Raw genomic sequence first — 110871 nt, 5'->3', positions numbered from 1 at the left:
GACTCGCTGCAGGTGGAAACTTGAGCCGCCTGCGGTCAGCCGCTAGCATAGGCCGGATTTTTTCGACCAGGACTCGCCGGGCCATGGCGCCCGTCGAGAGAGAGCCTCGATGAAACGGATGTGTCTCGCCAGGCTGGCGCTCGTTGGCCTGCTGGCCGGCCTCGGCGGCTGTGCCAGCCTTGGCCCCAGCCACTACTATCAACTCGACGGCGGTAACGCGCGTGCGCCTGCGGGCAGCGCGCGTGGCCTTGCGGTGTGGATCGAAAACCTGCAACTGGCCGACTACCTGCAACGTGACGTGCTGCTGGAGCGCCAGCCTGACGGCAGCCTCAAGACCACTCGCGATCACTGGGCCGGTCCGCTCGACGCCAACGTACGCCAGTTGCTGCAACGCCAGCTCGCCAGCCGCTTGAACAGCGGTCGGGTCGTGGTGGGCGAGCAGCCCGAGGGCTTCGATCCGCAATACCGGGTGGAGCTGGTGGTGACCCGCCTCGACGCCGGGGACCAGGCTCCCGCTGCCCTGGACGCCAGCTGGCAACTACGTGACGGCCAGGGGCGCCTGCTGGACACCGAGGTGGTACACCTGCAAGGGCGTCAGGGCGGTGATCGTGCCGCCCAGGTGCGGGCGCAAGGCGAGTTGCTGCAGCAACTGGCCGCGCGTCTCGCCACGGATCTCACCAAGGTCGCCCAGCGTGGTCGGCGCGACAGCGAGGTCGCACGCAAGGAACCGAAGAAACTCGTGGAAGAGGCCCAGGCCCGGCCAACGTTGCCAGCCGTGGTGCCGATTCGCACCGGCGCCGAGGTCTACCGCTTCTGAGCCGGCAAGGCCCCGCGCGTCGCCGCGCGGGAGCAGCCGACGGCGCTCGACGCTCTATCCAGCAGGACCATCAGGCCTCGGAGGTTTCATGACGCTGCCCCTGTTTCCGCTGAACACCACCCTGTTTCCCGGTTGCCGTCTCGATCTGCAACTGTTCGAAGCCCGCTATCTGGACATGCTCGGCCGCTGCCTCAAGCAGGGCAGCAGCTTCGGCGTGGTAACCATCCTCGAAGGTCGCGAGACCGGTGCCGCGCCGAACCGGCTGGGTGCCTTTGGCTGCGAGGCGCTGATCCGCGACTGGCAGCAACAGAGCAATGGTCTCCTGGGCATTCGCATCGAAGGCGGTCGGCGCTTTCGCCTGTTGAGCCAGGAAGAACAGGCCGATCACCTGGTGGTGGGCGAGGTGGAATGGCTGGCTGAAACCGATCCTCAGCCGCTGCGCGATGCCGACGCCGATCTGATGGCGCTGCTGGCGGCCTTGGCTCAGCATCCCCTGGTGGCCAGCCTGGACATGGGCGGCCAGGTCGCCGACCGTCAGGCGCTGGGCTGCCAGCTGGCCTACCTGCTGCCGTTCGAGGCCCATCTCAAGCTGGATTGGCTGGGCATGAGCGATCAGGGCCAGCGCCTGGCCGCTATCGAACGCCATCTGGTGGATCTGCAGGACGATTTCCAGGCCTGAGAAAGCCTGTCCATGATCCGCGGCGCTGTTGAAAACGCCCTGGCTCAATAGCCTGGGCCGCCCCAGGACATTGCTCAGTTACCTGATGTAAACGCGGGCGCGAGTCCCCTTCGTTTCTTTAGCGTTTTGTAGGGCGGTCCAAACCTGGCTCGCACGGCCGTACCCAGGCTTCCAGGCCAAACGCCGGGCAAAAGAAAGCCCGCCGGGCAGGGCGGGCTAAAAGTGCTTTGGGGGCACTCGATAAGACTCTGGCACTTTGCCATAGTTCCGTCTTATGAGATCAAAGTGCCATTCCCCAGGTATCAGCCTGCGAGCAGCTTGATGAACTCGCGGTAAGTTATTGATTTTAAAGGGGGTTTCAGTGGTGTTTTTACTACTATGTTCACTACTTAAAGATACGACGAGAGGAGTCAGAAGGGGACAGGCATTGCCTGTCGGCTGTACTACCTTCCAAAGCGGCAGCTTTGAGTCAGATTCCTTTAAGAGCTGATAAACCCATGATTGGCGAACTTGTGGTTCGCTTGTGGTAGTCCCCCATTGCTTCGCAATGGATTAATCAGTCCCAATGCTCCGCATTAGGAAGGACAAGCAGTATAGGCAGATTCTATAACAGCTGTCAAGCTAATTTACACTCACGAATCATCTCGCCTTGTCCAGTAGTATTGCGACCGAAAGTCGGCGGCGAGTGGTAGCTTGTGAGATGTACGACAATTCCTGCCCGTGGTAGCGTCATACCGACCACAAACGTGACGATGCTCACAAGGAGGCGGTAGTGGCGATTACATTCAAGAACTGTGGGGCGTTCGGAAACGGCGGGGACGGTTTCCGGGTGTCTGGTGACATCGATGTAGATTTCGACGGGTGTCGATCCGAAGGAAACGGCGGTCAAGGGTTCAACGTATTACCCAAAGGTCCGTTGATGGACCAGATGGGGTTGCCACAAGACACCGACCCATTGCGGCTCGCCCTGGCGCTACGTGAGCTTCAGGCCATACCCAAGGACCGCCAGCAAGCAGAAGCCGAAAAGAAAGGTTTCGGACGTATCCTGTTTGGTGCCCTGAAGGAAGCCCCGGACTACATGCTCAAGGTCATCCAGATCGCTAACAGTCCTCAAGCGCAGTACATCATCCAGATGCTGACGACGTAAGACGTTTTCAACTCAAAACAACCCGCCCGCCGCCAGAAAAGCCCCCCTTTTTCCTGGGCCGAAAATCCGCACAGTGTCTTAACAGTGGCTTCCCTGGGTAGCTGGAAACGGTAGAAAAATAGAAATCCGTCGCCAGCGGCGAGCTACCAAGCAAGCCAGCTATCCATGCTGCTCAACCCGTAGCTTTTTCGGGATCTCCAAGCACGTAGCTTTCTCCAGAACACTTAGCACCAGCAGTCTAGCGATAACCTAAGCTGTAGGATTCTAGAAAACACTTCGGTCGCGGTGCTACCAAGCAAGCGGCTTACCTGCATCATCAAGCACGGCAGATTATGGAAGTATCTGACGCGGCAGATTCTCAGGACCCGACCTCTCTCCTATCCGCTTGACAACCCCCAACAAGGGCAAGCTTGAAGTCTAGAAATTTTAAAAGCTGCTCATGTCCATTCGAATGACACAGACGCTGAAGCACATGCACAAAGCAAAAGAAAAGCCGCCCGAAGGCGGCCATGCTCAGATGACAAAGGTGTCGTATGTCTCGGCAATCTCTGCACCAGTAATACCGAGGTAGGCCATCGTCACAGCTGGGCTGGAGTGGTTAAGTACCTTGCAAATCATCTCGATCTTGACGCCAGCTTGGTACATCACCCAACCACGAGTCTTCCTCATGCTGTGAGTGTTGAGGTGAATGTCCAGCTCTTCGCCTACGTCCTTGAATGCCTTGCTCACAGCGAATCGGCTGACAGCCTTACCCTTGGCACGGTTGCTCTCTACTTCGAACAGGAAGCGATGCTGGGGGTGGTCCTGGCGGCGTCTGTCGATGATCTTGCGTGCCTGCTCATTGATCTTGATTACCCGCACCTTGCCTGTCTTCTCCTCACGAATGGACAGCGTGTCTCCTTGCACCTGGGAATACTCGATGGACAGGAGGTCGCTGATGCGTAGGGCCATGTTCACGCCGATACGCCAGATGTCTGCATACAGTCGATTGCCTTTGGCGTTCTTCGCCAGCTTGCGTTCTACCAGCTCGACTTCTGCTTGGGTTTTTACCGCTTCGACTGCTTGCATTCTATTCCACTCCTTATCTGTATCACGCCGATGTGTGTATTAGAACATCAGATTGGGACGCCAGCAAGCGTGTTTACTGGGTTTCCTAATACACAGAATACTATTGTGTGGAATAGAGAGAAGACTGGCTGGGAGGAATGTGCCGTTTGTCGGCAGCTGAGCAACTACCTCACCTTCAGAGTTGACTTCTGAGGAAATCTCAGGATTCAGCTGTCTTCGTCTATTAGTTAACAGACGCAATCGTTAGCATAACAACAGCTTATTGAGCTTCATGCTGAATTGCTTGATACAACCCGCGTCATTGCTGGAGAGCCCCAGAGGACACCTCTGGGAATCAATCCGAGGGCTCATTGATTACCGTTGTTAACTGTATTGTTTGCTGGCGAGGCTAGAGACTCATTTATCTACTGCCAGCTGGACATTACTGGGAGTGTCCTTCGGAACATGGCCCCAACTGCCAGGAAGCGGCTTCCAGTTGTGAAAGCCTGCGGGTGTTACCTCAATAGTAACTGGCGTGACTCCATCGACTGGATGACCTGCATAGAAGGTCTTTCCGTCCAAGGTGATCCAAACGTTCTCCTTCTCCTCGATAGCATCGATGATCTCTCGCAGCCTACCTTCGTGCTCCGTATCTATGTCGGGAAGGGATGGAGGAAATAGGGATTCGATCTCGAACGTCTTTGGTGTGCCACCAACCGTATGTCTCACTTCAACCTTGAACGGTGTACCTGTCATCGCTACAGCTCCGCTGTGAATGTCCCTGAAGCGTAGGCGACGCCTGGGAGCCAGTCACCTCGGATTCAGTCACCTGGCATGTAGTCCAGAGGAATGCCACCACTGAAGACCATCGGAGCACGTGGCCCTATCTGTTCAAAGACGCGGTTACGCCCTTGCTGACGATTGACCGACCAATCGGAGATAGAAGGTGGAGCAGCCTTGTACACGCCAAGGTTCGCAGCGGAGCAGTTCTCCCGCTTCTTGTCGAAGTGGCCTATGTGGCCGTACTTATCAGGGGCGAAGGCAGAAACCACCAGCTGAGCCACAGGCAGGCGGAATCCATCGAAGTCTACGGCGAGAAAGGATCGTCCTGAGCGGACGCGGTGAATGTACGGGGTGAGTGTTTCGCCTGTGGCGCGTGTGCGGATTGTTCCGTCTATCCCAGCTTGGAGCGCTGGGACATCAGTGCAGGTTTTGAAATTCATGCGTGTCCTCCGTGTCGTTGCGACACGTCTTGTCAGGAGGTGGGTTGGGGGATGCTGTGCGGGGGAATCCTGTCCTTTGCTTCGCAAAGGGGGACTCTTTCAAGGGCGGGGAAAAACTCGCGTGCTCGTACTTGTTTCGCTTTGCTCAACGCGTACCAGAGCAATCTATAGAAAGACGGTGTTTATCCGTCACCTCCGTCACCTTTCTCTGGAGCCCTTGCCAGCTGGGCTTTTCAGGGGTGACGGATAGGGTGACGCTTAGAAAATCGATCCGTCACCCTTCGGTTATCCGTCACCTTTTCCGTCACCTTTCCGGTGTGAGCTACCACATCAAGCAGCCAGGAGAGAGGGTTGAACGATGGCCGACAACGCGGCCTCGCACTCTTTCGGACTGGTGTCCAGGCTATACCCGGCTTCGAATCCAGCTGGGGTGATGTAGAACTTCTTGCTCTTGCTTCGACGCATCTTGCAGCCAGCCGCCATCAAAGCGCTGGTGATGGTGCGGTCACTGATACGTTCGTCAATCTTGCCAGCCAGGGCGAGCTTCATACCCTCCAGGGTGATGACGTAGCGTTCTGCTATCAGCGGCTCAAGAGCATCCTGAACAACGCTGTTGGTATCCAAGCCAGAGATGTCAGCCTTCGCAGCTGTGGACGGCGGTGCCGCCGTTGGGTGGAACTGGGATAGGTCCACTTGCTCAAGGTAGTTACGCACCAGCTGGAAACCACCAGACTCCAGCCAGGGCTTCAGCTCCCGGTTGATGAACTGTCCAGTCTCTTTCACGTCCTGCTTGTGGCGGATGAAGTCAGGAATCCACATGCGACGGTCGCCTTCCTCAAGGTCCAGCGGGATGTGATCGTTGCTGGTGATGATGAAGTTGATGAAGTTCGGGATAGTCGTGTCTGGGATGCCCTTACGGCGTAGGACGATGGTCCCATTACCCTGAAACGACTTGAGGGTGTCGGTTGTGGTCTTGCGGCTGCGGTAAACCTCGTCGATGAGGATGAAGGTCTTTCCAGCAATCGCGTCATTGAAGTCGCCGACAACTTGCTTCAGGCCCAGCACCGCACAGCTGGAGCTACCGACCAAGGTAGCCATCAGAGTTTCAGCGAAGAAACCTTTCCCCACGCCATGCTCAGAACGAAGCACAGGAGTGGCGATGATGCGCTTCTCTGGGCGGCGTACCACGTGGGCCATCCACCACAGGAAGTACCGACGCTGGTCAGCATCAGGAAACCAGCGAGCAAGGAAAGCCAGGAACGGAGCTACCTCAACATCATCCATGGGCTCGGAGCTGGATGGTTGCAGCTCGGCAGGCTTCCACAAGTTAAGGCACTGGTCTTTGGTGATCGCTGGGCCGTTCGGTTGGAAGGTTTCGCCGTATACCCATTCAAGGCAATCCAGTAGCTCGCTTGGCTTGGATGCGTCCCGTCCGCCGTTGCGGTGGTAGAAGTCCAGCAGGATCGTGGCATCAGCTTGGCGGAGACCTGTCTGGAGGTCTTTGAAGTTCGGCCAAGTGGTGGAGCTTGGGACACGGACAAAGCGAGCTTTGACGGCGGTAAGGGCCTGGGCGTGGATGTTAGTGGCTGGTGCTGGCTGTTGCATTTTGGTCCTCCTGGGACTTTGGTTGGCGAATGAGTTCGATGTGGGCACGCTGGACGATCATGTGTAGGGCGTGTGTGGGCGTCTGGGCACGGAGGGCGTCCATCAGCTCGATGAGTTGGCGTTGGGCGATGTCGTTAAGGGCGAGTCGCATTGGTGGTTACCTCTGTAATGGCACGGTGATGGCGATAGGCTTCGATCAAGGCGAGAGAGCGTGGAGCGTTGTTCATCTTGCGATGCCGCCAGTTGTTGAACTGGACAGTGCATTGATGGGAGCAAAACGCCTTGTCCTGGCGTTGGGCTTGAAACGTGGTCCCGCAATGCGGGCAGACACGCGAGATTGAAACGGGCATGGGTCGACCTCCGTCGGTTCGGTGATGGGAATAGTTTTCAAATCGCGGGCAAAGAAAAACCACGGTCCGTGAGCACGGCTGGCGCCGTTCGGAAACGTGGCTATCGGGAGTTACCAACCTTTCTCGATTGGTACTTGGACAGAATAACACGAAAGTATTCAGTTGTCAAGCACAATCTGTGCCAACAGTAAACTATTTTATTCAGAATGAGCCAGGGCTAGCTGCTGGCGTTCGCGTACCGCGTCTAACACCCTGCCCAAACGTTCGTTGAATTGGGTCTGCTGCCATGTCGGGGATGCCATCAGTTGCACCTGGGCGCTCATGTCCGACAGGCGGGTGTCGATGGACTCAAGACGGGTGTTCATGGCGGAGAACATGATTATCAGCCAGAAGGCGATGCCGAGCGCTGCTGTAGCAACACTGAGGCTGAGGTGCTTGCGTAGGAAGTTCATTGAGTTTCCTTGGGTAGGTGAAGGGGAAGACGCCCCGAGGGGCGTCATTCGTTTTCGGATTGGCGAGCGGACATTGATCCCACTGCTTGGCGGAGACCGTCTTGCACAGCGGCAGGGAGGGTGAGCGAGAGCTGGCGAGCCAGATCGTTCTCATCCATGCCGTGGGCGTTCTCAACTTTCAGGTCCAGGTTCAACGTGATCGGGGCGACGCCCAATTGCTGAGCTGTGGTCAATCCGGCTGGGGCTGCTGGGAGAGTCGCTGGAATGAGCGGCTTGCCATCTGGGCGCTTGAGCATGTTGTCCAGACCCTCGGCCAACCCTGGGAGATTCCGAGGAATGTTGCCGATGGGGAGGACGCCTGTCGTCTGGTTCATCTGCTGCTTCAGAAGCTCGCGGCGAACGAACTCATCCCGGCTTAGGGCAGGTTCCTGGCGACGTGCCTGATTGACGCGATACCTGTTGAACGGCGTCAACTGATCCTCGTGTAGATCATCAGGGTTGCCGTTCTGGAACTTCTCCAGCTGGTAATCTTCGTTAGCAGCACGACCTTTGTTGATCTTCGTTAGCAACGTCTCCCACAAGCCGACTAGGCCGTTGACCTCTCGTGATGTGTTGGTGAGGAATTGCTTGATGCCCGGTAAATACTCGCCATCGTGTACTCCAAGGTCCACTTGGAAAGCGGCTACCAACTTCGTCCAGGCAATGCCCACACGATCCAGGCGAGCGATGAATTCCTTCGCCTCGGCTTCGCTCAAGTAGTCCTGAAGGGCATCCATGGCGCCAAGGCGCTTGCCGCTGAAGATTTGGATGAACGTTGTCGCCGCGTTCGACATCTCCGCCAAGATGTAGCTGACCTCAGTCAGGGCAGACATGATTCCGTTGTTGTCGCTACTCAGCAGAATCGACTGGAGATTGGTCAGGGCGTTCTGAGCTAGAACGGATAGGTTGGAGTACACCTTCGCCAGCTGTGGCGCTCGCTGTTGGACGGTGAACCAAAGGACATCGAGCCGTTTGAAGAACTCGGAATTGGCATCAGAGATTCCGGCGCTACCCAATGCCAAGACCGCTTTGTCACGGCGGTTAGCCGCTCGGTTTTGCATCGCCTGACTTGTCTGGCTGGATGCTTCCAGAGTCGGAGCGGCACGGCGGGCGGCAATCTCAGCGGCCTTCAGAACGGTTTCAATGCCAACCTGACCTTTCTTCATTGAAGCTTGCAGGTCTTTGATAGCGGCCTGTCCAGCCTTGCCAGTGTTCTTCACCTCGGCCCATGCCTGAGCGAATAGGCTTTCGGCTCCTGGCAGATGTTCTCCGAGCTGGCCCTTAAGCTCTTCGCTCATGACTTGGCCCTTGGACAACATCTGACCCACGGCCCGGAACATACCGGCCTGACGATCTCCGCTAAGGTGCAACGTTGTACCGAGGTCACCGAATCCGGCGAAGGTTTTCTCGGTTGTCTCGTTGCTCAATCCGGCACCCTGACCAGAAGCCAGGAATGACGTGAATTGGTCAGCGATGTCTTGGCGTGCAAGGCCGCGACTATCTGTGTACTGGTCCAACCAAGCGTTCGCAGCATCACCAGCAGCACCACCGCCAGCGGCGGCAATCGTGGCGTACTTTTGGCCCGTCAGCTTGTTAACGCTGTCGTTCAATGCGGAGGCGAATCCACCAAGGGCGCTGGTGGCAAACCCAAGGCCCAAAGCGAACGCTCCAACGCCTCCCGCAAAGCCCAAGGAGAAGTTCTGAGGGCCACTGCTACCCATGCCCATGCGAGGGCGAGAAAACGTCTCAGACGGCGTTCTACGGGCTCTCCGCTCAACCTCACGAGCCTGCATCGTCTCAAGCTTGAACTGGGCTTGCTGGGCAAGGGTTCCCTGGCGAGCTACGCGGTTGATTCGTTCCTGTCCGGCGAGGGCGAGGTTACGTTGGCGCTGTTCGTTGATCGCAGTTGATTCAGCCAAGCGGCGGCGTGCTTGCTGGAGTTTGATTTCGTCAGCAGCGGCGCTTGTGGCTCCACGCTGGCGGAGTTGTTCGACTGCAAGGCGCTGCTTCTCGATGTCCAGCTGGCCCTTCTGGAGCTTGAACTCATTGTTCTTCCCAGCGAACGTTAGGCGACCAGCAGAGAGGGCTTCCCGGTTGAACTGGGCTTGGGCACGAGCCTTGGCCTGGGCTACCTTCGAAAGGAGGATTTCCAGTCGGGCAACGTCCTTGGCGAGCTGGCTTGTGTTCAATCCGCCAGCCTTGGCAGATTTGCCAGTGACCCGCTCCAGCTTCGTGGCGACACCTTCAGCGAGCGTACCTAGGGCCTGCATTTGCTTGGAGGTCTTCTGCATCCGCTGGTGGAACTGGATGAGGCCGCGATCATCGATCTTGAAACCAATCGACCCGAATAGGCTGGCAATCTGTTTATCGGCCATTGCGAGCCCCCTCTACACGTCCGTCGATTTTGGCAAGCTCAAGCACGCGGCTGGCTTCATCGATGAAGGTTGCAGCGTCATTGCCCTGCCAGACGATGAAGTGCTGGTGCCCGGTGTGCAGGAACGAACGGAATTCTCTGAGGGTTCTTACATCTGGGAAGGCGACCAACCAAGTGTCGCGACCCCAATGACCTGTGACCTTCAGATACTTCGAAGTGGGGGCGTTCCGAGTGAACCAACGTGTCAGGGCTTGGCGTGAGCGGAGCCCCTGAGGCAGCTGGACTACAGCGAATTCAGCTAGGCCAGCGTCAACGAAGTCGATAACGCGATCCAAGCCGTTAGTGTGGATGGGGCGGTCAACAATGACGAAACCCCGATGCAATTTAGTCATTGTGACTCCTCAAATAATAAAGGCCCTTTCGGGCCTTGGGTGATTACAATGTTCTGTTACTTCAGCAGTGGAAGAACTTCTAGAAGAGCGTTCTCAGCTAGCCGACCTTCATGGACAATGGCTAGGCCATCCAATAGGGGGCGAACGTTAGCCGCGTCGTCTGCGTTGATTTGAATAGCTGTAACACCGGACCGCTTTAGGACTTTGAAGCTTGGGGGATCTCGCCACAAAGTATTGATGCGTTGTTCAGCATTGTTATCAGTGCCATCAATTACAACGTAAAGGGCGTGATACCAAGTTGGGCCGCATAGGAAGCTGAAAAGTCCGATAGCATCCTTATCCACTTCAGGATTTTCTTTGATGAATGCTAGGATGCGGGATTCTGTTTCGGTGCGGCGGTAGTAGTCGTTCAAAAGCATCTTAACTGTTCGCCCATTCTTTCATCATTCGGAGCCGCTGGGCTGGGTCCTTGATGAATACCATTGTGTCTAGCAAAGCAGCTAGTCCTTGCAACTCTGGATCAGAATCCTTGTTGATGTCGCCAGGGCGTGTGCTGTGATAGACGCCCTTAGCAATGTCCAGTTTTTCCTTGCGAGCTTTCAGGATTGCTTGAGCTTGAGCAAGATCAGCTTGGAGAGCTTCGAACTCGGCTCGATACTTCGCGTCCCACTTCATTTTCAGCAAGTGGACTGTCTGGTCTGCGATGATGGGGGAAAGGCTCATTGCATAACCTCTGCATCCATAGCCGCTCTTGTTAGAGCAACACGCTCCAGCATCTCCAAGAGCATCTTGCGACCTGTTTCAGTTGGATTGCATTGCAGGCCGAACGTTAGAGCCTTCTTAATAGCTGCAAGCTCATCAACTGTTAGGGTATTAACGGGCTCAGGGCAGGGGAAGTCAAATAGTGGCAAGCCTGTTTCTTGAGCAAATTCGTGAGTGTCGCTAATTCTAGAAGAGGAGCCACAGAGCTTATCCAGCAACGCCGAATAGGCTTCTCCGTCGATACCCGTAATACATTTATCAAGCACGCAAATTGTGGTGTAGAGGAGCGAACAGTCGTTTCCGGTCAAGTAAGTCTTGGTCCTCATACTGTTTCTCCTAGAGCGGCGATTGCAGCGGCGCGCGCCTTGTCGGCTACCGCGTCTTTAGCACGTTGGGCCTTTTCGGCTTCCTTGGCTTCGTGGGCAGCAATGGCAGCGGCTACCTGAGCCTCAATGTGTGCGGCTCTGGCATCGATCACCCGTTGCTCTTCAGCAGCTACGATGGTTGTCCGGTAGGCATCAACCTGGGCATCGATGTCTGATTGCAAGCGCTGGAGGTGGAAGCTTCCGCCCCCTGCTGCATCAAAGGAGGGCAGGAGGTGGAACGGCACCTGCTCAAAGCCTGGGATGTGCTCCTCAACGTACAGTTCGCGTCCTTCCTGCACGAGCTTTTGGAACTTGGTAAAGCACTCTGCAAGTGTGGTGTATTGGACCTTCTCATAAGGTACTACAACGCGTGCCTTGTAGGTTTCGACAGCGGCGTCTACCGCTGCTTGGTTGAATTCGAATTCATTACTCATCATTGTTACTCCGTTTCGATTTGCGTTGATTGCGTTGTTGCTTTTGGGATTGTTTGAACTGCTTTAGCTGCTGGCGATACTCGTAATCGCCTTTCTCTTTCTTCTCGGCTTTGAGGATCATTGGTAATCTTTCCATACATCCAAGAGCACGTATTCATTATCTGTCTTCTCGACAAGATCGATGTATGCGCTCCATCCAAGTTCGTTCACCTTCATCATTCGAACGCCTTCTAGGTCGGCGTACAGTGAATTAGGCAGTTTGGTCGGAGATTCGACTGCTTTGAAGATCATTGGGATTTTTGTATCAAGCAGGGGGACATCCCCGACAATCAGGTATCTGTACATTGAGTTTTTCCTTTTTCGTTTAGATGCGATGTTTGCTGGCTTTTAGCCGTATTATTGAGTTAATCGAATCGTAGGCATGAAAAAATACCCGACCGGAGTCGGGCAAAGGCAACGAAACGATTGGAGTTGGCTGGATTAGCGTCCCCAGCCAGGACGGAAATAAGGAGGAGTCTTTTTAAGGTCCGACATGGAAGCCCCAAGATCAAACGGTAACCAGCCGCACGCCCACCACTGGACGCTCTCTTGATGCACAGAAGACTGAAACTGCGAAACACCGGGATCGACGGCCCGGAGAATAATTGCCAGCTATGCCGGGAGGTGTCGGCTCCTGCTGGCGAGGATGGGAAGAAGGAGGTACAAGCAACTTTTGTACCACTATTAGAGAAGTGTATCACGACTTCCCGTTCCTGTCAATACTTTTTTGAGTTATTTGTTGACATCGGAATCCGTATGGTGTAAGGGCTGGCGCCTGATTTGTGCGTCAGTACCTCACGCGCTCCACCGCGCTTTGTAGCTGGGTCATGCTGTGGCCCTTGGCGTAAATGTCGAATGTGATCGTTCCGGTGGAATGGCCTACCAGTTCCGCGATGATGACGCCAGGTGTGTCGGTTCTCTGTAGCTGGGTGATGAAGGTCTTTCGGAGACTGTGAAAAACAAAGCGCTCGTCGTACCCAAGCTCCCGCTTAAACAGGCTAAATGCCTGTGAGAACACCGGAGACCTTTTGCCGTACTTGTCGCCTGTGGTCTTTCTCGCCGACTGGAGTAGGTGGCCGTCTGAGGTGTTCTCGATCAACCCGTCCACCCATGCGATCAACTCGCTATGGATCGGCACGGTACGAACCCCGGCCCTAGTCTTGGCATCTGCGATACGGAATGCTCGGACGCCATCCACGGTGACCACGGAATCGACCTTAAGAGCGCATAGCTCCTCTATCCTCATGCCGCTGTAGGCTCCCAGTCGTACCAATGCTTGCAGACTCGGCTTAGGTGTAGCGGCTTCGATCAGCCGGAGGACATCCGAAGGGGTGAACTCCTGGCGCTCGACTGCCGAGGATGCTGCTACGGACAGGCGGGGAAGGTCGTGCTTATCGAAAGGGTTCGGCGTTGTACCGTGATCTTGGGCGAACTGATCGTTGTACTTGAGCATCCACCGCCACCACGCGGAGCCGACTTTGAGATACCCGGCAATTGTCTTGGGTGCGAGCGTACTACCCTCAACCCAAGATGCCATGGTCTTCCACGTCAAGGGGAGGGCGGATTGCTTGAGAAATGCGGCGATGCCTTCGAGTTGCTGGACTTCGAGCGCTATGGTCTTGGGCGGTAATCCGCGACTCTCACGGAAGGCCCTGTAAGCGGCTATACGCTGCTTTGTGACCGGATGAGGGGCGACGTACTGCCTAGGATTTAGAACGTAGCCACGGGCCTCCTGGGCCTCCTCTGGCGTCAGGGCAGCACCACGTTGCAGGGTATCCAAGGCCATTCGCTGGATGTAGTCCTTGTTCTCTTGGGCGTGTTTTACCTTCACCTCAAGAGGAAGGGGGCCAGGATTGGCTTTGGCGTGGTCTATGCGCTCTTCCAGAACACCAAGAATGAAAAGGGCCTCCTGAGGGGCTACCTGTCCAATCAGTTCACGGAGTAGGGCCTGGGACTCTTCTAACGTCCTGCCACTCCCAGCACGCATACCCATAGCCGTCTGGAGCTGATGCTCTGCCATCTGATGGGCGAGAGTACCAATCTCCGCTGCAACGGAAGGGAGGTTGGCTCGCTTGGCCGTTGCGGCCTGACGTGCCTGTGCTATCTGCTGGTGCCACTCGGCAAGGATGGCGTGACTACGTTTCTCGGCTAGACGAACGTCACTGGTGCCTGTGGTACGGGTGATCGTTGTTCGACCATCGAAGGCATGGCGGACGTCCTTCGGAATTACGATTCGAACGTAAATCGTAGATTCGCCCGCCTTGCGGATACAGCTCCTTGGCAACCCCATGTTTACTACCCGGTTTTACTACTGGTTTGACTACTTTGCCTGTCTGTAGGCCGCATCACCAGTGGTTTCCGGGGTTGCAGGGGTGTAGTTAACCAGCGAGCAGCTTGATGAACTCGCGATTGAAGGCCGGAATGTCGTCTGGCTTGCGGCTGCTCACCAGTTGACCGTCGACGATGACCTCCTGGTCCTGCCAGGTGGCGCCAGCGTTCTTGAGGTCGTCGGTCAGCGAGGGCCAGCTGGTCATGGTCTTGCCCTGCACCAGGCCGGCGGAGATCAGCAGCCAGGCGCCATGGCAGATGACGGCCACCGGCTTGCCGGCATCGGCGATCTGCTTGGTCAGCTGCTGAGCCTGGGTGTCGATGCGGATGGTGTCGGCGTTGACCACGCCCCCGGGCAACAGCACGGCGTCATAGTCACCGGCATTGGCCTCAGCGAAGGTAAGGTCCACCGGAAAGCTGTCGGCCGGCTCGGTGCCGTCTCAGCCCTGCACCTGGCCGCTCTCGGCGGAGATGATGTGGGTCTGGGCACCTACCTGTTCCAAGGCCTCTTTTGGGCCGGTGAGCTCGGCCTGCTCGAAGCCGTCGGTGACCAGGATGGCGATTTTCTTGCCGTTCAGGGATGTAGCCATGGTTGCGGATACCTCGATTGGAATTCGGTCGGGCTAGCCTTTTGCCAGCGCTCCTAAATCCGTCTCGCTTTACCCCCCTGAAGTTCCTTCGTCGCGCCCGATGGCATCGGCGGACGGCGCAGAGTAAATTTGCGACATCCATCGCAGAGTAGCCTCCATGTCCCAAGCGTCCCCTCAGCTGACCGAGGAGCAGATCCGTCAGGCTCTGCAAGGCATCAGCATTCCTCCGCAGCCGCAGATCATGGTGGATTTGCAGCTCGAACAGCTCATGCCCAGCCCGGATCTCAAGGTCATTTCCCGTCTGATCGGCCAGGACCCGGGGCTGTCGGGCGCCTTGCTCAAGTTGGTGAACTCGCCGTACTTCGGCCTGAGCAATCGCATCACCTCGATCCAGCGGGCGGTCAATCTGCTGGGCAGCCAGTCGGTCATCAACCTGATCAACGCCCAGTCGATCAAGGGGGAGCTCACCGACGAGACCATCGTCATTCTCAACCGCTTCTGGGATACCGCCCAGGATGTAGCCGAGACCTGCCTGAGCCTGGCCAAGAAGACCGGCTATCCGACCCCCGACGAAGCCTATGCCCTGGGTCTGTTCCACAACTGCGGCATCCCGTTGATGCTCAAGCGTTTCCCCAGCTACATGGCGGTACTGGAGGAGGCCTATGCCAGCGTCAACGAGCAGGTACGGGTGGTGGACGTGGAGAACCGCATGTTCAACACCAACCACGCCGTGGTGGGGTATTTCATCTCGCGGTCCTGGCGCCTGCCGGAGCACGTGGGCCAGGCCATCGCCAACCATCACAATGCCCAGTCCGTCTTCGACGAGGACTCGACCACCGACATCCAGATCAAGAATCTGCTGGCGCTGCTGAAGATGGCCGAGCACATCTGCCGCTGCTATCGCGCCCTGGGCGGCCAGGACGAGGATCACGAGTGGCAGGCCATCGCGCCGCGGGTGCTGGATCACGTCGGCCTGTCCGAGTACGACTTCGAGTCGCTCAAGGAGACGATCCTTGAAATGGGCAGTGGCCGGATCAATTACTAAGGCACCTGCAATCGTCCTGGATCTCCATGCCCGAATTACCTGAAGTCGAAACCACTCGCCGGGGCATCGAGCCCCATGTCGTCGGTCAGCGCGTGCGCCGAGTCATCGTCCGCGATGGTCGGCTACGCTGGCCCGTCCCCGAAGACCTGGACGTGCGCCTCTCCGGTCAGCGCATCGAGGCCGTGGAGCGGCGTGCCAAGTACCTGCTGATTCGCGCCGAGAGCGGCACCCTGATCGGCCACCTGGGCATGTCCGGCAGCCTGCGCCTGGTGCCGGCGGATCAGCCACCGGCCAAGCACGAGCATGTCGACATCGAGTTGGAGTCCGGGCTGTCGTTGCGCTACACCGATCCGCGCCGTTTCGGTGCGCTGCTCTGGACCCAGGATCCCCATGCTCATGTGCTGCTCAGCAAGCTGGGGCCCGAGCCCCTGACCGAGGCCTTCGACGGCGGTCGGCTGTTCGAGCTGTCACGTGGGCGCAGCATGGCGGTCAAGCCCTTCATCATGGACAACGCCGTGGTGGTGGGGGTAGGCAACATCTACGCCGCCGAGGCGCTGTTCGCCGCCGGCATTGACCCCCGCCGGGCGGCCGGTAGCGTTTCCCGGGCGCGCTATGATCGCCTGGCCGTCGAGATCAAGAAGGTGCTGGCGCGTTCCATCGAGAGCGGCGGCACCACCCTGCGCGACTTCATCGGGGGCGACGGGGCGCCGGGCTATTTCAAGCAGGAGCTGTTCGTCTATGGGCGCAAGGGCGAATTCTGCAAGGTCTGTGGGACGGGCCTGCAGGAGATCCGCCTGGGCCAGCGCGCCAGCGTCTATTGCCGGAAATGCCAGCGATGAAGGGCCTGGCTGGGCTGGTCGTGCTGGCATTGCTCGGTAGTGAACTGGCCTGGGCCGACGCCGATAATGGCCGCAATCTCTTCCAGCGGCGCTGCCATAACTGCCATTCGGTAGGGCAGAACGCTCAATCCGGTTTCGGTCCCCAGCTCAACGACCTCTTCGGTCGCCAGGCCGGTAGCCTCCCGGGCTACCACTACTCCGAGGCCATGCGCCAGGCCGGCTTCGCCTGGGATCGCGAGGCCCTGGCGGCCTTCTTGCGTGATCCCGAGCAGAAGGTGCCGGGCACCAAGATGAGGTTCTGGGGCATCGGCGATGCCGAGGATCTGCGCGATATCGCCGACTACCTGCAGACCCAACACAGCGCACCCTGATCGTCAGCGGGCTGGCGACCGGCTGGGTGGTGGGCAAACTGCGTCGAAACTGCTCAGGGCTCATGGGGCCCTGGCTCGCGAGAGCCAGGGCCGCTGCTCAGTGATCGCCGCCTCCGGCGCCCGGCTTGGCCGCGAACGGCGGCTTGGCCAGCCAGATGATCAGGAACAGGCCCATGAAGATCCAGCCAAGCAGGGTGAAGTAGTCCACCGTGGAGAGCATGTAGGCCTGGCTCTCCACCACCTTGTCCAGCTGGGCATAGGCCTGCTGCGACGGACCGCCGAGGGCGTCCAGGTAATGCTGGGTGGCCGGGCTGTAGGCGGTGACGTCCTCGGTCAGCTGGGCATGGTGATGGATGGCGCGGCGCTGCCAGAGCCAGGTGGTCAGGGAGGAGGCGAAGCTGCCGCCCAACACCCGCAGGAAGGTCGCCAGGCCGCCGCCGTCCGCCAGTTCCGACGGCTTGAGGCTGGACAGCAGGATGCTGGTGGTGGGCATGAAGAACAGCGCCACGCCCAGGCCCATGAAGGTCTGTACCTCGGCGATGTGGCGATAGTCCACCTCGTTGTTGAAGGTGGCGCGCATGAAGCACGACGCCCCGATCACCAGGAAGGAGCCCCCGGCCAGCAGCCGCAGGTCGGTCTTGTGCGCGAACTTGCCCACCAGCGGTGAGAGGATCACCGGCAGGATGCCGATGGGCGCTGCCGCCAGGCCCGCCCACACCGGGGTGTAGCCGAGCTGGGTCTGCAACCACTGGGGCAGCAGCAGGTTGATGCCGAAGAAGCCCGAATAGCCCAGCACCAGCGCCAGGGTGCCGAAGCTGAAGTTGCGATAGCGGAACAGCCGCAGGTTGACGATGGGATGCTTGTCGGTCAGCTCCCAGATCACCAGGGCGGTCAGCGCCACGGCGGAAAAGGCCGCACCGAGGCAGATCAGGTTGGATTCGAACCAGTCCAGGTCGTTGCCCTTGTCCAGCACCACCTGCAACACACCCACGCCCAGCACCAGGAGGATCAGCCCGACGTAGTCGATGGGCTGGTGCACCAGTTTTTCCGGTTTCTTGCCCAGCTGGCTCCAGACCACCAGGGTGGCGAAGATGCCGATGGGGATGTTGATGAAGAAGATCCACGGCCAGCTGTAGTTGTCGGTGATCCAGCCGCCGGCGATGGGCCCGATGATGGGCGCCACCACCGTCACCATGGCCAGGAGCGCCAGGGCCATGCCCCGCTTGGCCGCCGGAAAGATCGCCAACAGCAGGGTCTGGGCCATGGGGTAGAGCGGGCCGGCGACGAAACCCTGCATGGCGCGGAAGATCACCAGCTCGGGCATCGAGGTGGCGATGCCGCAGAGAAAGGAGGTGATGACGAAGAGCACCACGGCGGCCATGAACAGCTTGACCTCGCCGAAGCGGCGCGCCATCCAGCCAGTCAGCGGCAGGGCGATGGCGTTGCTCACGGCAAAGGCGGTGATGACCCAGGTGCCCTGTTCCGAACTTACCCCGAGGTTGCCGGAGATGGTGGTCAGGGCGACGTTGGCGATGGTGGTGTCGAGCACCTGCATGAAGGTGGCCAGGGAAAGGCCCACCGTGGCGAGGACCAGGCTCGCCGGGCGAAAGGCGTTATCGCTCATGACGGATTACCAGAAGGGGGCGGGGAGGCTCATGACCGAGCCTCCAGGGGCTCAGCGCTTGGCGACGCCCGCGGCGCGTGCCGCCGGACCGTTGTTGTGGACGATCTGCTGGATCAGCTGGTCGGCATCGGCCAACTGGTGATCGTAGACGTCGGTGCTGTAGCGCGGCTGCTTTGGCGTGGTAGTGGGCAGGCGGGCGCCGTCCTGGTCGTGCAGGTCGACATCGACGACGGTCGACAGGCCGATGCGCAGCGGATGCTTGTCCAGGTTGTCGCTTTCCAGGCGGATACGCACGGGCAGCCGCTGGACGATCTTGATCCAGTTACCGGTGGCGTTCTGCGCCGGCAGGAGCGAGAAGGCGCTGCCGGTGCCCACGCCCAGGCTTTCCACCACGCCGCGATAGCGCACGTCGTCGCCATAGAGGTCGGAGTGGATCTCCACTGGCTGGCCAATGCGCATCTCGGCGAGCTGGGTTTCCTTGAAGTTGGCGTCGATCCAGATCTGGTCCAGCGGCACCACGGCCATCAAGGCCGCGCCGGGTTGCACGCGGCTGCCGACCTGTACCGAGCGCTTAGCGACATAGCCGCTGACCGGCGCCACCAGGGTGCTGCGGGCATGGTTGAGGTAGGCCTGGCGCAGTTGGGCGGCGGCGGCCTTGACGTCCGGGTGCGAGGCGATCTCGGTGTCGTCCACCAGTGCCTGGTTGGTGTCCAGTTGCTGCTGGGCGGAGGTCAGGGAGCTCTGCGCCGACACCAGGGTGTCGCGGGCATGGGCCAGTTCTTCCTTGGAGATGGCGCCGCCCTTGGCCAGTTGCTGGCGGCGGGCGTAGTCGGCGCGGGCCCGTTCGACCTCGACGCGCCGGGCAGCCACCTGGGCCTTGTAGCTGTCGACGTTGCTGTACAGGCCGCGCACCTGGCGCACGGTCTTGGCCAGGTTGGCCTCGGCGCTCTGCTGGGCGACGGCGGTGTCGCTGGGATCGAATTCCACCAGCGGCTGGCCCTGGCGGACGTAGTCGCCATCATCCACGGCGATCCGGGTCACGGTGCCGACGACCTGGGGCGTGATCTGCACCAGGTTGCCGTTGACGTAGGCATCGTCGGTATCGGCATGGAAGCGGCCATAGAACAGGTGGTAGCAGTAGACACCCACGCCGGCCAGGATCACCACCAGCAGCAGGAGCAGCAGGAGGAATTTGCGTTTGCCGGAGCGCTGCGGCTTCTGCTCCTGGGCATTGTCGTTGGGGGTTGCGGCGGAATCGGCCATGGTCGGGCTCTCGGTATCAGTGTGTGGCCGCGGCGGCGGGCGCCGGCGGCAGTTTGGACGGTTGGAAGCCGCCACCCAGGGCCTGCATCAGCAGCACGCCGCTGTCGACGCGGTCGGCCTGGAGGCTGGCCAGCTGACGTTCGGTCTGCAGCAGTTGCTGCTCCACGGTCAGGGCATCGAGGTAGTTGCCGATGCCGGCGCCATAGCGCTGCATGGCGATGTCGAAGGAGCTCTTGGCGATGTCCCGTGCCCGTTGCTGCTCGACGATCTGCTGGTCCAGCGAGCGCTGGCGGGTGATGGCGTCGGCGATGTCGCCCAGTGCTTGCACCAGGGTCCGGTTGTACTGGGCCACCGCGAGGTCATAGTCGGCATCGCGGCTGGCGAGATCGGCGCGGCGACGACCGGCATCGAAGATCGGCAGCGACAGCGCCGGGCCGACGTTGAAAAAGCGCGCCGGACCGCCGAGCAAGGCGTCGCCGAGGATGGCCTTGCTGCCGGCGGCCACCGTCAGGTCCAGGTTGGGATAGAAGTTGGTCTTGCTGGCGACGATGTCCTTGCTCGCGGCCTCCACCCGCCAGCGGGCGGCGATCAGGTCCGGACGACGCCCGGCCAGCTCGACCGGCAACTGGGCGGGCAGGTTCACCGCGGCGGGGGCGATCAGCTTGGGCCGCGGAATCTCGGCGCCACGGTCTGGCCCCTTGCCCAGCAGCACGGCGAGACGGATCTGGGCCGTGCGCACCTGCTGTTCAGCTGCGGTATGGGACGCCGCCGCGCTGGCCTCCAGGCTCTGGGTCTGCTGCAGCTGGTAGTCGCTGTCGAGGCCGGCGTCCACCCGGCGCTGGGCCAGGTCGAGCATGCCACGGGTACGCTCCAGGTCCTGCTGAGCCACGTCCATATTGGCATAGGCCAGACCCAGCTGGTTGTAGGCGCGGCTGACGTCGGCGGCCAGCGTCAGGCGTGCGGCCTGGCGATCCACTTCACCGGCGCGGGCGCGACCGAGTGCGGCCTCCCAGGCGGCGCGCTGGCCACCCCAGAGGTCGAAGCTGTAGCTGCCGCTCACATTGAGTTGGCGCAAGGTGCTGTAACGGTCACCCTGGCCGACCGGATCGTCTGGCCGCGCCAGACGCGAGCGGGTCACGCCCGCATTGGCGTCGATCTGTGGATAGCGATTGGCATCGGCGGCGAGCACCGCGGCATCGGCCTGGCGGCTGCGCGCATCGGCTTCCTGCAGCGAAGGGCTGTCGCGCAGGGCCTCGCGGATCAGGTTGTCGAGCTGCGGATCGCCCAGCCGCGTCCACCAGTCGGCGCTCGGCCACTGGACAGGGGAGAGGCGATCGCCGGCAAAGGTGGCGTCGCCCTTGAGGGTGGCCGGATCCACGGCGTGCCCCTGGGTGTTCAGCCCTTCGGACGACACGCAGCCGGCCAGCAGCAGGGCGGCGCAGAGGGCGGTCAATGGCAGGCGAAAGGTCATGGATCAGAGGTCTCCAGAGGGCGCCGGCAACAGGCCGGAGGGGCCGAGCAATCGGCGTAGCAGGCGTTCGAGGTCATCCAGTTCCTGGCGGTCCAGGCAGTGGGTGAGGTCATTGAGGGCATCCACCCCGATCTGCATGAGTTCACTGCTCAGGGCCTGGCCCTGTTCGGTCAGCTCCAGCCGCACCTGGCGACGATCGCTCAGGCTGCGCACGCGGCGCAGCAGGCCTTTGGCTTCCAGGCGATCGAGCATGCGGGTCATGGCGCCGCTGTCGAGCGACAGGCAACGGCTGAGTTCGGCCGGGGTGTCGGTCTGGTCGCGGGCCAGCAGCAGCAGCACCTTGAACTGGGCAGCGGTGATGTCGTAGGGCGCGAGGTGACTGTCCAGCACGCGATCCTTGTATTGATTCGCGAGGTGGATCAAATGGCCTACGGAGTTGCGCAGTGGAAAGTTGCTTCGGTCGAAATGTGACATTGCAGTATCTGCCCAGGCAATCAAGCTTATCCAGAATACTGCCTAGGCAGTGAAATATTCAGACACCTTTGCGCAGGGGAGCGTTGCGCATTTTGAAACAATTGGAAAAGTCCTTTGGCGAACCCTTGTCCTGTAGCGGCCCGGACGCCGATCATGGGGGTAACTTCAGTTTGAACCGACCCATGACGCCTGACTTCGATCTAGACCGCCTGCGCCAGGCCTTGGTGCCCCTGCGCCGCGACCTGCCAGCGGATGCCGACCACCAGGGCTATCGCGCCCATTACCGCCTGGCGGATAGCCTGGTACACCCCGGAGTCACTGTGGCGCTGGGCGCCCTGCCAGCGGGCAGCTACCAGCTCGCGGTCCAGGGTTGGTGGCCGCCTGAGCCACGCGGCAGCCTGCTGATGCTGCACGGCTACTACGATCACATGGGTCTCTATGGCCATGTGGTGGACTGGGCCCTGTCACGGCAGCTGGCGGTGCTGGCCTGCGACTTGCCCGGGCATGGATTGTCGAGCGGCGCCCGCGCCAGCATCAACGACTTCGCCGAATACCAGACTGCCCTGGCCGCGCTGATCGCCGAGGCGCGGCGTCTAGCGTTGCCGCAACCCTGGCACCTGCTGGGCCAGAGTACCGGTGGCGCCATCCTGCTGGACTATCTGCTGAGGGGCGATCCCGCGCCCGAGCTGGGCGAGACGGTGCTGCTGGCACCGTTGATCAGGCCCCATGCCTGGCGCCAGGGGCTATGGACCTATCGGCTGGTGAAGCCCTTCGTGCGTGCCCTGCCACGACGCTTCTCGGTGAATTCCGGCGATCCAGCCTTCCTTGACTTCTTGCAGCAGGACACCTTGCAACCGCGGGAACTGCCGGCTCAGTGGGTAGGTGCCCTGGCGCGCTGGATTCCACAACTGGAAGGCGCGCCGGCCAGCACCCGTAGCCCCCTGGTGATCCAGGGCGAGCAGGACTTCACCGTCGACTGGCGGCATAACCTGGGGGTGCTGGAGGCCAAGTTCGCCCGGCCCGAGGTGCTGCGCCTGCCGGAGGCGCGACACCATCTGGTCAACGAGACGCCAAGCCTGCGCCAGCGCTACTTCCGCTGGCTGGACGAGCGTCTCGCCTGAATAGCCTTACTGACCGCCGCTACCCAGGCCGGCGCGCAGCGCGGCCACGGCGGCCCGGTAGTAGGCGCTGCCGTTGGGCGAGCTGGCGAAGTCGGCGAACTGGCCGAGTTCGTTGTCGTTCAGGGTACGGTAGACATAGAGCAGGGTGTTTTCCAAATCACCGGCATTCATCTGCTGGATGAATCGCTGCCGCTGCTGCTCGATCATCCCACCCGACTGCTGCTGCCCCATCAGCCCAGGCAGCATCGAGCTCAGGCTGTCGGCCGCAAGGCCAGCCAGGGCCACGCTGACCTCGGCGCCGGCTTCACGCACGGGCAGGGCGCTGGCCAGGCGCTTGGCCTGGGCGCGACGGGCAGGACTGGCCTGCACCTGGGGCACGCCGTTGGCATTCTTCGCCAGCTGATCGCTGCGCGTGGCGGCGATTTCCGCGGCGACCACCTTGCGCCCCACCGGCGACTGGAAGAACTGCAGCGCGGGGCCGTCGGCAGGCAGACTCTGGCGCAGCGCGGCCAGGGCACGCTGGTCGATGGCCGCGGCGGTATAGCGCTTGTTGCTGTTGTCGACCAAGCTCTGGTAGAGCGCCGGCGGCAGACTGTTCTGATAGCGCTGCTGGGCGGCCTGCAGGGCATCGCGGAAGTGTCCGCGCTGCTCGGGCCAACCCGCGGCCTGATAGAGACTGACCGTATCGTCGGCCAGGGCGGGCAGGCTGATGGCGAAAAGCAGGGAAGCGAACAGAACGCGCATGGACACCTCGGGCAGCGGCGCGGAGCCGAAAAGTCCGCCATTGTCGGCAACCCCAGGCTGGCTGTCGAGGCGCTCACCCCGGGCATTCGTCGCCTGGTCGAGGGAGGCGCGCAGGCGCGGCCGACTTCTCTTACACTCGGCATCCCGCCGGCTTGGCCCGGTTAGCCTGGTTTTCGTGATGGCTCTGCACCCCGAGCATCCCCTGCTGCAACGTATCGTCGACGATCTCGCCGAGCATGGCTGGTCGCGGCAGAGCATCTTCCTGCCCCTGGATCTCACCGCCGAGCTGGCGGCCGAGTGCCGGTTGCGCCATGCCCGCGGCGAACTGGAGCGCGCCGGCATCGGTCGCGGCGACAGCCCGCTGATCCGCGAAGGGGTCCGTGGCGATCACATCGCCTGGCTGGAGCCGGACGATGCCCATCCGGGCGTGCAGCGCTATCTGCACCTGATGGACACCCTGCGCGAGGCCTTCAATCGCACCCTGTTCCTGGGCCTGGAAGACTACGAGAGCCACTTCGCTCTCTATCCGCCTGGCGCCTTCTATGCCCGGCATCTGGATCGCTTCCGCGACGATGACCGGCGCATGGTCTCCCTGGTGCTCTATCTCAATGACGCCTGGCTGCCGGAGCAGGGCGGTGAGCTGCGCCTCTATCTCGACCAGGAGCGTCAGCAGGACGTCCTGCCCCTGGGCGGCAGTCTGGTCTGCTTTCTTTCCGGCCAGTTGCCCCACGAGGTCCTGCCGGCCACCCGCGAACGGCTGTCGCTCACTGGCTGGTTCCGCCGCCGCGGCGAGAATCCGCTGCAGGCTTAGACAGTGGACTGGCGTCTGACCAGGAGGGACGCATGGAAAAGATACTGGTGAGTCGTTGCCTGCTGGGGCATCGGGTGCGCTACGACGGTGGCGCCCATGGCCCCTTCGATCTGCTTGGCGTCTGGCAGGAGGAGGGACGCATCGTGCCGCTCTGTCCGGAAGTGGCGGGTGGCCTGCCCACCCCGCGTCCGCCCGCCGAGATCCCCGGCGGCCAGGGTGGCGCCGTGCTGGATGGCCGGCTGCCGGTCGTGACCGACACGGGAGAGGAGGTGACCGCGGCGTTCGTTGCCGGCGCCGAGGCCGCGCTCGAACTGGTCGCGCGTCATGGTATCCGCCTGGCCGTGCTCAAGGCGCGCAGCCCTTCCTGCGGCAATCTGGAAAATTACGATGGCACCTTCAGCGGCACCCGGGTGGCAGGTGAGGGCGTCACGGCAGCTGCCTTGAAACGCGCGGGTGTCGCCGTATTCAACGAGACCGAGCTGGCGGCGGCCCAGCGTTTTCTGGCCGCCCAGGAAGACCCTCGCTAGAGGGTCTCCGGCTGGCGGCCCAGCAGTATCTGGAAGTGCGCCTTCTGCACGAAGCAGCCCTTGGGAAAGCGCCAGCCGACCAGTTCGCCCGGCTGCTTCTCGAGGTTCTGGGCAAAGACGGTGGCGCCCATGGCACGCGCCAAGGCGGCATATTCGCGCAGCGGTACCTTAACGACAGGAACATCCGGGCTGATCATGGGCGCTCTGCTGGGTGGGTCGCCCACGGTCGAAACGACGATCGCGGCGAGTCCACAGGTGACTTGCCCAGGCTATCGGCACCCCTGCATGGAACTTCAGCCCCCGGATGAAAAAGGCCGTCTAGTCGGCGGCCTTGGGCGTTTCTGGCAGGAACCAGTTCATCAGCAGGGCGCACAGGCCACCGGTGGCGACGCCGGATTCCAGCACCGCGCGCAGGCCGGCCGGCATATGGGCGAGAAATTCCGGCACCTGGGAGATGCCCAGGCCCAGCGCCAGGGATACGGCGATGATCAGCAGCGCGCGGCGGTCCAGTTCGACGCCGGCAAGGATGTTGATCCCCGAGGCGGCGACCGCGCCGAACATCACCATGGCCGCGCCCCCGAGCACCGGCTCGGGCACCGCCTGGATCACCCCGGCCACTGCCGGGAACAGGCCCAGCAGCACCAGGATGGCGGCGATCCACAGCCCGACATGGCGACTGGCGATACCGGTCAGCTGGATCACCCCGTTGTTCTGGGCGAACACCGAGCTGGGAAAGGTGTTGAAGAGTCCGGCCAGCAGCGAGTTGGCGCCGTTGACCAGCACCCCGCCCTTGATTCGGCTCATCCAAAGCGGGCCTTCCACAGGTTCGCGCGAGACCTTGCTGGTGGCGGTGATGTCGCCGATGGCCTCCAGCGAGGTCACCAGGTAGATCACCAGCAGCGGCACGAACAGCGACCAGGAAAAGCCCAGGCCGAAGTGCAGTGGCAGGGGGATCTGCACCCAGGCGGCGTCATGCATGCCGGTGAAATTCAGGCGTCCCAGCCAGGCCGCCAGGGCATAGCCCAGCAACAGGGCGACGACGATGGCGCTGCTGCGCAGGCCGCGCAGCGGGATGCGATTGAGCACCACGATGGTGGCCAGCACGGTGCCCGACAGCAGCAGGTTCTCGCCATTGGCGAAGGTGCCGTTGCCCAAGGCCGCGAAGCCGCCGCCCATGCTGATCAGGCCGACCTTGATCAGGGTCAGGCCGATCATCAGCACCACGATGCCGGTCACCAGCGGGGTAATGAGGCGCTTGACGAAGGGCAGCACCCGCGACACGCCCATCTCGACGAAGGAGCCCGCCATGACCACGCCGAAGATGGCCGCCATCACGGCTTCCACCGGGGTACCGTTCTTGACCATCAGGGCGCCACCGGCGATCAGTGGGCCGACGAAGTTGAAGCTGGTGCCCTGGACGATCAGCAGGCCGGCGCCGAAAGGCCCGAAGCGCCGACACTGGACGAAGGTGGCGATGCCGGAGATCACCAGCGACATGGAAACGATCAGGTTGGTGTCGCGCGGCGAGACGCCCAGGGCCTGACAGATCAGCAGTCCCGGGGTGACGATGGGCACGATGATCGCCAGCAGGTGCTGGATGGCGGCCAGCAAGGCGGGCAGCGGACGAGGTCGGTCCTGGGGACCATAGAGCAGTTCGGAGCGAGGAGACTGGGACATGGGCGGGTCGTCGCGGAAAAAGCGCCGATCTTACCGGATGCCCGTCCCGGAGTGCAGGATCTTCGGCCAGGGGACACCTGTTGGCTGGTCGCCCGCAGGTGTCCCGGGTGCCTTACAGGATGAAGCGCGCCACGTCGCGGTTGAGGTCGGCGGCGTGATGCTGCAGGGAGCGCGATTGCCGCTCCGAATCCTCGGCGCCACTGGCCAGGGTATCGCCAAGCCCCTTGATGGTAATCACGTTGCGGGTGATCTCCTCGGTGACCGAGGTCTGTTCCTCGGCCGCCGTGGCGATCTGCAGAGACATCTCGGCGATGATGCCGGCACTCTGGGCGATCTCTTCCAGGGCGCTGGAGGCGCGTTCCACGTCGGCGACGCTGCGTTCGGCGATGGCCATGCTGCTGTCCATGCGCTGCACCGCCTGGCGGGTCATCTGCTGGAGGGTGCCGATGGTCTCGTTGATTTCCCGCGTCGACGCCTGGGTGCGCTGCGACAGCGTCCGCACCTCGTCGGCGACCACCGCGAAGCCACGGCCATGCTCGCCGGCCCGGGCGGCTTCGATGGCCGCGTTCAGTGCCAGCAGGTTGGTCTGCTCGGCGATGCTCTGGATACTGTCGAGGACCTTGGCGATGGCCTGCGAGTGATGATCCAGCTCGCCGATCACCCGGGTGGCGTCATCCACTTCCTGGGCCAGGCTGTTGATGGACTGCTTGCTGGTCTGCACCAGGGTCAGGCCCTGGGTGGTGCTGTCGGAGGACTGCCGGATGGCCTCGGCGGTCTGCTCGGCGTTGCGGGCGATCTCCTGGGTCGCGGAAGACATCTCGGTCACGGCGGTGGCGACCAGGGTGATCTCCTGCTGCAGACGCCCCAGTTCCTGGGTGGCCGCGGCGCTGCGCTGCAGGACCTTTTGCGATTCGGCGTCCACGCTCTGGGCATGCTGGCGCACGCCGCCGATCAAGCCGTGCAGACTGGCCACGAACTGGTTGAAGTGGCCGGCAAGGCCGCCGACTTCATCGTTGCTCTGTACGGCGATGCGCCGGGTCAGGTCGCCCTGGCCATCGGCGATCACCTGCAGACCGTTCGAGACCACGCCCAGCGGCCGCAGCAGATAGCTGCACAGCAGGTTGATGAGCACCAGCGAGCCACCCAGCACCACGGCCAGGATGGCGATGCTGATCCAGAGTTGCCGCTGTAGCGGTGCCAGCAGGACGCCGCTATCGACGATCATCACCAGGGTCTCGCCGTCGCGATTCATGGGCGCAGCATAGAGCCGCTGGCCGGCGTTGGTCTCGATATAGCGCTCACCGGGCGCCTGGGCCAGCCGCTGGAGGGTGTCCGCGGTGAGCTGGGGATAGAGCTCGGTGAGCGGCTTGGCCAGCAGGGCGGTGTTTTCATGCCCCAGCACGATGTTCTGGCCGTTGACCAGTACGGCGCTGCCGGCACCCGGCAGCTGCACCCGCTTGAGCTGATCGAGGATGTCGCTGATGCTGACGTCGGCACCCAGGATGGCGCTGGTCTTGCCACCGGACTGCAATGCCCAGCCCAGGGACAGCACGTTCTGCTTGGTCGCCGCCGCCACCGTGGGTATGGAGAAGAACACCTTGCCGGGATTCTGCATCGCCTGCTGGTACCACAGCCATTTGCGCGGGTCGTTGTTGTCCGGCGGCAACTGGGCGCCGTTGGCATTGACCTGGCTACCATCGCCGCGGGCGTAGAAGACATTGTCGAAACCGCCGGAGCGCTTGACCTGATTGAGACCGGCCGGAAGGTTCGTCTCCTGGGTGTCCGCCGCCAGGGCACGCAACGCGGCGGCCTTGCCGTCGAACCACTGACGGACACCGCCGTTGAAGACGAAGCTGACGGTCTTCAGCTGTTCGACCGTGGAGGCTTCGAGGGCCGCACGGGTGTTGAAGAAATTGATGGTCGTCAGACCTACACCCACCACCAGCACGGCCGCGGTGGCAGACAACGAGAGTTTCTGTTTCAACGACAAGGCAGGCACGGCGTATAGCTCCGAAATAATTATTCAGGCTTTATCGGTGCCGGTACGCGATAACTTGAGCGTTCGGTCAGATTTTCGTCGCAGAAGCGACGATCCGCGTCTGGGTAGGCGGCCCCTCCCGGGTCTTCCAAGGCGACTGCCGGCTGGAAGACCCAGGAGGGTGCCTGGTCAGTCGAAGTCGACTAGGCGGCCACCGTCTGGGCACCGGTCATGAGTGCCACCGCATCGGCCATGGAGTGCTCGCGCGGGTCGATCACCGTCAGCCGGCGACCCAGTCGATGGATGTGGATGCGGTCGGCGATCTCGAACACATGGGGCATGTTGTGCGAGATCAGCACGATGGCGATGCCGCGGGCCCGCACATCGAGGATCAGCTCCAGCACCTTGCGCGACTCCTTCACCCCCAGCGCGGCCGTGGGCTCGTCGAGGATGATGACCTTGGAGCCGAAGGCCGCCGCCCGGGCCACGGCCACGCCCTGGCGCTGGCCACCGGAAAGGGTTTCCACCGCCTGGTTGATGTTCTGGATGGTCATCAACCCCAGCTCGGAGAGTTTTTCCCGGGCGATGCGCTCCATTTCCTTGCGGTCCAGGGTCCGGCAGAGGGTGCCCAGCAGCCCCGGTTTGCGCAGTTCGCGTCCAAGAAAGAGGTTGTCGGCAATGGACAGCGCCGGCGACAGCGCCAGGTTCTGGTAGACCGTCTCGATGCCGGCACGCCGCGCGGCGATGGGCGAGGCGAACTGCACTGGCTGGCCCTCGAAGCGGATCTCGCCCTCGTCCGGGCGCAGGGCACCGGAGATGGCCTTGATCAGCGAGGACTTGCCGGCGCCGTTGTCACCGATCACCGCCAGGATCTCGCCGGGCAGCAGATCGAAGTCGGCATGGTCGAGGGCGGTGACGCGGCCATAGCGCTTCACCAGGCCGCGTGCCATCAGCAGGGGTTCGGTAGTCATCAGCTGGCCGCCTTTCTGATCCATTGGTCGATAGCCACGGCCGCGATGATGAGCGTGCCGATCAGCAGATAGGTCCATTGCACGTCGGTACCCAGCAGGCGCAGGCCCAGGGCGAAGACGCCAACGATGAGGGCACCAAACAGCATGCCGAGGATCGAGCCGCGCCCGCCGAACAGCGAGATGCCGCCGATCACCACGGCGGTGATGGACTCGATGTTGGCGAACTGGCCAGCGGTGGGCGAGACCGAGCCGATGCGGCCGATCAGGACCCAGCCGGCGAAGGCACAGATGAGTCCGGACAGCCCGTACACGGTGATCAGCATGCGCCTGACGTTGACCCCGGCCAGCGCCGCGGCCTCGGGATCGTCGCCTACCGCATAGAGATGCCGGCCCCAGGCGGTGTGATTGAGCACGTACCAGAGCAGGGCGACCAGCACCACCAGGGCGATCACGCCATAGGTGAAGACGGCACCGCCCAGGCGGAAGTTGTCACCGAACACCTGCAGCAAGGGCGCCGTCGCACCGATTTCTTGGGCGCGGATGGTCTCGTTGCGCGAATAGAGAAAGTTGGCCGCGAGCACGATCTGCCACATGCCCAGGGTGACGATGAAGGGTGGCAGCTTGATGCGGGCGATCAGCCAGCCGTTGGCCATGCCGCACAGGGTGCCCACCACCAGGCCGCAGAGGATCGACAGCTCCACCGGCAGGCCGTAGCGAAAGGTGAACTGGCCCATGACCACCGAGGACAGCACCATGATGGCGCCTACCGAAAGGTCGATGCCGGCGGTGATCACCACTAGGGTTTGGGCCGCGCCCACGATACCGGTGATGGCGACCTGTTGCAGGATCAGGGTGAGGGCGAAGGCGGAAAAGAATTTGCCACCCAGCAGGGCGCCAAAGATGCCCAGTGACAACAGCAGCACCAGCAGCGAGACCGCCGAGGGACGCGAATGCAGGAAGTGGCGGAATTTGACGAGTGGGCTGCGCTCGTCACGGGCGAAGGAGGCGACTTCCGTGGCGCTGTGCTTGAGCACCTGTTCGAAGGGCTGGCCGGACGAGGAGGGCGAGGTCGGATCGCTCATGGCAATCTCCTGATAGCGGGAAAGCAGCCGAGAGTCGGTCGCCCGCGCCGAGGCGAAAACGCTCAGGCGGGGCGACCGGTCTGCTCAGGCTAGACGACTGGCATCAGCCCCAGCATTTCTGCAGGGCGGTCTTGCTGTCGATGGACTGTATGCCGGGTACCGGCTTGTCCGTCACCAGCTTCACGCCGGTGTCGACAAAGCTCTTGCCTTCGGTGGCGGTAGGCTTCTTGCCCGTGTCGGCAAAGGTCTTGATCGCCTCGATGCCCAGCGCGGCCATCTGCAGCGGGTATTGCTGAGAGGTGGCGCCGATGACGCCGTCCGCCACGTTGTGCACGCCCGGGCAGCCGCCGTCGATGGAGACGATCAACACGTCCTTCTCGCGACCCACGGCTTTGAGCGCCTCGTAGGCACCGGCCGCAGCCGGTTCGTTGATGGTGTGCACCACGTTGATGGTCGGGTCCTTCTGCAGCAGATTTTCCATCGCTGCTCGCCCACCTTCCTCGTTGCCGTTGGTCACGTCGTGGCCGACGACGCGCGAGTCGGTCTCGTCGCCGATGCGGTTCTGATCCTTGGGATCTATGCCGAAGCCGAGCATGAAGCCCTGGTCGCGCAGGACGTCCACCGAGGGCTGGGAGGCGTTCAGGTCGAGAAAGGCCACCCGGGCGTCCTTGGCCTTGTCGCCCAGGGTCTCCCGAGCCCACTGGCCGATCAGCTTGCCGGCCAGCAGGTTGTCGGTGGCGAAGGTCATGTCGGCGGCGCCCACCGGGTCCAGGGGGGTATCCAGGGCGATCACCAGCAGACCGGCCTCGCGGGCCTTTTGCAGATTGGGGACGATACCCTTGGTATCCGAGGCGGTGATGAGAATGCCCTTGGCGCCATCGGCGATGCAGGTCTCGATGGCCGCCACCTGGCTTTCGCTGTCGCCATCGATCTTGCCGGCATAGGCCTTGAGCGTCATGCCCAGCTCTTTGGCCTTGGCGCTGGCACCTTCCTTCATCTTCACGAAGAAGGGGTTGGTATCGGTCTTGGTGATGAGGCAGGCGGACACGGGGGCCGCCTGGGCGGTGGCGCTGGCCAGGGCGGCGGCCAGCAGGCAGCCGGTGAAGGCGGAAAGGGAGACGGTTCTTTTCATTGTTGTGCGCTCAGGTTCGCGGACGAGAACGCGACCGGCAGCACGCCGGTCGCGGCGGAGGATGGCTACCACCACTGCTCGATCTGGAAGCCGATGTTGGAGCCGTGCAGGTCGTTGCCGAAGGTACCGGTGCTCGACAGCGCGGAGCCGGCGTCGAAATCATCGGCTGCCTGCTGCGCTGCCCGGTTCCAGGCCGCATAGGTATAGAACAGGCGGAACTCCGGACGGGTCTTGAATTCCGGGCCCTTGGGCGACCAGGTGGGCGCCAGGGTCAGCTTGGTCAGCTTGCGGGTGCCGCCGGGAGCCTGCACCTGATCATGGCCCAGTTCGGTGGAGAACTTGAACTGGTCGGTGATGCCGTACACCAGGCGGCCACCCAGCGAGGTCCAGCGCAGGTCATTGCCGTTGGGACGTTCGTCCTTCTGGTAGACCGCGGCGATCTGGCCACCCCAGTAGCGGCTGATCTGCCAGTCGAAGAAGTCGACGACGCGATAGGAGACGTCGGCGCTGCTCAGGGTCGGATCGCCGGTGCTGCCCAGGGCGGTGCCCGGGCCCTGGCCGCGCTGCACGGCAAAGGTGTTCACACCACCCCAACCCATGAAGTTGGCCTGCTTGTGTTGCAGCGTGACCGCTACACCGCTGTTGGCATTGGGCTGATTGGTGGGCTTGTCCAGATAGCTGACGCCGATTTCCAGCGAGCCATTCGGATTGGTGTTGAAGCCGGCGACGTTGAAGTCGAGGCGGTTCTGGAAGTCCTTCTGGTTCTGGTTGTCCTTGCGCGAGAAGGCCAGGCTGTACTTGAGACCGCCGATGTTGACGTCCTCGATACCGCCGCCGGTGGCGCTCTGGTTCCAGTAGAAGAAGTCGGAGATGTGGATGTCGTTCCGCTTGTAGTAACGGCGGCCGGCCCAGAGATTACCGCCGTTCAGCGCAGCGATGTTGTTCCAGTAGGCATAGGCCTGGACGGCACGGATCTCGCCATTGTCCCCGTTGAAGGTCGGGGTGCGGTCGTAGCGGTTGAAGAAGCTGCCCATGCCGTATACGCCGACTGCCGAGCCGTCGTTGAGGGTCAGGACGTCCTGCTTGAGTGCCAGTTCGCCGTACTGTTCGCACTCGTTGCCCAGGCGGTACTTGGACTGCGCGCCCTGCAGCTTGAAGCAGCGCATGGAGTCGGAACCGGAGGAATCGCCGAGCCCGGTACGGAAGTACCCGATGGTTTCCAGGGCGTGTGCCGAAGGAATCAGCAGAAGGGTGCTCATCAAGGAGGCGACCGAAACCCTGGCCAAGGGCATAGCCTTTTTCTTATTCATTTATGTTCCCTGTTTATTGTTGTTGTGTGACGCGTGCCTGGCCTACACCTGACCCGCCGTGCTCCAGCGGAAGATCAGCATAGGTGTGACCATTGGGGCTCAACCTGACTACAAACTTATCGCTGAATCAATTCAGCGGCAGACGGAGGGTAGCCTTTGATCACTCAACGGCCTAGCGGCTCGCGAATCGAGAGGTGTGAGCTGAATCACAGGTTGCGCTTCTACAAAATTAGCAAGCCAAGCAACGGTGAATCCCTCTGGAATGGGCGTCGTGGCAGATGGCTGCGGCAAGGTCAGGAGGTTCAGCAAGAAGGCGGAGCTAGGGCGGGGGCTGGAGAGGAAGAGACAGGAGCGGATCAGTAGGGAAGGGCGACGGCAGGCGCCGTCGCCCGGGTACAGCGGTCAGCTCAGCAGTGCCTTGTCGCGCACGCCGCCCTTGTCGGCGCTGGTGGCCAGCAGCGCATAGGCCTTGAGCGCCGTGGTGACGCGGCGGGTACGGGGGTGGACCGGTTTCCAGCCCTGCTTGTCCTGCTCGATGCGGCGATGAGAGAGCTCTTCGTCACTCACCAGCAGGTTGATGCTGCGCTGGGGGATGTCGATGAGTACCTTGTCGCCGTCGCGCACCAGGCCGATGGCGCCGCCCGCAGCCGCTTCCGGCGAGGCATGGCCGATGGACAGGCCCGAGGTGCCACCGGAGAAGCGGCCATCGGTGAGCAGGGCGCACTGCTTGCCCAGCCCTTTGGACTTCAGGTAGCTGGTGGGGTAGAGCATCTCCTGCATGCCCGGACCGCCCTTGGGACCCTCGTAGCGGATGATGACGATGTCGCCCGCCTTGACCTCGTCGGCCAGGATGCCGCGTACCGCCGCGTCCTGGCTCTCGAACACCTTGGCGTTACCTTCGAACACATGGATGGATTCGTCCACGCCGGCGGTCTTCACCACACAGCCATCCAGGGCGATGTTGCCGTAGAGCACGGCCAGACCGCCTTCCTGGGAGTAGGCGTGCTCGACGCTGCGGATGCAGCCTTCGGCGCGGTCATCGTCCAGGCTGTCCCAGCGGGTGGCCTGACTGAAGGCTTCCTGGGTCGGGATACCCGCCGGACCGGCAAGGAAAAAGGTCTTCACCGCCTCGTCCTGGGTCAGGGTGATGTCCCACTTCTCGATGGCTTCGCCCAGCGTGCGACTGTGTACGGTGGGCAAGTCGGTGTGAAGCAGGCCGCCACGGGCCAGTTCACCCAGGATGCTGAAGATGCCACCGGCACGGTGCACGTCTTCCATGTGGTACTTCTGGATGTTCGGCGCCACCTTGCACAGCTGCGGCACCTTGCGCGACAGGGCATCGATGTTGCGCAGGTCGAAGTCCACCTCGGCTTCCTGGGCAGCGGCCAGCAGGTGCAGGATGGTGTTGGTCGAGCCGCCCATGGCGATATCCAGGGTCATGGCATTCTCGAAGGCCGCATAGGAGGCGATGTTGCGCGGCAGGGCGGACTCGTCGTTCTCCTGATAGTAGCGGCGGCACAGCTCGACGATGGTGCGGCCAGCCTGGAGGAACAGCTCCTTGCGATCGGCGTGGGTGGCCAGGGTCGAGCCGTTGCCCGGCAGGGCCAGGCCCAGGGCCTCGGTCAGGCAGTTCATGGAGTTCGCAGTGAACATGCCCGAGCAGCTGCCACAGGTGGGGCAGGCGCTACGTTCGTATTCGGCGACCTTCTCGTCGCTGGCCGAGCTGTCGGCGGCGATGACCATGGCATCCACCAGGTCCAGGCCGTGGCTGGCCAGCTTGGTCTTGCCGGCTTCCATGGGGCCGCCGGAGACGAACACCACCGGGATGTTCAGGCGCAAGGCGGCCATCAGCATGCCGGGGGTGATCTTGTCGCAGTTGGAGATGCACACCAGCGCATCGGCGCAATGGGCGTTGACCATGTATTCCACGGCGTCGGCGATGATCTCGCGGCTCGGCAGCGAATAGAGCATGCCGTCGTGGCCCATGGCGATGCCGTCGTCCACGGCGATGGTGTTGAATTCCTTCGCCACGCCGCCGGCCCTTTCGATCTCGCGAGCGACCAGCTGGCCGAGGTCCTTGAGGTGCACGTGGCCGGGTACGAACTGGGTAAAGGAGTTGGCGATGGCGATGATCGGCTTCTTGAAGTCTTCATCCTTCATCCCGGTGGCGCGCCAGAGCGCCCGGGCGCCAGCCATGTTGCGGCCTTGGGTAGAGGTTTTCGAACGATAGTCAGGCATGAAGCGTCTCTCCGAGGCGGCTTTAGGTCACGGTTCTGATCATCGTGAGCGCAGGCGGGGCACGGTGCAAACGCGGAGTGACGAATGCCGGGCCGGAGGGCGGCGACGCCGTGCGGGATCACCACAGGGGCACCAGGGCTCACGAACCCGCCGGAGGATGCTGGCGAGGGGAAAGTCGATCATACACGCGGGCGCCAGGGCTGCACAGCAGCGCGGGCGCCGGTGGCTCAGGGCGCTTCCTGTTCGCCGTCGGGGGCGTCTTCCAGGTATTCGTCCATGGGCTCCTGGCCCGCCAGGGTCTTCAGGCTCAACTCCACGGCCTCGGGCAGGGTGATGTCGACGCGCTGCTTCTCGCTGCCTTCCAGGGAAGACTCATAGCTGAGCGCGTGGCGCAGATGACCGTTTTCGAGGATGGCACCGACGCTGGCCAACTGGGCGGCAGCAGGTGCCAGGCGCTCCAGGGCGGCCTTGGGCCAGGTGGCTTCTACGGTCGCGTTGCAGGTGTAGAAGCCTGCGTCGCCACTGTCCGATGGCTCTTCCTGGGTCTTGATGTCGACCAGCGAGACCTGACCGGCTTCCAGCGCGGGCTGCCCGGCGGTGATGTCGTCCGCGTAGATTTCGTTGATGGTCTGGGCGTATTGCTGACGAACCATTTCGGCGGTCTTGGCCGCATCGCAGCTGTAGTCATAGCCACCGCAGCCAGTCAGGGAAAGCACCGCAGCTGTGAGTATGAGGTGACGTCTGGACATGCCTGAATTCCTTGGAACGATGGGTAGAGCGTGGCGGCGCTGGCCGAGCATGCGTCGATCCGCAGTGCATGACGTCGGCGCAACGGTCGGGGATGGCGAGGGCCAATGGTGCTGCCACTCGCCCATCCTGTCCATCAGACGCCGCCAGCGCCCTTCAGGACACCCGGCCTGGTTGGCCGGTCAGCTCCCTCACTCAGGCGCGGTCGGCGCTTTCGCAGGTCTCGAAGTCCTTGCTGTCAACACGGTTCATGCTGTCGAAGCCGATCGAATAGACCTGCTCCTTGCCGTCCTTGTTGAGGACATAGTTGTTGCAGGTACCCGGACGATACTTGCGGGTGTAGGTGCTCGACGGGGTGCCACCGATACGCAGGACGTCAGCCTTGGGCATACCCTTTTCAATCTGTTTCACCAGGGGCTGCTCGCGAAATTCGACGCGACCCACGGTGTAGTCGGCCGTGTTCTTTACCGAGGAGCAGCCCGCCAGGACGGTGCCGGCCAGCAGGGCGGCCGCGACTGCAATCTTCTTGTTCATGGTGTGATCCCTTCAAAGGCGGAAGTGCCTGACACTTCGACGATGACGGCGCCGATAAATTCGCTCTCCGTCGCACTTCTTGCGCTTTGCCTTTCTGACGCCAGCCCCTTTGGCGACGGCAAGTGACTGTATCTAAAGCTGATTCTGCAAACGAACGCTATGCCACGGTTTTCTAAGGAATATTTTGTCTAAACGGCAGTTGACAGGCGTCAGGTGGCAGGCGATCTTTAGCGTTATGTTGTAACTTCCCAGCCGTTTCTCGTTTCTCGCGAGGACTCCATGAATCGCCGTCGTCTGCTCAATCTGATCCTGGCTGGCATGACCTTGCCTGTCGGGTTGCCGGCATTTGCCGCCCGTCAGCAACTCAAGGGTGCCCGGGCCTGGCAGGACGCCGACAAGCTCCGCCTGGTCTTCGATCTCACCGGGCCGGTGCATTACAAGACCTTCACCCTGGTCGCGCCGGATCGCATCATTCTCGATCTCGCCGACACCCAGGCGCCTGCGGTACTCAACCACCTGGCGCTGAAAGGTTCGCCCGTGCGGGCCGTCCGCAGTGCTCAATATGGTCCCCAGGACACTCGGGTGGTGCTGGAGCTGGCCCATCCGGTGGAGATGGAAAGCTTCGTCCTCGGCCCCGGCGAGGGCGCGGCCAATCGCCTGGTGCTCGATCTCAAGCGTGCCGGGGCACCGGTCGTGGCTGCCCGCAAGCCGGTCGATGCTGAGCCGCCGCTGGAGGTCAAGCGGGGCAGGGGCCTGGCTTCGGGGCGCGACATCATGGTCGTGGTCGATGCCGGACACGGTGGCAAGGACCCTGGCGCCCTGAGTGCGCGCGGTGATCGGGAAAAGGACATCGCCCTGATCGTGGCGCAGAATCTCGCGCGCCGGATCAATCTGCAGAAGGGCTTCAAGGCCAAGCTAGTGCGCAACGACGACTTCTTCGTGCCGCTGCGCAAGCGTGTCGAGGTGGCGCGCAGCTACAACGCCGACATGTTCGTATCGGTGCATGCCGATGCCGCACCGCGGCGTACCGCCTATGGCGCCTCGGTCTATGCCCTGTCCGAGCGTGGCGCGACCTCGACCACGGCGCGCTTCCTGGCCGATAGCGAGAACAACGTCGACCTGATCGGCGCCAACGAGATCCTCAAGGGCCGTGACCCCATGCTCGCGGGGGTGCTGCTGGACATGTCGATGAATGCCACCATCTCGTCGAGTCTGGACCTGGGCCAGAAGGTGCTGGGGCAATTGTCGAGCATCACCAATCTGCACCAGAAACGGGTGGAGCAGGCTGGCTTCGCCGTGCTCAAATCACCGGACATCCCCTCGATCCTGGTCGAGACGGGCTTCATTTCCAATGACCGCGACTGCCGGCGGCTGCTCGACAGCCGTCACCAGAAGCAGCTGGCCGATTCGATCTTTGCTGGTCTGCATGGCTACTTCCAGGAGCGCCCACCGCTGGGCACCTACCTGGCCAGTCTCAAGAACACCCAAGGAGTGACATGAGTTTGCAAGACAAGGCGCGTCGTTACTGGCGCGCAGTGGTGCTGGTGATAGGAGCGCTGTGCGTGGTGGCCGGCTTGATCGGCTATGTCCAGGGCGGTGGCGACAAGACAGGCAGCACCCAGGAAAGCTTCGTCAACAAGGTCTGGCAGATCAAGACCAGCAACAGCATCGAACCGGGCATGCTGTACGTCTTCCTCAGCGATGGCACCCTGGTGATGGCCTCACCGAGCAGCCAGCCCTCCCTGGGGCGCTGGACGCGGACCGAGAAGGGCCTGAACCTCATCGAGGAAGGCATCACCTATCCCACGGAAATCCTCAGTCTCAAGCGTGACGAGTTCCGGATCCGCAGCCTCAATCCCGGCGAGCCCGTAGAGCTGCAACTGGCCCCGGCGGCACCCTAGGAACCTGGTCAGCGGCTCTGGTGCCATCAGCTGTCGTCCGAGTAGCGCTGCTCCTGCCAGGGGTCGCCACGGTCATGGTAGCCGCGCATTTCCCAGAAGCCAGGCGTATCGCCCACGCGGAAATCGATGCGTCTGAGCCATTTGGCGCTTTTCCACAGATAGAGGTGCGGGATCAATGCCCGCACCGGGCCGCCGTGCTCGGCCGTCAGGGGCTGGCCCTCCCAGCTGTGTACCAGCATGGCGCCGGGCGCGGCGAAGTCGGCCAGGGGCAGATTGGTGATGTAGCCGTCGTAGCTGTGCAACAGCACATGGGTGGCGTCTTCCCGTGGCTGCACTTCTTCCAGCAGCTCGCTGACCGGTAGGCCGATCCAGCGATTGTCGTAACGCGACCAGGTGGTGACGCAATGCATGTCGCTGACCGCCTGGGTGGTCGCTCGGGCCGCGAAGGTATCCCAGTTCCAGCGCAGCGTCCTGCGGACCGCCCCGGTGACCGCCAGTTGCCAGCGTTCGTGGCTGACCTCCGGCCGTACACCCAGATCCAGAACCGGCCAGTTGCTGACGCGATGCTGGCCGGGGGGCAGGCGTTCGCTTTCCGGGCGTGCGCTCTGCCCGGTCAGGAAGCGCCCCTCCTGTGCCCAGCGCTCCTTGGAGCGGGTCAGCTTGCTTGGCTCATCGCTCATTGGCGAATCCTCTTGATGGTCATGGGGCTGTGACCATGATGATGGCCTTTCGTCGGCAGAGGGCGAACCCAGACGGCGCTTCATGCCTCCTATCCTGCAGGCGCTGATAGAGCGGCCTCCTTTTTCTTAACCTGCCGGAGAACCACCATGGTAGATGCAACCCAGATCAAAGAGCATGCGGAAGTTGTCGGTTCGGACGGCCAGCACGTGGGCACCGTCGATCATATGGAAGGCGCCGATCGCATCAAGCTGACCAAGCGCGATCAGGATGCCGATGGCAAGCATCACTACATTCCGTTGAGCTGGGTCCAGTCCGTGGAAGGCAGCCAGGTACGCCTGAGCAAGACCCGCGACGAAGCCGAGCGTGAGTGGCAGGCCGCCTGACGCCAGCCACCGCCCAACAAAAAGCCCCGCATTGGCGGGGCTTTTTGTTGGGCGGCGAATACGATCAGTTGATGTACTCGAACAGCTTCACGATGCGCTGGACACCCGAAACGCTCTGGATCAGCTGTACGGCGTGATTGGCTTCCTGCTGGGTCACCAGGCCCAGCAGATAGACGATGCCGTTTTCCGTGACCACCTTGATGCGCGAGCCTGGGATGTCCTCGTCGGCGAACATCTGGGCCTTGATGCGGGTGGTCAGCCAGGAGTCGTTACTGCGTGCCAGCAGCGAGGAGTTGCCCGTCACCTGAAGCTCGTTATGGACCGTCTTGACCCGCTGCACGCTGCGTACGGCCTGTTCGGCCTGGGCCTTGAGGTCGGCCCGCGGCGTCTGGCCAGCGATCAGCACCACGCCGTTGTAGCTCACCACCACGATGTGCGAACTGGCCAGATCGGAGTTGGCCTTGGAGATGTTGACCGCGGCCTTGGTCTCGATCAGGGCGTCATCCACGGTGCTGCCCAGGGTGCGGGTGCCGCGGTTGTCGTCGATGGGCTTGTCGCGGCTGGCAGTGACCACGTTGCTGCAGCCGACCACGGCAAAGGACAGCGCCAGGATGGCGAGCAGAGGAGCTTTTTTCATTCTTCGCTTCCAAACAGTTGCTGATCGATCTGGTCGCATAGGCAGTGGATCACCAGCAGGTGCACTTCCTGGATGCGGGCGGTGACCTTGGCGGGCACACGGATCTCGACGTCCTCGGGCAGCAGCAGGGAGGCCATGCCACCGCCGTCGCGGCCGGTGAGGGCGACCACGGTCATCTCGCGGTCGTGGGCGGCCTGGATCGCCTGGATCACGTTGGCCGAGTTGCCGCTGGTGGAGATGGCCAGAAGGATGTCGCCAGGCTGACCCAGGGCGCGGATCTGCTTGGAGAACACCTCGTTGTAGCTGTAGTCGTTGGCGATGGACGTCAGCGTCGAGCTGTCGGTGGTCAGGGCCAGGGCCGGCAGGCTGGGGCGCTCGCGCTCGAAGCGATTCAGCAGTTCCGAGGAGAAATGCTGGGCATCGCCGGCGGACCCGCCGTTGCCACAGGTGAGGATCTTGCCTTCGTTGAGCAGGGCCGCAACCATGACTTGGCTGGCCAGATCGATATGAGGAATCAGGACTTCCATGGCCTGACGCTTGGTTTCGATGCTGTCCCGGAAGAGTTTCTGGATGCGGGCGTGGGTGTCCATCGCGATATCTTTGACCTGTGCAGTGGAGGGCCTCAGGCCTCGAAGGCTTGGGTGATCCATTCGAGTGCCTGAGGGGATGCGTCGGCCCCGGGGCCGATCGCGATCACGTCGAAACGGCAGGGCCGCTTGGCCCAGCGCGCTTCGGATTGCAGAAAGAGGGCAGCGCTGTTGACCAGTCGCTGCCGCTTGCGGGCATCTATGCTTTCCGCGGCGCCGCCCCAGGCGGTGTGCCGACGGGCGCGTACCTCGACGAATACTACTGTATCGCCGTCAAGCATGACCAGATCGAGCTCACCACCGCGCCAGCGCCAGTTGCGGGCGATCAGGCGCAATCCGCGCGTCTGCAGGAACTGCAGGGCGCGGTCTTCGCCTTGTTGACCGCGCTGGAGGTGCGGGGCCTGCTTCACGGCGTGCTGAGCGACGGCGGCACGCTGGTGGCCGGCAGCGGCGCATTGTTGGCCGGCAGCGGCTGGGCCACGCCGTTGCGGAATTCCGCCCAGGGCAGGTGGCGCACCACGCGCTGATCAGCCGCCACGCTCAGGTTGCCGGACAGGCCGGGCAATTCGGAGTTGGGCAGCGCCTTGAGCTGCTGCAGATGCAGGGCCAGCAGGTAGGCGTCGGCGCCCATGGCATAGAGGCGACCAATGCTGCTGCCGGCCTGGGGCCACTGGGCAGTGATCTTGGCGCGCAGCGGGTTGCTCGGATCGAGCAGCCAGGGGGTTTCGCAGAACAGGATGCCGTTCAGGTCCTGGTTGACGCCGGGCTCGTTGACCCCGCTGTTGAGATTGGAGGTGGCATACACCGGCAGATCGCGGGCGTTCTGGTAGACCAGGATCGGCTTGATCTGGCGAGCCTGGGCCGGCGTCGAGGCGAGGAAGATGAAATCCATGCCCTGGCGCATCTGCAGGAGACTGGTGATGCGATTGGCGATTTCCACGGGCTGGCCGATACGTTCGGCGGCGACCAGGCGACCCCCGAGTTGCTGCCACTCGTTCTGGAAGGCGGCCAGCACGCGGGCACCCCAGTCACCCTGGGGCACCATGGCGCTGGCACTGCGCTTGCCATCGGCCCAGGCACGGCGCGCGGCTTCGCGAGCCTCGTCCTCGGCGGCCAGGCCGAACTGGAAGAGTTGCGGCGGCTGGGCGCCCTGACTGTCACCATAATTCAGTGCCAGGGTGTTGAGCGGCAGTTGCGGCCGGTCGCTCAGCTGCTTGACCAGATTCTTTTCCAGCGGACCGACCACCAGCTGGATGCCGGCAGCCTGGGCCTGGCGGTAGAAGGCGTCTAGCGAGCCCATCTGGGTGCTGTCATAGACGGTCACGGCCGGCGCGGCCTGGCCGGCGGCCAAGGCTTCGTAGCGGGCGGCCATGAAGCCGTCCTGCAGCGCACGAGAGACACCTGCGAGTTGGCCCTGCAGGGGCAGCAGCAGGGCGACACGATTGAGCGGCTCGCGCGCCAGGGTTTTCAGGCGCTCCAGGTCGTCAGGCAGCTGTCGCGCGGCGGGATGGCTCGGATGCTGTTTCTGCCATTCCTCGATGGCGGCGAGCTGCTGATCCAGCGCCAGGTTGCTGCGGGTAATGGCAGCCAGGGCCAACCAGCCATTGAGGTCGGCATCCTTCACGCTCTGGCGCATTTGCGCATCCGGCAGGCTGGTCACCAGCTGCCAGATCTGCTCGCGGTTGTCATGGGCTGCGTCGCCGTCGAGCAGCGGGCCAATGAAAATGCGTTCCTGGGCGGCGGCGAGCGGCTGGCCATTGGCAGTCTGGGCATCGGCTTTGGTGAGGCCGCTGCGGATCTGCTGCTGCGCCGGCAGCTCGCCCAGTTGCGCGAAGCTCGGGTGGTCGAAGCGCTTGAGAGCCTGGGCCGGCTGCTTGTCGAGCAGGTCAAGTTGGGCCAGCAGGGTCTGGGCGAACATCTGCTGCGCCGGCTTGAGCCCTTCCAGATTGATGGAGCCCAGAATCTGGCGCGCTTCGCGGGTGTTCTGCTGGGCATAGGCCTTGTCGGCCGCGGTCAGGCGCAACAGGTTCGCCTGCTCGGACTGGCTGGCGCCAGCCTGGTTCAGCAGTTGTTCGATGCTGGCCTGGCTGGGCTCAGGCAGCGCCCCGAGACTGCTCGTGGTGGGCGTGCTGCTACAGGCGGCGAGCAGGGCGAAGGCGGTGGCGCAGAGCAGCGGACGCAGGCGGAACTTCATGCGGTGGTTCCTGAGCAATTGTCTGGAAAGGGGGCGATTGTCTCACAGCACCCAGGCGCTGCGAACGCCGAGGGCGAGAGCGGCGTACACTGTTGGGCTATTTCCAGTCTGTCAGGTTTCATCATGATTTCGCCGGGTACTCTTTATGTGGTTGCCACGCCCATCGGCAACCTGGACGACATCACCGCCCGCGCCCTCAAGGTCCTGCGCGATGTGGCCTTGATCGCCGCCGAAGACACCCGTCATTCGGCGCGCCTGCTGCGCCATTTCGGCATCGAGACGCCTCTTGCGGCCTGCCACGATCACAATGAAAGGGATGCGGGGGGGCGCTTCATCACCCGGCTGCTGGCGGGGGAGGACGTCGCCCTGATTTCCGATGCGGGCACGCCGCTGATCTCCGACCCGGGCTTTCACCTGGTGCGGGCGGCGCGCGCCCAGGGGATTAGGGTCTCACCGATTCCTGGTGCCTGCGCCCTGATCGCCGCGCTCTCGGCGGCCGGTCTGCCCTCGGATCGCTTCAGCTTCGAAGGCTTCCTGCCAGCCAAGGCGGTGGGTCGTCAGGGGCGGCTGGCGGCGTTGCGCGAGGACCCGCGCACGCTCATCTTCTACGAGGCGCCCCATCGCCTCGACGATTGCGTGGCCGACCTGGTGACCATCTTCGGACCTGATCGCCACGTCGTGCTCGGACGCGAACTGACCAAGACGTTCGAGACCTTGCGCGGCCTGCCCGCCGGGGAGCTGCAGGCCTGGATCCGCGCGGATCTGGATCAACAGCGTGGCGAGTGCGTGCTGCTGGTGGCTGGCTGGACGGCGCCGGAAGACGCCGAAGTCGATGCCGAGACCCTGCGCATCCTGGATCTGTTGTTGGCCGAGCTACCGGTCAAGCGCGCTGCCGCCCTGGCAGCGCAGATCACCGGTGCGCGCAAGAACCTGCTCTATCAGCTGGCGCTGGAACGCAAGGCCGAGTAAGCGGGATTTTGTGGGCATCTTTCCTTGTTATCCGGCACCAGTCTCTATACCCTTGCGCCGCGAGAGCCGACCGGGCAGTCGCTGTCGTGACCCGCAAGGGTTGCGAGGGAGGAAAGTCCGGGCTCCATAGGGCGAGGTGCCAGGTAACGCCTGGGAGGCGTGAGCCTACGGAAAGTGCCACAGAAAATAACCGCCTAAGCGCGCAAGCGCCGGTAAGGGTGAAAAGGTGCGGTAAGAGCGCACCGCACGGCTGGCAACAGTTCGTGGCTAGGTAAACCCCACCTGGAGCAAGACCAAATAGGAATCCATAGGCGTGGCCCGCGCTGGATTCGGGTAGGTCGCTAGAGGCAATCAGCGATGGTTGTCCCAGAGGAATGACTGTCCTCGACAGAACCCGGCTTACAGGTCGGCTCTCGCACCCCCTCCCTCTCGGGCCGCCGCGCCTGGGTCTGTGACCCCCTTCTTCACAAATCACTTTAATCAATTGAGCCAATCAATTGACTTGATTTCCGTTTGTCGGAAATCAATGTCGTCCGTCCTGGTCGTGACCAGGTGCAATTTGCTTGAAATCCGCGTCCCACACGGCCTGGGAACCCCCTCGCTTACCTTGACTGAAAGTGGCCCTCCTCAATATAGTGGCGGCCGGTGGTACGAAGTGGGGCGAAGTGGGATTTAATGGCAAGGACAGCCTATTAGAGGACGCGAAATTGTTCCGGGGAGCGAACGCCATCAGTCTCGACGCCAAGGGGCGCGCCGCGATGCCGAGTCGGTATCGTGACGAGCTGCTGGAGCGTTGTGCCGGCCAGCTCATCGTGACGATCGATGCTGTCGCCCCCTGCCTTTGCGTCTATCCGCTACCTGAATGGGAAATCATCGAAAGCAAGCTGCGGCAGTTGCCCTCGCTACGGGAGGAGACTCGTCGCCTACAGCGCTTGCTGATCGGCAATGCGGTGGATCTGGAACTCGACGGCAGTGGCCGCTTCCTGGTACCGCCGCGCCTGCGTGAATACGCCAAGCTCGACCGGCGCGTGATGCTGGTTGGGCAGCTGAACAAGTTCCAGTTATGGGATGAGGATGCCTGGAGTGCCGTGTGCGACGCGGATCTGCAGGCAATTAAGGAACCCGGCGGTATGCCGGATGAAATGCGCGATTTGATCCTGTGACCATGAACCCAGTCTTCCACCACGTCTCCGTTCTCCTGGACGAGGCCGTACAGGCATTGGCGATCCAGCCTGCCGGTCGTTATCTGGACGGCACCTTTGGCCGCGGCGGACACAGCCGGGCCGTGCTGCGCCTGTTGGGTGAGGAAGGGCGGCTGCTGGGGTTCGACAAGGACCCGCAGGCGATCGCTGCTGGCCAGGCCCTGGCTGTCGAGGATTCGCGCTTCGAGATCGTCCAGCGCAGCTTCGCCGAACTGGGCGATGAACTCGTCAGTCGTGGCTGGTCCGGCCAGGTCGATGGTGTGCTGCTGGATCTGGGCGTGTCCTCGCCACAGCTCGACGATCCCGAGCGCGGCTTCAGCTTCATGCAGGACGGTCCGCTGGACATGCGCATGGACCCGAGTCGGGGCCAGAGCGCCGCAGCCTGGATCGCCAGCGCCTCCGAGGCCGACATCGCCCAGGTGTTCAAGGAATTCGGCGAAGAGCGCTTCGCCAAACGCATGGCGCGCGCCGTGGTGCAGCGTCGCGAAGTCCAACCCTTCGAGCGCACCGGCGATCTGGCCAAGGTGCTCACCGAGGCCAATCCGGCCTGGGAAAAGGGCAAGCACCCCGCCACCCGTGCCTTCCAGGGGCTGCGCATCTACATCAATCGCGAACTGAGCGACCTGGAGCAGGGGCTGCAGGCGGCCTACGAGCAACTGGCCGTAGGCGGCCGGCTGGTGGTGATCAGCTTCCACTCCCTCGAAGACCGTATCGTCAAACAGTTCATGCGCCGGCTGGCCAAGGGCGAGGCCGACCAGTTGCCGCGCGACCTGCCCATCCGGGCAACCGTGTTCGAACCCTCGCTGCGCCTGCTCGGCAAGCCGGTCTATGCCGGCGAAGGCGAGCTGGCGGCGAACCCCCGGGCCCGCAGCGCCGTGATGCGCGTCGCCGAGAAACTGAAATGAGCCGCCTCTTCGTGAAGAAGCTGCCGCTGGGCAGCAGCGTCATGCTGGTGCTTTTCGTGGGCGTGCTGCTCTCGGCGGTGGCCGTGGCCTACAGTGCCCACTGGAATCGCCAGCTGCTCAACACCCTCTATGGCGAGATGGCCATCCGCGACAAGGCCCAGGCCGAGTACGGTCGGCTGCTGCTGGAGCAGAGCACCTGGACCGCCCACAGCCGGGTCGAGGCCCTGGCCAGCGGCCAACTGCAGATGCGTATTCCCGACCCGACCGAAATCCGGATGGTCAATCCGTGAAAGGCCTGGTCGCGCGCCTGCCCTGGCGCTTCAGCCTCATTATCGGGCTGTTGCTGGTCATGGTCGGCACCATCATCTGGCGCATCGTCGATCTGCACGTGATCGACCGGGCCTTCCTCAAGGGGCAGGGCGACGCACGCAGCGTCCGCACCATTCCCATTCCAGCGCATCGCGGCCTGATCACCGATCGCAATGGTGAACCTCTGGCGGTCAGCACGCCGGTCACCACCTTGTGGATCAATCCCAAGGAGTTGCTCGGCGCTGAAGATCGCTGGGCGATCCTGGCCGACGCCGTTGGCCAGCCCCGTGCGGATCTGGCCAAGCGCATCGAGCAGAACGCCAGCAAGGAATTCCTCTACCTGGCCCGAGGCCTTACGCCCGAGCAGGGCGAGGCGGTGATGACGCAGGTCAAGGCGCACAAGATTCCCGGGGTCTACGACATCGAGGAATTTCGCCGTTTCTATCCGGCTGGCGAGGTGGCAGCCCACGTGGTCGGCTTCACCGACATCGACGATCACGGACGCGAAGGCATCGAGCTGGCCTTCAACGAATGGCTGTCGGGCGTGCCGGGCCGTCGGCAGGTGGTCAAGGATCGCCGTGGTCGCCTGATCCGGGACGTGCAGGTGGCCAAGAACGCGAAGCCGGGCAACACCCTGGCGTTGTCCATCGACCTGCGCCTGCAGTATCTCGCCGCCCGCGAGCTGCGCAATGCCTTGACCCAGTTCGAAGCCGAGGCGGGCAGCCTGACCATCGTCGACGTCAAGACCGGTGAGGTCCTGGCCATGGTCAACATGCCCACCTACAACCCCAACAACAGACGCACGCTCGAACCGGCTGCCATGCGCAACCGGGCGATGATCGACGTCATGGAACCCGGCTCGGTGATGAAGCCGATCTCCATGACCGCGGCGCTGGCCAGCGGTCGCTGGAAGCCTAGTGACAAGGTCAACGTCTATCCCGGCTCGCTGCAGATCGGTCGCTACACCATCAAGGACGTCTCCCACAGCGATGGCGCCCTGGACCTGACCGGCATCCTCATCAAGTCCAGCAACGTCGGCATGAGCAAGATCGCCTTCGACGTCGGCGGCGAGAATATCTACAACGCCATGCGCGCCGTAGGGCTGGGCCAGGACACCGGTCTGGGCTTCCCCGGCGAGCGGGTCGGCAACCTGCCCAACCATCGCACCTGGCGTCCAGCCGAGACGGCGACCCTGTCCTACGGTTACGGCCTGGCGGTGACCGCCGTACAGCTGGCCCATGCCTATTCGGTGCTGGCCAACGACGGTCGCTCGGTGCCCCTGTCCATGGTGCGTCTGGACAAGACGCCGGACAGCGATCAGGCGGTGGACGCGCGCGTCGCCAAGACCCTGCAGGGCATGCTGCAACAGGTCGTGGAAGCGCCCGGTGGGGCCTTCCGTGCCCAGGTGCCTGGCTATCACGTCGCCGGCAAGAGCGGTACCGCGCGCAAGACCAGCACCGGTACCCGCGGCTATGCCGAGAATTCCTATCGCTCGCTGTTCGCCGGTTTCGGCCCCACCAGCAATCCGCGCCTGGCAGCAGTGGTGGTGATCGATCGCCCGAGCAAGGGTGGCTACTACGGTGGCGTGGTCTCGGCTCCGGTATTCAGTCGCGTGATGTCCGGTGCCCTGCGCCTGATGAACATCCAGCCGGACAACCTCCAGCCGCTGCCGGTACAGCAGGCCCAGGCTGCGGCCAAGCCCCTGCTGGTAGGGGAGCGTGACCGATGAGCCGCCTACTGCCCGAGTTGCTGGCCGTCAGCTGTCCCGCCGTCGAGATCGCCGGGTTGGCCCTGGATAGCCGTGAGGTCCGCCCAGGCGTTCTGTTCCTGGCCATTCCCGGTGCCCATAGCGATGGCCGCGCTCATGTCGCGGCCGCCGGCGAGCAGGGGGCTGCCGCCATCGCCTATGAGGCGAAAGACGCTCCGGCGCTCCCGGCCCTGGATATCCCGATGATAGCCATCGAGGGCCTTGCCGAGCAGCTGTCCGCCATCGCCGGTCGCTTCCATGGTGAACCCAGTCAGCGCCTGGCCCTGGTTGGCGTGACCGGCACCAATGGCAAGACCAGTGTCAGCCAGTTGATCGCCCAGGCCTGTGACCTGCTCGGTCAGCGCTGCGGTATCGTCGGTACCCTGGGCAACGGCTTCTATGGCGCTCTCGCTGAAGGCCGCCACACCACCCCGGATGCCCTCAAGTTGCAGGCGACCCTGGCCGAGCTCGCCGAGGGGGGCGCCTCCACCGTAGCCATGGAAGTCTCGTCCCATGGCCTGGCTCAAGGGCGCGTGGCCGCCCTGGCCTTCAAGGTCGCGGTCTTCACCAATCTGACCCGCGACCATCTCGATTTCCACGGCACCATGGAAGCCTATGGCGAAGCCAAGGCCCAGTTGTTCGCCTGGCCGGCGCTTGGCACCCGCGTACTCAATCTGGACGACGCCTTCGGGCGCGAGCTGGCGAGTCGCGCCAGCTCGGCCACGACCCTGACCTACAGCCTGAGTGATCCGGCTGCCAGCCTCTATTGCCAGGATCCACGATTCGACGATCACGGTGTACGGGCACGTTTGGTCACCGCCCAGGGCACGGGCGAATTGCGCAGTCAGTTGATCGGGCGCTTCAACCTGAGCAACCTGCTGGCCGCCATCGGTGGCTTGCTGGGCCTGGGTCATCCACTGGCCGATATCCTCGCCATCCTGCCGCAGCTGCAGGGGCCTGCCGGGCGCATGCAGCGCCTGGGTGGCGCCGGGCGGCCGTTGGTGGTGGTAGACTACGCCCACACTCCCGATGCCTTGGACAAGGTGCTCACCGCGCTGCGGCTCCATGTCAGTAGCTCCGGCCGACTGATCTGCGTGTTCGGCTGCGGCGGCGATCGCGATCGTGGCAAGCGACCGGAAATGGCCGCGCTGGCTGAGCGGCTGGCCGATCAGGTGGTAGTGACCGACGATAATCCACGTACTGAAGATCCCACCGCCATCGTCGCTGATATCCGTGCGGGCTTCCAGCAGCCCCATCAGGTGCGCTTCGCCGGGCGTCGCGAGGCGGCCATCGCCCAGGCGATCGCCGAGGCGAATCCGCACGACATCGTCCTGCTGGCCGGCAAGGGCCATGAGCCCTACCAGGAAATCGCTGGGGTCCGGCATCCCTTTTCCGATCTCGACCAGGCCGAGCGGGCCCTGACCGCCTGGGAGCGACAGCATGCTTAGATCCTTCACCCTTACCGAAGTGGCCGAGGCCCTGACCGGCAACCTGCTGGGCGCCGATGCCCTGTTCGACGGCGTTGGCACCGACAGCCGCAAGGCCGTGGCCGGGCAGCTGTTCGTCGCCCTGGCCGGGCCACGCTTCGATGGTCATGCCTATCTGGCCGACGTGGCCGCCCAGGGCGCTGCGGCAGCCCTGGTGGAGCGGGCCGTGCCCGAGGTCCATCTGCCCCAGTTGGTGGTGGCCGATACCCGCTTGGCGCTGGGTCGCCTGGGTGCCTTCAATCGCGACCTGTTCCAGGGTCAGGTTGCCGCCGTGACGGGCTCCAGTGGCAAGACCACGGTCAAGGAACTGCTCGCCGCCATCCTGCGTCAGCAAGGTGCCACCCTGGCTACCCAGGGCAATCTGAACAACGATCTGGGCGCGCCCCTGACCTTGCTGCAACTCGCTGCCGAGCACGCCTTTGGCGTCATTGAATTGGGCGCCTCCCATGTGGGGGACATTGCCTATACCGTGAGCCTGACACGCCCGGATGTCGTTATCATTACCAACGCCGGCCAGGCCCATGTGGGCGAATTCGGCGGTGTCGACCGCATCGTCGAAGCCAAGGGCGAGATCATCGAAGGCGTGGGCGAGACGGGCACCGTGGTGCTCAACCGTGACGACGCGGCGTTCGAAACCTGGCAGCGCCGCGCGGCCGGTCGCAAGATCCTTTCCTTCGGCCTGGATGCCCGCGCCGACGTCCGCGCCACCGAGGTGAGCCTGGATAGCCAGGGTCGTCCGAGCTTCATCCTGCACACTGCGCAAGACGATGTGCGCATCACCTTGCAGATGCTGGGTGCCCACAACGTCGGCAATGCGCTGGCCGCTGCCGCTGCAGCGCTCAGCCTCGGCCTGGACCTGACCATCGTTGCCCGTGGCCTTGCCGCTGCGGCACCGGTCCAGGGGCGCACCCTAACCCGCACCAGCCAGCGCGGCGCACAGGTCATCGACGACAGCTACAACGCCAACCCCGCTTCGGTGAAAGCCGGGATCGACTTGCTGGCGGCCTTGCCGGGTCGTCGCGTGGTGGTCCTGGGCGATATCGCCGAGTTGGGCGAATGGACCGAACAGGGCCATCGCGAGGTGGGCGAGCATGCCCGCGGCAAGGTGGACGCCTTCTATAGCGTCGGTCCTTCGATGGCCCATGCGGCCCGCGCCTATGGCGTCGAGGCCCGGCATTTCGCCGATCGCGAACAATTGATCGAGGCCCTGGCGGACGAGGACCGGGCCGGAACCACCCTGCTGATCAAGGGATCCCGCAGCGCCGCGATGGACAAGGTCGTCGCCGCGCTCTGCGCTATCAACACCGAGGAGAAACACTGATGCTGCTGCTGTTGGCGGAGTTCCTGCAACAATTCTACAAGGGCTTCGCTGTCTTCCAATACCTCAGCCTGCGCGGCATTCTGGGCGTCCTGACCGCCCTGATGCTGTCGTTGTGGCTCGGCCCCTGGATGATCCGCACCCTGCAGATCCGTCAAATCGGCCAGGCCGTACGCAACGATGGCCCCCAGTCGCACCTGTCCAAATCCGGCACCCCCACCATGGGCGGCGCCCTGATCCTGACCACCATCGGCATCAGCACCCTGCTGTGGGCCGACCTGCACAACCGTTATGTCTGGACCGTGCTGGCCGTGACCTTCCTGTTCGGCGCCATTGGCTGGGTCGATGACTATCGCAAGGTGATCGAAAAGAACTCCCGGGGTCTGCCCAGTCGCTGGAAGTACTTCTGGCAATCGGTGTTCGGCCTGGGGGCGGCGATCTTCCTCTATGTCACGGCCAAGGCGCCCATCGAAACCACGCTGATCCTGCCCCTGCTGAAGAACATCGAAATCCCGCTGGGGATTTTCTTCGTTGTGCTGACCTACTTCGTCATCGTCGGCTCCAGCAACGCGGTCAACCTCACCGACGGTCTCGATGGCCTGGCGATCATGCCCACCGTGATGGTCGGCGGCGCCCTGGGTATCTTCTGCTACCTGTCGGGGAACGTGAAATTCGCCGACTACCTGCTGATTCCCTATGTGGAGGGCTCCGGCGAGTTGATCGTCTTCTGCGGCGCCCTGATCGGGGCGGGCCTGGGCTTTCTCTGGTTCAACACCTATCCGGCCATGGTCTTCATGGGTGACGTCGGTGCCCTGGCACTGGGCGCTGCCCTCGGCACCATCGCCGTGATCGTCCGTCAGGAAGTGGTGCTGTTCATCATGGGTGGCGTCTTCGTCATGGAGACCCTCTCCGTGGTCATCCAGGTCGCCTCCTTCAAGCTGACCGGCAAGCGCGTCTTCCGCATGGCGCCGATCCACCACCATTTCGAATTGAAGGGCTGGCCCGAACCGCGGGTCATCGTGCGCTTCTGGATCATCACCGTGATCCTGGTGCTGTTCGGTCTCGCCACCCTGAAACTGAGGTAACCGCAGTGCTCATCGCTTCCGACCAGTTCCGTATCGTCGTCGGCCTCGGCAAGAGTGGCATGTCGCTGGTGCGCTTTCTCGCGCGCCGGGGCGTGCCCTTTGCCGTGGCCGACACGCGGGAACAGCCGCCGGAACTGGAGACCCTGAGAACCCAGTACCCCGGGATCGAGGTGCGCTGCGGTGAGCTGGACGTCGACTTCCTCGCCCGGGCTGCCGAGCTCTATGTGAGTCCAGGCCTGGCGCTGGAAACGCCTGCCCTGCAACAGGCCGCTGCCCGTGGCGTGCGGCTGTCCGGCGACATCGATCTCTTCGTGCGCCATGCCCGCGCGCCCCTCGTTGCCATCACCGGTTCCAACGCCAAGAGCACTGTCACCACCCTGGTCGGTGACATGGCCCGGCGCGCCGGCAAGCGCGTTGCCGTGGGTGGCAACCTGGGCACTCCGGCACTGGATCTGCTGGCCGATGACGTCGAGCTCTATGTGCTGGAACTGTCGAGCTTCCAGCTGGAGACCTGCGAGCGGCTGGACGCCGAGGTGGCCACGGTGCTCAACCTCAGCGAAGACCACATGGATCGCTACACCGGCATGCCGGCCTATCACCAGGCCAAGCACCGCATCTTCCGGGGCGCTCGCCAGGTGGTGGTCAATCGCGACGATGCGCTGTCGCGGCCACTGATCGGCGAGGGCGTGCCCTGCCTGACCTTTGGCCTGGGGCGTCCGGATTTTCGTGCCTTCGGCATTCGCGAGGAGGAGGGGCGCCGCTATCTGGCGCTGGCCTTCGACAACCTGCTGGATGTCGAGGAGCTCAAGATCCGTGGCACTCACAATCACAGCAATGCGCTGGCCGCGCTGGCGCTCGGTCAGGCCGCCGGCTTGCCGCTGGCGCCCATGCTGGAAGCCCTGCGTGCCTTCCCTGGTCTGGAGCACCGCTGCCAGTGGGTGGGTGAGGTCGCAGGCGTTAGCTACTACAACGATTCCAAGGCGACCAATGTCGGCGCTGCCCTGGCGGCCGTCGAAGGCCTGGGCGACGACATCGCCGGCCAACTGGTACTGATCGCCGGTGGCGATGGCAAGGGCGCCGACTTCAGCGCCCTGCGTGAACCCATCGGTCGCCATTGCCGCGCCGTGGTACTGCTGGGACGCGATGCCGCGCGGGTCGCCGAGATACTGCCTCCGGCCGTCAAGCAGGTGCACGTTGCTACGCTGGAGGAAGCCGTGCGCGAAAGCCGCAGTCTGGCCCAACCAGGCGATGCCGTGCTGCTGTCGCCGGCCTGTGCCAGTCTCGACATGTTCCGCAACTTCGAGGAACGCGGACGGCTGTTCGCCCAGGCCGTGGAGGGCTTGTCATGATTCTCAGCCTGCTGCGTCCCTATCCCTCGCCGCTGGCCAGCCGCCACGGCATCGACCTGGACTTCCCGCTGCTGGCTGGCTGCCTGCTGCTACTCGGCCTTGGCCTGGTGATGGTGACCTCGGCTTCGTCTGAGGTCGCCGCGGCTCAATCCGGCAATCCGCTGTATTTCATGTATCGCCACTTGGTCTATCTGGCCATTGGCTTCGTTGCCTGCGGCGTGGTGATGCTGATCCCCATGGCCACCTGGCAGCGCTTCGGCTTTCCGCTGCTGATCATCGCCTTCCTGCTGCTGGTTGCGGTACTGGTGCCCGGCATCGGCCGCGAGGTGAACGGCTCCCTACGCTGGATCGGCTTCGGCATCTTCAACGTGCAGCCCTCGGAGATCGCCAAGGTCTTCGTGGTGCTCTATCTATCGGGTTACCTGGTGCGCCGTCAGCACGAGGTGCGCCATACCTGGGCCGGCTTCTTCAAGCCCTTCATCGTGCTCCTGCCGATGGCCATGCTGCTGCTGCGCGAGCCCGACTTCGGCGCTACCGTGGTGATGATGGGTGCCGCCGGCGCCATGCTGTTCCTCGGCGGTGTCGGCCTGTTCCGCTTCATGCTGATGGTCGCCCTGGCGGTACTGGCGGTGTTCGTCCTGGTGCAGACCCAGTCCTACCGGATGCAGCGCCTGATCACCTTTACCGATCCCTGGGCCGACCAGTTCGGTTCCGGCTACCAGCTGACCCAGGCGCTGATCGCCTTCGGTCGCGGCGGCTGGACCGGTCTGGGCCTGGGCAACAGCATCCAGAAGCAGTTCTATCTGCCCGAAGCCCACACCGACTTCCTCTTCGCCGTGCTGGCCGAAGAGCTGGGGCTGATCGGCGCCATGGCCACCGTCGGCCTGTTCCTCTTCGTCTGCGTCCGTGGCCTGTTCATCGGCCACTGGGCCGAGCAGTCCAAGCAGTTCTTCTCGGCCTATGTGGCCTATGGTCTGTCGATGCTCTGGATCGGTCAGTTTCTGATCAACATCGGAGTGAACGTCGGCCTGCTGCCGACCAAGGGCCTGACATTGCCTTTCCTCAGCTATGGCGGCAGTTCCCTGGTGATCTGCTGCGTGAGCATGGGGCTGTTGCTGCGCATCGAGTGGGAACGGCGAACGCTCGCGGATACCGAGGATGTGGAATTCACCGAGGAGGATTTCGCTGATGTCCGCTAACGTCCTCATCATGGCGGGTGGCACCGGCGGGCACGTCTTCCCGGCGCTGGCCTGCGCCCGCGAGTTCGAAGCCCGCGGCTATACCGTCCACTGGCTGGGTACCCCGCGCGGTATCGAAAACGATGTGGTGCCCAAGGCCGGCATTACCCTGCACCACATTCCAGTCACCGGTCTGCGCGGCAAGGGCATGCGCTCCTTGGTGAAGGCGCCTCTGCAACTCAGCGGCGCCCTGATGCAGGCCATAGGTCTCATGCGCCGGCTCAAGCCGATCTGCGTACTGGGCCTGGGCGGCTTCGTCACTGGTCCCGGTGGCCTGGCGGCCAAGCTGTGCAATATTCCGCTGGTGATCCACGAGCAGAACGCCCATGCCGGCACCGCCAATCGCCTGCTGGTGCCCTTGGCCGCGCGCGTGTGCGAAGGCTTCGCCGATACCTTCCCGGCCTCCGCCAAACGCCTGTCCACCGGCAATCCGGTGCGCGCTGAACTCTTCGCCCCGGTGACCCGCGCACCGCTGGACGAGCGCGCCGCCAACCTGCTGGTGCTAGGTGGCAGCCTGGGCGCCGAGCCGCTCAACAAGCTGTTGCCCGAGGCCCTGGCCCAGTTGCCCGCTGGTCTGCGGCCCAATGTGCGCCACCAGGCCGGCCGCCAGCATGCCGAGGTGACCGCCGAGCGTTATGCCAATGCCGCGGTGGAGGCCGATGTCCAGCCCTTCATCGCCGACATGGCCGCTGCCTATGCCTGGGCCGATCTGGTGATCTGTCGGGCCGGTGCCCTGACCGTCGCCGAGCTGACGGCCACCGGCCTGCCGGCGCTGCTGATTCCGCTGCCTCACGCCATCGACGACCACCAGACCAGCAACGCCCGCTTCCTGGAGCGTGCCGGTGCCGGTGTGGTGCTGCCCCAACATTCCACCCGCCCGGCGGATCTCGCCGCGCAGCTTACCGAGGTCCTGATGCATCCCGAACGTCTTGCCGACATGGCCGCTAGCAGCCGTGCCCTGGCCAAACCCGATGCGACCCGTGCCGTCGTCGACGCCTGTCTGGAGGTTGCCCGTGGTTAAGTCGCAAAGTGCCATTCAGGCCGAGGTTCGGCGCATGCGCAGCATTCGGCGCATCCATTTCGTCGGTATCGGTGGCGTCGGCATGTGCGGTATCGCCGAGGTGCTGCTGAATCTGGGTTACGAAGTCTCGGGCTCCGACCTCAAGGAGTCCGCGGTCACCGCACGTCTGCAGCAGTTCGGTGCGCGCATCTATATCGGCCATCGCGCGGAAAACCTGGATCAGGTCGATGTGCTGGTGGTGTCCAGCGCCATCAATAGATCCAATCCCGAGGTGTCCGCTGCCCTCGAACAGCGCATTCCCGTGGTGCCTCGCGCCGAGATGCTCGCCGAGCTGATGCGCTATCGCCATGGCATCGCCGTCGCCGGCACCCATGGCAAGACCACCACCACCAGCCTGATCGCCTCGGTGTTCGCCGCCGAGGGTCTGGATCCCACCTTCGTCATCGGGGGACGTCTGAACGCCGCCGGCACCAACGCCCAGCTCGGCACCAGCCGTTATCTGGTCGCCGAGGCCGATGAGAGCGACGCCAGCTTCCTGCACCTGCAGCCCATGGTCGCCGTGGTCACCAACATCGACGCCGACCACATGAGCACCTACGAAGGTGACTTCAATCGGCTCAAGCGCACCTTCGTCGATTTCCTGCACAACCTGCCGTTCTATGGCCTGGCCGTGCTCTGCGTCGACGACCCGGTGGTGCGCGAGATCATTCCCCAGGTCGCTCGTCCCACCGTCACCTACGGCACCGCCGAAGACGCCGACGTACGCGCCGTGGATATCCGCCAGGAAGGCATGCGCACCTATTTCACCGTCCTGCGTGAGGGGCGTGCGCCGCTGGCGGTCTCGGTCAACATGCCGGGCGTGCACAATGTGCTCAACGCCCTGGCCACCATCGCCATCGCCACCGACGAAGGCGTCAGCGACGAGGCCATCCTCAATGGTCTGTCCGGCTTCCAAGGGGTCGGGCGGCGCTTCCAGGTCTACGGCGAACTGCCGGTCGCTGGTGGCAGCGTCATGCTGGTCGACGATTACGGTCACCACCCGCGCGAAGTCGCCGCGGTGATCAAGGCCGTACGCGGTGGCTGGCCCGAGCGCCGGCTGGTGATGGTCTATCAGCCGCACCGTTTCAGCCGCACCCGAGATCTCTACGAGGACTTTGTCCAGGTCCTGGCCGATGCCAACGTCCTGCTGCTGATGGAAGTCTATCCGGCCGGCGAAGAGCCGATCCCCGGGGCGGACAGCCGTCAGCTCTGCCACAGCATTCGCCAGCGCGGCCAGCTCGATCCGATCTATGTGGAGCGTGGCAGCAACATCGCCCCGCTGGTCAAGCCGCTGCTGCGCCCAGGCGACATCCTGCTGTGCCAGGGCGCGGGCGACATCGGTGCGCTGGCGCCACAACTGCTCAACCACCCGCTGTTCGCCACCGCCGCGACCGCCGGGAGTTCGGCATGAGCCGTCATCCATCCAACCTATTGCTGGCAGTTCCTGCTGCCGGCGCGCACGTGGAGGGCTGAACCTTGGTCGCCACCCTACGTCACAACCAGCCCGGCTTCGGCCGTTCGCGCAATGTCGAGCAGCGGGGCGCCAGTCGCCTGGTCGCCGAAGAGCCGCTGTCGACGCGCCTGCCGCGCCCAAGCCTGGGCCTGCTCAAGCGCATCCTCTGGCCGTTCCTGCTGCTGGGATTGGGCTTTGGCACCTACGAAGGGGCCCAGAAGCTGCTGCCCTATGCCGACCGGCCAATCGCCAAGGTCAGCGTCAAGGGTGATCTGTCCTATATCAGTCAGGGGGCGGTGCAGCAGCGCATCGCTCCCTTCGTGGGTACCACCTTCTTCCAGGTCGACCTGGCCGACATGCGCCACGAACTGGAAACCATGCCCTGGATCGCCCATGCCGAGGTGCGTCGGGTCTGGCCTGACGAGATCAGCATCCGCCTGGAAGAGCAGATGCCCATCGCCCGTTGGGGTGACGAGGCGCTGCTGAATAACCAGGGTGAGGCTTTTGCCCCACAGGATCTGGCCAACTATGACAATCTACCGCGACTGTATGGCCCCAAACGGGCCCAGCAGCAAGTGATGCAGCAGTACCAGATGTTCAGCCAGATGCTCCGGCCGCTCGGTTACACCGTGGCACGCCTGGAAATGCAGGAGCGCGGCAGCTGGTACCTCACCACTGGTCAGGGCCTGGAACTGGTGTTCGGCCGCGACCAGCTGGTGGAAAAGATGCGGCGCTTCATGCGCCTGTACGATCAGGTGCTCAAGGCACAGATGGACAATATCGCGCGGATCGATCTGCGTTATCCGAACGGTCTGGCCGTGGCCTGGCGTGATCCCGCTATCGCTGCCACCCCCGTGACCGAACCGGCCAAGCATTGAGGAGAAGTTTTTTACTATGGCAAGCGTGCAAAGCGGCAAGATGATCGTCGGCCTCGACATCGGCACTTCCAAGGTCGTGGCTCTGGTCGGCGAGGTGTCTTCCGATGGTCAGATCGAGATCGTCGGAATCGGCACCCATCCGTCGCGCGGGCTCAAGAAAGGCGTGGTGGTCAACATCGAATCCACCGTCGCCTCCATCCAGCGGGCCATAGAAGAAGCCCAGCTGATGGCCGGTTGCCGAATCCATTCGGCCTTCGTCGGCATTGCCGGCAATCACATCCGCAGTCTGAATTCCCACGGCATCGTGGCGATCCGCGACCGTGAAGTGAGCCCCGCCGACATCGAGCGGGTACTCGATGCCGCCCAGGCGGTGGCCATTCCTGCCGATCAGCGCGTGCTGCACACCCTGGCCCAGGACTATGTGATCGACAACCAGGAAGGCGTGCGTGAGCCCCTGGGCATGTCTGGCGTCCGACTGGAAGCCAAGGTCCATGTGGTGACCTGCGCCGTCAATGCCGCGCAGAACATCGAGAAGTGCGTACGGCGCTGCGGACTGGAAGTTGACGACATCATTCTGGAGCAGCTGGCTTCGGCTTATTCGGTGCTGACAGATGATGAAAAGGAATTGGGCGTTTGCCTGGTGGACATCGGTGGCGGCACTACCGATATTGCCATCTTTACCGAAGGCGCCATCCGCCATACGGCGGTGATACCTATTGCTGGCGACCAAGTCACAAATGACATCGCCATGGCCTTGAGAACCCCGACGCAATATGCCGAAGAAATCAAGATTCGGTATGCTTGTGCCCTAGCAAAGCTGGCTGGCCCGGGTGAAACGATCAAGGTCCCCAGCGTGGGTGATCGTCCGCCGCGAGAATTGTCGCGTCAGGCCCTCGCGGAAGTGGTCGAGCCCCGTTACGATGAGCTATTCACACTGGTGCAAGCGGAACTGCGCCGCAGTGGTTACGAGGATCTGATCCCCGCAGGGATCGTACTCACCGGTGGTACCGCGAAGATGGAAGGCGCGGTCGAACTGGCGGAAGAGATTTTCCATATGCCGGTACGCCTGGGGGTGCCCCAGACGGTCAAGGGTCTGACTGATGTAATCAGCAACCCGATCTATTCCACAGGCGTCGGCCTGTTGCTCTATGGTCTGCAAAAGCAGACCGATCCCCTGCCGGTTGTTTCTGGCGGATATAGCAGCGAAACCAAATCCACAGTCCTGGAACGCATGAAGCGTTGGGTCCAGGGCAACTTGTAATTCACAATTAAACCGCGGCAGTAGGCGAAGATCCGAAAGGAAAGAGAGGGGACCATGTTCGAACTCGTAGACAACATTCCACAAAGCGCCGTGATCAAAGTCATCGGCGTGGGCGGTGGCGGTGGCAACGCCGTTAACCACATGGTCAAAAGCGGTGTTGAAGGCGTCGAATTCATCTGTGCAAATACCGACGCCCAGGCCCTGAAGAACGTCACATCCCGTACCGTGCTGCAACTCGGCCCGGGTGTCACCAAGGGTCTTGGTGCTGGCACCAACCCGGAAATCGGCCGCCAGGCGGCCATGGAAGATCGTGAGCGCATCGCCGAAGTCCTCGAAGGCGCCGACATGGTCTTCATCACCACCGGCATGGGCGGTGGCACCGGTACCGGTGCTGCGCCGATCATTGCCGAGGTGGCCAAGGAAATGGGTATCCTGACCGTTGCCGTGGTCACCCGTCCTTTCCCCTTCGAAGGCCGCAAGCGCATGCAGGTCGCCGACGAAGGTATCCGTTCCCTGTCCGAATGCGTCGACTCGCTGATCACCATCCCCAACGAGAAGCTGCTGACCATTCTGGGCAAGGACGCCAGCCTGCTGGCTGCCTTCGCCAAGGCTGACGACGTTCTCGCCGGCGCCGTCCGTGGTATCTCCGACATCATGCAGCGTCCCGGCCTGATGAACGTCGACTTCGCCGACGTCAAGACCGTGATGGGCGAGATGGGCATGGCCATGATGGGTACCGGTCACGCCAGCGGTCCGAACCGTGCACGTGAAGCCACAGAAGCGGCCATCCGCAACCCGCTGCTGGAAGACGTCAACCTGCACGGCGCCCGTGGCATCCTGGTCAACATCACTGCCGGCCTGGACCTGTCCCTGGGTGAATACGCCGCCGTGGGTGAGATCATCGAGGACTTCGCGTCCGAGCACGCCACCGTCAAGGTCGGCGCGGTGATCGATCCGGAAATGCGCGACGAGCTGCATGTCACCGTGGTCGCCACCGGCCTGGGTGCGCGCATCGAGAAGCCGGTCAAGGTGGTGGACAACACCGCTCAAACCCTGGCCGCTGCACGTCAGGAAGCGGGTCCGGTCAACTACGACGACCTCAAGTACCCGACCTCGATGCGCTCCGGTCGTGGCAGCCAGAATCATGGCGGCTCGGCAGCGGCGACCAAGGTCAATCCCAACGACGACCTGGATTACCTGGACATCCCGGCCTTCCTGCGTCGTCAGGCTGATTGATCGGGTATATCACAAGCCAGGGTGTGATTAGTGGGCATCGATTTTCGCATCTGCTATCATCGCGACTTCGTTGAACACCATTCGCACCCTGCGACCGAGCGGCCCTGGCATGATTAGACAACGCACCCTCAAGAACACCATTCGCGCCACTGGCGTAGGCCTGCACTCGGGGGAGAAGGTTTACCTGACCCTGAAGCCGGCTCCGGTCGATACGGGAATCGTGTTCCGTCGCACCGATCTCGATCCGGTCGTGGAAATCCCGGCCTGGGCCGAGAACGTGGGTGAAACCACCATGTCGACCAACCTGTTCAGTGACAGTGGCGTCAAGGTGGGTACCGTTGAGCACCTGCTGTCGGCCATGGCCGGTCTGGGTATCGACAATGCCTACGTCGAGCTGTCCGCGGTCGAAGTACCGATCATGGACGGCAGCGCCGGCCCCTTCGTGTTCCTGATCCAGTCCGCGGGTCTGCAGGAACAGGAAGCGCCCAAGCAGTTCATCCGCATCAAGCGGGAAGTGACCGTCGTCGACGGTGACAAGCGCGCCACCTTCGTGCCTTTCGATGGCTTCAAGGTGACCTTCGAAATAGACTTTGATCACCCGGTGGTCAACAACCGTACCCAGAAAGCCTCGGTGGACTTTTCGAGCACCTCCTTCCTCAAGGAAGTCAGTCGTGCCCGTACCTTTGGCTTCATGCGCGACCTGGAATTCCTGCGCTCGCACAACCTGGCCCTGGGCGGCAGCGTCGACAACGCCATCGTGGTGGACGAGAAGGGCGTGATGAACGAAGACGGTCTTCGCTATGAAGACGAGTTCGTGAAGCACAAGATCCTCGACGCCATCGGTGACCTGTATCTGCTTGGCAAGAGCCTCATCGGCGAGTTCCGCGGCTACAAGTCCGGCCACGCCATGAACAATCGTCTGCTGCGTGCGCTGCTGGCCGATCGTGATGCCTGGGAAGTAGTCACCTTCGAAGATTCCGGTCTGGCACCCATTTCCTATATGAGACCCGCGGCTGCCGTCTGAGCCCGGTTCTACAAAAAAGCCCTGCATCCGCAGGGCTTTTTTTATGGCCGCCAGAAACCCTACCGACGACTCAGGGGTTCGCCCTGGAAGTGCACCTTGGCCAAGCCGTTGGCGAGGAGGGCGCGAATGTTGGCGTGGTCGCTGCCTTCGGGCGTCTGCAGCACACTGCGATAGTGTTCGCCAAAGGCCAACAGGGTTTCCTGATCGCTCAGGCCTTCGAGTGTGGCCAACCCCAGAGTCTTGCAGGAGCCTTCGTTCTGGCCGGCGGCATTGTCGACGTCACCGTTGCGAAAGGCGGTAGGCTGGTAGTGGTAGTGCTCGGTGACAAAGGCCAGGGTGTCGGCGAAGGCATGATCGCCACTGGCCAGGCTGGCGCGAAAGCTGGACAGGTCGCTCATTTGCTCTGCTGCTCCTGGAAGGCGGCTACCTGAGCTGGCGTGGCTTCGGTCTGGTGCTGGGCTTTCCAGTCGGCATAGGGCATGCCATAGACGGCTTCGCGGGCGTCATCGAGACTCAGCTCCAGGCCCTTGTCATCCGCGGCGGCCTTGTACCATTTGGACAGGCAGTTGCGGCAGAAACCGGACAGGTTCATCAGGTCGATGTTCTGGACATCGGTGCGCTTGCGCAGGTGCTGGACCAGGGTACGGAAGGCGGCGGCTTCCAGTTCCAGACGGTCTTGTTCGGTCATGGCTGATTCCTCTTGCTAGCGTCGGCCGTGGCGCAGGTGGCGCCCGCCGTTGACGGTAAAGGTGCTGCCGGTCGCGTACTGGGTCGACAGCAGATAGAGCACGGTATCCACGATAGGCTCGGCGCCGGGTTCGAAATCCAGCAGCGCCTTGTCCAGGGTCGCCTGGCGATAGGCCTCGTCCGCGCCTTCCTTGAAAATCAGCAGGCCCGGGGCGATGGTGTTGACCCGAACGGTGGGCGCCAGGGCTTCGGCGAAGGACAGGGTCAGGTTGTGCAGGGCGGCCTTGGTGGCGGCGTAGCCGATGTGATTGCGACTGCCCCGGGTCGCGCTGTCGTCACCGATATGGATGATGTCGGCGCGCGGCGCAGCCAGCAGCAACTCCTGCAGGCCCAGATTGAGGTGGTAGGGCGCTTCCAGGTGCAGGCGATAGAGCAGGCGCAGATTGTCCAGGCCGTCTTCGGCCCAGACCGAGGCGTTGTGCACCACCCCACGCAGCGCCGAATGACGCTCATGCAGCTGTTGCAGCAGGAGATCGCGCTGCGCCTCTTCCGCCAGATCGACCTGATAGGCTTCGATTTCGAGTTCGCGCAGGGGCCCCGGATCGTCGCGGTAGACCGCGATGACGGGCTGACCCTCTGCCAGTAGCCGGCGGGTCAAGGCGAGACCGACGCGGCGATTGGCACCGGTGACCAGAAGGGGAAGGGTTGCGGACATGAGGGTACTCGATCCTGATGAGCGAAGCGGCCAGAGGGCTGGCCGCCATTGTACGCATTCGACTCGTCAGGATGCAGGCCGATCCCTTGCGATCTAGCGGGCGCTGCTGCGCCAGTCGTTGGTCCGCGAGGAGGCGTTGTGCAGCCAGCCCTTGAGCGCCCGGGTAATCAGCGGAATGAAGACGCAGACCATGACCGGGGTGAGGATCAGGGTGCTCAGCAGGATACGCGGCAGCAACGGCAGATGGGCGAGGTGATCGCCGAAGGCGGCATTGAACAGCAGCGAGATGGGAAAGAACGCCAGCCAGACGGCGATGCTCTGCTTCCAGCGCGGTGGCGGCTGGATACCGGCACCGAACCAGTCGTCCATGCCCTGGGCGCGGCGTGCCTGGGGGGCTTCGAACAGTCCCTGGCCCCGCTCCAGCCAGAGGCGCCGCGTGTCCGAGTGTTCCCACTCGTCGAGGGTCTGGGGGCAGGCGAAACGAAAGATGATCTGTACCAGGTTATCGCCCGGTGGCGGGGTCAGGACACCCGAGCCGAGATAGCCGGGATAGGCAGTGGCCAGGGCTTCGCCTTCGCGCAGCCAGACCAGAAAGGCGTCGTATTGGCCGGCCGCCACGCGCCGCGCGACCATGAGGGTAACAGGCTGATTCATGCTCTAACTCCGGGCGACCAGGCCGGATAGGCCGGATGCCGTCACGCCGCCGGGTAGGCGGGCAGGTGGCGAAAACGCCTGGGGTAGCAGGCGGCGCTAGCATAACAAGCCTTGAGACCCTTGGCAGCAGCGGTGGTTGCCAGCGGAGCAGCGGCACTGACGGAGCGCCAACGGCAGTCGCGCCAGGCATACTGGGCGGGATTCCACGCAAGAGGTTTGTATGAAAGTCGCATTGTTGAATGGCTCGGTATACGGCACCGCGGAAGATATCGCGCGCCAGGTGAAGGCACGTCTGGCCACGGCGGGCCATGAGGTCTGGCACCAGCCGAATGCCGATCTCGCCAGCCTGGAGGCCTTCGCGCCCGAGGCCCTGCTGGCCATCACTTCCACCACGGGCATGGGCGAGCTGCCCGCCAACCTGGAGTCACTGTACTTCCAGCTGCGCGATCGCCTGCCGCCCTGGCAGGGACGGCCAGGTGCCGTGCTGGCGCTGGGTGATTCCAGCTATGGCGACACCTATTGCGGCGGTGGCGAGCTGATGCAGGAGCTGTTCGCCGAGCTGGGACTGCGTGAGTTGCTGCCCATGCTGCGCATCGATGCCAGCGAGACGGTGACGCCGGACGAAGACGCCGAGGGCTGGATCGGCGAGGTCATCGCCGCGCTGGGCTGATCTTGCCCAGTGAGCAAAGCTGCTTTACTCGCGCTGATCCCGCCGCTGGGCCCGGTCGGCTGTCCTCGTCACCTCAGCCTCGGTATCCTTGAGCGCCTGATGATGATTTGAGATGGAGCCCTGGGTGAATAGATATCTGCGCCTGGCTCTGGAGCTGTGCGGATTGGGCGCGCTGTGGGGCGTGGGTACTTGGCTGGCGACCTCCTTCGCCTTGCCGGTACCGGGCGGTGTAGTAGGTCTGGCCATGCTGCTGTTGCTGTTGGCCGCGCGCATCGTCGAGCCCGAGTGGTTGCAGAATGGGGTGCGCCTGCTGCTGGGCGAAATGCTGCTGTTCTTCATTCCCGCCTTGCTGAGTCTGCTCGATTACGGCCCCTTGCTCCGGCAGGAGGGCGTGCGCATTCTGCTGGCGATTCTGCTCAGTACCGTACTGACCATGGTCGCCACCGCCTATACCGTGGACTGGATGTTCCGCCGTCGGGGGCGTCGCGATGCTTGATCTGCCCGGGCTCTTCTGGCTGTTGCTGACGGTGGCCGGGTACGTGGTGAGCCGCCTGCTCTATGCGCGTCTGCGCTGGTATGTGGTCAGTCCGATCATCTTCGTCACGGTGCTGCTCTATGCCGCCACGCTCTGGCAGCAGGTGAGCTATGCCCAGTATGCCCACTACAGCCGTTGGCTGATCACCCTGCTGGGACCGGCGACGGTGGCCTTCGCGGTGCCGATCTGGCAACAGCGCCGGCTCCTGGCGCGCTATTGGCAGGCGCTGCTGGCCGGACTCTGCGTGGGTAGTGGCGTGGCCATCGGCAGCTCCTGGTTGCTGGCCCGGCTGCTGCTGCTGGACGACCGGGTGCTGCTGTCCATGCTGCCGCGCTCCATCAGCACCCCCTTCGCCATGCCGATGTCCGCCACCGTGGGCGGCGTCCCCGAATTGACCGCGGCCTTCGTGATGATCACCGGGCTGGGTGGCGCCATCCTCGGTAGCCTGCTGATCAAGCTGTTGCCACTCAAGTCGGCGCTGGCCCGCGGCGCCCTGTTCGGCATGGGCGCCCATGGCGTGGGCACCAGCAAGGCCTACGAGGTTGGTCTGGAAGAGGGCACCGTGGCCGGGCTGGTCATGGTGCTGGCGGGTCTGAGCAATCTGCTTGGGGCCCAGCTGGTGCTCTGGTTGCTGCGCGGTTAGGTCGGATGAGGGGCCTGCACTCGATGACGTTTCGTGCGGAACCTAGTGCAGCGTGGCGGAAGGCGCGCCGAGCTGTTCCAGGCGCCGCCGCACCTGCTCCCTTTCGGTTTCGTCTTCGCTGATCAGCAGGGCGTGCTGCAGGTCGTAGCGCTCGGCCTGGGGGCACTCGAGTTGCCGATACAGATCGGCGCGCGCCAGGTGATCGATGACACCTACCGCCCCCAGTTCGATGACTCGCTGGGCATCCTTGAGCGCTGCCAGTGGTTGCTCGCCCTGGCGATGCAATTCGCGCAGATTGCGCGAAAGCCGCTGCATCATCTGCCGCGGACCCAGTGGCGCCAGGTAGCTCGCCTGCAGTTGCGCGGCGGGGCCGAATTGCTCCACCAGCAGCTGCCGGCAGTCGTTCATGTACAGGCGCCGCCCACCGAAGGGTTCGAGCAGGTGATCCGCACCCGGGACGCGCAGCAGGAAATGGCCGGGAAAGCCGATGCCCTGCAGATCGATTTCCAAGCGCCGGGCCAGCTCCAGTGCCACCAGGGCGATCGATAGGGGTTGCCCGCGGCGGCGCGTCAGGACTTCGTCGAGCAGGGCGGCGGTCGGATTCAATGGCCAATCGGCCGCGCGAAAGCCGGCGTCGCACAACTGCCGTAACAATTCTTGGGCACGCTCGGAGTGACTGGCATCGCCATCCAGGGTGGCGAGCAGGTGCAGGGCCAGATCGTCCAGTGAATGCAGCAGGGCGTGAGGGTCGACCTCCTGATGGTGCTCAGCCGCGATCCAGAGCGCGGCTTCCAGCAGCCGAGGGTCGGGCCGGTCCAGACAGGCGAGGCAAGAAAGACGCGGTTCCAAGATAGACTCCAGGCCCTTTGGGCTTTCTCTCAGGTTTTAGCCTGCCGGCGTCTGGCCGTCCAGTCTGCGACAGTCGCGCACTGGTCGACCGTCCGGCTTCTCGCTATAAGAGCGAGCTGGTGCCAGAGCAGCCTTGAGAACGGGAATTCCAGCTTGGACGAATCCCTGAGCGAAAGGCTAAGCCATTGGACGCGTCATCGCCGGGTCGTCCGGGTCGGCATTCTCTTCAAGAGCGACCTGACGTTGCCAGTTCACACCTTTCCGCGATCTGCTGGCTAGCAGGCCTGGTAGTCCCAGTGCCTGAATGGAGTAACCGTATATGAAATGGGCCGATAGCAGCCGCAAACGCATGCATGACGGGGCGAATTCGCTCGGCAACCTGATGGTGGAAGGTTTCCACTACTTTGGTCTGTTCGCCATCGGGGCAGCCACGGCCTGGGCCTCGGTGATGGCCTTCATGGGTATGGTCGACAAGGGGCAGGCCAGCATCGATGACATTCTCCTGCTCTTCATCTATCTGGAGCTGGGTGCCATGGTGGGCATCTACTTCAAGACCAATCACCTGCCCATCCGGTTTCTGCTCTACATCGCCATCACCGCCCTGACGCGCTATCTGATCGGCGATGTGTCGCACCATCGGCCGCCTGATATCGGCCTGCTTTATCTCTGCGGCGGGATCTTTCTGCTGTCGCTTTCGGTGCTGGCGGTCAGAGTCGCTTCGAACAAGTTTCCTTCCAGCAAGGCGCTCGATGCGACGGGCGATGTGGTGGGCGAGGGCGACAAGTAGCGTGCGCAGCACCTATCCGCTTCGCCACTGGCGGCGCGGCTGGCCAAGCCAGGTGCCGCGCCGTCAGAACGACCAACCGGCTGAAGCCTAGCGGTCCAGCGGTGCCAGCAGCTGGGCCAGGTCGCTTTCGGTCAGGCGCCAGTCGCCGCTGTTCTCGCTGAGGATGCCGGCGCTGAGACGCGCCTTTTCCTGCTGTAGCTGCTGGATGCGTTCTTCCAGGGTGCCACGGGCGATCAACTTGTAGACGAACACCGGGCGATCCTGACCGATCCGATAGGCACGGTCGCTGGCCTGCTGCTCGGCCGCCGGATTCCACCAGGGATCGAAGTGGATCACCGTGTCGGCAGCGGTCAGGTTGAGACCGCTGCCACCCGCCTTGAGACTGAGCAGGAACACCGGTACCTCGCCATTCTGGAAACGCTGCACCGGGGTGCGCCGATCGCGGGTCTCGCCGGTCAGGGTGACGTACTCGATGCCGCGCTGGTCGAGATCGGCAGCGATGAGGTCGAGCATGCTGGTGAACTGGGAGAACACCAGCACGCGGCTGCCCCCCGGAAGCAGGGCGTCGAGCCTTTCGTTCAGGGCTGCCAGCTTCGCCGAGGGCTTGGCCACGCTGTCGTCTTCGTTGGGCACCAGCCGCAGATCGCAGCAGACCTGGCGCAGGCGCAGCAGGGCATCGAGGATCAGCAGCTGGCTGCGGCCGATCCCCTGACGGGCGATCTCGGCGCGGACGCGTTCGTCCAGCAGCAGCCGCAGGTCTTCGTAGCGCTCGCGTTGCGCCGTGCTCAGTTCGACCAACTGGACGATCTCGGTCTTGGGCGGCAGTTCGCTGGCGACCCGCTGCTTGGTGCGGCGCAACATGAAGGGCCGCACCCGTGCCTTGAGCGCTGCCAGGCGCTGCACATCACCTTCGCGCTCCACCGGGATGCGATAGGCCTGCTTGAAGCCTTTCTCGTCCCCCAGCCAGCCGGGCATCAGGAAGTGGAATTGCGACCAGAGTTCGCCCAGGTGGTTTTCCAGCGGCGTACCGGTCAGGCAGAGGCGATGGCGGGCCCGCAGGTGTCGCGCCGCCTGAGCGGCCTTGGTGGCGGCATTCTTGATCGACTGGGCTTCGTCCAGTACCTGCAGGTGAAAGTCATAGTCGGCCAGGCGCTCGGCATCACGGGGGAGCAGGGCGTAGGTGGTAAGCACCACGTCATGTTCGGGTATGCGGTCGAAGCGACTGCTGCGGGCGCTGCCTTGCAGGGTCAGCACGCGCAGACCAGGCGCGAAGCGGGCGATCTCGTCCTGCCAGTTGGGAATCAGGCTGGTGGGCATGACGATCAGTGCCGGCGCGGTCAGCCGTCCTGCCGCCTGTTCGACGAGAATGTGCGCCAGGGTTTGCAACGTCTTGCCCAGGCCCATGTCGTCGGCCAGGATGCCGCCGACTTCCAGTTCCCGCAGCGCCTGCAGCCAGGCCACGCCCTCGCGCTGATAGGGGCGTAATTCGGCATGCAGGGTGTCGGGCAGGACCACCGGCTCGGCTGCATAGCTGCGCAGGCGCTCGGCAAAGCTTCTCAGGCGTTCGCCGCCTTCCCATTCCAGCGGCAGGCGCTCATCCAGCTCCGCCAGGCGGGCGGCGTCGAGGCGCGGCAGGCGCAGGGCCCGCTCGCTGGTGAGGCGATCCGTGGCATAGAGCTCGCCAAGGATCTGCAGGATTGGCTTGAGCCGGCCCAGGGGCACGGCGACCCGCTGCACCCGGCCCTGCTGGCCCGCCAGGCGTGGTGGATCGATACGCAGCAGGACGGGTTCGTCGTCGGCGCGTTTGGCCAGCATCGCCGGCTCGTATTGGGAAGGCTCGCGGCGAATGGCGTCGATCAGCAACGGAATCAGGCTGACGCGGCGCTGGCCCAGGCGGATGCCCAGTTCGACGTCGAACAGACCGCTGGTGGTGGTCTGATCTTCCACCTCTTGGAGATGGCCGTACCAGCCTTCTACCGGCGTCAGGTCGAAGGTGAATTCCGGGTGAGCCTCGATCTGCCAGCCGGCCTCGCGCAGGCGGGGGATGACCTGCTGCACGAATCTGAGCCAGGCGGGGTCGTCGGGCAGTTCGAACATCTCGCCGCTGTCGTCGGGCAGCGCGGCGCTGCGCCGGGTCGCCAGGCGCAGGCCATGATCGAGCAGCGTCTGCCGCCAGCGTTGTTCCGCCTGCAGCTGGCGCGCGGGGTAGCTGGAATCAGGGGTGCGGGGCAGGGGGCCGAACAGCCGCCGCGGGCCATAGGCGAACGCCAGGGCGGCGCGATGGCGCACCGTGGGCCGCATCTTGCCGATATGGCGGTCGTAATCGATCTGGGTATGGCTGCCGAGGATCAGTACCGGTTGCGGTAACTCCGGATTGGCCACCGGCGTGGCCGGCAGTTCGGCCTCGCTGCGCTGCAGCCGTTCGAGTTCGATGAGGGCGGCAGCCGCGTGCTTGCAATTGCGGCCGACCGGACAGGTACAGCGAGCGTCGACGCGCCAGGCGGTCTCGCCCGGGCGCAGGCTGATCGCCTGGCGATACGCAGGCCCCGCTGGGCTGCTGCACTCCGCATAGAGCTGGCCCTTGACCGCCGAGCGCAGGTGCACCAGCCCATCCAGCGCCAGCCGCCGGCCGCGCTCGTAGTTGCGCTCCGTGAAGGCGCCTTTCCAGTCCTGCCACTTGAGCCGTTCGAAACGTAACGCCATCGTTCACCCAGGCTGTTCGCACCAAACCGGCTATTCTGCCACAGTCGGCCGGACGCTCGTCGGACTCCCTTGATCTATGTGAGAATGAGAATATAGTGCATTTAATGGGGTGAGGAGTGGGACGATGCGTGAACAACCGTTAGCCAGCGTAGCCCTGATCACGGCCAGCCGCCTGCAGGCCCGGCGAGAAGGGCGATTGCGCTCGTTGCAGCGCTGCATCCTTATCGTCTGCAGCCTGGGCGTGCTGGGCGCAGCCGCCCTGCACCTTGCCTACCTCGCCTTTGGCGGTTTTTAGGCCTGCCGACTCTTGCCGATCCCAGGCGACCTTTAGCCCTGCCCATGAAAAAGCCCCGAGCAGTCACCTGTTCGGGGCTTTCGTCGTTGGCACCGGTCGAGTACCGGTGGCGGGATCAGACCAGCAGGTCGCCCACGCGGTACATCTTCATGGTGTTGGTGCCGTCACGCTTGGTGTAGCTGTCGCCCTTGGTTAGGATCACCCAGTCGCCGTGCTCGACGATACCGCGCTTGAGCAGCTCGTCCACCGCCGCCTGGCTCACCTTGTTCGCCGGCATGGTGGTCGGGTCGAAGGGGATGGTGTGCACGTTGCGGAACAGCGCGGTGCGGGCCTGGGTGGCGCGGCTGGACGCGAAGGAGAAGATCGGCACCGAGGAGCGCAGGCGCGACATGATCAGCGGGGTGTAGCCGGTGTCGGTCAGGCTGATGATGGCCTTCACGCCAGGGAAGTGGTTGGCCACGTAGATGGAGGCCAGCGCGATACTCTCGTCCCAACGGGTGAAGGTCTGGCCTAGGCGGTGGCTGGACAGCTTGCTGGTGGGCTGCTTCTCGGCGCCGACGCAGACGCGCGCCATGGCCTTGACCGCTTCCACCGGGTATTGGCCGGCGGCGCTCTCGGCGGACAGCATCACGGCGTCGGTGTTATCCAGCACGGCGTTGGCTACGTCGGAGACTTCCGCACGGGTCGGCATCGGGCTGCTGATCATCGATTCCATCATCTGGGTCGCGGTGATCACTGCCTTGTTGAGGCGACGGGCGTGAGAAATGATGCGCTTCTGGATGCCGACCAGCTCGGCGTCGCCGATTTCCACACCCAGATCACCCCGGGCCACCATCACGGCGTCGCTGGCATGGATGAGGCCGTCCAGGGCTTCGTCGCAGGCCACGGCTTCGGCGCGTTCGATCTTGGCCACCAGCCAGGACTTGCCGCCGGCGGCTTCCATCAGGCGCCGGGCTTCGTTCATGTCTTCGGCGTCACGCGGGAAGGACACGGCCAGGTAGTCGACCTCCATGGAGGCAGCCAGCTTGATGTCTTCGCGGTCCTTGTCGGTCAGTGCCGGCGCGGTGAGGCCACCACCGCGTCGGTTGATGCCCTTGTGATCGGACAGCGGGCCGCCGATCAGGGTGGTGCAGTGCAGTTCGGTAGCGGTCATGCCTTCCACGCGCAGGACCACGCGGCCATCGTCCAGCAGCAGTTCGTCACCCACGCGGCAGTCGGTGACCAGGCCCGGGTAGTCGATGCCGACCACTTCTTCGGTGCCTTCGGTGCGGGGATGGGCGATGGACAGGCGGAAGGGATCGCCGACCTTGAGTTCGATGCGCTTGTTGACGAACTTGGCGATACGGATCTTCGGACCCTGGAGATCGCCGAGCAGGGCGACGTGACGACCGTGCTTGGCGGCGAGATCCCGTACCAGCTGACCACGGGCACGGTGCTCGTCGGGCGTTCCATGCGAGAAGTTCAGGCGGGCGACGTCGATGCCGGCGATGATGAGCTGCTCGAGGACTTCCGGAGAATTGCTGGCCGGGCCTAGGGTGGCGACGATCTTGGTACGGCGATAAATCATGCAGTCTTTCCTTTAGCGGATTGCAATCATGAGTCGACGCCTCAGAAGCTGTTCACGATCTGCTGCGCGTCGGCCAAACGACGTTGAAAATGCCCTCGGAGTGCTCATTTACCCTTCGTAAACTCCGCTTCCTCAAGCATTTTCACTTTGTTGCCTCTAGCTCGCGAGATGGTGAACAGGTCCTCGGCGACGAGTCGACGTAGAACACGGAGCGCACCTCATTGTAGCGCCGTCGAGTGGCCAGCACATGACGGCTTTTTACAGGTTCGTCACACCAATGGTCGTTTGGCCTCAAGAAGCTGGCCTCGGCGCCGATCTAGCGAACAGGAGGACTTTCCATGCGCCCTTATCTCTGCCTGTTCCTGCTGCTCGGCCTCACCGGCTGTACCAGCGTTTCGATGAATTCCTATCTCGATGCCGCCTACAAATCCTATGCCGAAGGCGACTGCACCAATGCTCTGCTGCAGATCTCCCAGGCCGAGCGCAAGGGGCGGGCGCGACCCTGGCTGCAGCCGGAGATGTCCATGTTGCGTGGCCAGTGCCTGGAGCAGCAGCAGCTGTACGGCGACGCCGCCCAGACCTATCGTTTCATCCAGGCCCGCTACCCGGCCAGCGAATACGCCTTTCGGGCCCAGGCCCGACTGGACACCCTGCGCCAAATGGGGCTAGATGGCGGAACGGCCGTTGCGACGCCCCAACCGGTGCGAAACCTACCGCAGCGCTGAGCTTTCCAGGACGTTGTCGGTAAAGTGGCTTTACCGTGTGCAGGATGAATCGCACCATGACTCAGAATCGTCGTATCGAACGCCATCAGTTGCCCTACTACCTGAAGGTGTTCAACCGTTTCACCGACAAGCCCATGGGCTACATCGGCAACATCTCCCGGGAAGGGCTCCTGATGATCAGTCAGCTGCCCATGCTGGTGAACGCGAGTTTCGAACTTCGGCTGAAGATTCCAGGCCAGGATGGGCAGCTGCACTTCGTCGATTTCGACGCTCGCTGCCAGTGGAGCAACGAAGACGTGACCCCGGGCAACTACGATTCCGGCTTCAGCGTCGCCGAGCCGCCGGCGGAATTCGCCGAACTGATCGGCGTGCTGCAGCATTATTTCACCTTCGGTCGCCTGTCTCAGTCGGCGATCTGAAGGCCGTCGTCTTCCCAGAGTCGTAGCAGGCGGATGTGCAGATCCGCCGTCTCGCTGGCCGCTAGCCAGCGGATCCCTCGTCTATCCAGCCGCGCGGCCAGTCGCTCACTGCGGATCTGTGCCTGCCAGGCTTCGGCATAGCGCCAGGCGCTATGCCGGCCACGAATCTCGCCGGGCTCCGCCGCTTGCCGCAGCGAGGTGCCGACCAGCCAGAGCGCCAGGCCGCGTCGCTGCAGATCCAGCCGGGAAAGCCAGTCCACTGCGCTTTCTTCCAGTGGTGCCACCACCACCAGGATACTGCCTGCTCGCGCCTGGCTGCAGAGTCGTGCCAGTGCTGCCTTGAGATCGCCCGCCGGGCCCGAGGCAGGGTAGAGGGTGACCGATGAGTCCAGTGCGCGGGTTGGCGTAGTCGCCGCGACCAGGCGCAATTCGGGATCGAAGCCGTAGAGGCGCATCTCGTTGCCACTGGCAGCGAGACTCTGCCAGAAGCCCAGGGCCTGGTCGCGGTCGCTTTGCCAGGCGGTCTGTCCGTGCGGGGCCTGATTCGCGATCAGCAGGTGCAGGGTGGTGTTCGAGCGGCGCCGTGCCTGGGTCAGGCTAGGACATGCCGGCGGACGTTGCCAGAGGCCTAGCCCTCGCCAGCGCGGGCGCAGGCGCTCCAGCAAGGCAACGGCCAGGAGCAGTCCCGCGCCTGCCGCGGGCAGTCCCTGCCACAACGGTGGCGCGACCAGACCGAGGATCAGGCTGATCAGGGCCAGGCTGGCCAGCGCCAGCGGGAGGCGGTGACGCGCGATCATGGACGCGGCGCCGGACACTGTCCCAGCAATTTGAGGATCTGGCCATCGAGGCTGTCACCCTCGAATTCCCGCTCCGGCGTCAGCCGCAGGCGTGGCCGCAGCACGGCGGGCAGCAGCGTACGTACATCCTCGGCGGCGACGCTGTCGCCGCCCCGCAGGAAGGCCTGGGCCTGGGCGAGTCGCAGCAGTGCTTGCGCCGCCCGCGGTCCGGCGCCCTGCTCGAAGGCTGGCCATTCCCGGGTGAGGCGCACCAGACGCAAGGCATGCTCCAACACCGGCTCCGCTATCGGCAGAGCTGCTACCAGGCGCTGCAGGGCTGGCAAGTCCCGCGCTTGCAGCAGAGGGCGCAGGGCGGCCGCCTCCAGGGGATCGGCGTGGCCCAGTTGCACGGCCTGGCGCAAGGCGGCGAGCTCCTGAGGCTCGGCCGGCCACTCCAGGCGCAGTTGCACCAGGAAGCGATCGCGTATTGCCAGGGGCAGGTCGCTGCCCGACGCGCGGGTGGCAATCACCATGAAGGGCGTGGGCAGCGGCACCTGGCGGCCTTCCAGGCTCAGCTGGCGGCCCTGCAGGGCATCGTCCAGCAGAGTGAGGACCGGGGCCGGCGCGCGGTGCAGGTCCTCGATCAGCACCAGGGAGTTGAACAGCGGTCCACGGCGCAGACGGGCGCTGTCGCTGCCACTGTCCATGACGATTTCGCCCGCCACGTCGGCCGGATTCTGTGCGGGATGACAATGCAATCGGGCGAAGCCGGCCTCCAGGCTGGCAGCCAGGGCCCGGGCCAGCAGGGTCTTGCCGGCCCCGGTCGGGCCTTCCAGCAGCAGATGACCGCCGGCCAGCAGGGTGGCGAGCAAACCGTCCACGGCGGCATCCTGCTGTGGCAGCACCTTGAGCAGGGCTTGGCGCAGGGCCTGCAGGCGGGTCAGGGCGCGGGCCTTGACGCCCGTTTCGCCGGCGTCCGCCGGCGCAGCGTCGGAAGGGGAGGTGTCGGTCATCGGGATTCCTCAAGAACAGTGGGACGCACGGCCAGGCGCAGGTGGCGCAACTGAGCGACACGGCGGGTGAAGTCTCGACCGGATAGGCGCGCAGGGCTGGGACGCATCGCTTCGCCCACTACCCGGGTGCTCAGGCCGCTCAGGCGGGCGAGATATTGCCAGCGCTCGGCCACCCCCTGGTCGGCGAGTTCCGGACGGCGGCGTTGTACCTCGCGCTGGATGTCGCGTTGCAGGGCGCTGATCAGCTCCGACCCGCGCTCAGCCCCGCGCCCTGCAGGGCGGGGCTCACGCCGCCGCCAGAAGGCCAGCGCCAGACCCAATAGCACGACTGCCAGGCCGCCGCGTTGCAGGGCTTCGAGCCAGAGGGGGACGGGCGGTGCCGGGGCAACGAGGGTCACCGGCGCGCCTTGGGTCAGGTACCACAGCAACCAGGCATTGTCGTACCGAGGGAGCCGGGCGTTGCTCCAGAGCTCGGTATCCGACAGCAGGGTGACGCTGCCGTCGCCCCAGGGCAGCAGCAGCAGGTGGGTGGCGCTGGCGCTGCTCGCCCAGGCCACCGCCTGATCGCCGACATCGAACAGATGACGACTGTCGTCGAAGCCCAGGTAGGCAGGGGCATCGTCCTCGGCCAGGTAGAGCTGGGTCAGATTGGGCCAGAGTGGCAGCGCCATGATCGGCTGGGCGGCGCCGCCCAGCTCCCGGGTCGGCATGGGGCGCACGCCCAGGGTCGCCGTCAGGGCAAGGGTGCTGTCATCGGCGATGGCCACCAGCCGCCCGCCCGACGCGACCCAGTCCAGCAGCCTTTCGGCATCCTGTTCCGACAGCGGTGGATTGCCGGCCAGCCAGAGTCGCACGCCCCCGCTCATTGGGAGTTCGGCGAGCTGCTCGGGACGGCTGCGCCGGACCAGGCTACCGAAGTGGCTTAGATAGGCCGCCGCCAGGGACAGCGGGTCGGCATCGGTCGCGTTCGCTGCGGCGAGCTGGGTGGCGAGTTGGCGGGCGGTGCGGCTGTCGACTGCCTGATGGATGAGTCGCAGGCTGGCCGGTCCGCTGTCGGCCTGTGGCGGTAGCGGGCAGGACAGGGGCGGCTGTTGGGCGAGGCAGGCAGCGGACAGCGTCAGCGCCCAAAACGCGACGCTCAGGCGGCTACCGATGAATCGGCATCTGGCGCGAAGGGAGAGCCGATCGACTGAACGCATGGGTGGTGGCAATACAGGGGGATAAGTCCAGAGCCTAGCGGGTGCGGGCGATCGGGAGCAAGACGCTTGGCGATGCTAGACTGCGGCCATTCCAGAGGAGGGCGGTGTGACTGACAGTATCTTCTGGTACGACTTCGAGACCACGGGGATCGATCCGCGGCGGGATCGTCCGTTGCAGGTTGCAGGGGTTCGTACCGACCTTGAACTCAATGAAATTGGCGAACCGCTCAATCTGCATTGCCAGCTGAGCCCGGATGTCCTCCCGCATCCCTCGGCCTGCCTGGTCACCGGTATCCTGCCGGCTACCCTGCAGCGCCTGGGGCTGCGCGAGCGAGATTTCGTGCAGCGTCTCCATGACGAAGTCAGCCGCCCGCGCACCTGCACCGTTGGCTACAACAACCTGCGCTTCGATGACGAAATGGTGCGGCACAGCCTGTACCGCAACTTCCACGATCCCTATGCCCGTGAGTGGCAGCAGGGTAACAGTCGCTGGGATGTGTTGGGCTTGATCCGGGCAGTCTATGCCTTTCGCCCGGAGGGCCTCACCTGGCCCGAGGAAAACCAGCGGCTGTCCCTGCGCCTCGACCGGTTGACCCTGGCCAACGGCATCGAGCACAGCCAGGCGCACGACGCCCTGGCCGATGTCCGTGCGACCCTCGCCCTGGCACGGCTGGTCAGGCAGCGCCAGCCGCGGCTCTATGACTATCTCTGGACGCAGCGCCAGAAGAAGGCGGCACTCGCACGCATTCGCCTGCTCGAGCCCTTGCTGCATGTCTCCGGTCGCTTCAGCGCCGAGCGCCACTTTCTTGCTCCCGTCCTGCCGCTGGCCTGGCATCCAGTCAACCGCAACGCGTTGATCGTCTGTGATCTCGGCGCAGCGCCGGATCCACTGTTCGACCTCGATGCCGATAGTCTGCGCCAGCGCCTCTACACCCGGCGCGATGCCCTCGCTGAAGGCGAACTGCCGGTCCCCCTCAAGCTGGTGCAGATCAACAAGTGCCCGATCCTGGCGCCCTTCAGCGTCCTGCGTCCTGTGGACACGGAACGCCTGCAGTTCGATCTGGCCGCCGTCTGGCGCACCGTTCGCCGGATTCTCGATCAGCGTGCGAATTGGCAGCCCAAGGTGCAGGCGATCTATAGCGAACCATCCGGTTTTTCTGAGCAGGAACAGGACGCCGAGCTAAGACTGTATGACGGTTTCATCGCGGCTGAGGAACGGCAACTCTGCGATCAAGTTCGTCATTGTTCCGCCGAGCAACTTGGTACTCGAACCTGGGCCTTTCAGGATGAGCGTCATCCGGAACTGTTCTTTCGCTACCGCGCACGTAACTTTCCTGAGTTGCTGACGGCGGAAGAGGGGATACGCTGGCGGCAATTCTGTCGGCAGCGATTGCTGAGCGAAGCCGGACAAGGACATATGACCTGTAGTCAATTCCTTGCCTTGAGCGAACAATTGCGTCTTGAAGTGTCCGTCGATGTGCTATCCATTCTCGATGCCTGGTCCGCTCATGTGCGCAGCCTGATTCAGCAACTGGATAGCGACGTTGCCACTGCGACCTAAAGTCGCGGCGCTTTGTCACCGATCAAGAGAAGCACGGATAAAGAAAGGGCTTGGATCGGCAAACCGATGAGGTGATCTGCCTAATCCTGCTCGCCACCCTGGCAGACTAGGGAATGGGCACGAGTAGGTGGAGGTTTGAGCAGGTTGCTGAACGTGCGCAGGGTAGGAGCAGGTATTGCTGGCGCCTGAGGCCCTGCACTGGCCGTAGCGCTGGTAAGAAGGCAAGAAAAACGCCGGCAAGCCGGCGTTCTCCGATCAATCCAGCAGGGTAGCCCAGGACTCGACGTCGTCGGAGCCCCACTTGGCCTTCCACTCTTTCAAGGTCTTGTGATTGCCGCCCTTGGTTTCGATCACTTCGCCATTGTGCGGATTCTTATACTGCTTAACTTTGCGCGCACGCTTGGGGGTGGCAGTGTTGCTGGCCTTGTTGGTGCGAGCCTGACGCGCGGGTTTGGCTTCGGTGTCGAGAATGCCGATGATGTCGCGCAGGGACTTCTGATACTCACCCATCAGCGAACGCAGTTTCTTTTCGAACTCCAGTTCGCGCTGCAGTTTGTCATCCTGTTGCAGCGACTTCAGGCGCTCCTGCAGTTCCTTGATGGCTTCTTCGGTCTGGCGGTATTCATTGATGAGTGACATAAACGGCCTTTGTTCTGAAATGATGCAGAGGTGAAAGTCTGCAGCGATCATAGATTGGCTATCGGGATAAGTAAACGGTCTTTGATATAGGCGTTCATTAGTCATTTGAGTGCGGCATTAATGGATTTGCCAAGTCGCCTGCAACTTTAAACGGAATATCCATGGAACTTGTCAGGTGACGACTGGCCGCTTTCGATTATCCACTGGTCTCCTGGGGCCTGTGTGCGGAGCCCGGCGCCGCTCGACGCTGCCAGCGACTGCGCCTAGAATGCAGCCCCTTTTCGCTCGAGGTTGTGCTATGCAAACGTTTCGTCTGGTGATCGCCTGTCCGGACGGGGTAGGTATCGTGGCCAAGGTCAGCAACTTCCTGGCGACCTATAACGGCTGGATTACCGAAGCGAGTCATCATTCGGATACGGAGAGTGGCTGGTTCTTCATGCGCCATGAGATCCGCGCCGATTCACTGCCCTTCGATCTGGCAGGTTTTCGCCAGGCCTTCGCGCCCATCGCGCGAGAGTTCTCCATGCAGTGGCGGATCACCGACTCGGCCCAGCGCAAGCGCGTGGTGCTCATGGCCAGCCGCGAATCCCACTGCCTGGCGGACCTGCTGCACCGCTGGCACAGCGGCGAGTTGGATTGCGAGATTCCCTGTGTCATCTCCAACCACGACACCCTGCGTAGCATGGTCGAATGGCACGGTATTCCCTTTTTCCATGTGCCGGTCGATCCCGCCAACAAGCAGCCGGCCTTCGACGAGGTCTCGCGGCTGATCGATCTGCACCAGGCGGATACCGTGGTGCTGGCGCGCTACATGCAGATCCTGCCGCCCGATCTCTGCGCCCGCTACGCCCATCAGGTGATCAACATCCACCACAGCTTCCTGCCGTCCTTCGTTGGCGCCAAGCCCTATCACCAGGCCGCGCTGCGGGGCGTGAAGCTGATCGGCGCCACCTGCCACTATGTGACCGAAGAGCTGGATGCCGGTCCGATCATCGAGCAGGACGTGGAACGTGTCAGCCACAGAGACAATGTCGAGGACATGGTGCGGCTGGGCAAGGACGTCGAGAAGATGGTGCTGTCGCGTGGGCTGAGATACCACCTGCAAGAGCGGGTCATGGTCCATGGCAACAAGACCGTCATCTTCGACTGACCGCGATGTCCAGGCGGCGCCCGGCACTGCGGAGCCGCCGCCGCGCCTGGGCGAAGGCTGCCTCTCCCGCTATGACCTGCAGGCCATGACGGGCGAGGGCGGTGCGGACTTCAGCGCGGCGGCCGCGCTCTGGCGTCAGCTACAGGCGTCGGCAGGCCACGCGGACGCAGCGCCAGATGACGCGCATTCCAACGGCTCCGCTCAGTCGTCCTGAGCGGTCGCTTCGGCAGCGGTCTTGGCCTTGTGGTCGGCGATCTTGCGCACTTCCGAGGCGAATACTTCGTCCTGCACGGTAGGACGCTTCTTCCAGGGTTTGCGATCGGGTTTGGGCTGAGCGGCGTAGGTGACGATTTCGCCACCGTAGACATCTTGATAGCGCTGGGCCTGGCGTTCCAGTTCAGCGCGCAGTTGATCTTTGGTCACGGGTTCGATCTTGTTCGAGTATCGCGAGGGGCGAGCGGTCGCGGGGACCGCTCGAAGCCGGTGCGCTTGGCGCGGCTGCGGAGTCTAGCCGCCGCGACGCCCTTTGCCTATCCCGCTCACGCGAGGATCCGCATCGACAGATCGATCGCCTTGACGTCCTTGGTCAGGGTGCCGATGGAAATGTAGTCGACGCCGGTCTGGGCGATGCCGAGCAGGGTGTCTTCGTTGACGCCCCCCGAGGCCTCCAGCTTGGCCCGGCCGGCGGTCAGGGCCACTGCCGTGCGCATGTCGGCCAGGCTCAGTTCGTCCAGCATGACGATGTCCGCACCCGCGGCCAGGGCCTGTTCCAGTTCTTGCAGATTCTCCACCTCGACCTCCACCGGGCGCCCCGGTGCCAAGTGGCGAGCGGCATCCACGGCCTGGGCGATGCCGCCACAGGCGGCGATGTGGTTTTCCTTGATCAGGAAGGCGTCGAACAGCCCGATCCGGTGGTTGTAGCAGCCGCCGCAGGTGACCGCGTACTTCTGGGCGCGGCGTAGGCCAGGCAGGGTCTTGCGAGTGTCCAGCAGGCGCACGGCCGTGTCCTGTACCAGGTCGGCATAGTGCCGGCAGCGGGTGGCGGTGCCGGACAGCAGCTGCAGGAAGTTGAGGGCGCTGCGCTCGCCGGTGAGCAGGGCCCGCGCCGGCCCCTGGAGTTCGAACAGCACCTGGTCAGGGACGACCCGGTCACCATCCGCCACCTGCCAGCTGACGGTTACCTGCGGATCCAGGACGCGGAACACCTCGTCGACCCAGGCGCTGCCTGCCACGACCGCCGCTTCTCGGGTGATGACACGCGCCCGGGCGTGCTGCTGGGCGGGAATCAAGCCCGCCGTGAGATCGCCGCTGCCAACGTCTTCGCGCAGGGCTGCGGCGACGTTTTCGGTGATGACCTGGGCAAGATCGGACAGGGTAGCGCTGGACATTGAGGGACTCCGATAGGGGGCTGCAGGAAGCGGACGGGCAACTTTAGGGGAGGTTGACGATCTGAGATAGACAACGTTGAATCATTCGAAGGGCAGGCGCTGGCTGACAGGTGCCTTGTGAACCCGGTCATGTACTGCGCAGATGCCGATTGGTCGATGCCGTTGCAGAGCAAATAATGGCACATCGACAACGTTTCACCTCGCGGCCAGGGCGGCCAACGTTGTTCAATGCTCCTGTAGTGGAACGCGATTCAGCCGAACGCAAGGACGGTTGTGGGAGGCGGTGGTGCAGAACGACGTAAATGTGGTTCATTTCAAGGCGCTCGGGGAATCTTCTTCCCGATTGCCTGCTGTGCTTTTACCGGTCAGGGATCGCGCCGCTCAGCGACTCAACACCTCTTTGCAGCAGCTGTTCGACAATGCCGACGATGCCCTCTTCGAAATGGCCGATCGGGCCGGTAGCAACCAAGAACAGAGCCTCTACTTCGAAGCGATGCGTGATCTGCGCCTGAGACGCAAGAGCATCGAGCGCAGCTTTCTCCAGCAATATTTCGAACGCTTCGCCGCGCTGAACAACCTCGTTGGCAGCAAGCCGGAGATGCGCCTGGACAGCGTCTCCTACGAAGACCTGAGTCTGGTGCAGAACGACGCCCTGGAAGAGAGCGTGGCGGTGGACACCATGGTGGCCAAGGCGCTCAGCAACAACGCCATGGCCATCAGCCACCTGACCATCAGATTCAACACCCAGCTGTCCAGCAAGCTGGATGACGCGACTCATCCCCTGGGGCCGCGCCGCCTGTGCGAGGCCTTCGTCGAGGCCTGCCGCGATCTCGATACCGACATCAAGGTCAAGTTGATCATCTACAAGCTGTTCGAGCGCTTCGTGCTCAATGGCCTTGGTCAGCTGTACGCGGAATCCAATCGGCAACTGGTCGATGCCGGGGTACTGCCCCAGCTCAAGGCCATTCCCCAGCAGGTGCCGGGCCGCTCGTCCAAGGGGTACAGCGGGCGCACGCCGGCCCACGTCAACAGCGAAGACGATGGTCAGGAGCTCTTCGGCACCCTGCAGGGCCTGCTGGCCCAGTTGCGATCCCCGGGCAGTGCCACCCTGGGTGGCGGAAGGCCCAGCGACGAGGGCGCCGCGACCGGCGATGGCCAGGTCATCACCAGCTACGACCTCATGCGTCTGCTGTCGCACCTGCAACAGCAGATATCCAGCCAGTCCCTGGACGGTTACGACCTGAAGGCGCAGTTGGGCGTGGCGCTGGGCCGCATCAGCGAGCGCTCGGGTCGAAAGCGCGTGGTGGGGCAGGTCGACGAAGACGTCATCAATCTGGTGGCGATGCTGTTCGAATTCATTCTCGATGACCTCACCCTGCCGGACTCGCTCAAGGCCCTGATCGCCCGTCTGCAGATTCCCATGCTCAAGGTGGCGGTCCTCGATAAGACCTTTTTCAGCCGTGGCAGCCATCCGGCGCGCCGCCTGCTCAACGAGATCGCCGCGGCCTCCCTGGGCTGGGGTGAACAAAGCGATCTGCAGCGCGACGGTCTCTATCAGAAGATCGAGCAGATCGTGCAGCGCCTGTTGAGCGACTTCGTCGACGATCCAGAAATCTTTGCCGAATTGCTGGCCGACTTCATGGCCTATGTCAGCGATGAACAGCGCCGTAGCGAGCTGCTGGAACAGCGCACCCGTGACGCCGAGGAAGGCCGGGCCCGTGCCGAGATCGCCCGGTTGCAGGTGGAGCACGTGCTGAGTCAGCGCCTGCAGGAGCATCAGTTGCCAGGCGCCGTGCAGCGCGTGTTGCGCGAGGCCTGGAGCCAGGTGCTGTTGCTGACCTGCCTGAAGCAGGGCTACGACTCCAGCGAATGGCGCGCGGCCCTGAAGACCATGGACGATCTGATCTGGAGCATCCAGCCGCACCACGACGTGGCCTCACGGCAGCGGCTGCTGGAAATGGTGCCCGGTCTGCTCAAGGCCTTGCGCGAAGGCCTGGCCAGCGCGGCCTTCGATCCCTTCTCCACCTCTGAATTCTTCACCGAGCTCGAGTCCCTGCACGTACAGACCTTTCAGCAGACGCGCCCCGAGCTGGCGGAAGCGTCGGCGACTCCGGATGTGGTGGCGGCCGCGCCGACGCCGGTCCCTGCCGACGAACCCTTCGAGCTGCCGCGGGCAGGCGAACGGATCGCAGGCCTGACCGCCGAGTCCCTGGAGTGGGTGGATAACCTGTCGGTTGGCGCCTGGCTGGAAATCCTCGACGTCGAGCAGAAGTTGCGCTGCAAGCTGGCCGCGGTCATTCGCCCCATGGGGCGGCTGGTGTTCGTCAATCGCACCGGCATGAAGGTCCTGGATCGCACTCGCGAGGAACTGGCGCTGGATTACCAGGAAGGCCGGGTACGGCTGCTCGACGATGCTCTGCTGTTCGATCGCGCCATGACCTCGGTGATCGGCAACCTGCGTGGTCAGTCGCCGTCCTGAAACCGTTGTGGAATGAAAAAAGCCGTCCCAAGGACGGCTTTTTTTATGCCTGAGTCAGGGGCTCAGTGCAGCTTCAGGCGTGGCTCGGTCTTGCGTCTCAGGTGATCGCCGGCAAACAGCGCCAGGGCCCGCAGCGGGCCATAGAGAGCGACCTGGTGCATCCGGTAGAGCGAGACATAGAAGGTCCGCGCCAGCCAGCCTTCCAGGGTCAGGCTGCCGAGGGCGCCACCCATGAGATTGCCTACCGCGCTGAAGCGCGACAGCGAGATCAGCGAGCCGTAGTCCTTGTAGACATAGTCGGGCAACGGCTTGCCTTCCAGGCGCGCCTTGAAGGTCTTGACCAGCAGCGAGGCCTGCTGGTGGGCGGACTGGGCGCGGGGCGGTACGGTACGGGTGTCGCCCGGGGTGAGGGGGCAGGCCGCGCAGTCGCCGAGGGCAAAGACATCGGGATCGCGAGTGGTCTGCAACGTCGAATTCACCACCAGCTGGTTGATGCGATTGGTCTCGAGGCCAGCCAGGTCCTTGAGAAAGGCCGGTGCGCGGATACCGGCGGCCCAGACCTTGAGACTGGCCGGGACGAATTCGCCAGCGGTCTGCAGGCCGTCGGCCCGGACTTCCTTGACCGCCGAACTGGTCAGCACCCGGACACCGAGTTTTTCCAGCGTCCGCTGCGCCTGGCCGGCGAGGCGCTCCGGCAGGGCCGGCAGGATGCGCGGGCCAGCCTCGACCAGGGTGATGCGCAGGTCTTCGGGGCGGATGCGGTCCATGCCATAGGCCTGCAGCTCTTCGGCGGCATTGCGCAGTTCGGCGGCCAGCTCCACGCCGGTGGCGCCGGCACCGACGATGGCCACCTCGATGAATTCACCCGGCTGCTCGCTGACGTGGGCGCGCAGGTAGTGGGTCAGGAGCTTGCGGTGGAAGCGTTCGGCCTGGGCACGGGTGTCGAGGAAGATGCAGTTTTCCGCAGCGCCCGGGGTGCCGAAATCGTTGGTGGTGCTGCCGATGGCCAGCACCAGGGAGTCATAGCCGATCTCCCGCTCCGGGACCAGGATGGCGCCGTCGTCCTCGATCGCCGCCAGCTGCACCTTGCGGCGCTCGCGATCCAGACCGGTCATGCGTCCGAGCTGGAAGTCGAAGTGGTTCCACTTGGCCTGGGCAACGTAGCTCAGCTCGTCCTCGGTGGAATTGAGCGAGCCGGCGGCCACCTCGTGCAGCAAGGGTTTCCACAGGTGGGTGGCGTTGGCGTCGATCAGCACGATCTGCGCCTGGTCGCGCTTGCCCAGGCTGCGGCCCAGGCGGGTAGCCAGTTCCAGGCCGCCGGCGCCGCCGCCGACGATAACGATGCGATGGGTCATGGAGAGCACTCTTGGAGAAGGAAAGCCTTGGCCGGTCCGGGCGCGTCGCCGCAAGCGGGCGCAGTCCCGGGTCGGACGAAATCAGGGGTCGTCGCGCCGTATGGGGATCGCGGTATCTGGAGAGGAAGATGGGCGAGAACTGGTGGTTTTCAAGGGAAACAGCCTGCATCTACCCAGGCGGCGATGTCCGCGGCGACGAGAGGTAGCGCTAGTTTAACCGGGCTGGCCCGGCCATTCGACCCTAGGGAAACTGGGGTCAATCCAACACCTGTACTCGATCACCCAGGCGGATGATGCCGCTCTCCAGCACCCGGGCGGTGAGTCCGCCATGACCCCGCATGGCCTGGAAGGTACCTGCGCCCAGGCGTTCTTCCAGGCGCGCGCAGGGCTGGCACCAGCCGGTGGTTTCCAGCACCGCCTGGCCGATGCGGAAGCGGCGATTCTTCAGGCTGAAGAGATTGATTCCGGCGATGGCCAGGTTGCGTCTGAGATCGGCCGGCGCCACGGGCGTGCCGATCAGGGCCGCGACCACTGGCAGATGCTCCCATTGAATGAGGGTGACCTGGCGCTGGTTGCGTGGGGTAGGGCGGGCATGATCGCCGGTAAGACCCGCATCCCGGCGCGCCTCCACGGCCTCGATCTCGACCATGGGCGCGCGCGAGGCGGGTCGCACACCGATCCAGCGCACCTCGCCGGACTGGGGAACCTGGGCGAGCAGTTCTTTGAGCGGAATCATGGGGCTCCTCGATGCGATGGGTGGTGCCAGCCTGAGCGGTAGGGCAGGATAGCGGCCCTGATAGATCGCTCAAGAGAGGATGCCATGCGCGCAAGAGTTCTGGCGTTGTTGCTGTCGTGTCTGTTGCTGCCGCTGTCCGCGCTGGCGCTCGAGCCGGGCGAACGTGTCTCGCCCTTCACCCTGCTCGACCAGCGGGATCAGCCCTATACCTTCGACGATCAGTTGCAGGTGTTGCTGGTCGCCCGCAGCATGAGTGGCTCCGGGCTGGTGAAGGAAGCCATGCGCGACCAGCCCGCGAACTATATCGACGGCACCCGGGTGGCCTATATCGCCGACATCAGCAGCATGCCGACTGCCATCACCCGGATGTTCGCCGTGCCGGCCATGCGCAAGTACGGCTACCGGGTGCTGCTCGATCGTGAATCGCGCGTCGTGCCACGCTTCCCGGGGGATGCCGACAAGGTGCTCTGGGTGACCCTCGACCATGGCCGCTTCGTCAGCCAGCGCGAATTCAGCGACGCCAATGCCCTGCGCGACGCGCTCAAGGCCAAGGCGCGCTGATGGACAGGGTGTTCGTCGATGGCTGGTATCGCGAGGCGCGACTCTGCCCTTCGCCCAACCATAACGAACGACCGCCCGGGACGGAAGTGTCCCTGCTGGTGATCCACAACATCAGCTTGCCGCCCGGGCAGTTCGGCACCGGTTGCGTCCAGGCCTTCTTCCAGAACTGCCTGGATCACTCGGCCCATCCCTTCTTCGCGGAAATCGCCGAGCTGAAGGTGGCTGCCCACTTTCTCATCGAGCGCGACGGGGTGGTGACCCAGTTCGTGTCCTGCGAACAGCGTGCCTGGCACGCCGGGGTGTCCTGCTTCGACGGTCGTGAGAATTGCAACGACTTTTCCCTCGGCATCGAGCTGGAAGGCACCGATGAGCTGGCCTACACCGATGCTCAGTACCGTGCCCTGGGGCGGTTGGCGAGGGCCTTGCAGCGGACCTATCCGGCGATCACCGCCGAGCGTATCCAGGGCCACAGCGACATCGCGCCGGGGCGCAAGACCGATCCGGGGCCTGCCTTCGACTGGCAGCGCCTGGAGGCCGAGTTGCAGCCTGACGAGGATTAGGCCGGCGGGTCTGCCTCCCAGCCGAACACCGCGCAGGCATTGCGCGTGGTGGCGGCGGCCAGGGTCTCCGCAGAGACCTGCCACAGCGGCGCCAGGGCGGCGCAGATGGCTGGCAGATGGGTCGGACTGTTGCGCACGTCCGGGTGCATGGCCGGCGGCATATCGGGCGCGTCCGTTTCCAGCACGATGCCATCCAGTGGCAGCTGCGGCAGCACGCGCTGCAGCCGTCTGGCCTGGGGCCAGGTGGGGGCGCCACCCAGGCCGATCTTGAAGCCCAGGCGCAGGTATTCACGGGCTTCTTCGTAGCTGCCGGAAAAGGCATGGGCAATGCCGGCGCGTGGCGGCTTGAGGCGTTTCAGAATCTTGACCACATCGGCATGGGCGCGGCGCACGTGCAGCAGCACCGGCAACTCCAGCTCCATGGCCAGGCGCACCTGCTGCTCGAAGAACCAGGCCTGACGCGGCTTGTCTGGCGTCTCGATGAAATAGTCCAGACCGATCTCGCCGATTGCGCAGAGGTGGGGATCTGGCCGATGGTCCAGGCAGAAGGTCCTGAGCGCCTCGATATCGGCCTCCTGATGGCGGTGCAGGTATAGCGGATGCAGGCCTGGAGCCGCATAGAGGCCGTCATGGGCTGTTGCAACCCTCCAGAGTTGCGGCCACTGGCTGCGCTCGACCCCGATCAGTACCTGGCGCACCACGCCGATTCGCGCGCATTCGGCCAGCAGCGTGGGCCGCTCGGCGTCGAAGCCCGGGTAGTCCAGGTGGTTGTGGGTGTCGATCAGCAGGCTCATGACAGGCGGCGTTTGAGAACCCTTGGAATGGCTTGGACACCGGGCAGGTAGTGGTCGTTTTCCAGGGCGTCCAGCATCAGCTCTAGGGCCCGCTCGGTGATGACCTCGTGTTGCTGGGAGATGGCGTTGACCTTGAACGGCAGGTAGTCGAGCAACTGGGTATCGCCAAAGGTCGCCAGGCGCAAGGTGTTGCCCTCGGCCAGCGGATGATCGCGCAGCACGTCCAGCACGCCTTGCAGCAGCACATAGGAGGTGGCCAGCAGGGCGTCGGGCCAGTGGCCGAGTTCCTCGATCATCGCCTGGGCCTGAGCGCGGCCGCCGTCGCGACTGTAGTGAGGGGCATGACGCTCCCAGTGGCGCGCTGGGTGATCGGCAAGGGCGGCGGCGAAACCGGCGGCGCGCTCGCGGCTGATCACCAGGTCCGGGCGGGCGCCGATCAGGGCGATACTGTGGGTGTCGGGTGTCAGCAGAGTAGCCGCCAGTTGGCGACCGGCGGTGTGGTCGTCGCTGACCACCGAGCAGAACTGCGCGGGATCGAGCTGGCGATCGATGGCGATGATCGGGATGTTGTGTTCCTGCAGCTGCCGATAGGGCGCGTCGTCCTCGGCCAGGCTGCTGGCGGTGAACAGGCCGTCGCAGCGACGGGCGCGAAACAGCGCGATGAGCTGGCGTTCGCTGTCGGGATTGTCGTCGGTGCAGGCGATCAGCAACTGATAGCCACGCGCTCGCGCACGTCGCTCCAGCTGTTTGGCCAGACGGGCGTAGCTTGGGTTTTCCAGGTCGGGCAGCAGAAAGCCCAGGGTGTGGGTCGCCCCGCGGCGCAGGCCGGCAGCGCGCTGATCAGGCTGATAGCCGTGGGCCTCGACCACGGCCATGACTCGCGCCACGGTCGCGGCGCTGATGCGCCTTTGCGCTGCTTTGCCATTGATGACATAGCTGGCGGTGGTAAGGGATACGCCGGCCAATTGGGCGATGTCGCTGAGTTTCACGCCTGTTCCTCATCGGACCTGAATCGCCTGTGCTGTACGCCATGAACGAGACGGTCTTTATTGTGTGTTGTGCTTCAAGGATCGGCGATTATCGAGTAACGTTCCAGTCCCATTGGGTGAAACGTTTCAGCTTTCTGTTGTCCGAGGGCTGGCACGAATCTGCCAAGGGCCCTGCCACGCCTCTCCCGACGCGATTGCAGGGCTGAGCGAGCCGGCAAGCATCTATTACAAGAAAGGCACGGCGCCAGGATCGGGCGCGCGGCGCCGGAGGTATCCTTCCATGTTCGAACTCAATGCCCAGCATATCCGCATGGCCCAGCAGGCGCCGGACAAGGCGACCGCCCTGGCCATGCTCGCCGAGTCCCTGGTGGCCGATGGCCTGGTCGCCCCGGGTTATCTCGAGGGGCTCAAGGCCCGCGAGGCCCAGGGCTCCACCTACCTCGGCCAGGGTATCGCCATTCCCCACGGTACACCTCAAACCCGCGACCAGGTGCATGTCACCGGCGTACGGATGATGCAGTTTCCGCACGGGGTGGACTGGGGCGACGGTCAATTGACCTACCTGGCCATCGCCATCGCCGCCAAATCCGACGAACACCTGCGCATCCTGCAGCTGCTGACCCGCGCCCTGGGCGAAAGCGACCTGCAACAGGCCTTGCGCGATGCCCGCGAGCCCCAGCAGATCCTCGATCTGCTGCAGGGCGCGCCTCAGGCGCTGGCGCTGGACGAAGAACTGGTGCAGCTGGCCATCGACGCCGAGGACCTGGAAGACCTGGCCTGGCAGGGTGCGCGCATGCTCAAGCACATGGAATGCGTGGGCGCCGGTTTTGCCGGTGCGTTGCAGGCCAGCCAGCCGCTGCCCCTGGGCGATGGCCTCTGGTGGCTGAACAGCGAAACCGCCGTGAAGCGTCCCGGTCTGGCGTTCGTCACCCCGCTCCAGACCCTGCAACTCGAGGACCAGCCGGTGCGTGGCCTGTTCTGCCTGGCCAGCCTCGGCGAGGGCCATCGCGCACTGCTCGAACGTCTCTGCGATCTGCTCGTCGCCGGCCGTGGTCAGGAACTGGCCCAGGCCACCTCGCGTCGTGCCGTGCTCCAGGCTCTGGGGGGCGAAGTGGCCCCCGACTGGCCCAGCGCCCAGGTGGTGCTGGCCAACGCCCATGGCCTGCATGCCCGTCCGGCCAAGGAGCTGGCGCGTCTGGCCAAGGCCTATGACGGCGAGATCCGCGTGCGCGTCGACGCGGGCGCCCCGGTTTCGGCCAAGAGCCTGTCGCGCCTGCTGGCCCTGGGTGCTCGGCGCGGCCAGACCCTGGAATTCCTGGTCGAACCCGGTACCCCAGCCGAAGCCGCGCTCAACGATCTGATCGGCGCGGTGCAGGCTGGTCTTGGCGAAGAGGTCGAGCCGGTCACCGCCAGCGCCCCGGCAACGGCCGCTGCCTCCCGGGTCACCGCCATCAGCCTGGTGGACCCCTCCGAACAACTGCCGCTGGCCCCGGGCGATCACGCCCAGGCGGTGGCCGCCGCACCGGGCCTGGCCGTGGGGCCAGCCCATGTGGTGGCGCCCCAGCAATTCGACTATCCCGCCACCGGGGAAGGCGCCGCCGCAGAACGGCAGCGGCTGGATACCGCCCTGGCCGTGGTGCGCACCGATATTGAAGCGCTCATCGCGCGCAGCGAGGCCAGTGCTCTGCGCGAGATCTTCCTGACCCACCTGGAGATGCTGGAAGACCCGGACCTGCAGCAGGGCATCACGGCCCGGCTCAAGGCCAACGCCAGCGCCGCGGCTGCCTGGGATGCCCAGATCGAAGCGGCGGCCAGCCAGCAGGAGGCCTTGCACGACCGGCTGCTCGCCGAGCGCGCCGCCGATCTGCGCGACGTCGGTCGCCGGGTGTTGGCCCAGCTGTGTGGCGTCGAATCGGCGCGCGAACCCGAAGAACCCTATGTACTGGTGATGGACGAGGTCGGCCCGGGCGATGTCGCCCGACTGGATCGCGAGCGCGTCTGCGGCATCCTCACCGCCCGCGGCGGCGCCAGCTCCCACAGCGCCATCGTCGCCCGCGCCCTGGGCATTCCGGCCATCGTCGGTGCCGGTCGCCGCGTGCTGGATCTGGCGCCACGCAGCGTGCTGCTGCTGGATGGCGACAAGGGCACCCTGGAAATCGCCCCGGATGCCAGTCGTATCGAAGCCGTGCAGCGTGAGCGCGAGGTCCAGGCCGAGCGCCGTCGCGCCGCCGAGGCCCGCCGTTTCGAAAGCGCCACCACCCGCGACGGCCATCAGGTCGAGATCGCCGTGAACCTGGGCGACACCGCCCAGGCCGCCGCTGCGGTGGAGCAGGGCGCCGAAGCCGTCGGCCTGCTGCGCACCGAGCTGGTGTTCATGAGCCATGACGCTGCGCCCGATGAGGCGACCCAGGAGCAGGAATACCGCCGCGCGCTGGATGGTCTCGCCGGCAAGCCGCTGGTGGTCCGTACCCTGGACGTCGGCGGCGACAAGCCGCTGCCCTATCTGCCGTTGCCGCCGGAAGAGAATCCCTTCCTCGGCATCCGCGGCATCCGCCTGACCCTGCGCCGCCCGGAACTGCTGGAAACCCAGCTGCGCGCCCTGCTCAAGGCCGCCGATGGTCGGCCGCTGCGGATCATGTTCCCCATGATCGGGCGGGTGGAGGAGTGGCGCCAGGCGCGCGACGTGCTCGACCGCCTGCGCCAGGAGATCCCCACCACCGATCTGCAGGTCGGCATCATGATCGAGGTGCCCTCGGCCGCGCTGCTGGCGCCGGTCCTGGCCCCGGAAGTGGACTTCTTCAGCGTCGGCACCAACGACCTCACCCAGTACACCCTGGCCATCGACCGTGGCCATCCGCTGCTGTCCGGCGAGGCCGATGGCCTGCACCCCAGTGTGCTGCGCCTGATCGACATGACGGTGCGCGCCGCCCATGCCCACGGCAAGTGGGTGGGCGTCTGCGGCGAGCTGGCGGCCGATCCCCTGGCGGTGCCGGTCCTGGTCGGTCTGGGCGTGGACGAGCTGTCGGTCTCGGCGCGTAGTGTGCCGCTGGTCAAGGCCCGGGTGCGCGAACTGGAACTGCGCCTGGTGCAGTCCTGCGCTGCGCGAGCCCTGGAGCTGGCCACCGCCGACGAAGTCCGGCAAAGCGTGGAGGCCCTGCGATGAGCCGCATCCTCACCCTGACCCTCAACCCGGCGCTGGACCTCACCGTGCAGTTGCCGGCGCTCAAGCCTGGCGCGGTGAATCGCAGCGAGGCGGTGATCGTCCATGCCGCCGGCAAGGGCATCAATGTCGCCCAGGTGCTGGCCGATCTTGGCCACGAACTGACGGTGAGCGGCTTTCTCGGCGCCGACAACGCGTCGGCCTTCGAGGCCCTGTTCGCCCGTCGCGGCTTCACCGACGCCTTTGTCCGCGTGCCCGGCGAGACCCGCAGCAACCTCAAGCTGGCCGAGGCCGCTGGCCGCATCACCGACATCAACGGGCCTGGCCCTGAGGTGTCCGCCGCCGCCCAGCAGGAATTGCTGGAAACCCTGGATCGCCTGGCCCCCGGCCATGACGCCGTGGTGGTGGCGGGTAGCCTGCCGCGCGGGGTGACCCCCGAGTGGCTGGCCGCCCTGGTCGGGCGCCTCAAGTCGCTGGGCCTGCCGGTGGCGCTGGATACCAGTGGCGCCGCCTTGCGTGCCGCCCTGGCCGCCGGCCCCTGGCTGATCAAGCCCAATACCGAAGAGCTGGCCGAAGCCTGTGGTGCCCCGGCCGAGACCGCTACCGAGCAGGCGCTGCTGGTCGAACAGCTGCGCGCCCTGGGCATCGAGCACCTGGTGATCTCCCAGGGCGCCGACGGCGTGCGCTGGTATGGCGCCCAGACCCTGGAGGCGCAGCCGCCAACCGTCACCGTGGCCAGCACCGTTGGCGCAGGGGATTCCCTGCTGGCCGGCATGTTGCACGGCCTGCTCACTGGCCAGTCGCCGGAACGCACCCTGACCACGGCCACCGCTATCGCGGCCCTGGCGGTCACCCAGATCGGCTTCGGCATTAAAGATCCCGCGCAACTCGCCACCTTCGAAGACCAGGTGCAGGTGCGTGTCCTTCCCGACTTTCCGTTAGAACAAGAATCAGGGGTAACCCCATGAACATCGCCATCGTCACGACCTGCCCGACCGGCATGGTCACCAGCGTGCTCAGCGCACGTCTGCTGGACGCCGCCGCCCAGCGCCGCGGCTGGACCACCAGCGTCGAGATCCACGACGGCCCCGAGGCCACCCTGCTGACCGACGACCAGGTGGCCCGCGCCGAACTGGTGGTGGTGGTCCACACCGGCGCAGTCGATCTGTCGCGCTTCGTCGGCAAGCGTGTCTACCGCGCCGCCCCGGCAGAGGCCCTGCGCGACGTCGATGCTTTCCTGCAACGTGCCACCAGCGAAGCCAAGGTGCTGGAGCAGGCACCGGCCGCCACTGGCGCTGCGCCGAGCGTGTCGGCCACTGCCAGCGAGACGCCACGGCTGGTGGCCATCACCGCCTGCCCGACCGGGGTCGCCCATACCTTCATGGCCGCCGAGGCGCTGCAGAACGCGGCCAAGAAGCTTGGTTATCGCCTGCATCTGGAAACCCAGGGCTCGGTGGGGGCGCGCAATCCGCTGCCGGCCGAGGCCATCCGCGAGGCCGACGTGGTGCTGCTGGCCACCGACATCGAGGTCAACGTCGAGCGCTTCGCCGGCAAGCGCGTCTATCGCTGTGGGACTGGTGTGGCGCTCAAGCAACCCGAGGCGACCATCAAGAAGGCCCTGGCCGAAGGCGAGACCCTGGCCGGCAGCGCCGCGCCGGCAGCGGGCGAGGGCGCCAAGCCCGCGAAGAAAGAGAGTGCGGGTGTCTACAAGCACCTGCTCACCGGGGTGTCCTACATGTTGCCGATGGTGGTGGCGGGCGGTCTGCTGATCGCGCTGTCCTTCGTCTTCGGTATCGAGGCCTTCAAGGAGCAGGGCACCCTGGCGGCGGCCCTGATGCAGATCGGTGGCGACTCGGCCTTCAAGCTGATGGTACCGGTACTGGCCGGCTACATCGCCTATTCCATCGCCGACCGCCCGGGACTTGCACCCGGCATGATCGGCGGCTGGTTGGCGGCCAGTCTGGGCAGCGGCTTCATTGGCGGCATCATCGCCGGCTTCCTGGCCGGCTACTTGGCCAAGGCCATCGCCCAGCACGTTCGCCTGCCCGCCAGCGTCGAGGCGCTCAAGCCGATCCTGATCATCCCGCTGTTCGCCAGCCTCATCGTCGGCCTGGTGATGATCTATCTGGTCGGCACCCCGGTGGCCGGCGCTCTGAGTCGTCTCACCGACTTCCTCAACAACCTGGGCACCAGCAACGCCGTGCTGCTCGGCCTGATCCTCGGCGCCATGATGTGCATCGACTTCGGTGGCCCGATCAACAAGGCGGCCTATGCCTTCACCGTCGGCCTGCTGGCGTCCAAGACCTACGGGCCGATGGCCGCCACCATGGCCGCCGGCATGGTGCCGCCCATCGGCATGGGCATCGCCACCCTGCTGGCGCGGCACAAGTTCGCCCAGAGCGAGCGCGAGGCGGGCAAGGCGGCCTCGGTGCTGGGCCTGTGCTTCATCTCCGAAGGCGCGATTCCTTTCGCCGCCAAGGACCCACTGCGGGTGATCCCGGCCAGCGTGATCGGCGGGGCCCTTACCGGTGCCCTGGTGATGCTGTTCAACTGCAAGCTGATGGCGCCGCACGGCGGCCTCTTCGTGCTGCTGATCCCCAATGCCATCAGCCATGCCTGGCTGTACCTGGGCGCCATCGCCGCCGGCAGTCTGGTTACCGGCGTCATCTACGCGGTGCTCAAGCGCAACGAAGCGGCAACGGAGCTGGTGCCCGCCGCCTGATCCAGGCGCTGGCAATACCGCGGTAACAAGAGGTTACACTGGGAGGCTTCCGCCTCCTGGTGTCCTCGTCTCCATGTCCGATCACGTCTTTCCCGATACCGATCCCGAAGTCGCCGCCCGGCGTCGGTTGCATCTGCTGCGCCATCGCCGACGGCGTCGGCTGCGCCAGTGGCGCCAGCGCATCGCCTTCTGGGTCGGCGCGGTGCTGGTGGGTCTGGCCGGTCTGGCCTTCGCCTGGCTGGCCGATGCCTCCTTCGGCCTCTTTCAGAAGATGCTGCAGCACAGTGCGATCTGGCCCTGGTTGGTGACACCCCTGGGTTTTGCGCTGCTGGTCTGGCTGACGCAAGGCGCGCTGCGCGATGCCCGCGGCAGCGGCATTCCCCAGGTCATCGCCACCCTCGAACGACCCGAAGCGGACCTGCGTGCGCGCCTGCTGGCGCCGCCCATCGCCCTCGCCAAGCTGCTGCTTACCGCCGGTGCCCTGCTGGTGGGCGGCTCGGTGGGGCGTGAAGGGCCCACCGTTCATGTCGGCGCGGCCCTGCTCTATGGCTTCGGCAAGCGCCTCGGGTTGCACGGGCGCAGAACCCTGTCCGGACTGATCCTCGCCGGCGGCGCCGCCGGAATCGCCGCGGCCTTCAACACGCCCCTGGGCGGGGTGGTCTTCGCCATCGAGGAGCTGACTCACACCTTCGAGCAGCGTTTCAGCGGCCTGGTGCTCACCGCCGTACTGCTCGGCGGCATCGTCACCCTGGGTATCGTCGGCCCCTACAGCTACCTCGGCGCCCTGGATCTGCGCCTGACCTGGGGCCTGGGCTGGATCGGGGTAGCCGTCATCGGGGTCGTCGGTGGACTGCTGGGTGGCTGCTACGGTCGCCTGGTGCTGCCCACCGACCAGGGCTGGCTCGGTCGCCTCAACGCCCTGCGTGGTCGGCGCCCGGTCGCCTTCGCCGCAGGCTGCGGGCTGGTGTTGGCGGCCCTGGGGCTGATCTCCGGTCAGCATGTGTTCGGTACCGGCTATGCCGAGACCCATGCCATCCTGGCCGGCGAGCCGGTGACCGGGGGCGACTTCCTGCTGTGGAAATTCCTCGCCAACGTCGTTTCCTATCTGGCCGGGGTGCCGGGTGGCCTGTTCTCGCCCTCGCTGGCGGTCGGTGCGGCCCTGGGGCCCTGGCTGGTCGACTGGCTGCCCGGTATCAGCCTGGCGCAATGCGCCCTGCTGGGGGTGGCCGCCTATCTCGCCGGCGTCACCCGCACGCCGCTGACCGCCACCGTCATCACCCTGGAGCTGGCCCATAGCCCGGACATGGCGTTGCCGGTGCTGGCGGCTTGCCTGCTGGCCGCTGCCGTTTCCGGCTGGCTGATGCCGGTGCCGCTTTACCATGCGCTGTCGCAGCAGGTGCTCAATGCCCTCACGCCCCGGCGGAACTAGGCCCTAGCGCCCACCACCGATGTCCAGCAGCGCGCCGGTGGTGTAGGAGGCTTCATCCGACAGCAGCCAGAGGATGCCGGCCGCGATCTCTTCGGCCTCACCCGCGCGGCCTAGCGGAGTAGTCATGCCCAGGCGCTCGGCGCGTCCCGGCTGGCCGCCACTGGCGTGGATGTCGGTGAGGGTGACGCCCGGTCGCACGGCATTGACGCGCACCCCGTGGGGCCCGAGCTCCTTGGCCAGGCCAAGGGTCAGGGTATCCAGCGCCGCCTTGCTGGCGGCGTAGTCGACATATTCGTTGGGCGAGCCCAGGCGCGCGGCGATGGACGAGACGTTGACGATGGCGCCACCGCGACCGCCCCGTTCGCGGGACAGGTGGCGGGCCGCCTCGCGCGCGCAGAGAAAGGCGCCATAGACGTTGACCTCGAACATCCGCCGCAACCGCTCGGCGCTCATCTCCACCAGCGGCTGCGAGCGGTCGACGATCCCGGCGTTGTTGACGAAGCCGTCCAGCCCGCCGAAGCGCGCCACCGTGCGCTCGAACAATGCCACCACCTCGGCTTCATGGGCGACGTCTGCACGCACGGCCAACCCTTCCGCACCCTGGGCTTCGATCTCGGCCAGGGTGGCCTGGGCCGCGGCCTCATCCTGACGATAGTTGAAGGCGATATTCCAGCCGCGGGCGGCGGCGCCAATGGCCGTGGCACGGCCGATACCGCGACTTGCACCGGTGATGAGCAGGGTCTTGCGCATGATGGAAACCTCGGTCTAGAGAGAGGAGAGGGGTAACGTCTAACCGTCTGATGGGTCGAAAAAAGCTTGGACGTCCCCTTCGTTTCGCCTAAAAGTAAGGCGAACGGCACGCGCCGCATTATCCGCGGCCACTTCGCGATCTGATTCCCAGGCTTGTCTGAAAAGTCACCAAGTGAAGGTGAGGCAAGGCAAAAATCAGCGAAGAAGCGCAGTTTACGAGCGGTAAATGAGCATTCTGAGTTGATTTTTAACGCAGCATCACCGATGCGCAGGTACTTTTCAGACAAAGCTCAAGCGCTTGCAGAGGTCAATCCTGATGACAAGACCCCGCTTCATCTCGCCCAACGAAGTTTCCGCGCTCCGTACCAACATTCTCTCCAAGCTTACCTACGCCGTCGGCAAGGACCCCGACAACGCCCTCGACCACGACTGGTTCCAGGCCACTGCCCTGGCGGCCCGCGACTACATCGTCGATCGTTGGATGAGTCGTACCCGCGACGCCTATCGCACCGGTCAGAAACGGGTCTACTACCTCTCCCTGGAATTCCTCATCGGTCGGTTGCTGATCGACAGCCTGTCCAACCTCGGCATCCTCGAAGAGACCCGCCGCGCCCTGGCTGACCTGGGTGTCGACCTGGAGCGTATCCGCGGGCTGGAGCCGGACGCCGCCCTGGGCAACGGTGGCCTCGGCCGCCTGGCCGCCTGCTTCATGGAGAGCATGGCCACCCTGGGCATCGCCAGCCATGGCTACGGCATTCGCTACGAGCATGGCCTGTTCCGCCAGGTGATCGCCGATGGCTTCCAGCTGGAGCAACCGGAAAACTGGCTGGATTTCGGCAACCCCTGGGAATTCGAACGCGCCGAGGTGGTGTACGAGATCGGCTTTGGCGGCCATGTCGCCCCCTATGGCGAAGGCGATCCGCGGCGCCAGGTGTGGACGCCCGGCGAGCGCATCCGTGCGGTGGCCTATGACACCCCGGTGATCGGCTGGGGCGGGGAGGGCGCCAATACCCTGAGACTCTGGCGCGCCCGGCCGCTGGAGATCCTCCACCTGGAAACCTTCAACGCCGGCGACCACGTTGGTGCCGTGGCCAACGAGGCCCGCGCCGAGAGCATCTCGCGGGTGCTCTATCCCGCCGACAGCAGCGAAGCCGGCCAGGAGCTGCGCCTGCGCCAGGAGTACTTCTTCGTCGCCGCCTCCCTCGCCGACCTGACCCGCCGCCATCTCAAGCAGCACAACGACCTGCTCAGCCTGCCCGAGCACGTGTCCATCCAGCTCAACGACACGCACCCGGCCATCGCCGTGGCCGAGCTGATGCGGCTGCTGGTGGACGTCCACGGCATTCCCTGGGACGCCGCCTGGAGCACCACCGTCGGCACCTTGAGCTACACCAACCACACCCTCCTGCCTGAGGCGTTGGAGACCTGGCCGGTGCAGCTGATGGAGCGTCTGCTGCCGCGGCACATGCAGATCATCTACCTGATCAACGCCCAGTTCCTTGACTCCCTGCGCGCCCGCGGCGAGACCGATGGCGCCATGATCTCCTATGTCTCCCTGATCGACGAAAGCCAGGGCCGCCGGATACGCATGGGCAATCTGGCCTTCCTCGGCTCCCACAGCATCAACGGCGTGTCCGGGCTGCATACCGACCTGATGCGCAAGACGGTTTTCCGCTCCTTGCACCGGCTCTATCCGGATCGCATCAACAACAAGACCAACGGCATCACCTTCCGCCGCTGGCTGCACCAGGCCAATCCGGCGCTCACCGACCTCCTGGTGGATACCCTCGGTCAGGGCGTGCTGCACGACCCCGAAAAGACCCTGCCGCACCTCAAGCCCTATGCCAACGACAGCAACTTCCGCGAGCGTTTCGCCCTGCAGCGCCAGCGCAACAAGGACACCTTCGTAGGTCTGGTGAAGCAGCGGATGGAGATTGATCTCGATCCCGGCGCGCTGTTCGACGTCCAGATCAAGCGTATCCACGAGTACAAGCGGCAGCTGATGAATCTGCTGCAGACCATTGCCCTCTACCAGGCCATCCGCGACAACCCCAATGGCGACTGGACGCCGCGGGTGAAGATCTTCGCCGGCAAGGCTGCGGCCAGCTATCACCAGGCCAAGCTGATCATCAAGCTGGCCAACGACGTGGCCAAGGTGGTCAACAACGATCCCCTGACCCGCGACCTGCTCAAGGTGGTCTTCCTGCCCAACTACAACGTCAGCCTCGCCGAGGTCATCATCCCGGCGGCGGATCTGTCCGAGCAGATTTCCACTGCCGGCATGGAGGCCTCGGGCACCAGCAACATGAAGTTCGGCCTCAATGGCGCCCTCACCATCGGCACCCTGGACGGCGCCAACGTGGAGATGTGCGAGCTGATCGGTGAGGAGCACATGTTCATCTTCGGCCTCAAGGCGGCCGAGGTGGAAGAGCGCCAGCGCAGTGGTGGCATCTCCTCGGACATCATCGAGAATTCGCCCCGGCTTGCCCAGGTACTGGCCGGGCTGCGCGCCGGGCAGTTCTCGCCCGAGGAGCCGGCGCGCTACAACAGCCTGCTGGACGTCCTGACCTGGCACGATCGCTTCCTGGTCTGCGCCGACTTCGACGCCTACTGGGATGCCCAACGCCAGGTCGAAACCCGCTGGCAGCAGCCGGACAAGTGGTGGCAATCGGCGGTGATCAACACCGCCAGCATGGGCTGGTTCTCGTCGGACCGTACCATCCGCGAATACGCCACGGAGATCTGGAGGGCGTTGTAGCCGAGTACGTTTCGCGGCCATGGCGGCGATAGACCGTAGGTTGGGTTGAGACGGCTCCATCGTCGAAGCCCAACATTGCCGGTCCCCGAGGCGACGTTGGGCTTCGCTACGCTCAACCCAACCTACGGGGGCCGGCCATGGCCGCGATCAACTACCCCCGGTTGAGAACCCCCGCCTTCCACGACGTCTACATCCTTGCAGCCTCCGCCTCGCAAGCGTTCATCTGGAGCCCCCATGCCCCGTACCTTCACCCGCCTCGAAGCGGGCAATCCAGCCCATTACGGTGCCACCGTCGTCGACGGCGGGATCAACTTCGCCGTCTGGTCCCCTGCCGCCGAAGCCGTCGAACTCTGCCTCTACGATGCCAAGGGTGAGGCCGAGACCCAGCGCCTGGCCTTTCGCGAACATGAGGGCGGCGTCTGGCATGGTTTTCTACCTGGCGCCAAGCCAGGCCTGAGGTACGGCTTGCGCGCCCAGGGCGCCTATCGGCCCCAGGATGGGCTCAGATTCAATGCCCAAAAATTGCTGGTGGATCCCTGGGCCCTGGCGGTGGACCGGCCGTTCCAGCTGCACCCCAGTACCTATGGCTTCCACCCCGAAGACCCCAACCGCCCGGACGAGCGCGACAGCGGCGCCCATGTCCCCAAGGCCATCGTCCTGCCTTCGCTCGACGCCCTGACGCCCGCACCCAAGCGTCGCGACGCCGGACTGATCTACGAGCTGCACGTCCGCGGCCAGACCAAATTGCATCCAAAGGTCCCAGCCCGCCAGCGCGGCACCCTCGCGGCGTTGCGGCATCCTGCGCTGATCGAGCATTGGCAGCGTCTCGGCGTCACCACCCTGGAACTGCTGCCCATCGCCGCCTGGGCCGACGACCGTCACCTGCCGGCCCTTGGGCTGGCCAATTACTGGGGCTACAACCCGGTGGTCATGGCCGCCGTCGATCCTCGCCTGGCCGGGCGCGATGCCCTGGGCGAATTGCGCGAGACCGTGGCCACCCTGCAGGCGGCCGGCTTCGAGGTGCTGCTCGACGTGGTCTTCAACCATACCGGCGAAGGGGATGAACTGGGCCCGACCTTCAACCTGCGTGGCCTGGACAACGCCGGCTACTACCGCCTGCAGCCAGACGATCCGGCCCGCTATATCAACGACATGGGTTGCGGCAACTGCCTGGCACTCTACAGCCCGCCGGCGCTGCGCCTGACCCTGGACAGCCTGCGCCACTGGGTCACCGCCGCCGGCGTCGACGGCTTCCGCTTCGACCTGGCACCGGCGCTGGGTCGCCTGGAAAGCGGTTTCGATCGTGACGCACCACTGCTCCAGGCGCTGGCCCAGGATCCGGTCCTGCGCCAGGTGCGACTGGTGGCCGAGCCCTGGGACATCGGCCCTGGTGGTCATCAGGTCGGTGCCTTCCGCGCGCCCTGGCAGGAGTGGAACGACGCCTTTCGTGACGACGTCCGCCGTTTCTGGCGCGGCGACGAAGGCCTGCGCGGTGCCCTGGCGACCCGTCTGGCCGGCAGTGCCGATCTGTTCGGCACGGGCGATCGCCCACTGCGCACCAGCGTCAACTTCATCACCGCCCACGACGGCTTCACCCTGGCCGACCTGGTCAGCTACGCCGAAAAGCACAACGACGCCAACGGCGAAGACAATCGCGACGGCACCACCGACAACAAGAGCTGGAACAACGGCGCGGAGGGCCCGAGCGACGATCCCTCCATCCAGGAGGCCCGTGCCGCCGACCAGCGCGCCCTGCTGGCGACCCTGATCCTCGCCGGGGGTGAACCCATGCTCACCGCTGGCGACGAATTCGGCCGCACCCAGCAGGGCAACAACAATGCCTATGTGCAGGACAATGAACTGTCCTGGCTGGACTGGCAGCAGGCCGCCAGCCGCGCCGGGCAACGGCAGAGTGCCTTCGTCGGCCGCCTCATGGCGCTACGCCAGGAACTACTGGCCTTGCAGGCACAGCGGCTGCTGGGCCGCCCTGATTCCCGTGGCTGGGTGAGGATCGAATGGCTCGATGCCGACGGCGTGTCGATGGACGACGGTCGCTGGCAAGCCGGGGGCAGCTTGCCGCTTGCGCTCACCCTGGAATCCCTCGATGGCGAGGATCAACCCGAGGCGGCGCGAATCTGGCTGGCCTTCCAGCCGCGCCGGGAGGAGATCGAGCTGCGTCTGCCCCCATCACGTGACGGACATCACTGGGTGATACAGCTGGACAGCCGCCGGCCTGAACTGGAACCGGACTCGGCAGTCTATCCCAGCGCCGAAAACCTCCGTGTTGGCCGAGGCGTACTGCTGGCCGTGGAGACCCCGGACGCGCCCTAGGCGCCCGTTCCCGGTCGGCAGCCAGCGCTGATCGCTTTCTCACCTGTCGAGGAAGCGGCAAATCGGCACTGGCTGGCAGACCCGGCCTGTCGGTCCGCTCTGCTTGAGACGGAGCTTGAGCTTTGGCGCTACACTCGCGCCCATCATTACAAGGAGCACCGCGATGTCCCGGATATCCCTCAGTCGTTACCTCATCGAGCAGACCCGCAGCCACAAGACCCCGGCCGACCTGCGCTTCCTCATCGAAGTCGTGGCACGGGCGTGCAAGCGCATCAGCTACGAGGTGTCCAAGGGGGCGCTGGGTGGCGTGCTCGGCAGCATGGGCACCGAGAACGTCCAGGGCGAGGTGCAGAAGAAGCTGGACGTGCTGTCCAACGAGATCCTGCTGGAAGCCAACGAGTGGGGCGGCACCCTGGCCGGCATGGCCTCCGAGGAAATGGACCAGGTTCACCAGATTCCCGGTCACTACCCCAAGGGCGCCTACCTGCTGATGTTCGACCCGCTGGACGGCTCGTCCAACATCGACGTCAACGTCTCCGTCGGCACCATCTTTTCCATCCTGCGCAAGGACTTCGTCAGCAGCACCACCGGTGACGTGACCGAAGAAGCCTTCATGCAGAAGGGTACCGAGCAGGTCGCTGCCGGCTACGCCATCTACGGTCCCCAGACCATGCTGGTGCTGACCCTGGGCGACGGCGTCAAGGGCTTTACCCTGGATCGTGAGCTGGGCAGCTTCGTCCTGACCCACGAAGACATCACCATTCCCGAGTCCACCGCCGAATTCGCCATCAACATGTCCAACCAGCGTCACTGGGAAGCCCCGGTCAAGCGCTACGTGGACGAGCTGCTGGCCGGCAAGGAAGGCCCCCTGGGCAAGAACTACAACATGCGCTGGATCGCCTCCATGGTGGCCGACGTCCATCGCATCCTTACCCGCGGCGGCATCTTCATGTACCCCCGCGATGCCCGTGAGCCCGAGAAGCCCGGCAAGCTGCGTCTGATGTACGAGGCCAACCCCATGTCCATGTTGGTCGAGCAGGCCGGTGGTGCCGCCACCAACGGTCACCAGCGCATCCTCGACGTCCAGCCCGACGGCCTGCACCAGCGCGTGGCCGTGTTCATGGGTTCCAAGGAAGAAGTCCAGCGCGTGACCGAGTACCACCGTCAGCGTTGATCCCTCCTGCCGGGCCGCCTGCAACGGGCGGTCCGGTTCGCCTGTCGCCTCACCCGTTCAGCTCCGATTCAATCCCCTTAATCCGCTGCTAATCCGCGTCCGCCAAAGATGGCCGCGCAGCCGGTCGGGCTGTATTCGAATCGTGTGAGGATCTTTCCACCATGAACGCCCTGAAATCCCGTGTCGTCCTCTTCGGCCTGCTGGCCCTGGCCAGTCACCAGGTTTTCGCCGCCGATACCCAGAATTTCGCCGGCCTCACCTATGGCAAGAGCTACGACAACTTCAGCGACAGCCACGCCCTCGACGGCAACCTGAACAGCCCTGACACCGATGGCGCCATCGATGGCAGCAACACCTGGGGTCTACGCGTCGGTCAGCAGAACGCTGCCGGTCGCTACTACGCCACCCTCGACCAGGCAAGCGGCAGCAGCGATGGCCTGAGGCTGAAGCAGCAGGATCTCACGGGGAGCTACGATGCCTTTTACCCCCTGGGCAGCAATACCAAGCTGTTCGGCGGTGGCACCCTGGGCGTCGCCCGGCTCACCCAGGACGGTTCCAGTTTTGGACACGAGAGCGACACCGGCTATGTGGCCGGCGTCCAGGCGGGCATTCTGCAGCAGGTCAATGAGCGCACCTCCCTGGAAGCCGGCTACCGCTATCTGCGCAGCAACGCCAAGCCGGACATCGACCAGGACGGCGCCAAGCTCGGTTCCAGCCGGCTCGACAGCAGCAAGGAAATCTATGTGGGTATGAACGTCTACTTCTAAGGCGCGGCCGGGGCGACAGCGGTCGTCCCGGTCTTCTTCAGCCGTAGGGGTCCAGGCCCGAGAAGGTCGCCACCAGCGCCACGGCGACCACGCCCAGAACGATCTCCGCGGCGGTGGCCCGGCGCAACAGCGTCAAGGCAGGCGCCTGCCGCCTCAGGCGGGGTACCAGCAGATAACGATTGGCCAGGGCCAGGGCAACCATCGCCGCCACCACCAGCACCTTGCCAAGCAGCAGACCGGAGTAGGGCGTCAGCTGCAGCAGGCCATCCGGGCCCAGGATCAACAGGCTGTTGAAGACACCGCTGAGCAGCGCCAGCGCCACGCTGATCTGCCCGGGCAGGGAGTAGCTGCGCAGCAGTTGCTGAACGTCATCGCGCAGGGCGCTCGGCGGTCGCTGCAGACACAGCAGCACCCCGGGCAGGCTGCCTAGCCAGAGACCCGTGGTCAGCAGATGAACGCCTTGATTGAGCTGATGCACCAGGCCCAGCCCACCTGCCGTCGCGGCGGCATGGCCACCTAGGGCCAGACTGGCCAGCAGCAGGCCACTGAATCCCCACAGCCAGCGGCTGCCGCGGACCCCAGGCCCCACCAGCAGCCACAGAGACAGCAACAAGCCCAGAGGCAGTTGCCAGCGCCAGCCGTGGCCGGCCGCCGTGCCCAGGTAGAGTTGCCACAAGGGCAGGTTGAAGGCATCTCCCCAGCCATCGCCCACCAGCGCCGCCTGCAAGGGCAGCTGACTCAGTACCCCGAGGAGCAAAAGCGTGCCCAGCAGGCGGGCGGTGAGTCGTGCCCGCTCCAGCAGCCAGAGACGCAATGCGGGTCGACCGAGCCAGAGCGCCAGCGCCAGATAGCCCCAGGTCAGCAGCAGCGGCAACAGGAAGAGGGCACGGGCGAGCGGACGCCAGGCGTCGGGCGTTGCCAGTCCGCCATCCATCGTTACTGGACGGTGAAGCGGTAGTCGCCCTGGGTCTTGTGCCCATCCTTGGCCAGTACGCGCCATTTCACCTGATAGCGGCCCGGCGCCAGCGGCGCCTCCAGCGGAACGTCCAGGGTGCGTTCGTCGCGGCCGGAAATGACCTTGCCCGTGGTGATGGCCGTGCTGGCCTGACCATCCAGGCGTTGCAGCTGCACCTGGCTCAGGGACGCCTCGATGCCTTCGGAAAAGCTCAGGCTCAACTGTTTCGGCGCCTGGCTGGTGCTGTCGGGTGCAGGCTCGGCGGTCTTGAGGTGACCATGGGCCAGGGCCAGCCCCGGCAACAGCAGGCAGGTCAGAGCGAGGCGACGAGCGTGACGCAGGACAGCGGTCATGGAGATCTCCAGCGGCAGAAGGAAACCGCCAGCTTAGCAGTCCGTCCGGGCGGCGTCCGCGCCTGGAGCCTGTTCCGCGGCACGCGCCGCGCACTCGACGAAGGTCCGTGCGGTGCAGGTCCGGCAGACCTCCGGATCCAGACGTGGATAGATGCTGCGCAAGGCCTGATCCTTGGACGAGAAGACATGGCCTTCGCCCAGCTCCTTGAGAAAGCCGGTCTTGGCGAACAGCTGCAGCACTGGGGTACGAGGGCGGTGGAAATAGAGATCGCCGCCCAGGGCCCGGCGCTCGCGCCACTCGCGGCGCCACAGGTCGTTACCGGCCAGGTCGATGAAGTTCATGCTCTTGGTCATGAACAGGGCATGTTTCTGCCCAGGTTGGGCGCTGCGAAAGCCGTCCAGCTGATCCCCGACATGGGGCACGGCGCCAAAGAACACCGAGCCCTCCACCCGCACCAGCTTGAGTTGCGGACACTCCTGCGCCGGCTGGCCCAGTTCGTCCAGCGGGGTGAAACGGCGCTCGGGGGTACGGGGATCCGGCACCAGCGGGCGAATAGCCGGATGCGAAGTGCGATAGAGATAGGCCACCAGGGAGACCAGGGTGCCCAACAGCACGGCCCGGTCCAGGGCGATGGTCAGGGTCGCCAGAAAGGTCACTCCCGCGACCAGGGCCTCGGTGCGGCTGACCCTTAGGACCTCGCGCCAGCGCCCCAGATCCAGCAGGCCGCGCGCCACCAGTAGCAGGGTAGCGGCGATAGCTGCCAGGGGAGTGGCGGCGATCAAGGCACCCCCGAACGCCACTAGCGCCACCACCAGCAGGGCGGCGAACACCGCCGCCAGTGGGGTGCGGGCGCCGGCTTCGAAATTGGGCATGGAGCGGTTCAGCGAGCCGCAGGAGACATAGGCCGAAAAGCAGCCGCCCACTAGGTTGGCCAACCCCTGGCCACGGAATTCGCGATTGACGTCCAGCCGCTGCCCGGAGCGCTGGGCCACCGCCTTGGCGATCGACAGCGACTGCCCCAGTGCCACCAGCGTCAGGGCCACGGTGATCCCGGAAAGATTGCCCAGGTCCTGCAGGGTGACGTTGGGCAGATGGAAGGGCGGCAGCGCCGAAGGAATGCGGCCGACCGTGGCGATCCCCTGGGCCGCACCCGGCACGCTGCGCTCCAGCACCCAGGCGCTCAGGCAGCCGGCCAGCAGGCCCAGCAGCATGGTCGGCCAGCGCGGGCGCAGCCGGCGCAGCAGCAGGGTGGCGACCAGGGTCGCCACACCGATCACCAGTGAGGGCCAATGGATCGCCAGGGGATGAGCGAGTACGTAACCGAGCACGCCGAAAGCCGAGGTGCCCAGCGGCGGCGACAGCCCGAACAGGTCCTTGAGCGAATAGAGCCCGATGAGCACGGCGGCACCACTCATGAAACCGAGCAGCACCGAGGGTGAGATGAAGTTGGCCACCGCGCCGAGCCGCAGGGCGCCCACAGTCAATTGCAGCAGACCGACCAGCAGGGTCACCGCGAGGGCAAGATCGATATAGGGGCCAGAGCCGGCTAGCGCCAGTGGCGACAGCGCCGCCAGCAGGGCCAGGGAGTTGGCATTGGTTGGCCCGGTCACCACATGGCGACTGGAGCCCGCCAGGGCAGCGACGATGCAGGGCACCACAGCGCCATAGACGCCATATTGCGGTGGCAGTCCGGCCAGGGTGGCAAAGGCGACGCCCTGGGGCAGTGCCAGGACCGCCCCCAGCAGACCCGCACCCAGATCCGCCTTCAGGGTGGTGCGGTCCACCTCACGGAGCCAGGGCAGCAGGGTCGAAAGGGCGGGCATAGAGCGCTCCTGGGAGAAGGGTCGCCCACTCTACCGATTCCGGTTGCCAGTGGGCTACCTGAGTCCCGCCGTCTCCGGTTGCCCCCACGACATCGGTAGCGTGTTCATTTCTTCACCAGTCGCCGCCAGCCCGGTCTCTGTGGCGTTCTCGTGACTTCATGCACGGGTTATCCACATCACTGTACACGGTCCCTGTGGGTAACCTGAGCGACTAGCCGTCGTGGCTGTTGGCGGCGATCCGATGTATCGACAGGTCGGCGCCCTGGTATTCCTCTTCCTGACTCAGGCGCAGTCCCAGCACGGCCTTGAGCAGACCGTACACCGCCAGGCCACCAAACAGGGCAACGGTGATACCCAGCGCGGTGCCGGCCAGCTGCGCCAGTAGGCTCACATCGCCCAGACCTCCAAGCGCGGTCTGGCCGAACAGGCCGCAGGCGATGCCGCCCCAGGCACCACAGAGGCCGTGCAGCGGCCAGACCCCCAGGACGTCGTCCAGCTTCCAGCGTGTCTGCACTGCGGTAAAGGCCCAGACGAACAGGGCTCCCGCGACCAGGCCGGTCCCCAGCGCGGCGATGGGGTGCATCAGATCGGAACCGGCACAGATGGCGACCAGCCCGGCCAGAGGGCCGTTGTGCAGGAAGCCAGGGTCATTGCGTCCCAGCAGCAGGGCGGCAGCCGTCCCGCCGACCATGGCCATCAGCGAGTTCAGCGCCACCAGACCGCTGACGCCCGCCAGGCTCTGGGCGCTCATCACGTTGAAGCCGAACCAGCCGACGATCAGGATCCAGGAACCCAGCGCCAGGAAGGGAATGTTCGAGGGCGGAAAGGCCACCAGTCGGCCTTCGCGATAGCGGCCCTGGCGCGGGCCCAGCAACATCACCGCGGCCAGCGCCAGCCAGCCACCCACCGCATGCACCACCACGGAGCCGGCGAAGTCATGGAAACGTGCGCCGAACAGGCTCTCGAAGTGGTCTTGCAGCCCCAGGTTGTTGTTCCACATCAGGCCCTCGAAGCAGGGATAGACGAAGGCCACGATCAGCGCGGTGGCGCACAGCTGTGGTACGAAGCGCGCCCGCTCGGCGATGCCGCCGGAAATGATCGCCGGAATGGCCGCGGCGAAGGTCGCCAGGAAAAAGAACTTCACCAGTCCATAGCCACTGTCGGCGCTCAGCACCTGGGCCGGAGCGAAGAAGGTCACGCCATAGGCGATCCAGTAGCCGACGAAGAAGTACACCAGGGTGGAAATGGCGAAGTCGGCGAGGATCTTGGACAGGGCATTCACCTGGTTCTTGTGCCGCACGGTACCGGCTTCGAGAAAGGCGAAGCCGGCGTGCATGGCCAGCACCATCACGGCGCCGAGCAGGAGGAAGAGGGTATTGGCACTGTGGACCAGGGTCGCCACGGCAGAAGGCAATTCGTTCATCAGGGCAGTCGTCTGAAAGGGTTGCACCAAAAACATGCCTGGCGGCTGCTTGGTGCGCGCTTTTGGGGCGCGTGGCAGCTCTCGGCAGGTTCAGTCTTGCCGCCAGGAGAAACGCAACGTGGATTTGGCGCAGGGATGCGCTTGGGCGGTGCGAAACGGAAGGGCGTGCACCACCAGACAGCAAAGGTCGTGCCGCTAGAGCGAGCGCAGGACGATACGACCGCTGCTCAGATTGCTCAGCAGCGTCGCCACTTCATCCCGACGCTGTGGCTCCACCGCAATCCGCAGGGCGATCTCCAGCGCTTGGTAATCCTCTTCGAGCACCAGCACCGCCAGGCCCGCCAGGCGCGCCTTGATCAGCGGCCATTCCGCATAGGTGCAGGCAAAGCCATAGTCCTGCCGCACCACTAGCGGCTGCTTGTCCGCCTGCTGCAGACAGCGGGCCGCGCAACCGCCATAGGCCCGTACTAGGCCGCCGGTACCCAGCTTGATGCCGCCGTACCAGCGGATGACCACCACTACCACCTGGTCGCAATCCTGCCCTTCGATGGCGGCCAGAATGGGCCGGCCAGCCGTACCTCCGGGTTCGCCATCGTCATTGAAACGGTATTGATTGCCGAGCTTCCAGGCCCAGCAGTTGTGGGTCGCGGTCGGCACGCTCACGCGCTCGATGAAGGCCATGGCCGCTTCCACAGTCGCGACTGGGGCGGCGAGGGCGAGGAAACGGCTCTTGCGTACCTCTTCTTCGAAAGAGGCGTCCTGAGTCAGGGTAAAAGTCATGGTGCCTTGAGACCCAGTCCCTTGAGGATGATATGGGTGAGGGTCTGGGCCGCCTCGTCGAAATCCTGTCGGGTCAGGCGCGCACGCCCCGTCACCTGACAGATCTGACTGGCGAAGTCGGCATAGTGCTGGGTGCTGCTCCACAGCATAAAGATCAGATGGACCGGATCCACCGGATCTAGCTTGCCGGCGGCGATCCAGGCCTCGAACACTGCCGCCCGGCTGCGAAACCAGGTCTGGTAGTCCTGATCGAAATACTCGTACAGGCAGTGGCCACCGCCGATGATCTCCATGGCGAAGATCCGCGAGGCCAGCGGTTGGCGTCGCGAGAACTCCAGCTTGGCGCGAATATAACGGCTCAGGGCCTCGGCCGGATCGTCATCGACGGTCAGGTGGTTGAAGGTGCTGTCCCAGAGCTCGAGGATATTGCCCAGCACCGCCATATAGAGGCCGAGCTTGTTGGTGAAGTAGTAATGGAGATTGGCCTTGGGCAGCCCGACACGTTGCGCGATGGTGTTCATGCTGGTGCCCCTAAAGCCATGGCGGGCGAATTCCTCCTCCGCCGCGCTCAGGATCGCCTCCTCATTCTTCTGCCGGATGCGTCCGGCCGGCTTGTCCTGGCCAGCATGGTGCGCGGGTACGAGTAGGGTCATTGGCCACTGCAAGGTCTGAAGGCACGGACGGGCATCAATAGCGCACCCCCGACCCGCGACACAAGTCGTCCCGGGTCAGAGCGTGCGGAGCGTCCTGGACGGATCCGCCATCCCCCTGGATCAGAACTGGTATTTGACCAGAAAACTGAAGACGCTCTGGTCGGTATGGAAGGCCTGGCTGTCCTTGATGCCGTACTTGTCCGACCAGTAATCGTATTCGGTACCCACATAGAGGTGCTTGGCGCCATAGCCCAGCGCCTTGCCCAGGTCATACTTGATCTGCGGATTGACGTGCAGGTTGGCGTGATAACTGCCTTTGTTGTTGATCACCCAGTCCACATAGCCGTCGATGAGCACATCCGAGTTTCCAACGGGAAGGGTATAGGCCCACACCGGCGTCACCTGCCAGGCACCGGAAGGCGCGCTGCCGCCATCGGGCTTGCGGTAGTAGAAGTTCAGCTGAAAATAGTCGAAGCCGGGTACCTTCAGGTCGAAGCCTGGGCCCACGAGATAGTTGCGCTGATCCCGTCCAGCGCCTGAGCCGTCGTTTTGGTCGTATTCCAGGGTGGTGGCCAGCAGCACATCGCTGATCGGCCCCAGCGACAGGTCCCGGCCTGACAGCTTGCCAAAGGACAGACGCGGACTGAGTTCGCCGTAGAAGCCGTGGTGGCCATCATTGGCATTGGTGGCCCCGTTGAACCAGATGCTGTCGACGAACAGGAAAAGGTCCCCCCAGATCCAGGCGCTGGCATGTTCGAAGGTCACCGTCTGCTGGATGCGCGGATCGACCTTGAAGTCCTTGCCATATAGATAGGTGAGGCTTTCGCCGTGCCACAGCAATGGACTATCCGCCGCAATCGCCTGACTGCTCATGATGACGCTGCCTGCCAGGGCTGCAGCCGTGAAGCTCTTGTTCATTCGTTCTCCTGAAAGCGCACGCACGAATCCCGATATCCGCTACCGATTCGTACAGGGGCGCGCATTCTAGGAGTTTTCCCTGTCCTGGCTAGACCTCTTATCGATAAGGACAGAGGATTGTCCAGGTGCGCCTGGCTAGCAGGGCGCTGCAGGAGTGCTAAGGTTGGGCTTCATCAGCAGGAATACGATATGAAGCGAGTTGCAGGTTGCCTGCTCGGTTTTCTCTTCGGCATGGCTGAGGTGCAGGCGCAGGTGCCACCCGCCACCAGTGGTGCCGCGCCCGGTATCCTCATGATCACGCGCGGCGATACCTATTCCGCCTCCGGATGTGATGTTGGGGTAAGAGTGCAGGGTCGACTCATGGGAACGCTGATGCCCGGGCAAAGCGCCTCCTACAATCTGCCGCCGGGGGAGGTCGTCGTCAGCCTGACGTCGGCAGGGCAGGGCTACTGCGCTGCGCCCATGGCGACCACGCCTTCCCAGTCCATCCTGTTGGCGCCGGGTGAGATCAAGCAGTACCGCATCGTGGCCACCGAGGGCGGTTATTACCTGGCACCCATGCCCCTGTATTGAAATAGTTTGAAATTAGCTGTTGACGCCCTTTGAAACTCGCCTATAATGCGCCCCACTTCCGGCACAGATGCTGAAGCGGCTTGAAAATCAAGCACTTAGGTCTGAGCCGGGCGAGGGGTCCACGGAGTCCTCGCTGCTAGGTTAACGCCTCCGGGCGGTAACAGAGTGAAGCGGAGGGGTTGACAGCGTCTCAGGATGCTGTAGGATTCGCCTCCCGCTGCCGAGATTGGTTAGACCGGTCAGGCAAGCGCAAGTGGTTGAGTTGAAACGAAAAAGTTCAAATCAACGCTTGACAGGATGTGAGGACAGCGTAGAATGCGCGCCTCGGTTAGCGACACGGTCGCAA

At 64.2% G+C, this 110871-nt stretch carries 109 protein-coding genes, 1 other RNA gene and 3 pseudogenes (1 of these 113 only partly in view); 52 read left to right on the top strand and 61 right to left on the bottom strand.

From position 1 onward, the window contains the following. The 4 genes from parC to ACUCV0_RS18340 all read left to right on the top strand — a co-directional run. A protein-coding gene (gene parC / locus ACUCV0_RS18355; RefSeq protein ID WP_482213329.1) for a DNA topoisomerase IV subunit A crosses the window boundary here: on the top strand, positions 1-24 show its 3' portion. Its footprint begins 2229 nt before the window's first position; only the last 24 of its 2253 coding nucleotides appear in the window; the start codon falls outside the window, past its left edge; its stop codon occupies positions 22-24. Positions 25-109: 85 nt separating this feature from the next. Next, complete coding sequence (locus tag ACUCV0_RS18350) at positions 110-817, top strand: PqiC family protein (RefSeq protein WP_482213328.1); 708 nt, start codon at positions 110-112, stop codon at positions 815-817. Positions 818-905: 88 nt separating this feature from the next. Beyond that, positions 906-1496 carry an LON peptidase substrate-binding domain-containing protein gene (locus ACUCV0_RS18345; protein ID WP_059316009.1) on the top strand — a complete coding sequence of 197 codons (591 nt, stop codon included), beginning with the start codon at positions 906-908 and terminating at the stop codon, positions 1494-1496. A gap of 772 nt (positions 1497-2268) precedes the next feature. Next, entirely contained in the window at positions 2269-2643 is a 375-nt protein-coding gene (locus ACUCV0_RS18340; RefSeq protein ID WP_482213327.1) for a hypothetical protein, read from the top strand. Positions 2644-3156: 513 nt separating this feature from the next. Here ACUCV0_RS18340 and ACUCV0_RS18335 read toward each other — a convergent pair. The 15 genes and pseudogenes from ACUCV0_RS18335 to ACUCV0_RS18265 form a co-directional block, all read right to left on the bottom strand. After that, positions 3157-3711, bottom strand: coding sequence for a tyrosine-type recombinase/integrase (locus ACUCV0_RS18335; RefSeq protein WP_482213326.1), 555 nt, complete (start codon positions 3709-3711; stop codon positions 3157-3159). Between the two features lie 396 nt (positions 3712-4107). Further along, the gene (locus tag ACUCV0_RS18330) at positions 4108-4446 is read right to left on the bottom strand and encodes a hypothetical protein (RefSeq protein ID WP_482213325.1); all 339 of its coding nucleotides are present in this window, start codon (positions 4444-4446) and stop codon (positions 4108-4110) included. Between the two features lie 65 nt (positions 4447-4511). Beyond that, complete coding sequence (locus ACUCV0_RS18325) at positions 4512-4913, bottom strand: hypothetical protein (protein WP_482213324.1); 402 nt, start codon at positions 4911-4913, stop codon at positions 4512-4514. A gap of 330 nt (positions 4914-5243) precedes the next feature. After that, on the bottom strand, positions 5244-6518 hold the full coding sequence (locus tag ACUCV0_RS18320; protein ID WP_482213323.1) for a primase-helicase family protein: 1275 nt from the start codon (positions 6516-6518) through the stop codon (positions 5244-5246). A gap of 547 nt (positions 6519-7065) precedes the next feature. Continuing rightward, positions 7066-7320: a hypothetical protein gene (locus ACUCV0_RS18315; protein WP_482213322.1), complete on the bottom strand. Its 255-nt coding sequence runs from the start codon at positions 7318-7320 to the stop codon at positions 7066-7068. Positions 7321-7364: 44 nt separating this feature from the next. After that, complete coding sequence (locus tag ACUCV0_RS18310; RefSeq protein WP_482213321.1) at positions 7365-9734, bottom strand: tape measure protein; 2370 nt, start codon at positions 9732-9734, stop codon at positions 7365-7367. Beyond that, the gene (locus ACUCV0_RS18305; protein WP_482213320.1) at positions 9724-10125 is read right to left on the bottom strand and encodes a hypothetical protein; all 402 of its coding nucleotides are present in this window, start codon (positions 10123-10125) and stop codon (positions 9724-9726) included. Before ACUCV0_RS18305 ends, ACUCV0_RS18310 begins: the two co-directional genes overlap by 11 nt. 56 nt (positions 10126-10181) lie before the next feature. Then, on the bottom strand, positions 10182-10544 hold the full coding sequence (locus ACUCV0_RS18300; RefSeq protein WP_482213319.1) for a hypothetical protein: 363 nt from the start codon (positions 10542-10544) through the stop codon (positions 10182-10184). Between the two features lies 1 nt (position 10545). After that, positions 10546-10848, bottom strand: a complete 303-nt coding sequence (locus ACUCV0_RS18295) for a hypothetical protein (RefSeq protein WP_482213318.1) — start codon at positions 10846-10848, stop codon at positions 10546-10548. Beyond that, positions 10845-11213 carry a hypothetical protein gene (locus ACUCV0_RS18290; protein ID WP_482213317.1) on the bottom strand — a complete coding sequence of 123 codons (369 nt, stop codon included), beginning with the start codon at positions 11211-11213 and terminating at the stop codon, positions 10845-10847. Before ACUCV0_RS18290 ends, ACUCV0_RS18295 begins: the two co-directional genes overlap by 4 nt. Further along, a complete protein-coding gene (locus tag ACUCV0_RS18285; RefSeq protein WP_482213316.1) occupies positions 11210-11686 on the bottom strand; it encodes a hypothetical protein in 477 nt (158 codons plus the stop codon). The genes ACUCV0_RS18290 and ACUCV0_RS18285 overlap by 4 nt, the downstream gene beginning before the upstream one ends. A 117-nt stretch (positions 11687-11803) precedes the next feature. Next, positions 11804-12031 (bottom strand): hypothetical protein, encoded by a 228-nt coding sequence (locus tag ACUCV0_RS18280; protein WP_482213315.1) that lies wholly within the window; start codon positions 12029-12031, stop codon positions 11804-11806. Between the two features lie 481 nt (positions 12032-12512). After that, positions 12513-13745, bottom strand: coding sequence for a site-specific integrase (locus ACUCV0_RS18275; protein ID WP_482213386.1), 1233 nt, complete (start codon positions 13743-13745; stop codon positions 12513-12515). Positions 13746-13823: 78 nt separating this feature from the next. Continuing rightward, positions 13824-14015, bottom strand: a pseudogene (locus ACUCV0_RS18270) (DUF6538 domain-containing protein); the annotation flags it as partial. A gap of 88 nt (positions 14016-14103) precedes the next feature. Beyond that, positions 14104-14643 (bottom strand): annotated as a pseudogene (locus tag ACUCV0_RS18265) (type 1 glutamine amidotransferase domain-containing protein). Positions 14644-14863: 220 nt separating this feature from the next. Between ACUCV0_RS18265 and ACUCV0_RS18260 the strand changes: the two are divergent. Genes ACUCV0_RS18260 through ACUCV0_RS18250 form a run of 3 tightly spaced genes read left to right on the top strand, consistent with a single transcriptional unit; the run spans position 14864 to position 16898 of the window. Then, on the top strand, positions 14864-15688 hold the full coding sequence (locus ACUCV0_RS18260) for an HDOD domain-containing protein (RefSeq protein WP_167348588.1): 825 nt from the start codon (positions 14864-14866) through the stop codon (positions 15686-15688). Positions 15689-15714: 26 nt separating this feature from the next. Beyond that, a complete protein-coding gene (gene mutM, locus ACUCV0_RS18255) occupies positions 15715-16527 on the top strand; it encodes a bifunctional DNA-formamidopyrimidine glycosylase/DNA-(apurinic or apyrimidinic site) lyase (RefSeq protein WP_323148023.1) in 813 nt (270 codons plus the stop codon). After that, on the top strand, positions 16524-16898 hold the full coding sequence (locus tag ACUCV0_RS18250) for a c-type cytochrome (RefSeq protein ID WP_482213314.1): 375 nt from the start codon (positions 16524-16526) through the stop codon (positions 16896-16898). Before mutM ends, ACUCV0_RS18250 begins: the two co-directional genes overlap by 4 nt. 97 nt (positions 16899-16995) lie before the next feature. Here the strand turns inward: ACUCV0_RS18250 and ACUCV0_RS18245 are convergent, their stop codons facing one another. The 4 genes from ACUCV0_RS18245 to ACUCV0_RS18230 are packed head-to-tail and all read right to left on the bottom strand — an operon-like array spanning position 16996 to position 21730. Further along, a complete protein-coding gene (locus ACUCV0_RS18245; RefSeq protein ID WP_059316004.1) occupies positions 16996-18522 on the bottom strand; it encodes a DHA2 family efflux MFS transporter permease subunit in 1527 nt (508 codons plus the stop codon). Positions 18523-18573: 51 nt separating this feature from the next. Further along, a complete protein-coding gene (locus tag ACUCV0_RS18240) occupies positions 18574-19785 on the bottom strand; it encodes an EmrA/EmrK family multidrug efflux transporter periplasmic adaptor subunit (RefSeq protein ID WP_482213313.1) in 1212 nt (403 codons plus the stop codon). A gap of 16 nt (positions 19786-19801) precedes the next feature. Continuing rightward, positions 19802-21256, bottom strand: coding sequence for an efflux transporter outer membrane subunit (locus tag ACUCV0_RS18235; RefSeq protein ID WP_064307891.1), 1455 nt, complete (start codon positions 21254-21256; stop codon positions 19802-19804). A gap of 3 nt (positions 21257-21259) precedes the next feature. Further along, positions 21260-21730, bottom strand: coding sequence for a MarR family transcriptional regulator (locus ACUCV0_RS18230; protein ID WP_059316001.1), 471 nt, complete (start codon positions 21728-21730; stop codon positions 21260-21262). Between the two features lie 182 nt (positions 21731-21912). Between ACUCV0_RS18230 and bipL the strand changes: the two genes are divergently transcribed. Next, positions 21913-22851 carry a phospholipase BipL gene (gene bipL / locus ACUCV0_RS18225; RefSeq protein ID WP_323148024.1) on the top strand — a complete coding sequence of 313 codons (939 nt, stop codon included), beginning with the start codon at positions 21913-21915 and terminating at the stop codon, positions 22849-22851. A 6-nt stretch (positions 22852-22857) separates the two neighbouring features. Here bipL and ACUCV0_RS18220 read toward each other — a convergent pair whose 3' ends face one another. Next, positions 22858-23595, bottom strand: coding sequence for a DUF2059 domain-containing protein (locus ACUCV0_RS18220; RefSeq protein WP_271655792.1), 738 nt, complete (start codon positions 23593-23595; stop codon positions 22858-22860). 178 nt (positions 23596-23773) lie between these two features. Between ACUCV0_RS18220 and ACUCV0_RS18215 the strand changes: the two genes are divergently transcribed. Continuing rightward, on the top strand, positions 23774-24406 hold the full coding sequence (locus tag ACUCV0_RS18215) for a 2OG-Fe(II) oxygenase (protein WP_059315998.1): 633 nt from the start codon (positions 23774-23776) through the stop codon (positions 24404-24406). A 32-nt stretch (positions 24407-24438) separates the two neighbouring features. Then, positions 24439-24933 carry a 2-thiouracil desulfurase family protein gene (locus ACUCV0_RS18210; RefSeq protein WP_059315997.1) on the top strand — a complete coding sequence of 165 codons (495 nt, stop codon included), beginning with the start codon at positions 24439-24441 and terminating at the stop codon, positions 24931-24933. Here the strand turns inward: ACUCV0_RS18210 and ACUCV0_RS18205 are convergent. The 11 genes and pseudogenes from ACUCV0_RS18205 to osmE form a co-directional block, all read right to left on the bottom strand. Further along, positions 24930-25130: a hypothetical protein gene (locus tag ACUCV0_RS18205; protein ID WP_059315996.1), complete on the bottom strand. Its 201-nt coding sequence runs from the start codon at positions 25128-25130 to the stop codon at positions 24930-24932. The two genes, ACUCV0_RS18210 and ACUCV0_RS18205, sit on opposite strands and share 4 nt — an antisense overlap. Positions 25131-25251: 121 nt before the next feature. Next, complete coding sequence (locus tag ACUCV0_RS18200; RefSeq protein ID WP_059315995.1) at positions 25252-26610, bottom strand: nucleobase:cation symporter-2 family protein; 1359 nt, start codon at positions 26608-26610, stop codon at positions 25252-25254. A gap of 112 nt (positions 26611-26722) precedes the next feature. Beyond that, positions 26723-27436 (bottom strand): methyl-accepting chemotaxis protein, encoded by a 714-nt coding sequence (locus ACUCV0_RS18195; protein ID WP_420480523.1) that lies wholly within the window; start codon positions 27434-27436, stop codon positions 26723-26725. Between the two features lie 144 nt (positions 27437-27580). Then, positions 27581-27835: pseudogene (locus ACUCV0_RS24115) on the bottom strand (HAMP domain-containing protein); the annotation flags it as partial. 956 nt (positions 27836-28791) lie between these two features. After that, the gene (locus ACUCV0_RS18185) at positions 28792-29559 is read right to left on the bottom strand and encodes an ATP-binding cassette domain-containing protein (protein ID WP_085984308.1); all 768 of its coding nucleotides are present in this window, start codon (positions 29557-29559) and stop codon (positions 28792-28794) included. Continuing rightward, positions 29559-30641 (bottom strand): ABC transporter permease, encoded by a 1083-nt coding sequence (locus ACUCV0_RS18180; RefSeq protein ID WP_059315992.1) that lies wholly within the window; start codon positions 30639-30641, stop codon positions 29559-29561. Before ACUCV0_RS18180 ends, ACUCV0_RS18185 begins: the two co-directional genes overlap by 1 nt. Before the next feature lie 103 nt (positions 30642-30744). Beyond that, the gene (locus ACUCV0_RS18175; RefSeq protein WP_482213312.1) at positions 30745-31773 is read right to left on the bottom strand and encodes a substrate-binding domain-containing protein; all 1029 of its coding nucleotides are present in this window, start codon (positions 31771-31773) and stop codon (positions 30745-30747) included. Positions 31774-31838: 65 nt separating this feature from the next. Continuing rightward, a complete protein-coding gene (locus tag ACUCV0_RS18170; RefSeq protein WP_059315990.1) occupies positions 31839-33065 on the bottom strand; it encodes a maltoporin in 1227 nt (408 codons plus the stop codon). Positions 33066-33485: 420 nt separating this feature from the next. Beyond that, positions 33486-35321, bottom strand: coding sequence for a dihydroxy-acid dehydratase (ilvD, locus tag ACUCV0_RS18165; protein ID WP_482213311.1), 1836 nt, complete (start codon positions 35319-35321; stop codon positions 33486-33488). 227 nt (positions 35322-35548) lie between these two features. Further along, positions 35549-36070 carry a hypothetical protein gene (locus ACUCV0_RS18160; RefSeq protein ID WP_271655787.1) on the bottom strand — a complete coding sequence of 174 codons (522 nt, stop codon included), beginning with the start codon at positions 36068-36070 and terminating at the stop codon, positions 35549-35551. Positions 36071-36263: 193 nt separating this feature from the next. Next, entirely contained in the window at positions 36264-36602 is a 339-nt protein-coding gene (osmE, locus tag ACUCV0_RS18155) for an osmotically-inducible lipoprotein OsmE (protein WP_059315987.1), read from the bottom strand. 279 nt (positions 36603-36881) lie between these two features. Between osmE and ACUCV0_RS18150 the strand changes: the two genes are divergently transcribed. Beyond that, positions 36882-38102 (top strand): N-acetylmuramoyl-L-alanine amidase, encoded by a 1221-nt coding sequence (locus tag ACUCV0_RS18150; RefSeq protein WP_313649631.1) that lies wholly within the window; start codon positions 36882-36884, stop codon positions 38100-38102. Beyond that, positions 38099-38503 carry a hypothetical protein gene (locus tag ACUCV0_RS18145; protein ID WP_271655785.1) on the top strand — a complete coding sequence of 135 codons (405 nt, stop codon included), beginning with the start codon at positions 38099-38101 and terminating at the stop codon, positions 38501-38503. Before ACUCV0_RS18150 ends, ACUCV0_RS18145 begins: the two co-directional genes overlap by 4 nt. 26 nt (positions 38504-38529) lie before the next feature. Here the strand turns inward: ACUCV0_RS18145 and ACUCV0_RS18140 are convergent, their stop codons facing one another. After that, positions 38530-39183: a sulfite oxidase-like oxidoreductase gene (locus ACUCV0_RS18140; RefSeq protein WP_059315984.1), complete on the bottom strand. Its 654-nt coding sequence runs from the start codon at positions 39181-39183 to the stop codon at positions 38530-38532. A 147-nt stretch (positions 39184-39330) separates the two neighbouring features. Between ACUCV0_RS18140 and ACUCV0_RS18135 the strand changes: the two genes are divergently transcribed. Next, entirely contained in the window at positions 39331-39567 is a 237-nt protein-coding gene (locus tag ACUCV0_RS18135; protein ID WP_059315983.1) for a DUF2171 domain-containing protein, read from the top strand. A 64-nt stretch (positions 39568-39631) separates the two neighbouring features. Here ACUCV0_RS18135 and ACUCV0_RS18130 read toward each other — a convergent pair whose 3' ends face one another. Genes ACUCV0_RS18130 through ACUCV0_RS18115 form a run of 4 tightly spaced genes read right to left on the bottom strand, consistent with a single transcriptional unit; the run spans position 39632 to position 42985 of the window. Next, positions 39632-40204 (bottom strand): BON domain-containing protein, encoded by a 573-nt coding sequence (locus tag ACUCV0_RS18130; RefSeq protein ID WP_059315982.1) that lies wholly within the window; start codon positions 40202-40204, stop codon positions 39632-39634. Next, entirely contained in the window at positions 40201-40794 is a 594-nt protein-coding gene (locus tag ACUCV0_RS18125) for a phosphoheptose isomerase (RefSeq protein WP_059315981.1), read from the bottom strand. Before ACUCV0_RS18125 ends, ACUCV0_RS18130 begins: the two co-directional genes overlap by 4 nt. A gap of 32 nt (positions 40795-40826) precedes the next feature. Beyond that, complete coding sequence (locus ACUCV0_RS18120; RefSeq protein ID WP_059315980.1) at positions 40827-41201, bottom strand: YraN family protein; 375 nt, start codon at positions 41199-41201, stop codon at positions 40827-40829. Then, on the bottom strand, positions 41198-42985 hold the full coding sequence (locus ACUCV0_RS18115) for a penicillin-binding protein activator (protein ID WP_482213310.1): 1788 nt from the start codon (positions 42983-42985) through the stop codon (positions 41198-41200). Before ACUCV0_RS18115 ends, ACUCV0_RS18120 begins: the two co-directional genes overlap by 4 nt. 123 nt (positions 42986-43108) lie before the next feature. On the opposite strand from ACUCV0_RS18115, the gene rsmI reads away from it, so the two are divergent. The 17 genes from rsmI to lpxC all read left to right on the top strand — a co-directional run bounded on the left by rsmI (position 43109) and on the right by lpxC (position 61506). Continuing rightward, positions 43109-43954, top strand: coding sequence for a 16S rRNA (cytidine(1402)-2'-O)-methyltransferase (gene rsmI / locus ACUCV0_RS18110; protein ID WP_059315978.1), 846 nt, complete (start codon positions 43109-43111; stop codon positions 43952-43954). A gap of 62 nt (positions 43955-44016) precedes the next feature. After that, an RNA gene (gene rnpB / locus ACUCV0_RS18105) (RNase P RNA component class A) lies at positions 44017-44372 on the top strand. A gap of 289 nt (positions 44373-44661) precedes the next feature. Further along, complete coding sequence (mraZ, locus tag ACUCV0_RS18100) at positions 44662-45117, top strand: division/cell wall cluster transcriptional repressor MraZ (protein ID WP_482213385.1); 456 nt, start codon at positions 44662-44664, stop codon at positions 45115-45117. Between the two features lie 2 nt (positions 45118-45119). Next, a complete protein-coding gene (gene rsmH / locus ACUCV0_RS18095) occupies positions 45120-46061 on the top strand; it encodes a 16S rRNA (cytosine(1402)-N(4))-methyltransferase RsmH (protein ID WP_271655783.1) in 942 nt (313 codons plus the stop codon). Continuing rightward, complete coding sequence (gene ftsL / locus ACUCV0_RS18090; protein WP_059315975.1) at positions 46058-46351, top strand: cell division protein FtsL; 294 nt, start codon at positions 46058-46060, stop codon at positions 46349-46351. The genes rsmH and ftsL overlap by 4 nt, the downstream gene beginning before the upstream one ends. A 59-nt stretch (positions 46352-46410) precedes the next feature. After that, on the top strand, positions 46411-48099 hold the full coding sequence (locus ACUCV0_RS18085) for a peptidoglycan D,D-transpeptidase FtsI family protein (protein ID WP_482213384.1): 1689 nt from the start codon (positions 46411-46413) through the stop codon (positions 48097-48099). Next, entirely contained in the window at positions 48096-49565 is a 1470-nt protein-coding gene (locus ACUCV0_RS18080) for a UDP-N-acetylmuramoyl-L-alanyl-D-glutamate--2,6-diaminopimelate ligase (RefSeq protein ID WP_482213309.1), read from the top strand. The genes ACUCV0_RS18085 and ACUCV0_RS18080 overlap by 4 nt, the downstream gene beginning before the upstream one ends. After that, positions 49558-50925 (top strand): UDP-N-acetylmuramoyl-tripeptide--D-alanyl-D-alanine ligase, encoded by a 1368-nt coding sequence (locus ACUCV0_RS18075; protein WP_482213308.1) that lies wholly within the window; start codon positions 49558-49560, stop codon positions 50923-50925. The genes ACUCV0_RS18080 and ACUCV0_RS18075 overlap by 8 nt, the downstream gene beginning before the upstream one ends. After that, a complete protein-coding gene (gene mraY, locus ACUCV0_RS18070; RefSeq protein WP_059315971.1) occupies positions 50925-52007 on the top strand; it encodes a phospho-N-acetylmuramoyl-pentapeptide-transferase in 1083 nt (360 codons plus the stop codon). The genes ACUCV0_RS18075 and mraY overlap by 1 nt, the downstream gene beginning before the upstream one ends. A gap of 5 nt (positions 52008-52012) precedes the next feature. Then, positions 52013-53356 carry a UDP-N-acetylmuramoyl-L-alanine--D-glutamate ligase gene (gene murD, locus ACUCV0_RS18065; protein ID WP_482213307.1) on the top strand — a complete coding sequence of 448 codons (1344 nt, stop codon included), beginning with the start codon at positions 52013-52015 and terminating at the stop codon, positions 53354-53356. After that, positions 53356-54555 carry a putative lipid II flippase FtsW gene (ftsW, locus tag ACUCV0_RS18060; RefSeq protein WP_156429007.1) on the top strand — a complete coding sequence of 400 codons (1200 nt, stop codon included), beginning with the start codon at positions 53356-53358 and terminating at the stop codon, positions 54553-54555. The genes murD and ftsW overlap by 1 nt, the downstream gene beginning before the upstream one ends. Continuing rightward, a complete protein-coding gene (gene murG, locus ACUCV0_RS18055) occupies positions 54545-55615 on the top strand; it encodes an undecaprenyldiphospho-muramoylpentapeptide beta-N-acetylglucosaminyltransferase (RefSeq protein ID WP_059315969.1) in 1071 nt (356 codons plus the stop codon). Before ftsW ends, murG begins: the two co-directional genes overlap by 11 nt. A gap of 34 nt (positions 55616-55649) precedes the next feature. Continuing rightward, entirely contained in the window at positions 55650-57065 is a 1416-nt protein-coding gene (murC, locus tag ACUCV0_RS18050) for a UDP-N-acetylmuramate--L-alanine ligase (RefSeq protein ID WP_217265999.1), read from the top strand. A 65-nt stretch (positions 57066-57130) separates the two neighbouring features. Beyond that, positions 57131-57985 carry a cell division protein FtsQ/DivIB gene (locus tag ACUCV0_RS18045; protein WP_059315967.1) on the top strand — a complete coding sequence of 285 codons (855 nt, stop codon included), beginning with the start codon at positions 57131-57133 and terminating at the stop codon, positions 57983-57985. 16 nt (positions 57986-58001) lie between these two features. Then, positions 58002-59246, top strand: coding sequence for a cell division protein FtsA (gene ftsA, locus ACUCV0_RS18040; RefSeq protein WP_007162051.1), 1245 nt, complete (start codon positions 58002-58004; stop codon positions 59244-59246). 54 nt (positions 59247-59300) lie between these two features. Beyond that, entirely contained in the window at positions 59301-60482 is a 1182-nt protein-coding gene (ftsZ, locus tag ACUCV0_RS18035; RefSeq protein ID WP_059315966.1) for a cell division protein FtsZ, read from the top strand. A gap of 109 nt (positions 60483-60591) precedes the next feature. Beyond that, positions 60592-61506, top strand: a complete 915-nt coding sequence (lpxC, locus tag ACUCV0_RS18030; RefSeq protein ID WP_059315965.1) for a UDP-3-O-acyl-N-acetylglucosamine deacetylase — start codon at positions 60592-60594, stop codon at positions 61504-61506. 59 nt (positions 61507-61565) lie between these two features. Here lpxC and ACUCV0_RS18025 read toward each other — a convergent pair whose 3' ends face one another. The 4 genes from ACUCV0_RS18025 to ACUCV0_RS18010 form a co-directional block, all read right to left on the bottom strand. Continuing rightward, the gene (locus ACUCV0_RS18025; RefSeq protein WP_482213306.1) at positions 61566-61904 is read right to left on the bottom strand and encodes a HopJ type III effector protein; all 339 of its coding nucleotides are present in this window, start codon (positions 61902-61904) and stop codon (positions 61566-61568) included. Next, positions 61901-62194 (bottom strand): DUF1244 domain-containing protein, encoded by a 294-nt coding sequence (locus ACUCV0_RS18020; protein WP_482213305.1) that lies wholly within the window; start codon positions 62192-62194, stop codon positions 61901-61903. Before ACUCV0_RS18020 ends, ACUCV0_RS18025 begins: the two co-directional genes overlap by 4 nt. A 15-nt stretch (positions 62195-62209) precedes the next feature. Beyond that, entirely contained in the window at positions 62210-62908 is a 699-nt protein-coding gene (folM, locus tag ACUCV0_RS18015; RefSeq protein WP_313648076.1) for a dihydromonapterin reductase, read from the bottom strand. A gap of 93 nt (positions 62909-63001) precedes the next feature. Further along, on the bottom strand, positions 63002-63562 hold the full coding sequence (locus ACUCV0_RS18010) for a putative antibiotic biosynthesis monooxygenase (protein WP_271655775.1): 561 nt from the start codon (positions 63560-63562) through the stop codon (positions 63002-63004). Between the two features lie 220 nt (positions 63563-63782). On the opposite strand from ACUCV0_RS18010, the gene ACUCV0_RS18005 reads away from it, so the two are divergent. The 3 genes from ACUCV0_RS18005 (at position 63783) to ACUCV0_RS17995 (ending at position 65410) form a co-directional block, all read left to right on the top strand. Further along, entirely contained in the window at positions 63783-64232 is a 450-nt protein-coding gene (locus ACUCV0_RS18005; RefSeq protein ID WP_323148039.1) for a flavodoxin, read from the top strand. A 112-nt stretch (positions 64233-64344) separates the two neighbouring features. Further along, complete coding sequence (locus ACUCV0_RS18000; protein WP_059315959.1) at positions 64345-64728, top strand: CidA/LrgA family protein; 384 nt, start codon at positions 64345-64347, stop codon at positions 64726-64728. Continuing rightward, the gene (locus ACUCV0_RS17995) at positions 64721-65410 is read left to right on the top strand and encodes an LrgB family protein (RefSeq protein ID WP_059315958.1); all 690 of its coding nucleotides are present in this window, start codon (positions 64721-64723) and stop codon (positions 65408-65410) included. Before ACUCV0_RS18000 ends, ACUCV0_RS17995 begins: the two co-directional genes overlap by 8 nt. A 42-nt stretch (positions 65411-65452) precedes the next feature. Here ACUCV0_RS17995 and ACUCV0_RS17990 read toward each other — a convergent pair whose 3' ends face one another. After that, positions 65453-66259, bottom strand: a complete 807-nt coding sequence (locus ACUCV0_RS17990) for a SirB1 family protein (RefSeq protein WP_434774896.1) — start codon at positions 66257-66259, stop codon at positions 65453-65455. Between the two features lie 319 nt (positions 66260-66578). On the opposite strand from ACUCV0_RS17990, the gene ACUCV0_RS17985 reads away from it, so the two are divergent. Then, complete coding sequence (locus ACUCV0_RS17985; RefSeq protein ID WP_313648072.1) at positions 66579-67046, top strand: phosphate-starvation-inducible protein PsiE; 468 nt, start codon at positions 66579-66581, stop codon at positions 67044-67046. Positions 67047-67133: 87 nt separating this feature from the next. Here ACUCV0_RS17985 and ACUCV0_RS17980 read toward each other — a convergent pair whose 3' ends face one another. Beyond that, positions 67134-69749, bottom strand: coding sequence for a DEAD/DEAH box helicase (locus ACUCV0_RS17980; RefSeq protein WP_482213304.1), 2616 nt, complete (start codon positions 69747-69749; stop codon positions 67134-67136). 124 nt (positions 69750-69873) lie between these two features. Between ACUCV0_RS17980 and ACUCV0_RS17975 the strand changes: the two genes are divergently transcribed. Continuing rightward, positions 69874-70044 carry a hypothetical protein gene (locus ACUCV0_RS17975; RefSeq protein ID WP_271655771.1) on the top strand — a complete coding sequence of 57 codons (171 nt, stop codon included), beginning with the start codon at positions 69874-69876 and terminating at the stop codon, positions 70042-70044. A gap of 115 nt (positions 70045-70159) precedes the next feature. Here the strand turns inward: ACUCV0_RS17975 and pyk are convergent, their stop codons facing one another. Continuing rightward, complete coding sequence (gene pyk / locus ACUCV0_RS17970) at positions 70160-71611, bottom strand: pyruvate kinase (protein ID WP_059315954.1); 1452 nt, start codon at positions 71609-71611, stop codon at positions 70160-70162. 338 nt (positions 71612-71949) lie between these two features. On the opposite strand from pyk, the gene ACUCV0_RS17965 reads away from it, so the two are divergent. Then, positions 71950-72336 (top strand): tetratricopeptide repeat protein, encoded by a 387-nt coding sequence (locus ACUCV0_RS17965; RefSeq protein WP_059315953.1) that lies wholly within the window; start codon positions 71950-71952, stop codon positions 72334-72336. 56 nt (positions 72337-72392) lie between these two features. Then, positions 72393-72755, top strand: a complete 363-nt coding sequence (locus tag ACUCV0_RS17960) for a PilZ domain-containing protein (RefSeq protein WP_059316936.1) — start codon at positions 72393-72395, stop codon at positions 72753-72755. On the opposite strand, the gene ACUCV0_RS17955 is transcribed toward ACUCV0_RS17960, so the two are convergent. From ACUCV0_RS17955 to ACUCV0_RS17945, 3 genes are read right to left on the bottom strand one after another with little or no spacing between them, the layout of a single operon-like run. Further along, positions 72740-73552, bottom strand: coding sequence for a hypothetical protein (locus tag ACUCV0_RS17955; protein WP_482213303.1), 813 nt, complete (start codon positions 73550-73552; stop codon positions 72740-72742). The genes ACUCV0_RS17960 and ACUCV0_RS17955 overlap by 16 nt on opposite strands. Then, positions 73549-74544: an AAA family ATPase gene (locus tag ACUCV0_RS17950; protein WP_482213302.1), complete on the bottom strand. Its 996-nt coding sequence runs from the start codon at positions 74542-74544 to the stop codon at positions 73549-73551. The genes ACUCV0_RS17955 and ACUCV0_RS17950 overlap by 4 nt, the downstream gene beginning before the upstream one ends. After that, a complete protein-coding gene (locus ACUCV0_RS17945) occupies positions 74541-75743 on the bottom strand; it encodes a DUF4350 domain-containing protein (RefSeq protein ID WP_482213301.1) in 1203 nt (400 codons plus the stop codon). Before ACUCV0_RS17945 ends, ACUCV0_RS17950 begins: the two co-directional genes overlap by 4 nt. Positions 75744-75849: 106 nt before the next feature. On the opposite strand from ACUCV0_RS17945, the gene sbcB reads away from it, so the two are divergent. Further along, on the top strand, positions 75850-77304 hold the full coding sequence (sbcB, locus tag ACUCV0_RS17940; RefSeq protein ID WP_482213300.1) for an exodeoxyribonuclease I: 1455 nt from the start codon (positions 75850-75852) through the stop codon (positions 77302-77304). A 255-nt stretch (positions 77305-77559) separates the two neighbouring features. On the opposite strand, the gene mvaT is transcribed toward sbcB, so the two are convergent. Continuing rightward, on the bottom strand, positions 77560-77943 hold the full coding sequence (gene mvaT, locus ACUCV0_RS17935) for a histone-like nucleoid-structuring protein MvaT (RefSeq protein ID WP_059315949.1): 384 nt from the start codon (positions 77941-77943) through the stop codon (positions 77560-77562). Positions 77944-78241: 298 nt separating this feature from the next. On the opposite strand from mvaT, the gene purU reads away from it, so the two are divergent. Next, a complete protein-coding gene (gene purU / locus ACUCV0_RS17930; protein ID WP_059315948.1) occupies positions 78242-79093 on the top strand; it encodes a formyltetrahydrofolate deformylase in 852 nt (283 codons plus the stop codon). Next, the gene (locus ACUCV0_RS17925; protein ID WP_482213299.1) at positions 79065-79307 is read left to right on the top strand and encodes a hypothetical protein; all 243 of its coding nucleotides are present in this window, start codon (positions 79065-79067) and stop codon (positions 79305-79307) included. Before purU ends, ACUCV0_RS17925 begins: the two co-directional genes overlap by 29 nt. On the opposite strand, the gene ACUCV0_RS17920 is transcribed toward ACUCV0_RS17925, so the two are convergent. Then, positions 79295-79516: a hypothetical protein gene (locus ACUCV0_RS17920; RefSeq protein WP_059315947.1), complete on the bottom strand. Its 222-nt coding sequence runs from the start codon at positions 79514-79516 to the stop codon at positions 79295-79297. The two genes, ACUCV0_RS17925 and ACUCV0_RS17920, sit on opposite strands and share 13 nt — an antisense overlap. Before the next feature lie 116 nt (positions 79517-79632). Then, entirely contained in the window at positions 79633-80481 is an 849-nt protein-coding gene (nadC, locus tag ACUCV0_RS17915; protein ID WP_482213298.1) for a carboxylating nicotinate-nucleotide diphosphorylase, read from the bottom strand. A gap of 286 nt (positions 80482-80767) precedes the next feature. Here nadC and ACUCV0_RS17910 point away from each other — a divergent pair, with 286 nt between their 5' ends. Beyond that, positions 80768-82960 carry a DUF1631 domain-containing protein gene (locus tag ACUCV0_RS17910; RefSeq protein ID WP_482213297.1) on the top strand — a complete coding sequence of 731 codons (2193 nt, stop codon included), beginning with the start codon at positions 80768-80770 and terminating at the stop codon, positions 82958-82960. 62 nt (positions 82961-83022) lie between these two features. On the opposite strand, the gene ACUCV0_RS17905 is transcribed toward ACUCV0_RS17910, so the two are convergent. Together ACUCV0_RS17905 and ACUCV0_RS17900 are read right to left on the bottom strand one after the other, a co-directional pair. Next, the gene (locus ACUCV0_RS17905; protein ID WP_059315945.1) at positions 83023-84315 is read right to left on the bottom strand and encodes an NAD(P)/FAD-dependent oxidoreductase; all 1293 of its coding nucleotides are present in this window, start codon (positions 84313-84315) and stop codon (positions 83023-83025) included. Between the two features lie 256 nt (positions 84316-84571). Next, the gene (locus ACUCV0_RS17900) at positions 84572-85051 is read right to left on the bottom strand and encodes an MOSC domain-containing protein (RefSeq protein ID WP_068383365.1); all 480 of its coding nucleotides are present in this window, start codon (positions 85049-85051) and stop codon (positions 84572-84574) included. 84 nt (positions 85052-85135) lie between these two features. On the opposite strand from ACUCV0_RS17900, the gene ACUCV0_RS17895 reads away from it, so the two are divergent. Both ACUCV0_RS17895 and ampD read left to right on the top strand, forming a co-directional pair. Then, positions 85136-85612: an FAD/FMN-containing dehydrogenase gene (locus ACUCV0_RS17895; RefSeq protein ID WP_313648063.1), complete on the top strand. Its 477-nt coding sequence runs from the start codon at positions 85136-85138 to the stop codon at positions 85610-85612. Then, positions 85612-86172, top strand: a complete 561-nt coding sequence (gene ampD, locus ACUCV0_RS17890) for a 1,6-anhydro-N-acetylmuramyl-L-alanine amidase AmpD (RefSeq protein WP_482213296.1) — start codon at positions 85612-85614, stop codon at positions 86170-86172. The genes ACUCV0_RS17895 and ampD overlap by 1 nt, the downstream gene beginning before the upstream one ends. Here ampD and ACUCV0_RS17885 read toward each other — a convergent pair. Beyond that, on the bottom strand, positions 86169-86966 hold the full coding sequence (locus ACUCV0_RS17885; protein WP_482213295.1) for a TatD family hydrolase: 798 nt from the start codon (positions 86964-86966) through the stop codon (positions 86169-86171). The genes ampD and ACUCV0_RS17885 overlap by 4 nt on opposite strands. Then, positions 86963-87955 carry a catabolite repressor/activator gene (cra, locus tag ACUCV0_RS17880; protein ID WP_059315940.1) on the bottom strand — a complete coding sequence of 331 codons (993 nt, stop codon included), beginning with the start codon at positions 87953-87955 and terminating at the stop codon, positions 86963-86965. The genes ACUCV0_RS17885 and cra overlap by 4 nt, the downstream gene beginning before the upstream one ends. A gap of 280 nt (positions 87956-88235) precedes the next feature. Between cra and ptsP the strand changes: the two genes are divergently transcribed. The 4 genes from ptsP to ACUCV0_RS17860 all read left to right on the top strand — a co-directional run bounded on the left by ptsP (position 88236) and on the right by ACUCV0_RS17860 (position 95266). Beyond that, on the top strand, positions 88236-91118 hold the full coding sequence (ptsP, locus tag ACUCV0_RS17875; RefSeq protein WP_482213294.1) for a phosphoenolpyruvate--protein phosphotransferase: 2883 nt from the start codon (positions 88236-88238) through the stop codon (positions 91116-91118). Beyond that, positions 91115-92083 (top strand): 1-phosphofructokinase, encoded by a 969-nt coding sequence (gene pfkB, locus ACUCV0_RS17870; protein WP_482213293.1) that lies wholly within the window; start codon positions 91115-91117, stop codon positions 92081-92083. The genes ptsP and pfkB overlap by 4 nt, the downstream gene beginning before the upstream one ends. Next, positions 92080-93837 (top strand): PTS fructose-like transporter subunit IIB, encoded by a 1758-nt coding sequence (locus ACUCV0_RS17865; RefSeq protein WP_482213292.1) that lies wholly within the window; start codon positions 92080-92082, stop codon positions 93835-93837. The genes pfkB and ACUCV0_RS17865 overlap by 4 nt, the downstream gene beginning before the upstream one ends. A 73-nt stretch (positions 93838-93910) precedes the next feature. Beyond that, a complete protein-coding gene (locus tag ACUCV0_RS17860) occupies positions 93911-95266 on the top strand; it encodes a chloride channel protein (protein WP_482213291.1) in 1356 nt (451 codons plus the stop codon). A gap of 3 nt (positions 95267-95269) precedes the next feature. Here ACUCV0_RS17860 and ACUCV0_RS17855 read toward each other — a convergent pair whose 3' ends face one another. Beyond that, positions 95270-96016, bottom strand: a complete 747-nt coding sequence (locus tag ACUCV0_RS17855; RefSeq protein WP_482213290.1) for an SDR family oxidoreductase — start codon at positions 96014-96016, stop codon at positions 95270-95272. Between the two features lie 316 nt (positions 96017-96332). On the opposite strand from ACUCV0_RS17855, the gene ACUCV0_RS17850 reads away from it, so the two are divergent. The 4 genes from ACUCV0_RS17850 (at position 96333) to ACUCV0_RS17835 (ending at position 103046) form a co-directional block, all read left to right on the top strand. Continuing rightward, positions 96333-98774, top strand: coding sequence for a glycogen/starch/alpha-glucan phosphorylase (locus ACUCV0_RS17850; RefSeq protein WP_059315934.1), 2442 nt, complete (start codon positions 96333-96335; stop codon positions 98772-98774). Between the two features lie 234 nt (positions 98775-99008). Further along, on the top strand, positions 99009-101105 hold the full coding sequence (gene glgX / locus ACUCV0_RS17845) for a glycogen debranching protein GlgX (RefSeq protein ID WP_482213289.1): 2097 nt from the start codon (positions 99009-99011) through the stop codon (positions 101103-101105). Positions 101106-101268: 163 nt separating this feature from the next. After that, positions 101269-102279, top strand: coding sequence for a class 1 fructose-bisphosphatase (locus ACUCV0_RS17840; protein ID WP_059315932.1), 1011 nt, complete (start codon positions 101269-101271; stop codon positions 102277-102279). Positions 102280-102440: 161 nt separating this feature from the next. Next, positions 102441-103046, top strand: a complete 606-nt coding sequence (locus ACUCV0_RS17835; protein WP_482213288.1) for an outer membrane protein — start codon at positions 102441-102443, stop codon at positions 103044-103046. A 37-nt stretch (positions 103047-103083) separates the two neighbouring features. On the opposite strand, the gene copD is transcribed toward ACUCV0_RS17835, so the two are convergent. From copD to ACUCV0_RS17800, 7 genes are all read right to left on the bottom strand, one after another. Further along, positions 103084-103980 carry a copper homeostasis membrane protein CopD gene (copD, locus tag ACUCV0_RS17830; protein WP_482213287.1) on the bottom strand — a complete coding sequence of 299 codons (897 nt, stop codon included), beginning with the start codon at positions 103978-103980 and terminating at the stop codon, positions 103084-103086. Between the two features lie 2 nt (positions 103981-103982). Then, entirely contained in the window at positions 103983-104354 is a 372-nt protein-coding gene (copC, locus tag ACUCV0_RS17825) for a copper homeostasis periplasmic binding protein CopC (RefSeq protein ID WP_454253565.1), read from the bottom strand. 33 nt (positions 104355-104387) lie between these two features. Beyond that, positions 104388-106178, bottom strand: coding sequence for a SulP family inorganic anion transporter (locus ACUCV0_RS17820; RefSeq protein ID WP_482213286.1), 1791 nt, complete (start codon positions 106176-106178; stop codon positions 104388-104390). Positions 106179-106389: 211 nt separating this feature from the next. Continuing rightward, positions 106390-107601 (bottom strand): ammonium transporter, encoded by a 1212-nt coding sequence (locus ACUCV0_RS17815; protein ID WP_482213285.1) that lies wholly within the window; start codon positions 107599-107601, stop codon positions 106390-106392. Positions 107602-107796: 195 nt separating this feature from the next. Then, positions 107797-108381: an IMPACT family protein gene (locus ACUCV0_RS17810; RefSeq protein ID WP_313648051.1), complete on the bottom strand. Its 585-nt coding sequence runs from the start codon at positions 108379-108381 to the stop codon at positions 107797-107799. Continuing rightward, on the bottom strand, positions 108378-109034 hold the full coding sequence (locus tag ACUCV0_RS17805; RefSeq protein WP_313648050.1) for a TetR/AcrR family transcriptional regulator: 657 nt from the start codon (positions 109032-109034) through the stop codon (positions 108378-108380). Before ACUCV0_RS17805 ends, ACUCV0_RS17810 begins: the two co-directional genes overlap by 4 nt. Positions 109035-109154: 120 nt before the next feature. Continuing rightward, positions 109155-109952, bottom strand: a complete 798-nt coding sequence (locus ACUCV0_RS17800; RefSeq protein ID WP_482213284.1) for an outer membrane protein OmpK — start codon at positions 109950-109952, stop codon at positions 109155-109157. A 189-nt stretch (positions 109953-110141) separates the two neighbouring features. Here ACUCV0_RS17800 and ACUCV0_RS17795 point away from each other — a divergent pair, with 189 nt between their 5' ends. Beyond that, the gene (locus ACUCV0_RS17795; RefSeq protein WP_059315924.1) at positions 110142-110525 is read left to right on the top strand and encodes a hypothetical protein; all 384 of its coding nucleotides are present in this window, start codon (positions 110142-110144) and stop codon (positions 110523-110525) included. Positions 110526-110871: the final 346 nt, after the last annotated feature.

This window comes from Pseudomonas sp. VMV1, assembly GCF_056790235.1.
The sequence above is the reverse complement of the archived record's forward strand: the minus strand, read 5'-3'. Positions and strand labels throughout refer to the sequence as shown.

What these genes read in the sequence shown, in the direction of transcription:
- ACUCV0_RS17985 (WP_313648072.1), top strand. Translation starts at nt 66,579, where the DNA reads ATGAAATGGGCCGATAGCAGCCGCAAACGCATGCATGACGGGGCGAAT.
- ACUCV0_RS18250 (WP_482213314.1), top strand. Translation starts at nt 16,524, where the DNA reads ATGAAGGGCCTGGCTGGGCTGGTCGTGCTGGCATTGCTCGGTAGTGAA.
- ACUCV0_RS18135 (WP_059315983.1), top strand. Translation starts at nt 39,331, where the DNA reads ATGGTAGATGCAACCCAGATCAAAGAGCATGCGGAAGTTGTCGGTTCG.
- ACUCV0_RS17820 (WP_482213286.1), bottom strand. Translation starts at nt 106,178, where the DNA reads ATGCCCGCCCTTTCGACCCTGCTGCCCTGGCTCCGTGAGGTGGACCGC.
- ACUCV0_RS18295 (WP_482213318.1), bottom strand. Translation starts at nt 10,848, where the DNA reads ATGAGCCTTTCCCCCATCATCGCAGACCAGACAGTCCACTTGCTGAAA.
- ACUCV0_RS17975 (WP_271655771.1), top strand. Translation starts at nt 69,874, where the DNA reads ATGCGTGAACAACCGTTAGCCAGCGTAGCCCTGATCACGGCCAGCCGC.
- ACUCV0_RS18005 (WP_323148039.1), top strand. Translation starts at nt 63,783, where the DNA reads ATGAAAGTCGCATTGTTGAATGGCTCGGTATACGGCACCGCGGAAGAT.
- mraY (WP_059315971.1), top strand. Translation starts at nt 50,925, where the DNA reads ATGCTGCTGCTGTTGGCGGAGTTCCTGCAACAATTCTACAAGGGCTTC.
- ACUCV0_RS18085 (WP_482213384.1), top strand. Translation starts at nt 46,411, where the DNA reads ATGGTCGGCACCATCATCTGGCGCATCGTCGATCTGCACGTGATCGAC.
- ACUCV0_RS18185 (WP_085984308.1), bottom strand. Translation starts at nt 29,559, where the DNA reads ATGACTACCGAACCCCTGCTGATGGCACGCGGCCTGGTGAAGCGCTAT.
- ACUCV0_RS18245 (WP_059316004.1), bottom strand. Translation starts at nt 18,522, where the DNA reads ATGAGCGATAACGCCTTTCGCCCGGCGAGCCTGGTCCTCGCCACGGTG.
- ACUCV0_RS18160 (WP_271655787.1), bottom strand. Translation starts at nt 36,070, where the DNA reads ATGTCCAGACGTCACCTCATACTCACAGCTGCGGTGCTTTCCCTGACT.
- ACUCV0_RS17805 (WP_313648050.1), bottom strand. Translation starts at nt 109,034, where the DNA reads ATGACCCTACTCGTACCCGCGCACCATGCTGGCCAGGACAAGCCGGCC.
- rsmI (WP_059315978.1), top strand. Translation starts at nt 43,109, where the DNA reads ATGATTTCGCCGGGTACTCTTTATGTGGTTGCCACGCCCATCGGCAAC.
- ACUCV0_RS17960 (WP_059316936.1), top strand. Translation starts at nt 72,393, where the DNA reads ATGACTCAGAATCGTCGTATCGAACGCCATCAGTTGCCCTACTACCTG.
- ACUCV0_RS17855 (WP_482213290.1), bottom strand. Translation starts at nt 96,016, where the DNA reads ATGCGCAAGACCCTGCTCATCACCGGTGCAAGTCGCGGTATCGGCCGT.
- ACUCV0_RS18305 (WP_482213320.1), bottom strand. Translation starts at nt 10,125, where the DNA reads ATGACTAAATTGCATCGGGGTTTCGTCATTGTTGACCGCCCCATCCAC.
- ACUCV0_RS18240 (WP_482213313.1), bottom strand. Translation starts at nt 19,785, where the DNA reads ATGGCCGATTCCGCCGCAACCCCCAACGACAATGCCCAGGAGCAGAAG.
- ptsP (WP_482213294.1), top strand. Translation starts at nt 88,236, where the DNA reads ATGTTCGAACTCAATGCCCAGCATATCCGCATGGCCCAGCAGGCGCCG.
- copD (WP_482213287.1), bottom strand. Translation starts at nt 103,980, where the DNA reads ATGGATGGCGGACTGGCAACGCCCGACGCCTGGCGTCCGCTCGCCCGT.
- ACUCV0_RS18075 (WP_482213308.1), top strand. Translation starts at nt 49,558, where the DNA reads ATGCTTAGATCCTTCACCCTTACCGAAGTGGCCGAGGCCCTGACCGGC.
- ACUCV0_RS18010 (WP_271655775.1), bottom strand. Translation starts at nt 63,562, where the DNA reads ATGAATCAGCCTGTTACCCTCATGGTCGCGCGGCGCGTGGCGGCCGGC.
- mvaT (WP_059315949.1), bottom strand. Translation starts at nt 77,943, where the DNA reads ATGTCACTCATCAATGAATACCGCCAGACCGAAGAAGCCATCAAGGAA.
- ACUCV0_RS18220 (WP_271655792.1), bottom strand. Translation starts at nt 23,595, where the DNA reads ATGCGCGTTCTGTTCGCTTCCCTGCTTTTCGCCATCAGCCTGCCCGCC.
- ACUCV0_RS18140 (WP_059315984.1), bottom strand. Translation starts at nt 39,183, where the DNA reads ATGAGCGATGAGCCAAGCAAGCTGACCCGCTCCAAGGAGCGCTGGGCA.
- ACUCV0_RS17965 (WP_059315953.1), top strand. Translation starts at nt 71,950, where the DNA reads ATGCGCCCTTATCTCTGCCTGTTCCTGCTGCTCGGCCTCACCGGCTGT.
- ftsA (WP_007162051.1), top strand. Translation starts at nt 58,002, where the DNA reads ATGGCAAGCGTGCAAAGCGGCAAGATGATCGTCGGCCTCGACATCGGC.
- ACUCV0_RS17795 (WP_059315924.1), top strand. Translation starts at nt 110,142, where the DNA reads ATGAAGCGAGTTGCAGGTTGCCTGCTCGGTTTTCTCTTCGGCATGGCT.
- ACUCV0_RS17865 (WP_482213292.1), top strand. Translation starts at nt 92,080, where the DNA reads ATGAACATCGCCATCGTCACGACCTGCCCGACCGGCATGGTCACCAGC.
- ACUCV0_RS17900 (WP_068383365.1), bottom strand. Translation starts at nt 85,051, where the DNA reads ATGATTCCGCTCAAAGAACTGCTCGCCCAGGTTCCCCAGTCCGGCGAG.
- ACUCV0_RS18330 (WP_482213325.1), bottom strand. Translation starts at nt 4,446, where the DNA reads ATGACAGGTACACCGTTCAAGGTTGAAGTGAGACATACGGTTGGTGGC.
- ACUCV0_RS18235 (WP_064307891.1), bottom strand. Translation starts at nt 21,256, where the DNA reads ATGACCTTTCGCCTGCCATTGACCGCCCTCTGCGCCGCCCTGCTGCTG.
- nadC (WP_482213298.1), bottom strand. Translation starts at nt 80,481, where the DNA reads ATGTCCAGCGCTACCCTGTCCGATCTTGCCCAGGTCATCACCGAAAAC.
- folM (WP_313648076.1), bottom strand. Translation starts at nt 62,908, where the DNA reads ATGTCCGCAACCCTTCCCCTTCTGGTCACCGGTGCCAATCGCCGCGTC.
- bipL (WP_323148024.1), top strand. Translation starts at nt 21,913, where the DNA reads ATGACGCCTGACTTCGATCTAGACCGCCTGCGCCAGGCCTTGGTGCCC.
- ACUCV0_RS18350 (WP_482213328.1), top strand. Translation starts at nt 110, where the DNA reads ATGAAACGGATGTGTCTCGCCAGGCTGGCGCTCGTTGGCCTGCTGGCC.
- copC (WP_454253565.1), bottom strand. Translation starts at nt 104,354, where the DNA reads ATGACCGCTGTCCTGCGTCACGCTCGTCGCCTCGCTCTGACCTGCCTG.
- ACUCV0_RS18210 (WP_059315997.1), top strand. Translation starts at nt 24,439, where the DNA reads ATGGAAAAGATACTGGTGAGTCGTTGCCTGCTGGGGCATCGGGTGCGC.
- ACUCV0_RS18000 (WP_059315959.1), top strand. Translation starts at nt 64,345, where the DNA reads ATGGAGCCCTGGGTGAATAGATATCTGCGCCTGGCTCTGGAGCTGTGC.
- ilvD (WP_482213311.1), bottom strand. Translation starts at nt 35,321, where the DNA reads ATGCCTGACTATCGTTCGAAAACCTCTACCCAAGGCCGCAACATGGCT.
- glgX (WP_482213289.1), top strand. Translation starts at nt 99,009, where the DNA reads ATGCCCCGTACCTTCACCCGCCTCGAAGCGGGCAATCCAGCCCATTAC.
- ACUCV0_RS17905 (WP_059315945.1), bottom strand. Translation starts at nt 84,315, where the DNA reads ATGACCCATCGCATCGTTATCGTCGGCGGCGGCGCCGGCGGCCTGGAA.
- ACUCV0_RS18170 (WP_059315990.1), bottom strand. Translation starts at nt 33,065, where the DNA reads ATGCCCTTGGCCAGGGTTTCGGTCGCCTCCTTGATGAGCACCCTTCTG.
- ACUCV0_RS18290 (WP_482213317.1), bottom strand. Translation starts at nt 11,213, where the DNA reads ATGAGGACCAAGACTTACTTGACCGGAAACGACTGTTCGCTCCTCTAC.
- ACUCV0_RS17850 (WP_059315934.1), top strand. Translation starts at nt 96,333, where the DNA reads ATGACAAGACCCCGCTTCATCTCGCCCAACGAAGTTTCCGCGCTCCGT.
- ACUCV0_RS17800 (WP_482213284.1), bottom strand. Translation starts at nt 109,952, where the DNA reads ATGAACAAGAGCTTCACGGCTGCAGCCCTGGCAGGCAGCGTCATCATG.
- murG (WP_059315969.1), top strand. Translation starts at nt 54,545, where the DNA reads ATGTCCGCTAACGTCCTCATCATGGCGGGTGGCACCGGCGGGCACGTC.
- ACUCV0_RS18025 (WP_482213306.1), bottom strand. Translation starts at nt 61,904, where the DNA reads ATGAGCGACCTGTCCAGCTTTCGCGCCAGCCTGGCCAGTGGCGATCAT.
- pfkB (WP_482213293.1), top strand. Translation starts at nt 91,115, where the DNA reads ATGAGCCGCATCCTCACCCTGACCCTCAACCCGGCGCTGGACCTCACC.
- ACUCV0_RS18080 (WP_482213309.1), top strand. Translation starts at nt 48,096, where the DNA reads ATGAGCCGCCTACTGCCCGAGTTGCTGGCCGTCAGCTGTCCCGCCGTC.
- ACUCV0_RS18130 (WP_059315982.1), bottom strand. Translation starts at nt 40,204, where the DNA reads ATGAAAAAAGCTCCTCTGCTCGCCATCCTGGCGCTGTCCTTTGCCGTG.
- mutM (WP_323148023.1), top strand. Translation starts at nt 15,715, where the DNA reads ATGCCCGAATTACCTGAAGTCGAAACCACTCGCCGGGGCATCGAGCCC.
- ACUCV0_RS17895 (WP_313648063.1), top strand. Translation starts at nt 85,136, where the DNA reads ATGCGCGCAAGAGTTCTGGCGTTGTTGCTGTCGTGTCTGTTGCTGCCG.
- ACUCV0_RS17925 (WP_482213299.1), top strand. Translation starts at nt 79,065, where the DNA reads ATGGCAACAAGACCGTCATCTTCGACTGACCGCGATGTCCAGGCGGCG.
- ACUCV0_RS18230 (WP_059316001.1), bottom strand. Translation starts at nt 21,730, where the DNA reads ATGTCACATTTCGACCGAAGCAACTTTCCACTGCGCAACTCCGTAGGC.
- murC (WP_217265999.1), top strand. Translation starts at nt 55,650, where the DNA reads ATGCGCAGCATTCGGCGCATCCATTTCGTCGGTATCGGTGGCGTCGGC.
- ACUCV0_RS17885 (WP_482213295.1), bottom strand. Translation starts at nt 86,966, where the DNA reads ATGAGCCTGCTGATCGACACCCACAACCACCTGGACTACCCGGGCTTC.
- ACUCV0_RS18320 (WP_482213323.1), bottom strand. Translation starts at nt 6,518, where the DNA reads ATGCAACAGCCAGCACCAGCCACTAACATCCACGCCCAGGCCCTTACC.
- rsmH (WP_271655783.1), top strand. Translation starts at nt 45,120, where the DNA reads ATGAACCCAGTCTTCCACCACGTCTCCGTTCTCCTGGACGAGGCCGTA.
- lpxC (WP_059315965.1), top strand. Translation starts at nt 60,592, where the DNA reads ATGATTAGACAACGCACCCTCAAGAACACCATTCGCGCCACTGGCGTA.
- ACUCV0_RS17815 (WP_482213285.1), bottom strand. Translation starts at nt 107,601, where the DNA reads ATGAACGAATTGCCTTCTGCCGTGGCGACCCTGGTCCACAGTGCCAAT.
- ACUCV0_RS17980 (WP_482213304.1), bottom strand. Translation starts at nt 69,749, where the DNA reads ATGGCGTTACGTTTCGAACGGCTCAAGTGGCAGGACTGGAAAGGCGCC.
- pyk (WP_059315954.1), bottom strand. Translation starts at nt 71,611, where the DNA reads ATGATTTATCGCCGTACCAAGATCGTCGCCACCCTAGGCCCGGCCAGC.
- ACUCV0_RS18115 (WP_482213310.1), bottom strand. Translation starts at nt 42,985, where the DNA reads ATGAAGTTCCGCCTGCGTCCGCTGCTCTGCGCCACCGCCTTCGCCCTG.
- ACUCV0_RS18150 (WP_313649631.1), top strand. Translation starts at nt 36,882, where the DNA reads ATGAATCGCCGTCGTCTGCTCAATCTGATCCTGGCTGGCATGACCTTG.
- ACUCV0_RS17950 (WP_482213302.1), bottom strand. Translation starts at nt 74,544, where the DNA reads ATGACCGACACCTCCCCTTCCGACGCTGCGCCGGCGGACGCCGGCGAA.
- ACUCV0_RS18325 (WP_482213324.1), bottom strand. Translation starts at nt 4,913, where the DNA reads ATGAATTTCAAAACCTGCACTGATGTCCCAGCGCTCCAAGCTGGGATA.
- ftsZ (WP_059315966.1), top strand. Translation starts at nt 59,301, where the DNA reads ATGTTCGAACTCGTAGACAACATTCCACAAAGCGCCGTGATCAAAGTC.
- ampD (WP_482213296.1), top strand. Translation starts at nt 85,612, where the DNA reads ATGGACAGGGTGTTCGTCGATGGCTGGTATCGCGAGGCGCGACTCTGC.
- purU (WP_059315948.1), top strand. Translation starts at nt 78,242, where the DNA reads ATGCAAACGTTTCGTCTGGTGATCGCCTGTCCGGACGGGGTAGGTATC.
- ACUCV0_RS17955 (WP_482213303.1), bottom strand. Translation starts at nt 73,552, where the DNA reads ATGATCGCGCGTCACCGCCTCCCGCTGGCGCTGGCCAGCCTGGCCCTG.
- ACUCV0_RS18180 (WP_059315992.1), bottom strand. Translation starts at nt 30,641, where the DNA reads ATGAGCGATCCGACCTCGCCCTCCTCGTCCGGCCAGCCCTTCGAACAG.
- ACUCV0_RS18215 (WP_059315998.1), top strand. Translation starts at nt 23,774, where the DNA reads ATGGCTCTGCACCCCGAGCATCCCCTGCTGCAACGTATCGTCGACGAT.
- ACUCV0_RS18275 (WP_482213386.1), bottom strand. Translation starts at nt 13,745, where the DNA reads ATGGCAGAGCATCAGCTCCAGACGGCTATGGGTATGCGTGCTGGGAGT.
- ACUCV0_RS18175 (WP_482213312.1), bottom strand. Translation starts at nt 31,773, where the DNA reads ATGAAAAGAACCGTCTCCCTTTCCGCCTTCACCGGCTGCCTGCTGGCC.
- ACUCV0_RS18335 (WP_482213326.1), bottom strand. Translation starts at nt 3,711, where the DNA reads ATGCAAGCAGTCGAAGCGGTAAAAACCCAAGCAGAAGTCGAGCTGGTA.
- ACUCV0_RS17840 (WP_059315932.1), top strand. Translation starts at nt 101,269, where the DNA reads ATGTCCCGGATATCCCTCAGTCGTTACCTCATCGAGCAGACCCGCAGC.
- ACUCV0_RS18310 (WP_482213321.1), bottom strand. Translation starts at nt 9,734, where the DNA reads ATGGCCGATAAACAGATTGCCAGCCTATTCGGGTCGATTGGTTTCAAG.
- ACUCV0_RS17860 (WP_482213291.1), top strand. Translation starts at nt 93,911, where the DNA reads ATGTCCGATCACGTCTTTCCCGATACCGATCCCGAAGTCGCCGCCCGG.
- ACUCV0_RS18300 (WP_482213319.1), bottom strand. Translation starts at nt 10,544, where the DNA reads ATGCTTTTGAACGACTACTACCGCCGCACCGAAACAGAATCCCGCATC.
- ACUCV0_RS18205 (WP_059315996.1), bottom strand. Translation starts at nt 25,130, where the DNA reads ATGATCAGCCCGGATGTTCCTGTCGTTAAGGTACCGCTGCGCGAATAT.
- ACUCV0_RS18315 (WP_482213322.1), bottom strand. Translation starts at nt 7,320, where the DNA reads ATGAACTTCCTACGCAAGCACCTCAGCCTCAGTGTTGCTACAGCAGCG.
- ACUCV0_RS18020 (WP_482213305.1), bottom strand. Translation starts at nt 62,194, where the DNA reads ATGACCGAACAAGACCGTCTGGAACTGGAAGCCGCCGCCTTCCGTACC.
- ACUCV0_RS17945 (WP_482213301.1), bottom strand. Translation starts at nt 75,743, where the DNA reads ATGCGTTCAGTCGATCGGCTCTCCCTTCGCGCCAGATGCCGATTCATC.
- ACUCV0_RS18345 (WP_059316009.1), top strand. Translation starts at nt 906, where the DNA reads ATGACGCTGCCCCTGTTTCCGCTGAACACCACCCTGTTTCCCGGTTGC.
- ACUCV0_RS18200 (WP_059315995.1), bottom strand. Translation starts at nt 26,610, where the DNA reads ATGTCCCAGTCTCCTCGCTCCGAACTGCTCTATGGTCCCCAGGACCGA.
- ACUCV0_RS18145 (WP_271655785.1), top strand. Translation starts at nt 38,099, where the DNA reads ATGAGTTTGCAAGACAAGGCGCGTCGTTACTGGCGCGCAGTGGTGCTG.
- ACUCV0_RS17995 (WP_059315958.1), top strand. Translation starts at nt 64,721, where the DNA reads ATGCTTGATCTGCCCGGGCTCTTCTGGCTGTTGCTGACGGTGGCCGGG.
- ACUCV0_RS18285 (WP_482213316.1), bottom strand. Translation starts at nt 11,686, where the DNA reads ATGAGTAATGAATTCGAATTCAACCAAGCAGCGGTAGACGCCGCTGTC.
- ACUCV0_RS18125 (WP_059315981.1), bottom strand. Translation starts at nt 40,794, where the DNA reads ATGGACACCCACGCCCGCATCCAGAAACTCTTCCGGGACAGCATCGAA.
- osmE (WP_059315987.1), bottom strand. Translation starts at nt 36,602, where the DNA reads ATGAACAAGAAGATTGCAGTCGCGGCCGCCCTGCTGGCCGGCACCGTC.
- ACUCV0_RS17810 (WP_313648051.1), bottom strand. Translation starts at nt 108,381, where the DNA reads ATGACTTTTACCCTGACTCAGGACGCCTCTTTCGAAGAAGAGGTACGC.
- ACUCV0_RS17835 (WP_482213288.1), top strand. Translation starts at nt 102,441, where the DNA reads ATGAACGCCCTGAAATCCCGTGTCGTCCTCTTCGGCCTGCTGGCCCTG.
- ftsL (WP_059315975.1), top strand. Translation starts at nt 46,058, where the DNA reads ATGAGCCGCCTCTTCGTGAAGAAGCTGCCGCTGGGCAGCAGCGTCATG.
- ACUCV0_RS18280 (WP_482213315.1), bottom strand. Translation starts at nt 12,031, where the DNA reads ATGTACAGATACCTGATTGTCGGGGATGTCCCCCTGCTTGATACAAAA.